Origin of the sequence: Sulfitobacter delicatus, assembly GCF_900102535.1 — a bacterium.
Classification (GTDB): Bacteria; Pseudomonadota; Alphaproteobacteria; order Rhodobacterales; family Rhodobacteraceae; genus Sulfitobacter; species Sulfitobacter delicatus.
Genome location: NZ_FNBP01000004.1, coordinates 1 through 111936 on the forward strand (window position 1 = coordinate 1; position 111936 = coordinate 111936).

Here is a 111936-nt window from a genome sequence, read left to right on the forward strand (position 1 = left end):
GCGCTGCTGACCTTCTACGACTATCCGGCGGAACACTGGAAGCACATCCGGACGTCAAACCCGATCGAGAGCACCTTCGCCACCGTCCGGCACCGCACGAAACGCACCAAAGGATGCCTCAGCCGCACGACCGGGTTGGCCATGGCCTTCAAGCTAATGATGTCAGCGCAGAAGAGATGGCGCAAACTCGATGGACAGAACCGTCTGCCCGAGATCATCCAAGGGGTTGAGTTCCGCGATGGGATCAGCCAGCTTCAAACTGCCGCCTGATCAGGCATCACCAACTTTTGCCCATATCTCATCTGACCCTGCCAAAAACCGCTGTGGAGCGTCACGTGACCCGGCTGCACAACCAGCACCACTTTCGCGACTTCAACAAGTGGTTCCACGTCAGCCCCGGCGGCGCGATCATCGACCGGGCCATGGGGACGGACATCGACGCCGAAGCGCTGAAACAGCAGCAACGTGTTGCGTTCATCCGGACCTTGGGCATGCAGCCAGACGACTCACGGCTGGTCGCAGCGCGCGCAAAATTTGCACCAAAATACGGGCTGACTGAAGCCGAGATCACCCGCGCGGCCCGCGCCTGAAGCGCAAAATGCCGTAACGTCACTTGCGGCACGCTTGCGCGAGGCCAAGACCGGTTTAGGCTGATCCCAATGAACAAAGGGAGAGGATAAACCATGCAAAAGCACTTGGGACTGACGGCGCGCGCCATGGCGCTTGGCCTTATGGGAACCGCCGCCGCGGCGGAGAACCGTGTTGATCGGCAACTGCCAAACGCGCCAGAGCTAGCGGCCTATGGCGACCATGCCGTGGGCATGCGCACCTTGGAGATGACCAACCCCGATCAGATCGACATCCTCGCCATTGATCCAGCCGTGGACAAGCCCGACGAGATGCCGCGCTATGACCGCCCGCTGACGGTTGAGATGTACTACCCAGCTGCCGAGGGCGCCGAGGGCGAGACGACCTTCAAGACCTTCCTGCGTGACGGCACCACCGAAGTGACGCTGGAGGGGCAGGCCATGCGCGACGTGGACCCTGCGACGGGTGAGACCTTCCCGCTGGTGCTGATCAGCCATGGCTACCCCGGCAACCGCTATCTGCTGTCGCATCTGACTGAGAACCTTGCGTCCAAAGGCTATGTCGTGGCCTCAATTGATCACACCGACAGCACCTACCGCACGCAGGCCGCCTTTGGCTCGACGCTGGTGAACCGGTCGCTGGACCAATTGTTCGTGCTGGAACAGATGGCCCAGAAAAGCGCCGAGGGGGCTGAGTTTGCCGGGCTTTATGACGCTGAGAACACCGGGCTGATCGGCTACTCGATGGGCGGCTACGGCGCGATTATCACCGCCGGGGGCGGAGTGACAGAAACCTCTGTCGGCTACACATGGGGTGGGCCGCATGGCACGTTGGGCATTCATCAGGCAGGCTCTGACAGCCACAACGAACTGCCCGATCCGCGCATCAAGACCGCCGTGGCTTTTGGCCCTTGGGGGATGAACCGGGGCTTTTGGGACGCCGAAGGGCTGGCCGGGGTGCAAATCCCGATGCTCTTTATCGCAGGCTCGCAGGACGATACCTCGCTTTATGAAAAAGGCGTGCGGGCGATCTGGGAGAATACCTCGAACGTCGACCGCGCTTTGCTGACCTATATGAACGCAGGGCATAATGCAGGCGCGCCGATGCCCGCGCCTCAGGAGTCCTATTACTTCAACGAAGACAAGGGCTTTAACATTTCCGAGCACTACACGGATGCGGTGTGGGACACCGCGCGAATGAACAACATCGCACAGCATTTCGTGACCGCTTGGCTTGATAATCACCTGAAGGGTGAAGCCGAAAAGGCCAGTTATCTGGATCTGGTTGAGGATTCGAACGCCGGGGTCTGGTCTCAGGCCGAAGATGGGACCGACAAAGAAGACCACAGCTATTGGAGGGGGTTCCCCGAGGGGACGGCCAAAGGGCTGATGTATGAGACCCGCGCAGCGGGCGAATAACCAGCGGATCGCCCGGGGCCAGCCCCGGGCGGTGCCATTTAGGGTTTGATGTAGGTGTAACCCATCTGTTGCAGGCGCGAGAGTTCTGCCACGCCGGAGGGCACGATGTCTTCTTCCCAAACGTCGTAGAGATCGTTCTCGTAGCTGATCTTGCGGCCCTTCAGGGTGTTGTTGCAGACGTGGAAGTTGACGTTTTGCCCTTTGAGCGATGAGACGCTGGTCTGCATTTTGTCGTTGCCCTTGGCGTCTGCCAGCAAGCTGACCCCATTGCCGTGGAGAACGACTTTGATTTCCATATTCTCAGCACCCACGGCGTTGATATGGTTTTGGATATTGCGCATGGCCCCTAGGTGTTTTTTGGACCCTTCGCCGCCTTCATAGTTGATGTGATAAACGACCTTTTGCTTGCCGTAGCGCTCGCTCTCTTCGGCCTGAACGGCAAAGGCGAGGCTGGTGGCCAGTAAAACGCAAAGCGCGCGGATAAAGTTTGTCATGTGGTTCCTCCCAAGTTGACTGCAGGTGCGGACGCGCTGCGTCCGACCGACCCTGTCAGCTTATCAAAGGAGAGTGGCAATCCAAGATTTTATTCACAGATGCGAATTTATGCGTGGATTGGCATGATTGACCGCGCCGGCGGGCGGGATCAGAACTCCTGATCGTCGCCGCCACCCTGCTGCCATGGCTGTACAAGGTTGCCAAAGCGGGTAAATTTGCCCTCAAAGCTGAGGTCCACGGTGCCGATGGGTCCGTGACGCTGCTTGCCGATCACCACCTCGGCGCGGCCGTGCAGACGTTCCATTTCTTCCTGCCAAGCCGCCATCTTATCAAGCTCGTGATCGCCCGGCTTCTCGCGTTCCTTGTAGTATTCCTCGCGGTACACAAACATCACCACATCGGCATCCTGCTCGATCGAGCCCGATTCACGCAGGTCCGAGAGCTGCGGGCGCTTATCTTCGCGGCTTTCGACCTGACGCGACAGCTGCGACAGGGCGATCACCGGGATGTCGAGTTCCTTGGCAATGGCCTTGAGCCCCATGGTGATTTCCGAGATTTCGTTCACCCGGTTTTCCGATTTGCCCGTGCCGCGCACCAGCTGAAGGTAGTCGATGATCAGCACATCAAGCCCATGGGTCCGCTTGAGCCGCCGCGCACGGGCGGCGAGCTGGCTGATGGGCAGGGCGGGTGTGTCGTCGATGAAGAGCGGGCAGGCTTCCAGCGCCTTGGCGGCGTCGACAAAACGGCGGAACTCGGTTTCGGTCATGTCACCGGAGCGGATCTGCTGGCTAGGGATTTCGGCAGCTTCTGAAAGGATACGCGCGGCGAGCTGTTCGGCGCTCATTTCCAAGCTGTAGAAACCCACGACCCCGCCATCAATCGCGCCTTCAGTCCCGTCGGGCTTCATCCCGCGCTTGTAAGCCTTTGCCACGTTGAACGCAATATTGGTCGCGAGCGAGGTTTTCCCCATCGACGGACGCCCCGCGAGGATCAGAAGGTCAGAGCGGTGCAAACCGCCTAGTTTCTTGTCCATGTCGATCAAGCCGGTCGAGACACCTGACAGGCCACCGTCCCGCTGGTAAGCCGCGTTGGCCACGTTAACCGCATCGGTGACAGCCTTGAGGAAGGACTGAAAGCCGCTTTCGACCTGCCCCTGTTCGGCCAGCTTGTAAAGCTCCTGCTCGGCCTCGACGATCTGCTCGCGTGGCTCTGACGCCACATCGACCTGCGCCGCCTTTGACGAGATATCGCGGCCCAGTTGGATGAGGTCACGGCGCACGGCGAGGTCATAGATCATCTGCGCATAGTCACGCACGGCAAAGGCACTGATCGCGGCACCCGCAAGGCGGGCGAGATAGGCCGGGCCGCCGAGCTCCTTCAGACCTTCATCGTCTTCCATGAAGGCTTTGAGGGTGACGGGCGAGGCAAGGTTGTTCTTGGCGATCCGCTGGGCGGCGATGTCAAAGATGCGGGCGTGGACCGGCTCGTAGAAATGCTTTGGGCCAATGACAGAGGCGACGCGGTCGTAGACGTCATTGTTGGTCAGAATCGCGCCCAAAAGCTGCTGCTCGGCCTCAATCGAATGCGGCATCGTTTCAGCGGCCTGAACAGCCAATTGGTTCGCGTTTAGCGATGTAATCTCGTTCATGACCTCACCCATATCTGCCCAGAGGGTCGTCTTAACCAGTGGGGCGGCGCGGCGCAAATTGTATGTTTCTGTGGATATCTGTGCAAACACATGCGCCCACCACATCTTGCCTTGTGCCGGGCGCTTGCGTCAACATCTGGCGCAAAAGGGTTTAATTTTTGCGGGAATCTTGCCACTCGCGGGGGGCGTTAAGGAAGGCTTCGACTTCGCTCAGCGTGGCCGTATCGAAGGCGTTCTGCGCGCGGGCTTCGGCCAGCACGTCCCACCATGTGCAGAGCGTGTGCAGGCTAACGCCATGGTCGCCAAGGGTCTTTTCGGTCTGCGGGAAAATGCCGTAGTGGAAGATCACGGCGGTATGCGCGCAGGTGGCCCCGGTTTCACGAATCGCGTCAACGAAGCTGAGTTTCGAGCCGCCGTCGGTGGTCAGGTCCTCAACAAGCAGCACGCGCTGGCCTTCGGTCATCTCGCCTTCGATCCGGGCGTTGCGGCCGTAGCCTTTGGGCTTTTTGCGCACATAGGTCATTGGCAGGGCCATGCGCTCGGCCACCATGGCAGCGAAGGGAATGCCTGCGGTTTCGCCGCCCGCGATATTGTCGAAGGCCTCGAAGCCCGCGTTGCGCATCACGGTGACGGTGAGGAAATCCATCAGGGTGGCGCGGATGCGCGGGTAGGAGATCAGCTTGCGGCAGTCGATATAGGTCGGGCTGGGCAGGCCCGAGGCCAGCGTGAAGGGCTCGTCTGCGTTGAAATGCACCGCGCCGATCTCCAGCAACATGCACGCGGTGAGGCGGGCCATTTCTTCGGGGCTGGGGTGGCTGGTGGGGATCATTTCAAGCGTCCTTGGCTGGGGAGAGGTCGGATAGGTATTTAAGAAAGGATGAAGATTAGGAGGTCCAGTGCAGATCGAAACCGGGGTCGAAGACCGTGACCGGGCCGTCGGGGGTGTCGATGCTGGAGGGATGCTGGGGGGCTTCGCGGCGCATGGTGATGCGCGTCTCGTTTGGCGGCAGGCCGTAGAAGGCGGGGCCGTTAAGCGAGGTAAAGGCTTCGAGGTTGTCGAGGGCACCGTCGTCTTCAAAGACTTGGGCGAGGATCGATAGGGTGTTGGGTGCGGTGAAACAGCCGGCGCAGCCGCAGGGTTGCAGTTTGGCGCCATCGGTATGGGGTGCGCTGTCGGTGCCGAGGAAGAAGCGGGCATCGCCGGAGGTGGCAGCGACGCGCAGGGCGAGGCGGTGGGTTTCGCGTTTGGCGACGGGCAGGCAGTAGTAATGCGGACGGATGCCGCCGGCGAGGATGTGGTTGCGGTTGATTACGAGGTGGTGGGTTGTGATCGTGGCCGCAAGGCCGCTGTCGGCGCTGCGCACGTAGTCAGCAGCGTCGGCGGTGGTGATATGTTCCATGATGACGCGCAAGTTGGGATGGGCGCGGCGGATCGGGTCGAGGACGCGGTCGATGAAGACGGCTTCGCGGTCGAAGATGTCGATTTCGCTGTCGGTAACCTCGCCGTGGGTGCAGAGCGGCAAGCCGATCTCGGCCATGCGGTCGAGCACGGGGGCGACTTTGTCGAAGTTGGACACGCCGCTGGCGGAATTGGTGGTGGCGCCGGCGGGGTAGAGTTTGACGGCGTGGATCAGACCCTCGGCATGGGCGCGGGCGACGTCGTCGGGGTCCGTGTCCTCGGTTAGGTAGAGGGTCATTAGCGGGGTGAAATCCGCGCCTTCGGGCAGGGCTGCCATGATCCGCTCGCGGTAGGCGGCGGCTTGGGCGCCGGTGACCACGGGGGGCACGAGATTTGGCATGATGATGGCGCGGGCGAAATCGCGGGCGCTATGGGGCAGCACGGCGCGCAGCATGTCGCCGTCGCGCAGGTGCAGGTGCCAGTCGTCGGGACGGCGGATCGTGATGCTTTGGGTCATGGGCGCGGGGCTAGCACAGCGCGGGGCCGCGCGCCAGATTGAAAACCTAGCCGGCGGCGGCGCGGGCTTCTTCGAGACGTGCGGCGCGGCGGGCGCGGATGCGCTCCAGACGTCGCGCGAAACGCGGCGCGTTCATGCGGGCGGTGACATTTGCATAGAGGGCTTCGAGCAGTTCCTCGCGGCCCGCACTGTTAAGCGCGTGAGCGAGGTTGCGCAGATAGGGCAGGTAATCGCGCCGGGCCCGGTAAAGGGCGGCGAAGCGCGTGGTGTCGAGCGTGTCATCGGCGGCGGCTTGCAGCAGCGGGTCGAGTTGATCAAGCTCCAGCAAATCGGTCTGCAGCGCGTCGCCCATCCGCGGCATCCGCAGCTTGGTCACATTGGGTCGGGTAAAGAGCGCCGCATGCATCGCGTCGAGGGTTTCTTTCGGATCATAGAGCACAAAGGCGCGGGCGGCGGCATCGAGCATGTCGGGTGCATAGCCGTAGCGCGATGTGAAATCGTGGATGCGCATGTCCGTGAAGCGGTCGTCCCATTCGGTGATACGCGGGTCGAGCGTCGCTTGCGGCTGGACGGCGACCACGGCGGCGCCAGGGGCCGCGACGGAATAGGCGGCGGCGGCATAGGCGCAGGGGCCAGCACCGTAGAAGAGCACTTGGTCGAATTCGTCAAAGAAACCGTCGTCAATCAGCCGGTCGAAATAGGCATAGACTTCTTCTGCGCGGAACCATGTGTCGCCATCGCTTGCGATACAAAGATGCGACCAGTCGTGGTTGCGCACCATGTCCCAGCCCAGAGGCTGCGCCTTGTCCGACAGAGCATGCATGCCCTGATAGGTCTCAAAGGTGACGAGCAGAGTGGTTTCGCGTTCGATAAAGGCGGAGAAGTGCTTTTTGCCCAGCGATTGGAAATAGCCGTCTTCTTCGGCGACAGCCTCAATCGCGCGCAACCATTTGCGTTTCGGCAGATCTGCCAGTGAGCTTTCGATCGTCAGCGTCTCGCTTGGCATTGGGCACCCTCGACTGTTGCGGGCGGAGGAGACCCCGCCTGTTCCTGCTTGGTCTAGAGGGATAATAGGGCAAAAATGCGGAAAATCCGTGCGAATTTGAAGAGAATGTGACGGCAGGCCGGGGGCGCGGGGCTGCGCTTTAGCTTTCGCCCGCCTCGGATTGCCGGGCCAGATTGGCGTGGCGGATCATGAAACGTGCGGCTTTCGCGGTCACCGGGCGGCTTGGCGGCGTCATCAGCAGGCGGCCAAAGAGCGCGCGGAAGGGTTCGCGTTGCATGAGCGCATCAAAGCGGGCACGACGCCAATTGACCGCCTGCGCGTGTAGTTCAGCGAGTTGGGAATCGGCCATGAGGGCAGTTAACGCACGGCCCCGCGCCTCTGCCGTGGCCATGATGGACGTGTCGCTTTCAGTGCTGAAGTTCCGCTCGACCCAATAATCCAGCCCGAGCATGTGATCGCTATGCACTGCGCGGCCTCGGTCGGCTTTAAGGACATAGGTCTCCATCGCGCCTAAGGGGTAGTGGTTGATCTGCGCCAGCCCGTGGTTCTCTCGCCCGAAGTTGGAGAAAATGCGTCTGGTTTTAAAGTCATCCGGCAGGGGGCGGCCATGGCTGTCGAACCATCGAGCCTGTTCGAGGCGTGCCGGGTCAGGATCCCGGGGGCGGTGGACGCCCGGTTTGGCGTAGGTGCCGTCGTTGCGGTAAAGCGTTTTGAACATCGCCGCACGCCATGGCCAGTGCATGACAGCGGGGGCGGCGCGGGTGAAGGTCTCTGTCACCGGGCGGTCTTCATAGCGAACTTGGCCGGCATTGCCGAACAGCCGCCATGTCAATGTGATCGCTGTGGCTTCGGGCAGGGCGGTGTGCAGCGCTGTGAGACTGTGATCGCCGCAGTGGATGTTCACGAATTCATCGACGTCCAGCGGCAGAATCCACTGCGCCTCGCGCACCACCTCCATCTTCGCAGCAGTTTTGAGCGCGGTGAACTGGATGCCCCCTTTGTCGTAAGGACCGTCGTTACGGACATGGGTAACGTGGCCCAACTCCTGCAACCGGTCGAGCATGCTGTCCGTGCCATCGTCGCAATCGTTGGAAAAGACCAGCACATTGTCAAAGCCAATGGCGCGGTGATGGGCGAGCCATTCCAGCAGAAAGGCCGCTTCGTTGCGCACGCAGAGGATCGCGAGGTGAGTCACGCAGCTACCAATCTCGCCGGAAGCTGACGACTTTGTTTTGCGAGCCGCGGTGGTAATAGGCGAGTCCCGCAGACATGAAGGCGGAGAAAACTTTGTTCACACCTTCGGGCCCGATCCACTGCGGATGCAGTTCGATGATTGCCGCGCGCAGGTTTGATAGGTTGAGCGCGGGGATGAGATCGACCTCGGCCCCTTCGATGTCGCAGATCAGGACGTTTGGTTTAAGATCATCGAAGACCGCATCGGCGTCGAGCACGTCAATCTGGTGCGTCTGTGGCGGCTCTTCCCCCTCAAACCGGGTCATGGAGGAAGACAGAATATCATCACGGACATGGAAATCGACCTGGCCCGCTTCGGCACCGAGGATGGCATGGGTGACCTCGGCATTGTCCAACCCATTAGCCCGATGCACGCGCCGGATATAGGGGATCAGAGCCGGGTTTGCCTCGAAGGAATGGACGGAGGCCACCTTGCGCTTGCTCGCGACCAAGGTGGACATATAGCCGACCCCCGCGCCCAATTCGATGACGCGGTCACCTTCGCGCACCACGCGGAGCGCGGCCTCGCTTTCTTTCGCCTCGTAATTGTTCTGCCGAAGCATCTTGCGCAAGCGACCGCGTAGGATGGCAGGATCGTCCGGAAACTTCATCCCGCGCGAGAATATGAAATTCTCTTTCGGCGCAGTGGCTTGATCACTCATGGCTCAGCTTTCCATATCGAGGGCGAGCGCATAGGCCACGCGCTCTGTCGCGGTGAGGTCGATGGCCAAAGACTGGCGGTACAGGTCTTGGAACTCGGGGTTCTGGTGCAATTCTTCTGCTTTGGCGCGGTGCCAAGCGCAGCCCGCGTCATGCAAACCGCGCAGGCGGGTATCGGCGAACAAGCGGTCCATCTCGGCCCGCAACCGAGGCAGGTTGCGCTGGATCGAGACATCGCGGTGGTCGTTCCAATCCATGCGGATCCAGTAATTCAGTCCAATCGAGCGGTCCACATGCAACGCCCGTCCGCGTTGCCGTTTAATAAGAAAGGACTCTGCCGAGCGCAGCGCATAGTGATTGAGTTGCAGCAGGTCATAGCCAATGTTGCTCTTGGACGACCGCCAGCCGTTGTTCAGTGCGTCCTTGGTCATGTCCTGACCCGAGCCGTTCACCCATTTGACCGACGCCGCAGCGGCTTCATCAAGTTTGTTGGGGCGGTGGCAGGAAATCTTGGCGTAAGCGCCGATGTTGCGCGAGAGGGTTTTGTAGCCCCAGACCGTATGGGGTTTGGGGCAAAAGCTCGGCGCGGCACTGTCGAATTGTTCGATCACCGGTGCATCAGAAAGCCCTGTGACGCCGTTATGACCAAAAAGCCGCCAAGTCATCGCGACATTGGTGGCGTCCGGCACGGCGGCAAAGAAATCGTCAAGCGTGCCATTGCCGGTGCGGATATTAACGAACTCATCCACATCGATATGCGCGAACCAGTCGGCATTCTGGATCAACGGCTCCTTCATCGAGCGGTTCAGCGCATGTTGCTGGGGGGAGTTGCCTTTCCAATTGTCATTATTGCGGTGCTGAAGGATATCCATCTCTTGCAACCGATCCAGCAAGGCATCCGTGCCGTCAGAGCAGCCATTGGTGTAGATTAGGAAATTGTCGAAACCGATGGCGCGGTGATAGGCGACCCATTCAATGATATAGGGTGCCTCGTCTTTCATACAGCCGACGATGACATTGCCACTGCGCCCCGGAGCGAGGTTGCGCGGCGGGGCGGGGGCATAGGGCGCGGCAGGCTTGTCTTCGCCTTCTGGTGCCGCGCCGTTGTGAGGGCGGAACGGGCTGCTCAGGATCATTTCGTGGTTCACTTTGATCCGGTTCAGCAATTGCGCATTCTCCGCCTGCCGGTCAGCAGAGGTTTCCGGCCCGAGCAGCATGGCCTCGAACTTTGCCCCAGAGCGGCGCGCGGTTTCCGCATCCGCACGTTTCTGGGCGAGCGGTATCGCAGTGGTTCTGATCCGGTGCGCAAATGCGGTGAGATACTGCGTTGCACGGAACCCGAAACCGGGGTCAGGCTCCACCCATGTGGGTGCAGCAGCGTCGGGGGTGAGCGCGTCTTGCAAAGCGGGAAAGCGCGCAACCAGTTCAGCATTATCGGCTGCGAAATGGTCCGAGATCGGGGCTAGGCTGCCCGGCGAAAGGGGCGCGCCGTCGATCTGCAAAGCCTGCAACATCTGGCTCCACGTGCTGCGCGGGCAGGAGATATCATGAACCTGAAGGTAGCGGATCAACACGTCATTAAACTGACGCATCCGCGCAATCCAAGGGTCGGGCAGGGCGGGGGGGAGCCGCCCCGGTTCGACAGGGCCGAGCGGGGAGTCGAGTTCGAGCAAATCGTCGAGCTCTGCCGCGCCATGGGCCGTGTAAAGTTGGTCCAGATCGAGCGGGCGGAACGATAACTTCTCAGCGCCGAAGGCCTCAGCCCAATGGCGGTGCAAGGCTCTGTAATCAAGCCAGAACGGCGCGTTCTGGATATCTGGAAAGAGGCCAAAGTCAGGGGCGCCGTCGCGCTTTTCGAGCGACGCCTGCCACCAGTCGTCGGTTCCCACGAGCGCCAGTTCTAGTTGCAATGTATGGCGGCGGCCTTCTGTCACCGCAAAGGCGTATTGCGCCGCGAGCAGCCGGGCCTGTTCATCCACATGCGCGACGACGCGGATGTCATCGAAATGAGGTGCGAGCAGCGCATGCAGGCGTTCGATCTCTGCTGGACTCGACAGGAGATTGCCAAGCTGTGCGGCGCTGAACACCACATGCTGTGCTGTCGTGTCTGCCAGATCACGTGGGATCAGCGCGGCGAATTCATCGCGCAGTGTCGCTCCTACGAGCGCACTGTCCAGCCCCCGGCGATAGCGCAGCAACCCTACGGCGTCCGGCTCAGCACAGGCCGCATAAAGCCGTACATGGTTCCACTCCGCCGCAAGAATGCCGCGTTTGTGCAGCGCCTCCCGGTGCTGGCTGAGCATATTGCGCAACCGCGCCGCGCCCTTTTCAGTCGGGCCGATCAGAAGGGTCAGACGCATTATCCAGCCTCCGCAGAAGCAGGTTTACCACTGTTGCTCTGGCCCCACCAAGGCAGATCAATGCCTAGGTAGTCCGCGATCCGATCCCGCGCGCCGGGGTCTTCGATGTCAAACTCCAGAAAGTTGTCACAGCCCTGAAAGACCCGTCGGCAGAACGCATAATGCGCCCCGATCCAGCGGGCGAGTTCGTCCTCCGACCGGCCAAAGCCACGGGGCAGGCCCGGCACATCCGCGGCCGGCAAGCGCCGGCGGCCCAGATTGTTCCAGCGCATCATACTATTGGCCGTCTTAGCCGGATCGCGGTGTGACAGCAGAAATTTGACCTCGGGGTGATGGGTCTGGATGGCACTCAACACGCCGTAGTCGGTCTGCGGCCACAGGCTGCGGTCATGGCGCACGGCGCTCATCTCATTGACCACATCGAACTCCCCCAGCCGCGCCAAAGGGTCGCCGCTGTCGAAGTAATCCGCATAGATGATCCGCCCCACATGCTCGCCTAGCATATCTTCGCGGCGGCTCTGCCCCTTGCGAATACGCCAATCCGCCACCGTCAGCCCCGCATGGCGCAGCGCGTCGGTAAGCGTGGTGGTGCCAGTCTTGGGCAGACCCAGATTAATGATACGCGGACCGGTCATGTCAGGCCGATCTCTTCGCGCAAATTGGCTTCGGCAGCGCCATATGGGCTGGCCGCGCGCAACTGGTCGCGCATCTCGCGGTAGGTCGGATCAGCGAGCAATGCATCCCGCCGCGCACGGTGGGCCGCGACCGCAGCCGCATGTAAGTCGGCGATACCCGGCAATTCCGCAAGCCGCGCCATTTCCTCTTTCAATGCGGGCAGATAGCGCAGAATGCTCTCATCGCGCCAAGCAGCATCATTGCGGTCGCGCCAATAGCTGTCGTCAAAGGCGCGATGCTCGCGGTTTACATCGCCGCGGTCGTTTTTAACCAGATAGCTGTCGAGCGAGCGCAACGCATAGTGGTTCAACGTCGCAAAACGCCGCGCCCCACGGGCGGGAAAGGCACGGATGCGGCGTTTGTTGGCAGCACTTTGGAACCGGGGCGGCACCTGCCGTCCGGCACCGTCGGTCCAATGCGGTTGGTGCTTGCTGTCGTCGTGAAAGGGCCGATGCGCGCCATAGTAGCCAAGCGGGAAATCCTGTCGGACAAGGCTCTTCACCTCAATCGCTGTCTCGGCACCCCAGATGTCAGGATTATGGCTGTAGGGAAACTGCGCGATAATCGGGGCGTCGACAAATTCTTCAACTCCGCCATTGGCAAAGAACTGGAAACTGACCGAGATCGCCTGCGGATGACCACAGGCTTTGATCAGCGCCGGGATCGTATGGTCGCCCACATGGATGTTCAGAAACTCATCTACGTCAGCCACCCAGGCCCAATCGGCCTCCTTCACCACCGCATGACGCCGCGCATCCTTGAGCGCTTGCATCTGGTAATTGCGATTGGTGGCAGGGTTCGGCAAATGTGTGACAATGCCATGCTCTTGCAGACGGTCGAGCAACTGGTCCGTCCCATCGCTGCAATCGTTGGAATAAAACAAAAAGTCGCTCACCCCGATCACCCGGTTGAAAGCGATCCATTCCAGCAGGAAGGGCCCTTCGTTCTTCACGCAGGTTACTGCCGTGATGCGCATATCAGGCCGCGCCTCGGCGGCATGTGCTCTTGCTCTGTGCCATATCTGCCCCTGTGGCCTCGTTGTTCTCGATGACCGTCAATTATTGGTTAAGACTATGGCATTGAGGGCAATTCGCGTCAATTGGCGCGGCGCGTGTCTGCCCCCTTGACGGCGGGAGACGGGAATGCACCACTGGCCTCATGAAAAACATTGATACCATCGACGCGGTTCAAGAGATGCTAAGCGCGCAAGGCTATGTCTGCGACCGCGCACTTGGCGTGGTGGTCTTCCTCAGCCTCACCCTAGGCCGCCCCCTATTTCTCGAAGGCGAGGCGGGCGTGGGCAAGACCGAGATCGCCAAAGCTCTCGCCTCTGGGCTGGGCCGACGGCTGATCCGCCTGCAATGCTACGAAGGGCTTGACGCTTCCAGCGCCGTCTATGAATGGAATTTCCCGGCGCAGATGGTCGCGATCCGCACGGCAGAGGCAGGCGGCGGCGCAGACCGCAAGGCGCTGACCCAAGAGCTCTTCAGCGACGACTACCTTATCGAGCGCCCGCTGTTGGAGGCCCTCCGCCCCGATCCCGCCGGCCCGCCGGTGTTGCTGATTGACGAACTGGACCGTACCGATGCCCCCTTCGAAGCCTTCCTGCTCGAAGCGCTCAGCGACTTTCAGGTCACGATCCCCGAGCTTGGCACCATCAGCGCCCCTGAGCCGCCCATTGTCATCCTGACCTCTAACCGCACGCGGGAGGTGCATGACGCACTCAAGCGACGTTGCCTGTATCACTGGGTCGACTACCCCGATGCCGAACGCGAAATGGCCATCCTGTCCGCTCGCGCACCGGAGGCAGCAACGGCACTCAGCCGAGAGGTCGTGGCATTCGTCCAACAACTGCGCACCGAAGACCTATTTAAGAAACCGGGCGTGGCTGAAACGATTGACTGGGCCAAATGCCTGCTCGCGCTTGACGTCACGACCCTAAGCCCCGAAGTGATCGCGGACACCCTCGGCGCTGTGCTGAAATACCAAGACGACATCGCCAAACTACAGGGGTCCGAGGCCGCACGCATTCTAGAGCAAGCCCGTGCCTCTCTAGCCCCCGCATGATGCTCTTTTTGGCCAAAAATACTTCGGAGGTTTGGAGGCAGCGCCTCCAATCAGCCATTCATGGCTGAACAACTCCCCCTTGATTTGCCGGACGATCCGAAACTTGCCGGCAATATTACCCATTTCGCCCGCGCCCTGCGCCGTGCGGGCCTATCGATCGGGCCGGGCCGGGTGGTGGAGGCGGTGCAGGCGGTGGCTGCGGTCGGTTTTACAAGCCGCCGCGATTTCTACTGGACGCTCCATGCCTGCTTTGTCAGCCGCCCCGAGCACGCACGGGTTTTCGCGCAGATCTTCCGTCTCTATTGGCGGGACCCGCGGTATCTGGAGCATATGATGGCGGCCATGCTGCCTGCGATCCGGGGCGTGCAGGAAGACCGGCCTGCCACCCCGGCGGAGAAACGCGCGGCGGAGGCTTTGCTAGATGGGGCCGAAGCGCCAGAGGCCGAAGGCCAGTTGGAACCTGAGGAAACGCTGGTCGAGGTTGATGCCAGCCTCACAATGTCCGCGCGCGAACGGTTGCGCAGCCTTGATTTCGAACAGATGAGCCTAGCCGAGATGGCGGAGGCGAAGCGGATGTTGGCGCGGTTGGAACTGCCTGTGCCGCCCATGCCAAGCCGTCGTGGCATTGCTTCGGCACGTGGGCGGATCGACGTGCCCCGCTCAATGAAAGCCGCGCTCAGACGTGGGGGCGAGATGGAGCGGCTATATCGCATGAAGCCGCGTGAGCGCTATCCCAACCTCGTCGTGCTCTGCGACATCTCGGGTTCTATGAGCCAATACAGCCGGGTGATCCTGCATTTCCTGCATGCGGTCGCGAACCGTAAAGGCGCGGGCTGGGCGCAGGTGCATGGGTTCACCTTTGGCACCCGGCTCACAAATATCACGCGCCATCTCACCACGCGGGACGTTGATGCAGCCTTAGCCGCGGCGGGAGCGCAGGCGCAGGATTGGGAGGGCGGTACCCGAATTGGCAGCGCCTTGGCCGCCTTTAATCGCGACTGGTCGCGCAGGGTCATGGGGCAGGGGGCGGTTGTGCTGCTGATCACCGACGGGCTGGATCGGGATGACCCGATGGAACTGGCGCGGCAGATGCAGCGGTTGCAGCTTAGCGCAGGCCGGGTGATTTGGCTGAACCCGCTGCTCAGGTGGGACGGCTTTGCGCCGAAGGCGGCGGGGATCCGGGCGATAATGCCCTATGTCGACAGTTTTCGGGCGGGGCATTCGATTGCGTCTTTGGAAGCGCTGGCCGAAGCGATCTCAAAGCCTGATGATCTGGGGGAGAAGGCGCGAATGATGGCAGGAATGGCGTCCGAGGGAGGATGACAGGGGGGGGTGGCTGCGGGTCTCTCCAAAACCAGAAGGTTTCAAAGCCACCCTTGCTCGGTCCCTGCCTGTCACCCGCCTGTCGTCGGCGCAAGCGAAATAGCCGTATCCCCTGAAGGGGCCCCTCGGCGATTTAGCTTGCCCCGCCGCCCTGCACGCGACCGTTTGGTCCCAAGCAAGGGCGGCTCCGAAACCAGAGTTTCTTAGGCAAAGGTCTGCGCGAAGGTGCTGCGGTAGGTGGCGCGCAGGTCGGCGAGGAGGGCCGAGGCGCTGCCGAAGCTGATCTTTTCGCCGCCGAAGGCGCCGACTTGGGTGACCGGGACGCAGGCGTCTTTGCCAGCGGCGATCAGGGTCTCGGCGGCTTCGGCGGTGCAGGCCACGAGGTAACGGGCTTGGTCTTCGCCAAAGAGGGTAGCGGTGTCGTCGCTCTCAACCTCGACACCAATGCCGGCTGTTTCGGCCAGCTCGAAAGCGGCGAGTGCGAGGCCGCCGTCGCCGAGGTCAGTGCAGGCAGAGATATGCGCGGCTCGGGCGCGGATGAACTCACCGTGGCGACGCTCTTTGTCCAGATCGACCTGCGGCGCGTCGCCCTCGCGGCGGGCGAAGGCCTCGGCCAGCAGTGCGGATTGGCCGAGGTGGCTGCCCGCATCGCCGACCAGCAGGGCGACATGGCCTTCGCGCAGGCGGTTGTGGATGATGCCGTCGACATGGTCGATCAGGCCCACAGCACCGATTGTGGGCGTGGGCAGGATGCCTTTGCCGTCGGTTTCGTTATAGAGCGACACGTTGCCCGACACGATTGGCATGTCGAGCGCGCCGACGGCTTCGCCGATGCCTTTGATCGCACCGACCAACTGGCCCATGATCTCGGGCTTTTCGGGGTTGCCGAAGTTCAGGTTGTCGGTTGTAGCCAAGGGTTTGGCGCCCACGGCGCAGAGGTTGCGGTAGGCTTCGGCCACGGCTTGCTTGCCGCCCTCTACGGGGTTTGCTTTGACATAGCGCGGGGTCACGTCGGAGGTGAAGGCCAGCGCCTTATCGGTACCATGCACCCGCACGATGCCCGCACCAAGGCCGGGCAGGCGGACGGTGTCGCCCATGACCATGGTGTCATATTGCTCATAGACCCAGGCTTTGGAGCTGTGGTTCACGGAGCCTATGAGGGCGCGCAGGCCGTCGATGGGGTCGATGGTAGGCGCGTCGGCGAGCGGCGTGGCGGCGGGGGTTTCTACCCAGGGGCGGTCGTATTCCGGGGCTGTGGAGGCCAGTTTCGACAGGGGCAGGTCTGCTTTGACTTCGCCGTTGAGGCAGATCAGGAAGCGGTCTTCGGGGAGGGTTTCGCCGACGATGGCGAAATCGAGGTCCCATTTGTCGAAGACGGCCTTGGCTTCGGCCTCAAGCTCGGGGCGCAGAACCATGAGCATGCGCTCTTGGCTTTCGCTGAGCATCATTTCATAGGCGGTCATGTGGGGTTCGCGCGTCGGGACTTTCTCAAGGTCGAGACGCACGCCGAGGCCGCCTTTGTCGCCCATCTCAACGGCTGAGCAGGTCAGGCCCGCAGCGCCCATGTCTTGGATCGAGATCACGGCACCGGTGGCCATCAACTCCAGCGTGGCTTCCATCAGGCGTTTTTCGGTGAAGGGGTCGCCGACCTGCACGGTGGGGCGTTTCTCTTCGATGGTGTCATCGAATTCGGCACTGGCCATGGTTGCGCCGCCGACACCGTCGCGGCCTGTTTTGGCGCCGAGGTAGACCACGGGCATGCCGACACCGGAGGCGGCGGAGTAGAAGATTTTGTCTGCATCCGCGAGGCCCGCCGCGAAGGCGTTAACCAAGCAGTTGCCGTCATAGGCCGCATCAAAACGCACTTCGCCGCCGACAGTCGGCACGCCGAAACAGTTGCCATAGCCGCCGACGCCTTCGACGACGCCGTGCACAAGCTGGCGCGTTTTGGGGTGTTCGGGGCGGCCAAAGCTGAGCGCGTTCATTGCAGCGATCGGGCGCGCGCCCATGGTGAAGACGTCGCGCAGGATGCCGCCCACGCCGGTCGCAGCCCCTTGATAGGGCTCGATGTAGGAAGGGTGGTTGTGGCTTTCCATCTTAAAGACCAGCGCTTGGCCGTCGCCGATGTCGACCACGCCTGCGTTTTCGCCGGGGCCGCAGATCACTTGGGGGCCGTCCGTTGGCAGGGTGCGCAGCCATTTTTTGGACGACTTATAGGAGCAGTGCTCGTTCCACATGGCCGAGAAAATGCCCATCTCGGTGTAGTTCGGCTCGCGCCCGAGGATGTTGACGACCTCTGCGTATTCCTCGGGCGTGAACCCGTGGCTGGCGATGAGGTCAGGCGTGATGGCTGGATCTTGCATGGAGTGTCCCCGGCTGGCGCGTTTGCGCCCTCATACAAGGGGGAGTGCCGGGGGGGAAGGGGGTTTCGCCTCCATCATGGGAAAGCCAGCGTTGTGCGAAAAAAAAGGCCGAGCTAAAAAGCTCGGCCAAGTCCAACAGGGAGGTATGAAGCGACGCGCCCTCGGGCTGTCAATCTTCATACCGATGAAATAGGAGGCAGGCCTGCCCGGATCAAGGCTATTTCGTTCAGTGGAACATCATGGCCGCTATGCGTTTGGCGCATGGCTGATTGGGCTTAGCTCTCGCGCCCTGTCAGTTCGCGCCACTGCTTGCGGTAGGTAATGATCTCTTCCTGCACGAAATCCTTGAAGGCTGCGACGCGTTTGGATTGGCGCAGCTCTTCGGGATAGGCGAGGTAGACCGGCACTTCGGCGGATTCCACGTCTGGCATGACATGCACCAAGTCGGGGAAGTCCTGAATCAGATAGTTGGGCAGCACACCGAGGCCGAGGTGGTGGACCACGCCTTGAAGGACGCCGAAGTAGTTGTTGACCGTAAGCAGAGACCGCAGGTCGTACATCATCAGTTCTTTGACGAGTTGCAGGCCCGCGCCGACCTGATCGCTGTCGGTGTTCTGGCAGATCAGACGGTGATCGGCCATATCCTCCATACGCTCGGGCGTGCCGTGTTTCTCGAGGTATTCAGGGCTTGCATAGATGCCCATTCGGACCGTCATCAGGCGTTTGCGGATCAAATCGGCCTGGCTTGGCTCTTTCATGCGGATCGCGACATCGGCCTCGCGCATGGGGAGGTCGAGCACGCGTTCTTCGAGCATCAGATCAACCTTGAGGTCGGGGTACTGCTCATAGAGTTTGGGCAGGCGGGGGGCGAGCCAGAGGGTGCCGAAGCCCGTGGTGGTGGTCACGCGCAACTCGCCAAAGACCTCTTCTTCGCTGTCGCGGATGCGCGCGGCGGCGGCGTCAAGGCGTTTGGCCATCGCCGAGGTCGCGTCGAACAGAAGTTCACCTTGTTCGGTCAGGATCAGCCCGCGCGCGTGGCGGTGGAAGAGGTTGGTGTTCAACTGCTCTTCCAGCCCGCGAATCTGGCGGCTTACGGCAGATTGCGACAGATTCAGCTTGTCGCCCGCGTGGGTCAACGACCCCGCGTCAGCAACCGCGTGAAAAATTCTCAATTTGTCCCAATCCATGGCGCGTACTTTCCTTGCCCAGCCTTTCTCCTACCTTAATAGCAGGGAGAAAACAGCACAAAGCTTCGCATCGTTCGATGCCGCAGCGGAAAACCTGCTATACAGGTCAGCATCTGTGACCTATATAGGGGCAAATGACGCAAGACTGACGTGCTAGGGAGGCCCGCCATGACAACGCAGAAGATTTCACTCAACGACCGTTTCGACCTTGAGAAGAGCCCGGTGCTGCTGAACGGCACGCAGGCGCTTGTTCGTCTGATGATGATGCAGTCCGCCCGCGATAAGGCGGCGGGGCTGAATACGGCGGGTTATGTCACCGGCTATCGGGGCAGTCCGCTGGGGGCGGTTGATCTGCAGATGCAGCGGGCGGAAAAGAAACTGGCCGAGCATAACGTGCGCTTTGAGCCGGGCTTGAACGAAGACCTCGCGGCGACCATGCTCTGGGGCAGCCAGCAGGCGGAACTGCGCGGCGAAGGCAAATACGACGGGGTGTACGGTCTGTGGTATGGCAAGGGGCCGGGCGTGGACCGCACCGGCGACGTGATGCGCCATGCCAATATGGCGGGCACCTCGCCCCATGGCGGTGTGCTGATGGCGATGGGCGATGACCATACCGGCGAATCCTCCACCGTATTGCACCAATCCGAATGGGCCATGGTGGATGCCTATATGCCGGTGGTGTCGCCTGCTGGTGTGCAAGAAATTCTCGACTACGGCATCTATGGCTGGGCGCTGAGCCGCTTTTCGGGCCTTTGGGTCGGCCTGAAGACGATGAAGGACACCGTGGAAGCGACCAGCGTCGTCAATGGCGATCCAAACCGGATGAAGCTGATCACGCCTGAGTTCGACATGCCCGATGGGGGCCTCAGCATCCGTCTGGGCGACACGCCGCACCTGCAAGAGGCGCGGATGATTGACTATAAGCGCTTCGCGGCGGAGGCATTCTCCCACGCCAACAAGATGGACAAGCGCATGTGGGGCAAGCGTGGGGCCAAGATCGGCTTTGCCGCGGCGGGCAAGAACTGGCTCGATCTGGTGCATGCGCTGAGCCTGCTGAACATTGATGAGAACGAGGCCGAACGGCTTGGGATCACGACCTATAAAATCGGTCAGACCTTCCCGCTCGACATGCAGGGCTTCCACGAATGGGCCGAAGGGCTCGATCTGGTGGTTGTGGTCGAAGAGAAGCGCAAGCTGATCGAAGTGCAGATCAAAGAGGCGCTCTTTAACGACACCCACCGCCGGGTCTACGGCTGGCACAAGGGTGGCGCGGGCATGGAGCATGGCGAAGAGCTGTTCCCGACCCGTGGCGCGCTCGACCCCATTCTGATTGCCGAGAAGATTGGCGGCATCCTACTAGAGGAAGGCCGCGAGACTGATGGTATCCGCGCCGGGCTGGAGGCGCTGAACGAAGCACGCCGGTCGGACAATGCCGAAGATATCGCGGCACGTCTGCCATATTACTGTGCGGGCTGCCCGCATAATTCTTCGACCAAAGTGCCCGAAGGCTCGCGCGCTTATGCGGGCATCGGCTGTCACTATATGGTGCAATGGATGGACCGCGAGACCACCGGCTTTACCCATATGGGCGGCGAGGGTGCGAACTGGATCGGCGAAGCGCCGTTTTCCAACACCAAGCACGTGTTCCAGAATCTTGGCGACGGCACCTATAACCACTCCGGCGTGCAGGCGATCCGGGCGGCCATCGCGGCGGGGACCAACATCACCTACAAGATCCTCTACAATGATGCGGTCGCCATGACCGGAGGCCAGCACAATGAGGGTGATCTGGATTCCTACCGCATCGTCGATGAGCTAAAGGCGATGGGCGTGAAGAACATCGCCGTGGTTTACGACGAGAAAGAAGACGTCGACCTCACCCGCTTCATGGGCGTCGAGGTGCATGAGCGGGCCGAGATGCCCAATGTGCAAAAGGCCTACCGCGAGCATGAGGGCGTCAGCGCGATTGTCTATATCCAGACCTGCGCCGCCGAAAAACGCCGCCGCCGCAAGCGCGGTCTGTTCCCGGACCCGGATAAGCGGGTTTTCATCAACGAAGACGTCTGCGAAGGCTGCGGCGATTGTGGTGTGCAATCGAACTGCGTGGCCGTGGTGCCGAACGAGACCGAACTGGGCCGCAAACGCGCGATTGACCAGTCGTCCTGCAACAAGGACTTCTCCTGCGTCAACGGCTTCTGCCCGTCCTTCCTGACGCTGGAAGGTGCCAAGGTGCGCAAGGACCCGACGACTGAGTTGAACATCCCCGACCTGCCGATGCCCGATCTGCCCACAATCAACGGCACCCATAACGTCGTGATCACTGGCGTCGGCGGCACCGGCGTGGTGACCATCGGCGCGCTGCTCGCCCAAGCGGCTCAGTTGGATGGCAAGGGTGCTGGCATGATGGAAATGGCTGGTCTGGCGCAAAAAGGCGGCGCGGTGCATATTCACTGCCGTCTGGCCGAGCGCCCCGAGGACATCAGCGCGATCCGTGTGGCCACGGGCGAGGCGCATGCGCTGATCGGCGGCGATCTGGTGGTCTCGGCTGGCCATAAAACGCTGGGCCTGACCCGCGCAGGCCGGACCGGGGCAGTGGTGAACTCGCATCAGATCATCACCGGGGATTTTACCCGCGATACGGAGTTCCAGATGCCCTACGACCGTCTGTCGCTGGCACTGGAAGCGCGTTTGAAAGACGATGTGGCGATGTTCGACGCCTCCGATCTGGCCAAGGCGGCTCTGGGCGATTCGATCTTCTCCAACATGATGATCTTTGGTGCGGCCTGGCAGCGGGGCTTGCTGCCGCTGACTTTGGAGAGCCTACACGAAGCGATCCGCATGAATGGCGCTGCGGTTGAACGCAACATGCGCGCCTTCGAGATTGGCCGTTGGGCGGTGCTTTACCCCGAGGACGCGCAGAAGGTGAGCCAGCCCAGCAAGGTGGTGGAATTGCCCAAGTCGCTGGACGAGAAGATTGCCTTCCGCGTCGACCATCTGACCGCTTATCAGGGCAAGGCGCTGGCTAAGCGTTACACCAAGATGCTGGACGGTATTGCGGACCGCGACGTCAAGGCGGCGGCGGCTTTGGGCTATCACAAGCTTCTGAGTTATAAGGACGAATACGAAGTCGCCCGTTTGCTCATCACCAGCCGTGACAAGGCCCGTGCCGAGTTCGACGGTGACTTCAAGATGACCTTCCACATGGCGCCGCCGCTCTTGTCCAAAATGGGGCCGAATGGCCGTCCGGAAAAGCGCGAGTTTGGCCAGTGGCTCGAAGGGCCGCTGCGTGTCATGGCGAAGTTCAAAGGCCTGCGCGGCACGCCGTTTGATCCCTTCGGCTATACCGCCGAGCGCAAGATGGAACGCGCGCTGATTACCCAGTATGAGGCCGACATGGCCGAGGTGCTGCCCAAGCTCACCGATCAGACCCGCGAGGCGATTGTCGCGCTGGCCGAACTGCCGCTGCAAATCCGTGGCTTTGGCCCGGTGAAACAGGGCAATGAAGCCAAAGCAGAAAAGCGCCGCGAGGAGCTGCTGGCGGTGATCCGCGCGGGCGGGACTTCTACGGCTAAGGCGGCGGAGTAAGCCTCGGCGCCATTGCGAAACAGCCCGGAATCAAGGCCGCAAGGCCGCCGGGCAGCGCCAGACCGTCCCCCGGTCTGGCGCTTTTGCGTTTGTCGGGGCGGCTTGCAAACTCTCACATGCGAGGCCAACAGAGATTGCTATCCCGCGAGGGCATAAGCGCCAGTCCCCGGTCCAGCACTGCCCGGCGCATCGCGACAACAAAACCCGCCCATGGATTTCCCTGCCAAAGCCTCTTATGAGTCTCTCAACGCCGGACACCTCCGGCCCCTAGCGCAGGTGACAACAGACCATGGCAGTTGGTATTTTCGATTCCGGTCTCGGCGGGCTGACCGTCTGGGCCAAGGTGCAAGAACGTCTTCCGGAGGTGGACTTTGTCTATCTCGCAGACAGCGCCCATGCGCCTTATGGCGTGCGCGATGCGGATGACATCTATGATCTGACCTGCGCCGCCGTGCAGCGCCTGTTCGACGCGGGCTGTGATCTGGTGATCCTTGCCTGCAACACGGCCTCGGCCGCCGCATTGCGCCGGATGCAAGAGGCTTGGGTCCCCGAGGGCAAACGGGTGCTCGGTGTCTTTGTGCCACTGATCGAAGCCATGACCGAACGGCAATGGGGCGACAACTCGCCGCCGCGCGAAGTGGCGGTGAACCATGTGGCGCTCTTTGCGACGCCTGCGACCGTCTCAAGCCGCGCCTTCCAGCGCGAGTTGTCGTTCCGGGCGATCGGCGTCGATGTCGAGGCGCAGGCCTGCGGCGGGGTGGTGGATGCCATTGAGGAAGGCGACATGATCCTCGCCGAAGCGCTGGTGCGCAGCCATGTCGATGCGCTGAAACGCAAGATGCCGCAGCCTGATGCGGCGATTTTGGGCTGCACCCATTATCCGCTGATGCAGGACGCCTTTCAGGCTGCACTCGGCGCGCAGGTGAAAGTTTTCTCTCAAGCCGAACTGGTGGCCGAGTCGCTCGCTGATTACCTTGAGCGGCGGCCCGAGATGCTCGGCAAGGGCGAGGCGGCTTTCCTCACCACTGGCGATCCGGCCCGCGTGAGCGACCGTGCGACGCAGTTCCTGCGACGACAGATCACATTCACCGCCGCCTGAACCTAGATTACATACCGTCCGAACAAGGGGCAAACCATGACCCAGAACATCGCCATTCTCGGCGCTTCCGGCTATACCGGGGCAGAACTCATCCGGCTGATTGCTGGCCATTCGTCGATGCAGATCAAGGCTTTGGGGGCGAACTCCAAAGCCGGTCAAAGCGTGGCCGACGTCTTTCCGCATCTGCGCCATTTGGACCTGCCAGAACTAGTCACGATCGACGAAATCGACTTTTCCCAGATCGATCTGTGCTTTTGCGCCCTGCCGCATAAGACCTCGCAGGAAGTGATCTCGGCACTGCCTAAAGACCTCAAGATCGTCGATCTCTCCGCAGACTTCCGCCTGCGCGATCCTGAAGCTTATGAGAAATGGTACGGCAACAAACATGCCGCCGTCGATATTCAGGAAGAGGCGGTCTACGGGCTGACCGAGTTCTACCGCAAAGAAATCGCTGCCGCGCGTCTGGTGGCGGGCACGGGCTGCAACGCGGCGACCGGGCAATTTGCCCTACGCCCGTTGATCGCAGCCGGGGTGATTGATCTTGATGACATCATTCTCGATCTCAAATGCGCCGTGTCGGGGGCAGGGCGCTCGCTGAAGGAAAACCTGCTGCACGCGGAGTTGAGCGAGGGCTATCACGCCTATGCGCTTGGCAGCACGCATCGGCATCTGGGTGAGTTCGATCAGGAGTTTTCGGCCCTTGCCGGGCGGCCTGTGCAGGTGCAGTTCACGCCGCATCTGGTGCCTGCCAACCGTGGCATCCTTGCGACCTGCTATGTCAAAGGTGACGCGCAAACCATTTATGATACACTGAAAAATGCGTATGCGGACGAGCCGTTCATCGAAGTGCTGCCCTTTGGCGAAGCGCCGAGCACGCGGCATGTGCGCGGCTCGAACTTCTGCCATATCGGCGTAGTGGCTGACCGCCAGACGGGCCGTGCCACGGTTGTGGTAGCGCTTGATAACCTGACCAAAGGCTCCAGCGGGCAAGCGTTGCAGAACGCCAACCTGATGCTGGGTCTGGACGAAACCGAGGGGCTTATGATGGCTCCGCTGTTCCCATGAGGGCGCTATGAAAAGCCTTAAGAAACAACGCCGCATCCAGATCATCGCCGTGGCGGTGGTGGCACTGGTGCTTTCTACCGCGCTGATCGGCTATGCCCTGCGCGATGGGATCAACTATTTCCGCGCGCCGAGCCAAGTCATCGCCGAACCGCCCGGACCTGCTGAAGTGTTCCGCATTGGCGGGCTGGTCGAGGAAGGCTCGCTCAAACGTGGGCAGGGCGAGGCGATTCGGTTTTCGGTGACGGATGGCGGGGCGTCGGTGCCCGTGGTCTTTACGGGTGTGCTGCCGGATCTGTTTGAGGAGAATCAGGGCATGGTGGGAACGGGCCGATATATAGATGGCGTCTTTGAAGCCTCTGAAATCCTTGCGAAACATGATGAGACTTACATGCCCAAGGAAGTCACCGACGCGCTGAAAGAGCAGGGCGTCTACCGCGAACCTGAAAGCTGAGCTGTCCCCACCGCGCGGCACTCTGAGACTGTGTTAACCAATCCGACCGAGCCTGTTCCAGCGCTGAACAGGAGCGGTCGAGATGCAGTCAGTCAGAGAAATTGCCAATGCCATCGTGGCCCGCGAGGGCGGCTTTGTGAACGATCCGGATGATCCGGGCGGGGCGACGAACTTTGGTGTCACGATCCACACGATGCGGCGTTTGGGACTGGACCTGACCGGAGACGGTCAAGTCGATATTTCTGACGTGCGCAGCCTGAGCCAAGCGCAGGCCGTGGACATATTTATCAAACATTACTTCGACGCGCCGCTGATTGCGGAACTGCCAGAACTGCTCCAGCCGAGCGTGTTCGATATGTATGTGAATGCTGGCAATAATGCGGTGAAGATATTGCAGCAGTTGCTGCGCGAGATGGGGCAAGACATCGCGGTTGACGGCGCCATTGGGCCGCAAACGATCCGCGCGGCCCATGCTGCGATGCGCGCCGCGCCTGATCATCTGGTTGACGCCTACGGCATCGCGCGTCGCAACTATTACTTCCGTCTTGCCGACCGCCGCCCCGCAAGCCGCAAATACGCGCGCAACCAAGCGGGGGGCAAAGGCGGTTGGATCCGCAGGGCCGAGGAGTTCATCTCGCCGCAGTATCACATGAGCAAAGCGGCTTTTGAGCAGAGGGTGGCAGCATGGGGTTGATTGAACGCATTTTTTCGACGGTATTTGGCGGAGACCGCAATCTGGTGCGCGAAACCGTCGAGGTATTTCGCGAGAATGCCGAGGCCGGTGCACAGCGCGCGCATGTGGTGCAGGGGCAAGCCATGGCACAATATGGCGCAGAGTTCGCGGTAGCGCGTCAGGGAGGCTTTGATCGATTCATGGACGGTGTGAACCGGCTGCCGCGCCCGATGTTGGCACTCGGTACGCTAGGTCTCTTTATCACGGCTATGGTCAATCCGCTGTGGTTTGCCGAACGGATGCAGGGCATCGCGCTGGTGCCGGAACCTCTTTGGTGGCTGTTGGGTGTCATCGTGTCCTTCTATTTCGGCGCACGACAACAGGCCAAGGCGCAAGAGTTCCAGCGTGCAATTGTCGGGACGATCACGCGGGTGCCGCAGGTGGTCAGCAATATCGAGACCCTGCGCAATCTGCGGGCCGATACACCGCAGGTGGCGGACACGGGCGAAGACAGTCGCTTGACCCTCGCCGCGCTTGAGCCTTCGAATAATCCAGCCCTCGAGGCATGGCGGCTAAGCCGTCGTCTGACTGCGACCGAATGACCGCACCCAAAGCTAAATTTCCCATGGCTTAGGGGCCGCGCGGCGCCTATAGTCCGGGCTATGATTACAGAGCTTGGACATTTCGCGCTGGTACTCGCCTTTGGCGTCGCACTGGTACAGATGGTGGTGCCGATGTGGGGCGCTTGGCGCGGTCGTGCCAGTTGGATGGCGGTGGCTGAACCTGCAGCGGGGGCGCAGTTTGCGCTGATTGCGCTGTCCTTTGGCGCGCTGATGTGGGCCTTTATCACTTCGGATTTCAGCCTCCGTCTGGTGGTGGCGAACAGCCATTCTGCCAAGCCAATGCTCTATAAGATCAGCGGCACATGGGGGAACCATGAGGGCTCGATGCTGCTCTGGGTGCTGATCGTGGCGCTTTTCGGGGCGATGGCAGCTTGGTTCGGCGGCAATTTGCCTCCAACACTGCGGGCGCGGGTGCTCTCGGTTCAGGCGGCGATTGGGGTGGCGTTTTTGGCGTTTATCCTTTTCACCTCGAACCCCTTTTTGCGGATGGGCACGCCACCTTTTGACGGGCAAGATCTGAACCCGCTGTTGCAAGACCCCGGTCTCGCATTCCACCCGCCGTTTCTCTATCTCGGCTATGTCGGCCTGAGCATGTCGTTTAGCTTTGCCGTAGCCGCGCTGATTGAGGGGCGTGTTGATGCGGCCTGGGGTCGCTGGGTGCGCCCTTGGACGCTGGCGGCTTGGATTTTCCTCACCATCGGCATCTCGCTCGGCTCTTGGTGGGCCTATTACGAACTTGGTTGGGGCGGTTTCTGGTTCTGGGATCCGGTGGAGAACGCCTCTTTCATGCCATGGCTATTGGCGGCGGCACTCCTGCACTCGGCCATCGTGGTGGAGAAGCGGGAGAGCCTGAAAAGCTGGACCATCCTGCTGGCGATCCTCGCCTTTGGCTTCTCGCTGATCGGGACATTTATCGTGCGCTCCGGGTTGCTGACTTCGGTCCATGCCTTTGCCAATGACCCCGAGCGTGGCGTGTTCATCCTCGCGATCCTTGGTTTCTTCACCGGCGGCGCACTGGTCCTCTATTCCATGCGGGCGTCCGTACTGGAGGCGAAGGGCGTCTTTGGCCTGATCAGCCGCGAGACGGCTTTGGTGGTGAACAACCTGTTGCTGGCCGTGGCCTGTTTCGTTGTCTTCGTTGGCACCATGTGGCCGCTGGTGGCCGAGATGTTCCTTGACCGGAAACTCAGCGTCGGGCCGCCATTCTTCAACGCCGCCTTCACCCCCTTTATGGTCGCGCTTGGGCTGATCTTGCCGATCGGCAGCGCGATGCCGTGGAAGCGGGCCAAGATCATGCGCGCGCTTTATCCGCTGCGTTATGCCTTCGTCTTGGCGCTGGCCCTTGGTGGGCTGGCCTTTGCTATGCAGACCGGGCGCGGGCTCTTGGGGCCGGTGGGCATGTTCCTCGGCGCTTGGCTGATCATGGGGACCGTGGTGGACCTAATGCAACGATTGGGCCGTGGGCCCGGCAAGCTGCGGCGGCTGCGTCGTCTGCCGCGGGCGGATTGGGGCAAGGCGACGGCCCATGGGGGCCTTGGTGTGACCATGGCCGGGATCGCGGGGCTGATGGCTTGGGCGGTGGATGACATCCGCGTAGCGCGCATTGATGAACCCTTTGACGTGGGCAGCTACACGCTCACGCTAAAGGACGTGCGTGAAGAGCGCGGGCCAAACTATCTGACAACCATGGCTGAGCTGACTTTGGCGCAGGATGGCGAAACACTCGCGACGCTCTACCCGGAAAAGCGTTTCTACCCGGTGGCGCAGATGCCCACGACCGAAGCCGCGATTGATTACAACCTCGCGCGGGACGTCTATGTGGTGATTGGTGATGCGCAGGACGGCGGCGGTTGGGCTGTGCGGACCTATATCAAACCGATGACCAACTGGATCTGGATCGGCTGCGCTCTGATGGCTCTGGGCGGCGTATTGAGCCTCACCGACCGCCGTTTCCGTGTCGCCGCAGGCGCGCGCAAACAGGCGCAAGGGGTGCCTGCGGAATGAAGCGTCTGTTGCTGATCCTGACCCTGCTGGCCAGCCCGCTATGGGCCGTGCAGCCAGATGAGGTGCTGGACGATCCGCTTTTGGAATCCCGCGCGCGCGAATTGAGCCAAGGGCTGCGCTGTCTGGTCTGCCGGAACGAAAGCATTGACGAAAGCAACGCAAGCCTTGCCCGCGATCTGCGCATTCTGCTGCGCGAGCGGTTGGTGGCCGGGGACAGTGACGAAGAGGCGGTGGACTTTATCGTCGACCGCTATGGCGAATATGTGCTGCTAAACCCGCGGGCCACCGGGGCGAACTGGCTGCTCTGGGGCGCAGGGCCTTTGATGCTGCTCCTCGCCGGGGGGCTGGGCGCGGTTTATCTGCGTGGCCGCGCGCGTGGCAAGGCCACCAATGAGGCGCCGTTGACGCCCGAAGAAGAAGCCCGCCTGCGCGATATTCTCGACAACTGACGCCCGGTTGTACTGGCAGCAGCAGACTGCTTTGTTATGCTGCCGCCAAGCAATTGAGGATACCGAGATGGACTATGAAACGATCACCTATGCGCTGACGGACGGTGTCGCGCTGATCACGCTCAATCGTGCCGACAAGATGAACGCGTTGACCGCCCAAATGCGGGCCGAGTTGACCCATGCGGTTACCGAAGGGGGGCGCGAAGGCCGCGTGGTGGTGCTGACCGGGGCCGGGCGTGCGTTCTGCTCGGGTCAGGATCTGGGGGATCGGGCAGGGGGTGCTGCCATTGATCTGGAGCAGACCCTGCGCGAAGAATACGCGCCACTGCTGCGCGCCATCGTGAATTGCCCGGTTCCGACCATCGCCTCGGTGAACGGCCCCGCGGCGGGCGCGGGGGCAAATATCGCGCTGGCGGCGGATGTCGTTTTTGCCAGCGAGAGCGCTTATTTCATGCAGGCTTTCACCCGCATCGGCCTGATCCCAGACGCGGGCGGCACCTATGCGCTGCCACGGCAGATGGGCATGGCCAAGGCAATGGGCGCGGCGCTTTTTGCGGACAAGATTACAGCGCGACAGGCGGATGACTGGGGGATGATCTGGCAAGCGGTGCCGGATGAAGAGTTCGATGCGCATTGGCGGGCCAAGGCAGCCCAGCTGGCCACAGGTCCGACTGCTGCCTATGCGGAAGCCAAAAAGGCAATCCGAGCGACTTGGGACAACGGGTTTGAAGATCAACTGGCATTGGAAGCCGAAGCGCAGGGGCGCTGCGGCAGATCCCATGACTTTGCTGAAGGGGTCACGGCCTTCACGCAGAAACGCGGGCCGAAGTTCGAGGGCCGCTAAGCCTTAACGGCTGCGCTCTACCAAGATCACGTCATCAACAGAGGGCGCCGGGCCACTGGCCCGCGCCACCACAGCCACGGCAACACCATCAGCCAGCACGGTGTGAACTGAGCCGGATACCCGCGCGATTGTAATCTCTGGGGGCGCTTGGCCCTTGTCATAGACCACAGCGATCTGGTCGCAGTCATGGAGGGTATCAGGCACCAAGGCCCCGTGGGGGGCGGGCGCGTTCTTCCCCGCGCCAGACATCAGACCCGTCGCGCGGTCCCAGCGGAGCCCCTTTGTCCGATCTAATACGGCCATCCTGCGTTCCTTGGTGTCGGGCTGCGCGATAGCGCAACGCTGTGGGTTCATCGGTTCTGGCGGGCCACCGGGTGATTGCGCACAGGGCTGCAACAATGGCCCCCCAGAATGGGGCGATAGAAATAGGCTAGCGGGGTTTTGTAAAACGGGTCAAGCGTCCAAAAAGCATTGTCCAGAGGTCCGAAACAATGCCGCAATTTGGCCTCATTTCGGGCTTCGGTGTTTCGAAAGCGGCAAACCGCTTGGAAACATTCGGCCATTCTCCGCCCAATTGCTCATGACAATGCATCTATCTCTGCCAAGCCGCGATTCGTCGGCGCAACCTGAGGCGGAGAGATTGTCCCGCATTCGTCAACAACTGGTGCGAATGGCCAAACAGAGCAGCCCTGAAACGCGAAACGCCCCGACTGGCGGGGCGTTTCCATCTTGCTATAAGGCCGCCTTAGCGGTTCTCGATGTCCACGTAATCGCGTGCATCTTCACCAAGGTACAGCTGACGTGGGCGGCCAATCTTAAGCTGCGGGTCGCTGATCTGCTCTTTCCACTGCGAAATCCAACCGACGGTCCGCGCCAGCGCAAAGATGGGTGTGAACATCGAGGTGGGGAAGCCCATCGCCTCGAGAATAATGCCGGAATAGAAGTCCACATTGGGGAAGAGCTTCTTCTCCGCGAAATACGGATCTTCGAGCGCTGCTTTCTCAAGCTCTTTAGCAACCTGCAGGATCGGGTTATTTTCGACGCCCAGCAGTTCCAGAACCTCGTCGGCGCTTTCCTTCATCACGGTCGCGCGCGGGTCGTGGTTTTTGTAAACGCGGTGGCCAAAGCCCATCAGGCGGAAGGGATCGTTCTTGTCCTTGGCGCGGGCAATGAACTCAGGAATGCGGTCCGGCGTGCCGATCTCTTTGAGCATTTCCAGACATGCTTGGTTCGCACCCCCATGCGCCGGACCCCAAAGGCAGGCGATGCCAGCAGCGATACAGGCGAATGGGTTCGCACCCGAAGAAGAGGCTAGACGCACGGTTGAGGTCGAGGCGTTCTGCTCGTGATCCGCATGCAGGGTAAAGATCCGGTCCATCGCACGGCTCAGGATCGGGTTAACCTCATATTCCTCGGCAGGAACGGCGAAACACATGCGCAGGAAGTTCGACGCATAGTCCAGATCGTTACGCGGATACACGAACGGCTGCCCAATGGTGTATTTGTAAGCCATCGCGGCAATCGTCGGCATCTTGGCGATCAGGCGGATTGAGGCGACCTCGCGCTGGTGCTCGTCCGTGATGTCGGTGCTGTCGTGATAGAAGGCCGACATCGCGCCGACCACGCCGACCATAACGGCCATCGGGTGCGCGTCGCGGCGGAAACCACGGAAGAAATACATCATCTGCTCGTGCAGCATGGTGTGGTTGGTCACCAGATGCTCGAAATCTTCGAGCGCTTTGGGGGCAGGGAGCTCACCGTAAAGCAGCAGATAGCAGACTTCGAGGTAGTGCGACTTGCTGGCAAGCTGTTCGATCGGATAGCCACGGTGCAGCAGAACGCCCTTGTCACCATCGATAAAGGTGATGGTGCTGTCGCAGGCCGCGGTCGAGGTGAACCCCGGATCATAGGTAAAGACGCCAGCCTGGGCATAGAGCTTGCGGATGTCGACCACGTCGGGGCCGTCGGTGGGGCTGTGGATCGGCAGATCGTAGCTTTCGCCATCGATCGCAAGCGTGGCTGTTTTATTGTTGTTGGTCATGAAGTCCCTTCCCGAATGTTGGCTGCGGGGTGCGCCCCGCCGTCTGGGCTAGGCCCCATAAAGGGGGCCGTCCCGGTCAGTTATATCGTGCCGGCTTGAGAAGTGGTTAACCAAAACTCACGCGGCGGCGTCTGTCAGTCGGGCAAGGGTTTCATCGCGCCCCAGCACCAACATCATGTCAAAAACCGATGGGGTGACTGCCCTGCCAGCGAGCGCCGCACGAAGCGGCCCTGCCAGCTTGCCGAACTTGGTGTCCTTCGCGGCTGCAAAGCCGTTCAGCACCTCCTCCAGCGTTTCCTTGTTCCAGCTAGCATTTTGCAAATGCGGCGTCAATTCCGACAGTATGCCACGGGATACCGTATCGAGGTTCTTGGCAGCCTTCTCATCCGGTTGGATCGGGCGGTCAACCAAGACAAATGATGCTTTTTCAAGGAGTTCCGGAAATGTCTTCGCGCGATCTTTAAGGCAATACATCGCCCGCTCCAGCCCATCGGCTTGGGCTTCCGTAAGGGCAGCTTTGCCAGCCGCGTCCAAATAGGCCTCAATCTCGCGCCGCAGCGCGGCATCATCGGCCTGAGCAATATGCTGACCGCATAGGTTTTCGAGCTTTTTTAGGTCAAACTGGGCGGGGCTTTTGCGAATGCCGCTCAGATCGAACCACTCTTTGGCCTGCGCGTCAGTAAAGAATTCGTCATCACCGTGGCTCCACCCGAGCCGCGCGAGGTAGTTCCGCATGCCGGCGGCGGGGAAACCCATGACCTGATATTCCTGCGCGCCAAGCGCGCCGTGACGTTTAGAAAGCTTTTTGCCATCCGCCCCGTGGATCAGCGGGATATGTGCCCAGACCGGCACCTCCCAGCCCATTGCCTCGTAAATCATCATCTGGCGGGCCGCGTTATTCAGATGATCATCGCCCCGCACGACATGGGTCACGCCCATGTCGTGATCATCCACCACCACGGCGAGCATATAGACCGGCGTGCCGTCCGAGCGCAGCAGGATCATATCATCGAGCTGGTCATTGCGGATCGTCACATTGCCCTGCACCTGATCGCGGATCACGGTTGTGCCTTCGAGCGGCGCTTTGATCCGGACCACATAGGGCGCATCGGGATGGCTGGCCGGATCAGCGTCGCGCCATGGCGAGCGATAAAGCGTACTGCGGCCCTCAGCCTTTGCGGCTTCGCGGAATGCTTCGATCTCTTCTTGTGTGGCGAAGCATTTGTATGCCTTGCCCGCTTCCAGCAACTCGCGCGCGACGGCGGCGTGGCGGGGGGCGTTCTCGAACTGGCTGACGATTTCTCCGTCGTGATCAAGACCGAGCCAAGCCATGCCTTTCAGAATCGCCTCGGTCGCTTCGGGGGTCGAACGGGCGCGGTCGGTGTCTTCGATACGCAGCAGAAACTTGCCGCCACGGCCCCGCGCATAGAGCCAGTTGAACAATGCGGTGCGCGCGCCGCCGATGTGCAGGAACCCGGTGGGCGAAGGGGCGAAACGGGTCACAACGGGGGCGTTCATGGCAAGGCCTTTCGGTCAGAAGTATGAATCGGGCAAGGCCGCGTTTACCATTTGATAACCACGGTGCCCCTAGGATTTGCCGTCTATCTACCCAGTGCGATCCGCGGGGGCAAGCATGGGCCTTGGGAACCAGCTACCTGATATGATGCTGCGCCAGCGCGGGCATCTGTTCAACTGGGTGCCGGTCTGTCTTGCGCTTGGGATCGGTTGGTATTTTACGCTGTCGGAAGAGCCGTCTGTCCCGTTCTTGATCGCGTTAGGCGCGGTTGTCCTTTGCCTTGCGATCCTTGCGTGGTGGTTGCCGGAAGCGGTGGCCTCGGTCGCTGTTGGAGTGGCGCTTATCATGGCGGGGCTCATCCTCGCCGCGGCGCGGTCTCACGCAGTGGCAGGTCCGATCTTAGGCTGGCGCTACTACGGGCCGGTGGAGGGGCGGATCGTGGCGATGGACCGAAGCCAGTCCGACGCGCCACGCATAACCTTGGACAAAGTGAGGCTTGAGCACGTACCGCCCACCCAAACGCCGCAACGCGTTCGTGTGTCACTGCATGGCAAGATTGAGGGCATTGCACCCAAACCGGGCCTGCGCGTCATGACAACCGCCCATCTGTCGCCGCCCTCGGGCCCGGTAGAACCCGGCGGCTTTGATTTCCAACGACATGCATGGTTCGCGCGGCTCGGCGCAGTGGGCTATACCCGGGTGCCGCTGATGGGAGTGGCCCCTGCGGAAGAGGGAGATCGCGAGTTGGCGCTGTTTCGCCTGCGAATGGCAGCCTCGGCGCGGGTGCGGGCGGCGTTGTCCGGAGATATCGGCGGATTTGCAGCTGCGATCACCACCGGCGACCGCAGCGCGATGTCGCAAGAAACGTTGCAAGATCTGCGCCATAGCAATCTCGCGCATCTGCTGGCCATCTCTGGTTTGCACATGGGGCTCTTAAGCGGCGTGGTCTTCTCGGCAGTTCGCCTGTTGCTTGCGCTCCATCCCCTCACGGCGATGCGGTGGCCGAGCCGTAGCATCGCGGCCGGGGCCGCCTTGGTCGCCGCGAGCGGATATCTGGCTTTGTCGGGCGGCAATGTCGCGACCGAACGCGCCTATATCATGGTGGCTGTGGCGCTATGTGCCCTCATGATCGGTCGGCGCGCGATCTCATTGCGCGCCGTGGCCGTGGCAGCGCTGATCGTCCTCATTCTACGGCCCGAAGCGCTCATGGGGCCGGGGTTCCAGATGTCCTTTGCAGCAACAACCGGATTGGTAGCCGTCTTTGGCTGGCTGCGCGAGGTAAGAACCGAAGCGCTCCCGCGCCCCCTGCGCCCGGTCATGGCGGTCGTGCTGTCATCGGCTGTAGCCGGACTTGCAACCGCCCCGATCTCAGCTGCGCATTTTAATACGGTTGCGCACTTCGGACTTGTGGCGAACCTGCTATCGGTGCCGCTGATGGGGTTACTGGTTATTCCCGCCGCACTGACTGCCTTGCTCTTGGCGCCCTTCGGGCTTGAAGAACTTGGGCTTTGGGCGATGGGGCTCGGCCTGCGCTGGATACTCGTGGTGGCGGACATCGTCGCCGACTTGCCCAATGCGCGCGGGTTTGTTGCAAGCCCAAGTGGATGGGTCCTGCCGTTGTTGGCCATTGGGTTTCTCACGCTGGTGCTCTGGCAGGGGCGGCTAAGGTGGAGTGGCATTCCGATGATTTGTCTGGCGTTTTATCTTTGGCAAACAGGGGAGCGCCCAACGGTGCTCATTGCAGATACGGGAACTTTGGTCGGCGTCATGACGCCTCAGGGCCGAGCGCTCAGCAAGTCAAGAGGCGCGGGGTTCATCGCGAGGAATTGGCTGGAAAATGACGGGGACGGCGCCCAACAAGCCGCAGCGGCGGCTCGCTGGGGAGGCTCTCCAGAGTTCGGATCAATCGTCCATTTGTCAGGCAAACCCGCGGTGGCGCAGTTCAGCGGCTGCGCTCCGGGGCAGGTGGTCGTGGCATCGGTTCCACTGCCACCTGAAATGAGCGCCAACTGCGCGGTCTACGATCCGCCGAAGCTGCGTGAGACTGGCGCCATTGCGATGTCTCCCGCACCAACAGGATGGCAAGTCGTTACCGCGAAAGACCGAGTGGGAAACCGATTATGGAATCGCAAAACCCGCCGCAGAAGCCGAGATCAATAAGTCCGGATCAAGCCGACCAGCCGCCCTTGAACCTTCACCTTGTCCGAGGGGAGAACCCGCGTTTCATATGCAGGGTTCGCCGCTTCCAGAGCCACCGAGGATCCCTGTTTCCGGAAACGCTTCAACGTGGCTTCCTGATCTTCGACTAACGCAACGACAATGTCGCCATTGTCCGCTACTGAAGTCTCGCGGATGACGACGATGTCCCCATTGTTGATGCCCGCGTCGATCATCGAGTCACCATGCACTTCAAGCGCATAGTGCTCTCCTTGGCCCGCGATCATGCCGCCCGGCACCGAAACGCTGTGGGACATTTGTGAAATAGCTTCGATCGGGACACCTGCAGCGATACGCCCCATAACAGGAACGTCAAATGCGTGCTGGGCAGAAACGTTCTGCGCGGCTGACGGTGGCGCATTATCTGGTCGATCACCATCAATAACTTTGGGGGCGAAACCGGGTGCACCGCCGAGGCTCTCGGGCAGTTTGACCACTTCGATCGCCCGCGCGCGGTGGGCGAGGCGGCGGATAAACCCGCGCTCTTCCAAAGCGGTAATCAGACGGTGAATCCCGGATTTAGAACGCAGGTCGAGCGCGAGCTTCATTTCGTCAAAACTTGGCGGCACGCCGTCGCGTTGCACGCGCTTGTGAATGAAAGCCAATAGATCGAGTTGTTTCTTAGTCAGCATGCGCGCCCCCTGAAGCGTTTATGCCGTTTGTTCTATTGGTGTTCTCGTTTTGTGTCAACAGCCTCAATCAGAGAGTGATGTAGCGTTGCGAGTCTCCCGCCTTACGCGCAGGGTCATGCGGGGGGCGGATCATCAGGGCATCGGCGGTCGCCAAGACTGAAAGGAGCGAGGAATCCTGCCGATCGTCTGGGTAAATTTTACCGTCGCGCAAGTTCGCCCGCATGTAGTGGGCTCGGGGGCCGTTTTCGCCAATGTCCCGGCCAAGCGGCGCTTCCAATTCTTCGGCCGTCGTTTCCGCCAAGCCTAACATTCGACGCACCATGGGGAGGACAAAGACTGCCCCGCAAACCATTGCAGACACGGGATTTCCCGGCAGGCCGATCATGGCGGCATCGCTCAGCTTTCCGGCCATCAACGGTTTGCCGGGGCGCATCGCAACCTTGTAGAAAGATTGTTCAAGGCCAAGCTCGGCAGCAACCGGTGCGACCAAATCGAGATCCCCCACCGAGGCGCCGCCAATTGTCACAATCAGATCGGCGCCCTTCGCCAGCGCGAAGGCCTGCCGCAAGGACGCTTCAGTATCCCGTGCAATCGGTAGCAGCCGGGCTTCTGCACCTGCGTTTTCCAGCATCGCAGCCAGACCATAGCTGTTGGATGCGATAATCTGATCTGGGCCGGGTTCTTCACCGGGTTGCACGAGTTCGTCGCCCGTTGCGAGGATCGCGATGATTGGCTTGCGGGTCACCGGGATATTGGCGTGGTTCATCGCTGCCAGTAGGGCAATATCAGCAGGACGCAACAAACGGAGCGCGCTGAGGCTATCTCCTGCACAAAAATCGCCACCTGCCGGACGGATGTTGTCCTTTGGTCCTACCTTATGACCGAGCGTGATTAGGTCTCCGCGTCGCGTCACATCCTCTTGAATAACCACGAAATCCGCACCTTGCGGAACCGGAGCGCCAGTAAAGATACGCACGGCCTGTCCGGCGCGCAGGGTGCCCTCATAACGGTGGCCGGCGGCGGATTCCCCCACGACTTTGAACATCGCGTCAGGTTCCACTTCGGCGCGGCGGAGCGCATAGCCGTCCATAGAGGAGGCGGCGAAAGGTGGTTGTGTGCGTTGGGCTGTTAAGGCGCGGGCAAGGACGCGGCCATTGGCAGCACGGAGGGGAACGGTTTCGACCGATAAGGGCGCCACGAGGCTTAGAACGGCGTCCAGCGCCTGAGCGACACTGATCATGTGGCTTCGTAACGGCCTGATTTGCCGCCATCTTTTAAAACAACCCGCGTGCCGCCGATCTCCATCGCCTTATCGACCGCTTTGGCCATGTCATATACGGTGAGCGCTGCGACAGAAGCGGCGGTCAGTGCTTCCATCTCCACGCCGGTTTGGCCTGTCGTTTTGACAGTGGCGGTGATCCGCACGCCTGGCAGTCCCGGATCAGGAGTGAGATCAACGCTGACCTTCGTAATGGGCAAGGGATGGCAAAGTGGGATCAGGTCTGAGGTGCGCTTCGCTGCCATGATACCGGCAAGCCGGGCGACGCCGAGCACGTCGCCTTTTTTGGCACGGCCTTCTGTAATAATATCAAGTGTCTCTGGCGCCATCTTGATGTGGCTTTCTGCGGTGGCGATGCGTGATGTGATGGCCTTTTCCGAGACATCCACCATATGGGCATCGCCCTCGGCATCGAAATGGGTCAGCGGCATCACATGCCTCCGGGCATTAGGGGATTGGCGAGAAGGTCGCGCGTCGCTTGTTCGACGTCCTCCTGCCGCATCAGGCTTTCGCCGATCAGAAAGCACCGTGCGCCGTAGATCGCCATATCTGCGAGGTCGGAGGGGGTATTCAAACCGGACTCGCAAACCAGCATCCGGTCTGGCGGGACCGCTTCGGACAGTTGACGTGTTACGTCAAGAGAGGTCTCGAAGGTATTGAGGTTGCGGTTATTAATCCCGATCATACGGCTCTTGAGCTTCTCGGCTCGTGTCAGTTCTTCGGCGTCATGGACCTCGATCAGCACATCCATATCCCAGTCATGTGCGGCTTGTTCCAACTCGGCGGCCTGTGCGTCTGAGACGGAAGCCATGATGATGAGGATACAATCCGCCCCGAGCGCGCGGGCTTCTGCGACCTGATAGGGGTCGTAGAGAAAATCTTTGCGCAGGACGGGCAGATCACAGGCGGCGCGGGCTTCGACGAGGAATTCTTTCGCGCCTTGGAAACTGGGTGTGTCGGTTAGGACTGACAGACAGGTCGCGCCACCGGCGGCATAGGCCTGGGCCAAGGCGGCGGGGGCGAAGTCTTCGCGGATCAGGCCTTTGGACGGGCTCGCCTTTTTGATCTCGGCGATGAGGCCGTAGCCTTCGCGGGAGGCCTCGTGCAAGCGTTCTGCGAAGTGCCGAACAGGGGAGGCATTGCGCGCGGCGGCCTCAACCTCGGCCAGTGGCCGTTCGGCCTTGGCAGCGGCGATCTCTTCGAGTTTGTAGGTCTTGATCTTGTCCAGAATGGTGGCGGTCATGGCATCCTCACGGCTTTGTCCATTGTATGGCGGGCTTGCCTTGGCGCTGCAACCAGTCATTGACCCGGCTGAAGGGGCGTGTCCCGAAGAAGCCGCGATGGGCTGAGAGCGGTGACGGGTGCGGCGTTTCGATCTTGAGGTTTTGGTGCGGATCAACGCTGCGCGCAGCTTTTTGCGCGTGAGCCCCCCAAAGCAGATAGGCGCGGGGGCGGTCTGAAAGGCGCGCGAGCACATCGCGGGTTAGGTTTTGCCAGCCGAGTTTGGCATGGCCATTGGCTTGGCCTGCCGGGACGGTGAGCACGTTGTTCAGCAACAGAACCCCTTGGTCGGCCCAAAAGCGGAGGTCGGCATTGTCTGGGGCAGAGCCAAGATCAGACTGTAACTCTTTGTAAATATTAGCCAATGATCGGGGTAGGGGCCGGGTGTCAGGCTCGGCGGAGAAGGCAAAGCCATGGGCATGACCGGGGGTCGGATAGGGGTCTTGGCCGAGGATCACGACTTCTACAGCATCAGGTTGAAGCCGTTCCAAGGCGGCAAATCTCTGTGGCGCGGGCGGGAGGATTTGGCGCGGATCATCGGCCAAGGCTTGGGCGATCCGGGGCCAGTCATCTGTAAAGAACGGAAGCGTGCCCCAAGCGCCGAGCGTAGCAGTCGGGTCGTCCGTCATTTCTCGTGGCTGATCCGCGCCACGGCTTCGATCTTTGCCCGCGCGGCACCGCTGTCGATGCTTTCGCGGGCCATCTCGACACCGGCCTTCAGGTCGGGCGCGGCATCTGCCACCACAAGAGCAGCCGCAGCGTTTAGGAGGACCGCGTCGCGATAACCGGAGGGAGCACCGTCGAGCAGAGCCTTGAAATGCTTTGTGTTTTCTTCGGGCGCGCCGCCTGCGATTGCCTCGAATGGGTGTTCGGGAAGCCCGGCATCTTCGGGATGCAACTCGCGCAGATTGACGACACCGTCTTCCAGGGCGGCAATCCAGCTCACCCCGGTGATCGTCAGCTCGTCCGTACCGTCAGAGCCATGCACCAGCCATGCTTTCTCGGAGCCCAATTGCTTGAGCGTAAGTGCCATGGGCTCGATCAGATCGCGGGTATAGGCGCCTGTCAGTTGGCGTTTCACTCCGGCAGGGTTGGTCAGCGGTCCGAGGATGTTAAAGATTGTGCGTGTGCCCAGCTCGGACCGTGTCGGCATCACATGAGCTACGGCGGGGTGGTGCATGGGGGCCATCATGAAGCCGATACCGGCCTCAGCCAATTCACGCTCTACCACGGCGGGGCCGACCATCACGTCGATGCCCAATTGCGTCAGCGCGTCCGATGCGCCGGATTTCGAACTCAGGTTGCGGTTGCCGTGTTTGGCCACCACCGTCCCGGCGCCCGCGACCACAAAGGCCGCAGCGGTTGAGATGTTGAGCGTGCCTTTGCCATCGCCGCCCGTGCCGACAATGTCGATCGCCCCGTCGGGCGCGTGCACCGCATTGCATTTGCCGCGCATAACTTGGGCTGCAGCGGCATATTCCGTGACCGTCTCGCCCCGCGTGCGCAGCGCCATGAGAAAGCCGCCGATCTGGCTGGGCGTGGCTTCTCCGTCAAAAAGGATCTCAAAAGCCTCAATCGCTTGCGCGGAGGTCAGCGGCCCATTGGCCGCGGCATCCAGCAGGGGTTTCAATGCGCTACTCATGCCGGGACCTTCATTTCGTTCAGGAAGTTTTGCAGCAGGGCGTGGCCATGCTCGGAACGGATCGATTCAGGGTGAAACTGCACGCCGTGCAAGGGCAGTTCGCGGTGTTGCAGCCCCATGATCGTGCCGTCTTCCAGTTCTGCCGTGATCTCTAGGCAATCAGGCAGGCTTGCGCGTTCCACCACCAGCGAGTGGTAGCGCGTCGCCCCGAAAGGCGAAGGCAGACCGGCAAAAACACCGCGCCCCTTATGCTGCATCTGGCCTAGCTTGCCATGCACGATGTCATCTGCACGTACGACCTTGCCACCAAAGGCTTGCCCAAGCGTTTGGTGGCCCAAGCAAACGCCGAGCAGCGGCAGGCGCGCTTCGGCGGCGGCGTGGGTGAGCTCGAGGCAAATCCCCGCCTGATCCGGGTCACAGGGGCCGGGAGACAGCAGGATGCCCGCCGGGTTCATCGCCATCGCATCGGCTACGCTCAGCGCGTCATTGCGGTGCACCTGCACATCTGCGCCAAGACTCCCGAGATAGTGCACAAGGTTGTAAGTAAAGCTGTCGTAGTTATCGATAAGCAGCAGCAAGGGGCAGCCATTTCTTGTATTAGGACTGGAGAAACCCCGCCGGAGCGCGGTATAGGTTTGGGCATACATGTTCAGGCTTGGACCCTATCGTCAAGAGTGCGGGCCAAGGCAATTGAGGGAAACGCCACGGCCTTTTGGCCCAAGGCGCAGGCAGCAGGAGTAAGGGACATGGCACGCGGATTTCTAAGCGGGCTGATCTGGGGCGGTGTGGCGAGCATTGGCGTGGTCAGCGCGGTGTCGCTGATGATGCCGCTGCCGCTGCCGCCGCAGGTGGGCGACGCGGCGCCCGGTTCCGGCCCGGCGCCGGCGCGGATACGCCTGACCGATGTGGCCGAGCAGGACCGTTTGCCCGAGACCCCGCCTGCCTCCAATCGTGCGGTCCCTCGGGCTGATGCGCCTGAGCAAGATGACCTTGCTGCCGTTGACGCTGATGCCCAGACTTCTGCTGGTCTGCCCGAAACCGGCGGTGCCGAAGGGCTGAGCACGCCCGCCGATCCTGTGAGCGACAGCCCGGCGCAGCCCGGTGGGGAAGAGCCCGTTTTGCCCAACCCGCAAGCTGTGGCTCCGGCCACGCCCGAGCCCGCGGATGAGCTGTCCATCAGCACCGAACCCGCACAGCCTCCCGCCCCCGAGATCGCTGCGGTTGAGGGCGCCTTTGATGCGCCCGCAGGGATGGAAGCGCCGATGGTTGTAGAGGATGAGGCGATCACCCTGCCTGCGCAGGAGGAAGTTCCTGAGGAAATCGCAACTTCCGTCGCCGAACTGGAACAGCCTGAGGTCGAGACAAGTTCTGGTTTGACAGATGACGAAGAGGCCACGGCGGAAGTCGAGGTGGATGTCGAAGCAGATGTCGACATTGAACCGGCTCCCGAAACCGCGCTGCGCCCGCCGTCGGAAGAGACCCTTGCGGAAGAGGGTGTGTCCGAGGAAGGGGGCGAGAATCCTGAGGCTACAGATGCTGGGCCTGAGGCTGTGACGACAGGCCCTACCATCGGTACGCCTGCGATCAGCCTGACCGAGCGTGACAGCGGTGTGGTCATCAACCGCCCCGGCGCGGCTGAGGTTGAGGAAGAAAGCACAGAGGTCGTCACTCCGGACACGCCGGTGGATACACGGCCCGTCGTCACCAATAGCGTTCCTGTAGAGGTGGCCGACGGCAAGCCGCTGATGGGAATCGTCCTCATCGACGATGGCAGCACCGTTATCACAGGGGACGCGGGCCTCGCCGCACTGCGCAGCTTTCCCTATCCGCTGAGCTTTGCAGTCGACACCAGCCTGCCAGACCTGTCCGAGCGTATCGCGACCTATCGCGGGGCAGGGTTCGAGGTGCTGGCGATGGTCGACTTACCTGAGGGCGCCCAGCCGAGCGATGCCGAGACCACCTTTGCCGCGACGCTGGACCGGATCGATGGTGTGGTCGGCGTTTTGGAGGGCACCGAAAGCGGCTTTCAGGACAGCCGGGCCGTGGCCGATCAGGTGACAGATATTCTTCAGCTCTCAGGTCTTGGCCTGGTGACGCAGGACAAAGGGCTCAACACGATGCCCAAGCTTGCGCGCAAAGATGGTGTGCCCGCCGATCCGGTGTTTCGTGATTTCGACAGCAAGGGCCAGACTGCGCGGGTGATCCGGCGTTTTCTGGACCAAGCCGCCTTCAAAGCCGGGCAGGAGGGCGCGGTCATTATGCTAGGCCGTCTGCGGCCCGACACAGTTTCGGCCTTGCTGCTTTGGGGTCTGCAGGATCGGGCCAACGATGTGGCCCTCGTGCCAATCTCACAAGTGTTGCTGCGCGAGGAATAGGCTCGGCTTAGATGATCTCATCTTCGTCAAAGAGCGGGTCTTCTTCCAATTGGCTGACCAATTCGTCCACCGTAGCCTCAGCCGCACGGGGGCCGAGCTTGGCAAGGTGAAAGACCGCATCGCCTTCGTTCACGACCGGCAACATGGCGCGGCCGATCAAGATGCCCGGCGCGTCGGCCAGCAGTTCGGCCTCTTCCTTGCCAAAGGGGTCGGACACGATGGCCAGCAGATCGCCCTCGGCGACGGTTTCGCCTTCGGCCCGGAAGGTCCGCAGCAACCCACCCGCCGGGGCGCGGAGCCAATGGGACGCGGTGCAGATATAGGGCGCGGACCGCGCGCGGGCGATACCCTTGGCGGGCAGCATGTCTTGCCCGCGCATCACTCGCAAGATGCCAGCAAGACCCGCCCGCACGGCCATTTCATCAAAGCGCAGCCCTTCGCCCGCCTCGTAAAGCAGGATCGGCGTGCCTTCGCGGGCTGCCACAGCCCGCAGCGAGCCATCGCGCAGGGGTGAGGTCAGCACTACCGGCGCGCCGAAATCCAGCGCCATTTTCTGGGTGACTTTATCCGCCGGAGAAACCCGCACCTGAGGCAAATTGGTGCGGTGGATCGCCGCTGAATGAAGATCTACGCCTAAGTCACAGCGCAAGACGACCTCTTGCAAAAAGATATGGGCCAGCCGCGCGCCAAGGCTGCCCGAAGATGAGCCGGGAAAACAGCGGTTCAGGTCGCGGCGGTCCGGCAGGTAGCGCGAGCGGTTCAGAAAGCCAAAGGAGTTCACCACCGGCACCACGATCAGCGTGCCGCGCAGGGCGCTGAGCTGCGGGGCGCGGAGTAGACGGCGTAGAATCTCGACGCCGATGACCTCATCGCCATGCACGGCTGCCGACACGAACATCGTGGGCCCTGGTCGCTTACCGTGGAAAATCTCAAGCGACAGATGCACCGGCGTATGATCCGGCAGGATCGAGACGGGCAAATCAACGGCGAGGCTGCTGCCGGGGGCGACGGAATGCCCCGCAATCTGAAAGGGGGCGCGGGGGGGCATGGTCAGCTGTTTCCTTTACCGCCAAAGCGGGCTGCATCGGCCGCCGCCCGGCGGATCGCGCCGGATTTATGCACGGTTTCCATGAACTCAGCCTCCGGGTCGCTGTCATAGACCACGCCGCCGCCAGCTTGGATGTAGAGCGTTTCGTCCTTCACCACGGCGGTCCGCAGGGCGATGCACATGTCCATGTCGCCGCCTGCGCTGAAATAGCCCACGCCGCCGCCATAGACGCCTCGTTTTTCCGGCTCCAACTCGTCGATGATCTCCATCGCACGCACCTTTGGCGCGCCCGAGACGGTGCCCGCGGGCATCCCGGCAAAGAAGGCGTCAAGCGCGTCGCAGCCTTCTTTCAACTCGCCCACCACGTTAGAGACGATGTGCATGACATGGCTGTAGCGCTCGACGATGAACTCTTCGGTCGGGCGCACGGTGCCGATCTTAGCCACACGGCCCACGTCGTTGCGGCCCAGATCGAGCAGCATGAGGTGTTCGGCCAATTCCTTCGGATCGCTGAGCAGGTCAGCCTCAAGCGCGCGGTCTTCTTCTGGCGTCGCGCCGCGTTTGCGGGTGCCGGCGATCGGGCGGATGGTGACCTCATTGCCGAAGACCCGCACGAGGATCTCGGGCGAGGCGCCGACGACATGAAAGCCGCCGAAGTTGAAGTAGAACATGAACGGCGACGGGTTCGTGCGCCGCAGGCTTCGGTAGAGCGCGAAGGGCGGTTGCGTGAACCCCTGCGCCCAGCGTTGGCTCGGCACCACCTGAAAAATGTCGCCCGCCACGATATAGTCACGCGCTTTCTCGACCGCCGCTTTATAGCCCTCATGGGTGAAATTACTCACCGGGTCCGGCAGGTCTGCAGCTTGCCCAATCTCACGCGAGGTCTGCGGCATGGCGCGTTCCAGATCGCGCACCGCGTCCATCACGCGCTCAGCGGCCTGCGCATAGGCGGCGCGGGCGGATTGTCCGTCAGACACCCAAGCGGGCGAGACGATGGTGACTTCGCCCTTCACCCCGTCCAGCACCGCCACGACCGAGGGGCGCAGCATCAGCGCGTCAGGCAGGCCCAGCGGGTCGGGGTTCACATTCGGCAGATGTTCCACCAGCCGGATCATGTCATAGCCGAGGTAGCCAAACAGACCAGCGGCGGCTTGGGGCAGATCGTCTGGCAGGGTAATGCGCGATTCAGCGATCACCTCGCGCAGCCAGTCGAGCGGATTGCCCGCCATATCCTCAAAGGCATCCGCGTCATAGCGGGCCGAGCGGTTCAGCGCCGCTGTCTCACCCCGGCAGCGCCAGATCAGGTCGGGCTTCATACCGATGATTGAATAGCGGCCCCGCACGTCACCACCGGTGACCGATTCCAGCACAAAGGCGTTTTCGCCATCCCCGGTCAATTTGAGCATCAGCGACACCGGCGTGTCGAGGTCAGCGGCCAGCCTTGTGTAGACGATCTGGTTTTCACCCGCGTCATAGGCGCGGGCGAAGCTGTCGAAATCCGGTGTCAGAGCCATGGGCGTGCCTATCAGGGGAAGTTCACATGCACGGCTTGCACCGCACGTTGGTCGATCTGCGGCGCGGTACGGCGCATGACCGCATCGCTGTAGATGCTAAAGAGGTCCTCAGCCAGCGCTTGGTCCAACTGGTCAGACAGACGCGCCATCAGCGCTTCGGTCTCATCGCTCTCACCCGCAGGGGTGACGCTGTCGAGGCGCAGGACGACGACGTGATCCTCGGCGGGCAGAACAGCCACGCCGCCTTCTTCGAGGTCAAAGACCTGATCCATAAAACCTTCGGGCGTGCCGTCGACATAGGCACCGCGGGTCATGTTTTCGCCAATCTGCGGCTCAAGGCCTGCGGCTTCAAAGCCACCTTCTTGGGCCAGTTCAGCGGTCAGTGTCGAAGTCTTCTCGGTGAGACCGTCCACGATCTGCGCATTGCGCCATGCGGTTTCGACCTCGGCGCGGGCGGCGTCAAAGGGGTTGGGGCGCTCGGGCTTGGTCTCGTCCAGACGCATGGCAAAGATGCCGCCGTCTTCAAGCTGGTCGATTTGTGGGAAGTCGTTTTCGCTCAGCGACGCGGCGGCCTGTCGGAAGGCGCCATAGGCGGCGATGCCTTCGCTGCTGTCTTCGGTCCAGTCGATCGTGCCCAAACGCATTTTGGTTTCTTCGGCGAGGTTCTCCAGCGTGGCGCCGCCTGCAAGCTGGTCGTCAATCTCCTGCGCGCGGGCCTCCACAGCGCGGGTGGCGCGGGAGATGGCGAGGGTTTCTTCCAGCACTACACGGGCTTCTTCGAACGGCACGTTTTGCGCGGGCAGCACGGCGTTCACACGGAAGAGCGCCGGGCCAAGCGAGGTGGGCAGGGGGCCGACGATGTCGCCCGTTTCAGCGGCAAAGACCGCGTCGCCTGCCGCATCGAGATCGGATTTCGCCACATCGCCCATGTCGACGTCCTGCAATGCCAGACCGCGCTCTTCGACCAAGGCTTCGAAAGTCGTGCCTTCGACTTCGAGCGCGGCAGCGGCCTGATCGGCGGCTTCTTCATTGGCAAAGACCAAACGCTCAACAAGACGACGCTCGGGTTGATCATACTCATCGCTACGGGCCTCATACTCGGCGCGCAGTTCTTCTTCGGGCACTTCGACTTCGTCCAGCAAGTCTTCGGGCGAGAGCCACGCGTAGGTGATGCTTTTGCTCGACGGCAGCATGAAGTCGTCCTGATTGGCCTCATAATAGGCTTTCAACTCTTCCTCGGCGGGCTCGGGCAAAGGCGCGTCGAGGTTGTCGGCATCGAGCCGAGCCCATGTGAAGCTGCGCGCTTCGCTGACGTAATCAACCAGTGTGCGGGCATATGTGTCGGGCATCGACACACCGCCCAGAACGGCGCGTTGCAGCAGGCCGCGGGCGGCCTCTTCGCGCAGGGAGGTTTCAAACTCCGCCTCGCTCATGCCGCTTTGCTGGAGGGCGAAACGATAGCCTTCGCGGTCAAACTTGCCGTCGATGCCTTGGAACGAGGAGATCGCCATGACTTCATCGCGCAGGGTCGCGTCGCCGATGGACAGGCCCATCTCATCGGCCTCATTGTCGAGCGCGCGGTTGCGCACGATACGCTGCAACACGGCGCGGTCGAGGCCCATTTCCTGTGCGCGGGCGAAGGACAGGCTTTCACCCGTCTGCGCCTCAATGGCGCGGATTTCCTGCTGCAACTGGCGGGCGTATTGGTCGACCGAAATCGACTTGTCGCCCACACTGCCGATGCTGCGTAAATTGCCGCTCAGATTGATCGCGCCAAAGCCGCCGAGACCCAAGATCAGAAGGCCCATCAAGGCCCAAACGGCGGTTTTCGAAAAGCTGAAGCCTTTTTTGGCCATGACACGGTCCCTCGTTAATTTCGGACCTGTCTATGCGTTGCGTGGCAGGGCTGCAAGCCTGTCGAAAAGGGTGGTAAGACCGGCTGCGTCAAGGTTGGCAAAGGCGATGCGCAACTGGGCCGCGCCGCTGTTGTCGCCCTCGGGCGTGAACATCGTGCCGGGCAGTGACAGCACGCCCGCATCGCGCACCAACTGCGGGGCGAGATCGGCAGATGAGATGTCAAACGGATGGCGCATATAGGCGAAATAGCCGCCCAGACCGAGCAACTCCCAGCCCAGCGGTTCAAGCTTGGGCATCAGGTCAGAGATCGCCGCACGGCGGGCGAGGATCTCTTCGCGCTCTCCGGCGAGCCAAGGGCCGAGATTCTGCATGCCCCAGAGGGCACCATGCTGGCCGATTTGCGCGGGGCAGATTGCCACGGTGTCGAGGAATTTCTCGACCTCGGCCAGCCGCGCCTTGCTGGCGATAAGCGCGCCGACGCGGTGGCCGGTGAGACGGTAGGCTTTGGAGAAGGAATAGAGGTGGATCAGCGTGTCGTGCCAATCCGGGTCGCTGAAGAGCGCATGGGGCGGGCCGGGGCGGCTGTGAAAGTCGCGGTAAGTTTCGTCCAAGATCAGCGCAATGCCGTGGCGGCGGGCGAGGTCGAAAAACGCTTGCACCAGCGCGGCGGGATATTCGACGCCCGTCGGGTTGTTTGGCGTAATCAGCGTGATGGCGCGGGTGCGCGGGGTGATCAGCGCCTCGGCGCGCGCGGGGTCTGGCAGCATGTCAGCTTCGACCGGCAGGGGAACGGCAGCAACGCCGCTCATGTCGAGCCACATCTTGTGGTTGAAGTACCATGGCGTCGGCAGAATCACCTCGTCCCCTTCACCGCAAAGTGTCGCGATGGCGGCGGCGAAGGCTTGGTTGCAGCCCGAGGTAATGCAGACCTGTTCGTCAGTCACCACACCCGCATATTTCTCAGCCGTCTGCCGCGCCAGTTCGGCGCGCAGTTCGGGCAGGCCCAGCACCGGGCCATAGAGATGCGCTTCGTCATTGCTCAGCGTAACCTCGGCCATCGCCCGGCGCAGCGCTTCGGGGGGCGGATCGACCGGAGCGGCTTGGCTGACGTTGATCAGCGGGCGGTCGGGCGTGAAGGTCACGCCGTCAAGCCAGCGCCGCGCCTCCATCACCGGGGGGAAGAAGGTCGTGGCGGTGCGCGAAAGCGTCATGGGGCAGTCCGGGATGAGAGGGCAGGTGGATATTTAAGGCTAAAAAGAGAGAGACCGTTAGTCCTTGCCGCGGTACGGCTCGACATATTGCAGGGCCATGTCCCATGGGAAGAAGATCCATGTGTCTTGGCTCACACCGGTGATAAAGGTGTCGACCTGCGGCTCGCCCTCGGGTTTGGCATAGACGGTGGCGAAATGGGCGTTGGGGTAAAGCTCGCGCACCAGTTCGATGGTTTTGCCGCTGTCGACGAGATCATCGACGATCAGGATGCCGGTGCCATCGCCCATGATCTCAGCGTCGGGGGATTTTAGCACTTTCGCCTCGCGCCGCTGGTCGGCCGCACCGCCGCCCGAGTGGTAGGACATGACCGAGATCGTATCGACGGTGCGGATGTCCAACTCACGCGCGACGATCATCGCGGGGGCCATGCCGCCGCGGGTGATCGCCACCACGGCACGCCATGCGCCATTGTCCGGGCCAAGACCATCGAGCCGCCATGCCAGCGCACGGCTGTCGCGGTGGATCTGATCCCAAGAGATGTGAAAGCCCTTTTCGTGGGGCAAGCGCGAGGCGTCCTTTGGGGTGCTCATGATCTTCCTTTGCAGCAGCTGGCGCGGGGGTCCGCGCAAAATTGGATTTGAGGCGCGTTATTCCTTGGACATGTCCGGCGCGTCAACCGCCTTCATGCCGACAACATGATAGCCCGCGTCGACATGCAGGTTTTCACCCGTGGTGCCGCTGCCCAGATCTGAGAGCAGGAAGAGCGCGGCTTTGCCAACGTCTTCGGTGGTGACATTGCGGCGCAGGGGCGAGTTGTACTCGTTCCACTTCATAATGTAGCGGAAATCGCCGATGCCCGAGGCGGCCAGCGTTTTGATCGGCCCGGCAGAGATCGCGTTGACGCGGATGCCGTCTTTGCCGAGGTCTTCGGCGAGGTATTTGACCGAAGCCTCGAGTGCTGCTTTGGCGACACCCATGACATTGTAATGCGGCATGACTTTTTCCGCACCGTAGTAGGTCAGCGTCAGCGCGCTGGCACCGGGCGACATCATCTTTTCGGCGCGTTGCATCACGGCGGTGAAGGAATAGACGGAGATATCCATCGACATGGTGAAATTGCCGCGGCTGGTGTCGACATAACGCCCGCGCAGCTCACCCTTGTCGGAAAAGCCAATGGCGTGGACGATGAAGTCCAACCCGTCCCAGCGGTCTTTCAACCCGTCGAACAGCGCGTCGATAGAGGCTTCGTCACCCACATCGCAGGGCAGGACAATGTCGCTGCCCAGTTGCTCGGCTAGTGGACCGACGCGTTTTTTCAGGGCTTCGCCTTGATAGGAAAACGCCAGCTCGGCACCGGCATCTGCAAGCGCCTTGGCCACGCCCCAGGCGATGGATTTGTCATTCGCAAGGCCCATAATCAGCCCGCGTTTGCCCTTCATCAATTCGTTTCCCATTTCGGCGCCTTGTCCATGTTCTGTTTTGTTGTCGATGGTTTAGGCGATTGCGCGCGCCGCAGCAAGGCTGCAAGGGGGTAAGGCATGGTACATGCAGACCCGTGCCCGCGGTAAGGCGCTGGCAAGCTCACCCACAGTTGTGCTTTAATCCGGAGGCGGATATTAAGTGTAAAAACAACAGACTCTCTTGACCGCGTCCGCTTCGATCGGGCCGAGCAAAAGAGCGAGAAGCCCCCGAAGAGGGCGCAGGAGGAGTGTTCGATGGAGAAGCGAACGGGGATTTTTGCAGGCGATGACCCCTTTGCCATCGCACAAAGATGGCTGACGGAGGCCGAGGCGTCAGAGCCGAATGATCCTAATGCGATTGCCCTGACCACTGTGGACGCGAGTGGTATGCCGAACGCGCGGATGGTGCTTCTTAAAGAAATCGAACCTGCGGCATTTGTTTTCTACACCAATTACGAAAGCGCCAAGGCGCAGGAATTGGACGGCGCCGGCAAGGCAGCCTTTGTCATGCATTGGAAGTCGCTTCGGCGGCAGATCCGCGTGCGCGGGCTGGTGAGCCGCGAGGACGGGCCGAAAGCCGATGAGTATTTTGCCTCCCGGTCGCTGAAAAGCCGGCTGGGGGCTTGGGCCTCGCGCCAATCGCAGCCCCTGTCGGGGCGCGGTGCGTTGATGGCGGAAGTGGCCAAGGTCACAGCGCAGCATGGGGTGAACCCCAAACGCCCGCCGTTCTGGGGCGGCTACCGGATCACACCGCTGGAAATTGAGTTCTGGGCGGACGGCGAGTTTCGCCTCCACGACCGCTTTCAATGGCGCCGTGCCGGGCCGGACGCGCCTTGGCAGGTCACTCGGTTAAACCCCTGAAGGACGACAAAGAATGATGGAAATGTTGGGGATACAGGACGCCGCGCCGGAAACAGGAGACGAGACCCTTTCTGGCACCGTCAAATGGTTCGATCCCGGCAAGGGTTTTGGTTTCATTGTTGCTGACAGCGGTGGGCCTGACATCCTGCTTCATATCAACATCCTGCGGAATTACGGCCAGGGCTCGATTGCTGACGGCGCGAGGGTCGAAATTCGAACGCAGGAAACCAGCCGCGGCGCCCAGGTGACGGAGGTTTTGTCGATCGCCCCACCAGAAGATTTGCCGCCCGTCGTTATTGAACGCGCGGGTTTCGACCGCGAAACACTCGACCAGATGGCGTTGGAGCCTGCCCGGGTCAAATGGTTCGACAAGACGAAGGGTTTTGGCTTTGCCAACGTCTTTGGCAGCCAGGAGGATGTGTTTCTCCATATAGATGTCCTGCGCCAATCTGGCCTGGCAGATCTGCAGGCGGGGGAAGCATTGGCCATGCGGGTGGTTAACGGGGATCGGGGCCATTTGGCAGCGGAGGTCCGGGCATGGGAAACCGTCACGCGCGAGCGATGAAACTGGGGAAACTCTCGGCAGCGGTCTTTGCCAGCCTGTTCGTGGCCTCTGCGGCCGCCGCTGGCGTCTGCCGCGATGATTCTGTCAGCCTGCGCGGCGAGTGGGGCACGGCCCGTTTCTCAGTCGAAATCGCCGATGACCAAGCCGAGCGGTCACGCGGGCTCATGTATCGCGAAAGCCTGCCGATGAGCGCGGGAATGCTCTTCATCTATGAGCGCCCCCAGCCGCTCAGCTTTTGGATGCGCAACACGCTGATCCCGCTCGACTTGCTGTTCATCGATCCGCAGGGGGTGGTGCAGCATATTCACCATCTTGCGAAACCCTTGGACGAGACGCCGATTCCCGGCGGGGATGGCTTGCTATCTGTGCTTGAGATCAACGGCGGTCTGGCCCGGCGTCTTGGCATAACCGAAGGCACGCAAATCCGGCACCCGGCCTTTGCGGCTAACGATCCCGCGTGGCCCTGCTGAACAGTAATTTGCGACGCCGGAAAATAATGCGTCGGTTTAACGCGTTTCGGGGCTTTTCAATCCCCGGCGATATAGCTAAAGAGGCCGCAGTCGGAGCGTGGCGCAGCCTGGTAGCGCACCTGTTTTGGGTACAGGGGGTCGGAGGTTCGAATCCTCTCGCTCCGACCACTTCTTTCAGTTCGGTGAAGTAGAACACGTCTAATGCGCGTTCGTCTGCCGACTGCTTTCCCTAGATATAGTGGTTCCGTCCCGCAGCCCCCTCAGCAGATTGCGTCGAGGTGCCAAGAACCGTGACGATTCTGTCGCGTTTCTATCGCCAGTCAGTGCGAAGGGCGGTTTCCGGCTCAATAATTGTCATCCTGCTGTCGGAATAGGCAAGTCCGCGCCCTGAATCACTCCGCGCTGTGGATGGTTTTCGCGTCAGCGTCCCTCTGAATGACTAACTCTGCCAAGCTATTCGATTATTTGCTGTCCAGTCCGAAATCGCCGCCTGCGGGTATCTCTGGGGATATCCGGGGACTGAATCACGGTTAACGTGACGGCGCGTAAAATACCTCTTGGGTCAACCAAAACTTGGCGAATAATTCGTAAAAAAACCGTTGACCCAATAGGGCGACATACGTCAGTTTGTGGAGGTCGACGATATCGCCACAATATGTAGTGGTTAACGCTCAAAGGCACATCTCGGCACAGGGACAGGGTAGGCGATCACTTCGTTTCAACGGAACGACCGTTGTCGGGCAGGGCCGGGCAATGCGCCAGTTTCTTGCGCCCGAAGAATATTGAGGCGAGGCAGCCCGTGTTGGGCAGGTTGGCTCGGATTTTGCAAATGCTGGATATGGGGCAGCGACGATGAAAATTGAACGGAAATTTACCACGGTCGGGCAGGACGCCTATGCGGATTTGGACTTTGTCACCACGGTGTCTGAGATTCGCAATCCCGATGGGTCGGTGGTGTTCAAACTCGACAACGTCGAAGTCCCCAAGGCTTGGAGCCAAGTTGCCAGCGATGTGATCGCGCAGAAATACTTCCGCAAGGCCGGTGTGCCAAGCGAGACGCGCAAAGTGAAAGAAAAAGGCGTGCCAGAGTTCCTGTGGCGCTCGGTGCCAGCCGAGGGCGCGGAGATGGGCGGCGAGACCTCGTCCAAACAGGTGTTCGACCGTCTGGCGGGGGCTTGGGCCTATTGGGGCTGGAAAGGTGGTTATTTCACCACCGAAGACGACGCGCAGGCGTACTACGATGAAATGCGTCACATGCTCGCCAGCCAGCGCGCCGCCCCGAATTCGCCGCAGTGGTTCAACACCGGGTTGCATTGGGCGTATGGCATCGATGGCCCGGCGCAGGGGCATTACTATGTCGACTACAAGACCGGCAAGCTGACCCGCTCAAAGTCCTCCTATGAGCATCCGCAGCCGCATGCCTGCTTCATCCAGTCCGTGGGTGACGATCTGGTCGGCGACGGCGGCATCATGGACCTTTGGGTGCGAGAAGCACGACTTTTCAAATACGGCTCAGGCACAGGCACTAACTTTTCATCGCTCCGCGGAGAGGGCGAGAAGCTGTCGGGCGGCGGCAAGTCGTCGGGTTTGATGGGGTTCCTCAAGATCGGGGACCGCGCCGCAGGCGCCATCAAATCCGGCGGCACCACCCGCCGCGCAGCCAAAATGGTGATCGTCGACGCCGACCACCCCGATATTCAGGACTTCATCAACTGGAAGGTGCTTGAAGAGCAAAAGGTCGCGAGCATCGTGGCTGGCTCCAAGATGCACGAGCAGAAGCTGAACCTGCTCTTTGACGCGATCAAAGCATGGGACGGCGTGGCCGAAGACGCTTATGATCCGGCCAAGAACGACCAGTTGAAACAGGCGATCCGCGAGGCCAAAAAGGTCGCGATCCCCGAGACTTATGTCAAGCGTGTCTTGGACTATGCCAAGCAGGGCCACACCTCCATCGAATTCCCGACCTATGACACCGACTGGGATTCGGAAGCCTATAACTCGGTCTCTGGCCAGAACTCGAACAACTCGATCCGGGTGACCAATGCCTTCCTCAAGGCCGTCGAAAAAGACGCCGACTGGGAGCTGATCAGCCGCACCGAGAACCGCGTGACCAAGACCATCCGGGCGCGTGACCTCTGGGATCAAGTCGGCCACGCCGCTTGGGCCTGCGCCGATCCGGGCATCCAGTACCACGACACCGTTAACGACTGGCACACTTGCCCCGAAGACGGCGCGATCCGCGGCTCGAACCCCTGCTCCGAGTATATGTTCCTCGACGACACGGCCTGTAACCTCGCTTCGATGAACCTGCTGACCTTCCTCAAGGACGGCGAGTTCCAAGTCGACGACTATATGCACGCCTCGCGCCTTTGGACCGTGACGCTGGAAATCTCGGTGATGATGGCGCAGTTCCCGTCCAAGGAAATTGCGCAGCGGTCCTATGACTTCCGCACGCTGGGTCTGGGCTATGCGAACATCGGCGGGCTGCTGATGAATATGGGCTATTCCTATGACAGTGACGAGGGCCGCGCACTCGGCGGTGCCTTGACCGCGATCATGACCGGTGTGGCCTATGCGACATCCGCCGAGATGGCGGGCGAGTTGGGGGCCTTCCCGGGTTACGCAAAGAACGCCGAGCACATGCTGCGCGTCATCCGCAACCACCGCACAGCCGCCTATGGCAAGGCCGATGGCTATGAGCAGCTCTCCGTTAAGCCAGTGCCGCTCGATCACGCCAACTGCCCGCAGGCCGGGTTGGTGGATATCGCCAAATCCTGCTGGGACGAAGCGCTGAAACTCGGCGAAGCCCATGGCTACCGCAACGCGCAGACGTCCGTTATCGCGCCCACCGGGACCATCGGTCTGGTCATGGACTGCGACACCACGGGGATCGAGCCGGACTTTGCGCTGGTGAAGTTCAAGAAACTCGCAGGTGGTGGCTACTTCAAGATCATCAACCAATCGGTGCCAGCGGCGCTCGAAAAGCTCGGATATGGGTCGGCCCAGATCGAAGAGATCGTCGGCTACGCGGTGGGCCACGGCACCATCGGCAATGCGCCTGCGATCAACCATACGACGCTGGCGGGCCACGGTTTTGGCGCCAATGAGTTGGCCAAGGTCGATGCGGCGCTGAAGCAGGCGTTTGATATCCGCTTTGTCTTTAACCAGTGGACGCTGGGCGAGGAGTTCTGCACGCAGGTCTTGGGCATCCCGACCGAAAAGCTGAACGACCCGACCTTCGACCTGCTGCGCTCGCTGGGCTTCAGCAAGGCGGATATCGAAGCGGCCAATGACCACGTCTGCGGCACCATGACGCTCGAAGGCGCGCCACATCTGCGCGAAGAGCACTATGGCATCTTCGACTGCGCCAACCCCTGCGGCAAAAAGGGCAAGCGCTACCTCTCGGTCAACAGCCACATCTACATGATGGCAGCGGCGCAAAGCTTCATCTCGGGGGCGATCTCAAAGACGATCAACATGCCGAATGACGCGACGATCGAGGATTGCCAGAAGGCGTACGAACTGAGCTGGTCGCTCGGCATCAAGGCCAATGCGCTCTACCGCGATGGCTCGAAACTCAGCCAGCCTCTGGCCGCTGCCCTCGTCGAAGACGACGAAGATGCCGCCGAGACGCTGGAATCAGGCTCGCCGCATGAGAAGGCCGCCGTACTGGCCGAAAAGATCGTCGAAAAGGTGATCGTCAAAGAGATCATTAAATCGCACCGCGAGAAGATGCCACAGCGCCGCAAGGGTTATACCCAAAAGGCGAATGTGGGCGGACACAAGGTCTATCTGCGCACCGGCGAGTATGAAGACGGCAAGCTGGGTGAGATCTTCATCGACATGCACAAGGAAGGCGCGGGCTTCCGGGCGATGATGAATAACTTTGCCATCGCGGTGTCGGTCGGTCTGCAATACGGCGTACCGCTGGAAGAGTTCGTTGACGCCTTCACCTTCACCAAATTCGAGCCTGCGGGCATGGTGCAGGGCAATGACAGCATCAAGCAGGCGACCTCGATCCTTGACTATGTGTTCCGCGAATTGGCCGTCTCTTACCTCGACCGGACCGATCTCGCGCATGTGAAACCTGAGGGCGCGACCTTTGATGATCTCGGCCGCGGCGAAGAAGAGAACCTCGCCAATGTCAGTGAACTGAGCGAAACTGCGGCCAATAAGTCTTTGGAAGTGTTGAAGCAAATCAGCTCCAGCGGCTATCTGCGTAACCGTCTTCCGCAAGAACTGGTCGTGTTGCAAGGCGGGCAAAGTGTGGACGCAAGCGTTGCGCTGGAAACCCTCGTGCCGGAAGTAAGCGGCAGTGGTGACATGGCAGTGGCAGTGAAATCCTCGACCTCTGTCAGTTCCGGCGCCGTGAGCATCGATGCCCGGGCCAAGGCCAAGATGCAGGGCTATGAGGGCGAGGCTTGTGGGGAATGCGGCAACTACACACTGGTGCGTAACGGCACCTGCATGAAGTGCAACACCTGCGGCGGCACCAGCGGCTGTAGCTAACAGAACGCGCCCCGCGAGGGGTGTGAAGGGGCAGGGCCATCAGGCCCGCCCCGCCGAAATCCAGACAGGGGGCGGGTGCGCTCGCCTCTAGACGGCGCTTAGGCCACAGGCAGAGACAGCGAGCGGTCAACGATTGAGCCTGAGCGGCGAAACTTCAGGCGGGGCTTCGGCCCCGTCTTTTTCCGTGTCACCACACCGCTATCTGCTAGTCTTGCTGCATCGCCTAAAGATCGCAGGTGGTTGACGCTGCGCCCTGAGGTGCCATCTGTTGTCAGGAACCCAGACCAACCTGAGGCGCCGCCAGCGAACTTTGCAGGTGTCGGCCTTAACCAAACGCGCCAAGGAGCCATTCCATGGACCCCCAACTGATCGCCGCCCTGATCTTGCTGCCCATCATGCTGATCTTCATCTATGCGGGAATCCACGAATACCTGCGGTATAAATCCGAAGGTAAGGCGACCTACGGGCTGGTCTATGACGAAGAGACTGGGACCACGCATGTCACCGGCATTGCGGAAGACGAGGAGGCCTATGACCCCGACGACTTTGATCCGAACGACTACAATGACCCCGAAATTAAGACGGATGGGGATGAACGTAAGTAAAGCTTTCGCAGCGGGGCTCAGCGCTTACCGGTAAGCCACGTCCAGCCAGATAGGCAGATGGTCCGACGCCTGTCGCGTCTGCGCGGTCTCGACGACGCCGCCCTGTCGCACCTCTAGATGCTGATCCAGCGCGATCCGGTCCAGAAAGGCAACCGGCATCCGCGCGTGGTAGCTCTTGCCCGGCGCGTGGATTGTGAACCGTTTTGCCAAGCGGCCCAGCCCAACCTTTTGCGACCATTCGTTAAGGTCCCCGGCAATCAATGTGGGGCATGCGTCACAGTCGTCGAGATGCGCGATCATCGCGCTCAACTGCTCTTTGCGCGAAGGACGCAGCAGGCCGAGATGCGAGGCAATGACCCGGAGTTGCCGCCCGCTGAGGTGCAAGTCGGCAACCATAGCACCACGGGGCTCAACCCCCGGCAGCGTGAGATGGTCGACGTTGTCGACCTCTGCGGACGGGCGCACCAGAACGGCGTTGCCATGCCAGCCAATGCTGATGTCGTTCGGTGTCGGCACCGGACGCAAGCCAGTGACCTCCTGAACCTTGTCGAGCGGCAGGGCCGAGGGCCGCGGCGCGCGGCGGCGGTCGGCTTCTTGAAGGACCACAACGTCGGCATGTAGGCCACGGATAATACGCATGATCCGCTCAGGGTCGCGGCGACGGTCCGTGCCCATTGCCTTGCGGATGTTATAGCTGACGACGCGCAGCGTTTGGGGGGCTTTGGCAGGGATCATAGCACTGGCGCTCCCAGTCGGAACAGGCCCTCGGCGACTTTGCGGAACATGCCGGTGGGCGGCTTCTCCATAGCACAATGCTCTGACAGATGCTCAAACCAGTCATGCAGCTTGGCCACGGTGCCTGCATCATAGACAAAAAGCGTAATCTCGAAATTCAACAACATGCTGCGCACGTCGAAATTGGCAGTGCCGACGAGCCCGATGTCGTCGATAATGCCAGCCTTCGCGTGGATCATGCCCGGCTGGTAGTAGAGGATATGGCCGCCTGCTTCGTGCAGATCGCGCAGATAGGCACCGCGGGCGAAATCGGCGAGCCGTTGGTTCGAGCGCTCAGGCACCAAGACCCGCACATCCACACCACGCCGCGCCGCCGTGGTCAGCGCAGCCCCCAGGGCTTCGGTGGGCACAAAATAGGGGGTGACAAGCCAGATACGCGACTCGGCCAGATGCACTGCGCGGATCAGGCCATCATGCAGCGGGTCCTCCGAGATGTCAGGGCCGGAGGGGACCAGTTGGACAGTGGCGTTCCCCCCGGTATGGGCGGGAACAGACGGCGCTGGATCAAGCCGCTCGCCGCTGGCCACTTCCCAATCCGAGCGGAAGACATCGCCAAAGCTCTGGACCGCCCGACCTTCGAGCAGATAGGCTAGATCGGCCCAGCCATCCTCGCGCGCTACGGCCCCGAGGTAATGCGCACCGATGTTCATACCGCCAGAGAAGACACGGGCGTCATCAGCGATGATCATTTTACGGTGGTTGCGCAGGTTCAGGTGGCCGGAACCGGGGATTTGCAGCAAAGGCGAATAAAAGCGCACTTCACCCCCTGCCGCGCGCAGGCGGCGCAGGGCGGCAGGCGGGCCGCGAAAGGTGCCGAGCCGGTCCATCAGCAGACGGACTTTGACCCCGGCCTTGGCCCGCTCGGTCAGGCCGTCGACAAAGGCGCGTCCAGTGTCGTCATTGCCGACGATATAGAACAGTGCGTCGATGGTCTTTTCCGCCCCGGCAATCAGAGCCATGACCGCCTCATGCGCGGCCACCGGATCGCCCAGCAGACGCAGGTCTTGCCCCGGTGCGGCCGCGGGCAGTCCGAAGTGCTGCAGCGTTACGTCTAGGGTATGCACCGGGCGCGGCGGCGGGCCGCCGGTGTCTCCTTTAAGGAAATGCACCGGCGCGTAGCGCGAGGCATGTTTGCGAAAGCCAAGACCCAAGAACAGCGGCACCGCGACCCAAGGCAGCACGATGATAAACAGCAACCAAGCTGCCGTGGATTGCGGTGTACGGCGCTGCTGCAAGATCACAATCGCAGCCAACAGCGTCAGCACCACGATAATGACAATTTCCAGATGGGTCGTGATCCAAGACATAAACCGGGGCCTGCTCCTTAAGTCTGCCACATCAAGGAGATAACGCTTTATTGCATAAAGCAAGCCGGACTTCTGCGCTGTTTGGTTAAGTCACAACAGATCGCTGACGGGTGTCTCTGCCGTCATGTCCATCTCACTGCGCAGGCGGGCCCGCGCGCGGGCAAGGCGGGACATAACAGTGCCAACGGGCAAGCCTGTGAGCGTGGCAAGGACGCGGGGGCTGCTTTCCCCTTTCTGGACCAACTGCATCAGGTGCAATTGATCAGCTGGGAGCCGCGCAATGGCCGCCTGTAACTCGGCACAGGCCAGTCGGGCAGGGGCCGCGGGTGGTGTCAGCAGGGTGTCTTCGGTGAGTTCTTCAAGCTCGCGGCGCTGTCTCCAGCTTTGCCGGGCCAGGTTGTGCAGCGTGATCATGGCATAGCGGTCCGGCGCGTCGATCACCGCCCCGTCCCGAAGAGCCTGCATCAAGCGCATGGCGGTTTCCTGAAGCAGGTCTTCGGCCTCTTCAGCCGAGTTGCACAGCCGTCTCGCGCGGCGGCGCAACTGGGGCCATATGGGGGAAAGCGGGTCTGGTTGGTCTGATGCCATTTCTGCCTCTCGTTATAATTTGCGCGCAGAATGGGCTTTTTCTAATGCGTATCCAGACCCGAACCCGTGGGAAAGACCGCCCAACCGCAGGTTAGGCAGGCACTCGCCCAGCCAAAGAGGCGAGATCGGCAGACCCCCGCCAGCGGAATTCCCGGCGGGACGCGATGGCCGTCTCGTGCATCTAACCTAGTGAAGGCGCAAATGGCCTTCGCCTAACCAACGAAAAAACGGAGTATCCAAATGACACGACTGACCAAGACCGCCGCCCTCGTTGCAGCCACCCTTGCCGTGCCCTCCTTCGCCCTCGCCAATGAGGCCGCCGTGGAGGTTGATGCCAATGGCGATGGCATGCTGAGCGTGACCGAGGTCCAGACCGTCTATCCCGATGTCACAGCCGAGCAGTTTTCGATGATGGATCTCAATGCGGACGGCGCGCTCGACGACGCCGAGGTTCAGGGGGCGACAGAAGCCGGCTTGATGCCTGAAGCACCTGCAGAAGAGTAAGCTGTACTTCCAGCTTGAACTGGCGTCTGTATTGACGCTGGCGGGTCCGTACCGAAAGGTGCGGACCCTTTTTGTTGAAGTTTCCGAAATGGGGCGCGGCAACGGACTGTGGTGGAGAATGCAAGCTAATTCTATTGATCAGCACTCTCTATGAGCAGGGCTCAGCCTGCCTCATGTTGCAAATGTGCGACAAAACGCTGATCGCAATTCCGTGAAGTGAATTTCCTGAAACCCGAACCTACATGAGGCGTTGCGTGAGTGACCCTGCGCCAATGGGCGTAGGCGATCTACTGTAATTAAGGAGCAGAACATGAAACGCACTACAAAAATCGCCAGCATTGCCCTGATCGCATCCGGTGCCCTCGCCGGTGTTGCAACAGCGGGTTCGCTGCAGGACACCACAGTAGAAGCACCTGTCTACACCCCCGCGCCGACACCTGTCGCGACCGGCGGTGACTGGACCGGGTTCTACGGCGGTTTGCAGGTCGGCCAGACCGACATTGAAAGCGATTCCGGCGCTCTGGACGGTGACGACGCCTCTTACGGTGTGCACGCCGGTTACGATTACGACTTCGGTACATTCGTGCTGGGTGGTGAACTGGACTATGACAAAACTGACATCGAACTCGGTGGCGGTGCTGCAAACGTAGACTCCGTTGCACGTGCCAAGCTGAAAGCCGGTTACGACTTCGGCAACACGCTGGTTTATGCAACAGCCGGTGCGGCTCAAGCCGACACCAGCGTTGGTGACGAATCCGGCTCCTTCGCGGGTCTGGGTGTTACTTACAAAGTGACCGAGCAGTACACCGTTGGCGGTGAAGTGCTGCAGCACAAGTTTGACGATGTTGGTGGCACAGGCGACGACCTGGACGCGACAACCATCTCGCTGCGCGGTTCCATGCGCTTCTAAGCAGTTTTTGCGGGACATCTCGCGAAACTCCAAGGCCGGCTTCCGAAAGGAGGCCGGCTTTTTTGTTTTTCCCAACTCGTGGTCCCTCGCGCAAATCGAAGGCCACGTGGGGCTTGGCGGACGGGGCCGGGCTTGCTACAAGCCTCCTATGAACACTGCAACGCCCCTTATTTGCTGCATTACCCGCTGAGACATTCTCGCGGGCCGCTGTTCACGTCATTCCCATTCTGACAAAACTATGCCAAGCCCGCGTCACACCCGCGCAAGGACGCCTGCCCAATGACCCGTGACGAGACCCGTGATCTGACGATCAAGCTGCACAACACCGCCACCCGCCGCAAAGAGGTGTTCACACCGATCGACCCCGATAACGTGCGCATGTATGTCTGCGGCCCCACGGTTTACGACCGCGCGCATCTGGGCAACGCACGGCCTGTGATCGTTTTCGACGTGCTCTACCGCTTGCTGCGCCATGTCTATGGCCCGCAGCACGTCACCTATGTGCGCAATTTCACCGACGTGGACGACAAGATCAACGCACGCGCCGCTGAAAGTGGCCGCAGCATTGGCGAGATCACAGCCGAGACGACCCAGTGGTATCTCGACGACATGGCCGCCGTCGGTGCGCTGGAGCCTGACCACATGCCCCGCGCCACGCAATATGTGCCGCAAATGGTCGCCATGATCCGCGGGCTGATCGAAGACGGGTACGCCTATGAGGCCGAGGGCCATGTGCTGTTCCGGGTGCGCAAATATACTGAGTATGGCGCGCTGTCGGGGCGGTCGGTCGATGATATGATCGCCGGGGCGCGGGTTGAGGTGGCCCCTTACAAAGAAGACCCGATGGATTTCGTTCTGTGGAAACCGTCGGACGAAGGCACGCCGGGTTGGGAATCGCCGTGGGGGCAGGGCCGTCCGGGCTGGCACATCGAATGTTCTGCCATGGCGCATGATCTTTTGGGCGAGCGGTTCGACATCCACGGTGGTGGCATCGATCTGCAATTTCCGCATCATGAAAATGAGATCGCCCAGTCGAAATGCGCGGGCCATGGTTTTGCGAACTACTGGCTGCATAATGAGATGCTGCAGGTTGAGGGCAAGAAGATGTCCAAGTCTCTGGGCAACTTCTTCACTGTGCGCGATTTGCTGGATCAAGGCGTGCCGGGCGAGGTGATCCGTTTCGTGATGCTGAGCACACATTACCGCAAGCCGATGGATTGGACGGAGAAAAAGCGCGACGAGGCTGAGAAGACGTTGCGCAAGTGGTATTTGCAGGCCGCTGAGGCTGAGAACGCTACGCCTAGCGCGGATTTGGTGGCGCTTCTGGCGGATGACCTGAACACCCACGGCGCGCTGACCGAATGTCACCGCCTGTCGAACGCAGGCGATACGGCCGGCCTGCGCGGCGCGCTCTCGCTTCTGGGGCTGATGGGCGAACTCATCCCCGAATGGGCGGCGGTACAGGCGCTTGACCTCACCGATGTCGAGGCCTTCCTCAGCGATGCCCGCGCCACGGCGATGGAGACCAAGGATTTTGCCGAAGTCGACCGGATCAAAAAGGCGCTGACCTCGGTGGGTATCGAAGTGCAGATGAGCAAGGACGGCGTGAAGCTAACCCCGCCGCCCGGTTTCGATCGCAGCAGATTGGACGGTGTATTATGACCGCGACTGCAACCGCTTCCCGGCGCGCACGCGCCATGCCCGACCTCCCCCACGGGAGGGCATACTGCAACATCCGTCACGCCCGGTGTGATCAGAGTGCCATGAATTACCGGTCGCCCCAAGCGTCACGGCCCTCCCGAGGTCAGGCATGGCACCTTCGCGCCTTCTGTGAGGCCGGTCAGCCCGGGGCCAGCCTATGACCCGCGAACGCCTCTCTCTCTACGATACCACCCTCCGCGATGGGCAACAGACCCAAGGCGTGCAATTCTCAACCGATGAAAAACGCCAGATCGCCAGCGCCCTCGACGCGCTCGGGGTGGACTACATCGAAGGCGGCTGGCCCGGCGCCAACCCGACCGACAGCGCCTTCTTCGACGCGGCGCCCGACACGCAGGCTCGGCTTACCGCCTTTGGCATGACCAAACGCGCTGGCATGTCAGCGGAAAATGACGACGTCCTCGCCGCCGTGCTGAACGCGGGCACCAAATCGGTCTGTATCGTGGGCAAGGCCCATGACTTCCACGTCAAAACCGCCCTCGGCATCACGCTGGAGGAAAACACCGACAACATCGCCAAATCTATCGCCCATCTGGTCGCCCAAGGGCGCGAAGCGTTGTTTGATGCGGAACATTTCTTTGACGGCTACAAGGCAAACCCCGATTACGCGCTCACCACCATCCGCGCCGCCTTTGACGCCGGCGCGCGCTGGATCGTCCTATGCGACACCAACGGCGGCACGCTGCCTGCGGAACTTGCCGAGATCACGCGTGCGGTCATAGAAGCAGGCATCCCCGGTGACCGGCTTGGCATCCACACCCATGACGATACCGAGAACGCCGTGGCGTGCTCGCTGGCCGCTGTCGACGCAGGCGTGCGCCAGATCCAAGGCACGCTAAACGGGCTGGGCGAGCGTTGCGGCAATGCAAACCTCACGACGCTGATCCCGATCTTGCTGCTGAAAGAACCCTACGCCAGCCGCTATGAAATCGGCGTCACCCACGACGCGCTGCGCGGTTTGACCCGCACCAGTAGGATGCTTGACGAAATCCTGAACCGGGTGCCGATGAAACAAGCCGGTTTTGTCGGTTCCTCGGCTTTTGCCCATAAGGCGGGGCTGCACGCCTCGGCCATCGCCAAAGACCCCAGCACCTACGAGCATATCGACCCCGCGCTGGTCGGCAATGCCCGCATCATCCCGATGTCGAACCAAGCCGGGCAGTCCAACCTGCGCAAACGCTTGAGCGATGCCGGGCTGGCGGTAGAGAAGGGCGATCCGGCTCTGGGCCGGATCCTCGAAGTCGTGAAAGACCGCGAGGCGCAGGGCTATGCCTATGACACCGCGCAGGCCAGCTTTGAACTGCTCGCCCGCGACGTCATGGGCCAACTCCCCCAGCTGTTCGAAGTCGAGCGTTACCGGGTCACGGTCGAGCGCCGCCGCAATGCCGAAGGGCGGATGGTCAGCCTGTCGGAAGCGGTTGTAGTGGTTGAGGTCGACGGCGAAAAACGCCTCTCGGTCTCGGAGTCTCTCGATGAGGACGGCGCGGACCGTGGCCCGGTCAACGCGTTGTCCAAAGCGCTGGTCAAAGACCTCGGCAAATACAGCAGCCTGCTCGATGACATGCGTCTGGTTGACTTCAAAGTGCGCATCACTCAAGGCGGCACCGAAGCCACCACCCGCGTCATCATCGACAGCGAAGACGGGCAGGGGCGGCGCTGGTCCACCGTAGGGGTCAGCGCAAACATACTTGATGCTTCCTTTGAGGCGCTGCTTGATGCAATTCGTTGGAAACTGATCCGGGACCGCGCGCAATGACGGACGATATGACAGCCTTTTTCACCCTGCACCGCGACCTGCCACGCGAAGGGCCGGGCGAGCCTGCCGATGTGGCCTGGGCCGTGGAGCAGGTCGACCTGCCTGCGCGGGCCGAGATTGCCGACGTCGCCTGCGGGCCGGGCAGTGACATCGGCGCCCTGCGCGCCGCGCTGCCGCAAGGCCACGTCACGGCATTCGACACCACAGCGCATTTCGTCGACACCGCGCGCGGGCGTTTCGTGGCGGATGCAAACGTCACCCTGCTGCGCGCCGATATGGCCGTGATCGCCAATGAATACGACCTGATCTGGTGTGCCGGGGCGGTCTATTTCCTTGGCGTGACCAAAGCGCTGACCCGCTGGCGCAAATCGCTGCGCGAGGGGGGTGTCGTGGCTTTCTCGGAGCCTTGCTGGCTGACGGACAACCCATCCGAAGCGGCCCGCGCGCAATGGGCCGAATACCCCGCCATGAGCGATGGCGCAGGGATCGAGGAACGGGTTGAGGCTGCTGGCTACGAAGTGATCGCCACCCGGCTGCTGTCCGACGCGGCTTGGGAGAACTACTACGCCCCGCTGGAGGCCCGCATCGAACGCCTGCGCCCCGGTGCCGAGGGCCCGCTGGCCGAGGTTCTGGATGCCACTGAGGCCGAAATCGCTTGTTGGCGCGAGCACCGTGATGAGTTCGGCTATCTGCTGACAGTCGCCCGCCCCAAATGAGTTTTGACGCCGAGCTCAACGCCTGCGCCGCTCTTGTAGAGCGCGCCGATCCATGGCGCTTTCGCGCCGCGATGGCCGCCCCCGTGGAGACGCGTAAGCTGCTGTTTCCGCTTTATGCCTTCAATGTCGAAGTGGCGCGCGCGCCTTGGGTGACGCAAGAGGCGATGATTGCCGAGATGCGCCTGCAATGGTGGCGCGACGCGCTTGAGGAAATTGCCGAAGGCAAGCCCGTGCGGCGCCACGAAGTCACCACACCGCTCGCCCGTGTGATCACGCCCGAGGACGCCCGCCTGCTAGATGAACTCGTCGCCGCACGGCGTTGGGACATCTACAAAGCCCCCTTTGAGGACGAAGGCCATTTCGAGCGCTACATCGACCAGACCGCCGGGCATTTGATGTGGGTCGCGGCGCGCCGCTTGGGCGCGACAGACGAGACCGTGGTGCGCGATGCGGCCTTTGGCACGGGCATCGCCGCATGGCTCTGCGCGATACCGACGTTGGTGGAAGCGGGGCGGGTGCCTTTGCTGAATGGGACGCCACAAGGGGTGGCCAGTCTCGCTGAAGGAGCGCTCGGCAAACTGCAATCCGCCCGCGCTAAACGGGGCAAGATCCCCACCGCCGCACGAGCGGCCCTTCTGCCCGCCGCTCATGCCGGACCAGTGCTAAAGGCGGCGGCCGCGCATCCCGAAAAAGTCTCGGAAGCCGCTTTGCCAGACCCGCGTCGCCATTTCGTCCTGCGGGCGCTGGTCTCGCGTTGGTAGGTACCGCTTAGGTCAGCCGCGCCGCACGTCGATTGCGCATCACCAGCCAGATCAGTGAGCCACCGGCGAGCACCAAGAACGGCACCATCGCGATGTTCACCGCCGCCCAGCCTTCTTGCGCCGTGCCGCCCGAACAGTTCATCAACCCGCCCGACGCCAGCGAGGCAACCGTCACGCCGCCAAAGACCAGCAGGTCGTTCAACCCCTGCATACGCCCGCGCTCATGCGGCTCATGCGCACCCGCCAGCATCGTGGTCGCGCCAATGAAACCAAAGTTCCAGCCCAGACCAAGCAAGATCAGAGCGACAAAGAAGTTGCCCAGTTCAACGCCTTGCAAGGCCACCAAGCCCGCGCCCGCAAGGATCGCGATGCCCAGCCCCATGATCCGCTCCACGCCAAAGCGGGAAATCAGATGGCCGGTAAAGAAAGACGGCGCGAACATCGCCAGCACATGCCCGGTCACCACATAACCCGCGTTGTCTTGGCTATAGCCACAGCCCACGACCGCGAGCGGGGTCGAGGTCATAACGAGGTTCATCAGCGCATAGGACACCATGGCGCAGATCACCGCGACAGCGATGCGCGGGGTAGTCAGCAACTCCCAGCGGCTGCGGCCTTTGGGCGCGTCATGGGCAGGGATCGGCGGCTTGGGAATGTCGAGGAAAAGAAACAGCAGCGCCCCGATCACATTCACCGCGACCACAGCCATATAGGTGCCCAGAAACGGGACAACGAAGCTTTCGGAGGTGGCCGTGGCCAGTTGTGGCCCAAGCACGGCTGAAATCAGCCCCCCCGCCATGACATAGGAGATCGCCTTGGGCCGGAAGTCATCCGAGGCGGTGTCCGCCGCAGCGAAACGGTAAAACCCCTGCGCGGACATATAGACGCCAGTCAGTAAAGACCCCGCGAGGAATACCGGAAAGGAGGCGAGGTAGAGCCCGTAAGCGGCCACCGCAGCGCCCGCAGCCCCGCCCAGAGCGCCTAGGAAAAACCCCGCGCGGCGTCCGAAACGCTGCATGATTGCAGAGACCGGAGTTGCCGAGAGCATGGAGCCGAGAACAATCATTGAGATCGGCAAGGTCGCCAGACAGACATTGGTCGCCAGTGATTGCCCCGCAAGGCCCCCGACGAGAAAGATCATCGGCATCTGCGCCCCGAGAAAGGCCTGTGCTGCCACCAGCACCGCCACATTGCGCCGCGCGCGTCTATCGTCGGTCATGTCGGTATTCCTTGCTTGCCGCCAAGGGGTAGCCCCGCGCCGGAGGAAGGGCAAGCCCGACGCCAGTTTTCATAGGAACGGGTAGGGTGTCTGAGGGACTGCTTGGCGCTTGCGCCCGACCGGAAGCTCGCCGATGATCGTGCCAATGACAACGCGCAGCCGATCTTCTCCAAAGCTCCTTTTGCTCGCCGGTAGCGCCGAAGCGCGGCAACTGGCAGAACGCCTTTTGGGCGAAGGCTTTGACCTATCCGCATGGCTGACCGAACCGCCCCGTGGCGACACGCCAATGCTCGTCTCCTATGCGTTGCGAGATCCGAGCGACAAGGACGCGCTGCGCCGGGATATGGCAGGTTTCGATGCGGTGCTGGACTGCAGCCACGGGTTCGACGCGCTGCTGAGCCACGCGGGTTATGCCGCGGCCTCCGAACTCGGGTTGCGCTTCGTAAGTTTCGAGCGTCCCGCCTGGCCCATCGACAATCCGCTCCTACAAGCCGCCCCCGATGTCGCTAGCGCCGCCCGGTCCATTCAGCAGGGAGCACGGGTTTTCGCCGCGACCGGTTGGCCCAGTCTTGCGGACTTCACGCCGTTCCGCGGCAGCCGCCTCATGCTCCGTCAGACCAGCGGGCACGACCGGCCAGCGCCCTATGATTTCGTCGATCTCATCTTTGACACGCCACCTTTTACCGTAGAGGGGGAAATGGCCTTGTTCCGCGACCTTGCTGTCGATCTGCTGATCTGCCGCAACCTCGGTGGGGAGGGGAGCCGCCCAAAAGTCGACGCCGCCCTCGCACTTGGCATCCCGGTGGTCCTGATCGACCGCCCACCGCTGCCGCAGAATACACCGCGCCTATCCGATTTGGACGCGATATTCGACTGGGTGCGCAATCTGTGACCTCACATCCAGTTATCACCTGCGATGCTGATGTCGCCGAAGGGGCGGCCTGGCTCGCGCAGAGAGAACCGGCATTTGCCGCCGCTCTGGCGCGCACCGGCCCCTTACCTCTACGTCTTCGCCCCGCCGGCTTCGCGGGACTGGTTGATATTATCGTCGGCCAGCAGGTGAGCGTCGCCTCCGCGACGGCCATTCTCGCACGGCTCATGGCCGCCGGATACGATCAGCCACACAACGTGATTGCCGCAGGAGAAGACGGTTTGCGCGCCGCGGGTCTGAGCCGCCCCAAAGCGCGCTATGTGCTGGCACTGGCCAAACGGGACTTCGACTTCGATGCGCTTCACAGCCTGCCAGATACCGAAGCCATCACTGCTCTGACCGAGATGCCCGGCATCGGCCCTTGGACGGCGCAGGTCTATGTCATGTTCTGTCTCGGCCGCCGGGACATCTTCCCAGCAGGCGACCTGGCGCTCCAAGAATCCGCACGCATGCTATTTGACTTGCCCGCCCGTCCGGCCCCCAAAGACCTCGACGCAATGGCCACCGCATGGTCACCTTGGCGCTCGGTTGCGGCCCGGCTGCTCTTTGCCTACTACCGGGTGCTGAAACAAAAGGAAGGATTGTCATGACACGGGTTTTGAAAGCCGAGCGCCGCGAGCCGGTCTCTGGCACCACACGGTCGGTGGTGGTGTTCCTGCATGGCTATGGGGCCAACGGCGCGGACCTGCTGGGCCTTGCCGATCCGCTGGGCGAGCATCTGCCAGACACGCTTTTCATTGCGCCGGATGCGCCCGAAGCCTGCGCCGGTGCGCCGATGGGGTTCCAGTGGTTCCCGATCCCTTGGATCGACGGCTCCTCTGAGGAAGAATCCATGCGCGGCATGATAAGCGCGGTCGAAGACCTCGACGCCTTCCTCGACGCGCTGATGGTGGACGAAGACGTGCTGCCGGAACAGGTCGTGCTCTTTGGCTTCTCCCAAGGCACAATGATGGCCCTGCATGTGGCCCCGCGCCGTGAAGACGCGGTTGCCGGGATCGTCGCCTTCTCAGGCCGTCTGCTGAACCCCGAAGCGCTGGCCGACGAAGCGCAGGTAAAACCGCCGGTGCTGCTGGTGCACGGTGATTCTGATGACGTTGTGCCGCCTCAATCCCTGCCGCAAGCCGCAGAAGCTCTGCAAGAGGCCGGATGGCAGGACGTCTATGCCCATGTCATGAAAGGCACCGCCCACGGCATCGCGCCCGATGGGCTAAGCGTGGCGCTGGCCTTTATGCGCGACAAACTGGGGCTCTAACCCTTCATTGCATCCCAGAGCCAGGGCTCCGAGAACTCAACCGAATTGCCCGCCGGGTCGCGCACGTAGAGCGAGCGCGCCCCGTTCGGCCAATCGAACACGGTGTCGATCGGGACCTTGGCTGCCGCCAACCGGTCCTGCATTGCCGCAATCTCCGCTCGCGCCATTGCAAAACACACATGCCCGGGTCCCTGCGCGCCATGCGGCGGGACCGGCATATCAGGATTTCCCGGCGGTTGGGCTGTGGCAGTCGGGTTGAATACCAGCAGGACCGAAGCCCCCAGATCAAAGAACATATGCCGCCCCGGCACCTCCTGAAACAGCGGTAACCCCAGCAGATCGCGGTAGAAATGCCGCGCGGCGTCCAGGTCATCGACATAGAGCGCGGCTTCAAGCAAGGCTTTGGGCGAAGGAGCGGCAGGCAGGCTTTCATCAGTCATGCCCCCAGCCTAGCAAATTTCGGCCTCCTGTCACGGCCCTGTCATACCACAGCCCTAAGATCGGCGACATCTAGTGGTTCACCTTTGTCTTGCCAGAGAGAAACCGCGAGATATAGTGATAAGAAACGGGCAGAGGACGCGACCAGATGGACGGCGATTTCAGGACCGAATTTACCCGCCACCCGGCGGCGCTCAAACATCGCCCCGCGCTGGTGCTCAACGCGGATTACCGGCCCTTGTCCTACTACCCGCTGTCACTCTGGCCCTGGCAAGAAGCAGTCAAAGCCAAATGGCTCGACAGGGTAGAGATCGTCGCCGAATACGACGATGTGGTGCGCAGCCCGTCAACGGTGATCAAGATCCCCTCTGTTGTCGTCCTCAAAGATTACGTCAAACCCCAAAAGCGCGTGGCCTTCACGCGCTTTAATTTATTTCTGAGAGACGAATTCCGCTGTCAGTACTGCGGTGCCCGCGGTGATCTGACCTTTGACCACGTGGTGCCCCGCGCGGCAGGCGGTGTGACCAGCTGGCAGAATGTCGTAGCCGCGTGCAGCCCCTGCAACCTGCGCAAAGGCTCGCGCCCGCTGCACCGCACAGGGCTTGCCCTCCGCAAGCCCCCGCGCCAACCGGGGGCCGAAGAGTTGCGCAACATGGGCCGTAAGTTCCCACCCGGCCATCTCCACGAAAGCTGGATGGACTTCCTCTATTGGGACGCTGAGCTCGAAGCCTGACCCCCTAACTCTTTTTGGCCAAAAATAGTTTCGGGGGGTCCGGGGGGCAGACAGCCCCCCGCATTAGATGTCCAACTCAACCCAGATCGGCACGTGATCCGACGGTTTGTAGCGCCCGCGCACGTCGCGATCAATCTGACAGTCGCGCAAGCGGTCCGCGCAGGCTGGCGACAGAAGAAAGTGGTCGATCCGAATGCCGTTGTTCCGGTTCCACGCGCCCGCCTGATAATCCCAGAAAGAATAATGGCCCGGCCCTTGAGTGCGCGCGCGGAACGCGTCGGTTAGCCCAAGGTTCACCAGCCGCCGCCATGCCGCGCGGGATTCAGGACGAAAGAGCGCATCTTCGCGCCAGCTGTCAGGTTTTGCTGCGTCCTCTGCCTGCGGGATGATGTTGTAATCGCCCGCCATGAGGAAAGGTGTTTCCTCAGCCAGCAACCTCTCCGCGCGCGTTTGAAGCCGTTCCATCCAAGCCAGTTTGTAGTCGTATTTGGGGCCCGGCACCGGGTTGCCATTGGGCAAGTAAAGCCCGCAAACCCGCACCGCCATCTCATCGCCGACAACCGTGGCTTCGATCCAGCGTGCCTGCTCATCAGTGTCATCACCGGGCAGGCCGCGGGTCACATCTTCCAGCGGCAGTTTCGACAGGATTGCCACCCCGTTGAACGACTTCTGCCCATGTGTTTCGACATTGTAGCCGCGGTCTTCGAACAGGTCGCGCGGGAAGGCCTCATCAACCGATTTGATCTCTTGCAGAACCACAACGTCGGGCCGGGCTTCATCGAGCCATTCGGGCAGTGCCGCGGCGCGTGCTTTGATTCCATTAATGTTGAAACTAGCGATCTTCATCTCGGCCCCCTTAGGTTCTTCCTTCCGCTATCGCGCAATCGAAAGCTTCGGGCAAGGGCCGACCGCGCTCGTCCCCTAGATGATTCGCCTTAGTCATTACACGCAGTAAGGGAATAGCGAGCATGGAGGGAAAGTGTTTTGTCCTACCCTAGCCCTGTGGATAGAAAAATTTCGGCGGAAGTAAAGTTCCGAACTGCAGTTTCATAGTGCCTAACTACGGGTTGAAGCTAATGTGGATAAATGAAGCATTACAAATGGTTAACGCAAAAATATCTTGGCTAAACACGTTTAAGCTGCATGAGATGAGTCACCACATCTTTAAATTGCAATGTAGCGAAAAAGGATACGGATATGACCGCAGTAGCAGCACAGATTACAGCACCCCTGACAACCATGCCAGCCGCCCAAAATGCCCTCGAAATCGGAGCCGGTACCGAGCTTTTCACCACGGGTCTTTGCCATGGCGAAGGGGACCATCTGACTGGCGGCGGGGTTGAGATGTTTACGACCGGGTTGCAGTGCCGCGAAACCCGTATGGGGCAGGGCGCTGGCACAGGTCTTTTCACAACCGGCCTGAGCCCGCAGCACGCGTAACGGATTACTGACCGCAGAGCGGGCGGTTCCTGCGCCCGCTCTCAGCACCGGAGGCCACTCATGACAAATGTTGTACCCCTCAGACCCGCTGACGCGCCTGACGAAACCACCCGGCTCCCGCGCCTTATCAACGCAGTCGCGACCCAGCGGCGCCATCAGGGGGACGTTTTCTGGCTTAAAGAGAATGCAGAGTTGCTCGGAGCATTGGCGAGCCTGGGCGTCGATATTGGCCCAGCTGGTTTAGAACCTCTCGAAACTTTCCACGCCGAAGTGCTCCAAACCCTCTGCGATTTCCCACAATACTACCGTTTCATCCTGTCGATTTGCCTCGATCTTGAAGACCTCGGACTCCCCGAACTCTACGGCACTGAACTGTGCGAGCGGGTCGCGCGGGCGGGTTTGGTTGAGGCGGAACTGTCAGACCTTCAGCGGGCGGAAGCGCGGCGTCTGATGCAGCGTCGTGGCATCGGTCCTCAGGTGGATGATGGCGCTCTGGGTGCACGGTTGCGGCGCTTTATCGGGCGGACCGATACCTTCGCACTGCCAAATCGCAAGGCGGCTTATGAGCTAACCCATATCGTTTATTATCTTTCGGATTACGGGCGCAGAGACCCGTCCCTCGCGCCCGAAGTGCTGGTCAGTCTGGAATACACCGGCCTGCTGGCCTTTCTCGATCAAGACATGGACCTGCTGGCCGAAGTCTGCGCCGCGCAGCGTTTTGCGGGCGTGCAGCCTAGTCCACTTTGGGAGGCCGCCGTTGCGACCGCGCATGGCGAACACCTGATCTGCGCGGATCAAGGTGCGCCACTGCATGACGACTTTCATGAATGGTTGGTAACAGGGTGGGCCGCAAAGATTGCCGGGCGCCCGGCGCTATGCCACCCGGTGCCTACAGGCGCGCTTCGCTTTCATCGGGACCGCGTATCGGGCGGTGCATTGCGGCCTTTGGCTGTTTGTCTGCGCGACATGGGCGGTGCACGTAGCGCGGACTGGGGACGGATGCGCCCGCATGTGCTGTCCTACCTCGGGCCCGACACGCATGCGGTATTGGTCGAGGCCGAACGCTCCAGCCCCCGGTTTGAGGATTTCTTTGAAGGTTTTGCCCGCGCGGGTGTGCAATAGGCGCAGGCGGGCTCTTACATCGAGAAAGACGTGCCGCAGCCACAAGCCGCCGTCGCGTTGGGGTTCTCGATGGTAAAGCGCGCACCGATCAATTCTTCGGTAAAATCGATCACCGCATCGGCCAGAAATGGCAAGGAAACACTATCGACCACCACCTTTTGGCCAGCGCCTTCAAGCACCAGATCGTCCTCGGCGGGCTCATCCAGCGCAATCTCATACTGAAACCCCGAACAACCGCCGCCTTCGACGGCGATGCGCAGGGCTTTGCCTTCGTCCGCGGCCCCGATCTCGGCAAGGCGTTCAAAGGCGCGGGGGGTCACTTTGGGGGGCAGGTTCATCTGCAAGCTCCGATGCATCGGTTTTCTTCCGTGTTCACCTAACATATAGAAACCACAAGGACAGGTCACAAGGACCGCAATAAGGGCCAGCCGCAATGCGCGCAGATTTCGCCTCCGATCCGGACACCGCCAGGGGACGGCTGGTGCCCGAGGAGGAAAGCACATTTCGCTCCTGCTTTCAGCGGGACCGAGACCGTATCATTCACGCCTCCGCCTTTCGGCGGCTCAAGCACAAGACGCAGGTCTTTGTGGAGCATGAGGGCGATTATTTCCGCACCCGTCTGACCCATTCGATTGAGGTGGCACAGGTGGCCCGCACCATCGCCGGGGCGCTGCGCCTGAACGGCGAGCTGACTGAGGCCGTGGCGCTGGCCCATGATCTGGGCCACACGCCCTTCGGCCATACGGGCGAGGACGCGCTGCATGCGCTGATGCAGCCTTACGGCGGGTTTGACCACAACGCGCAGGCGATCAAGATCGTCACCGCGCTGGAACGGCACTACGCCGAGTTCAACGGGCTGAACCTGACGTGGGACACGCTGGAAGGCATCGCCAAACACAACGGCCCGGTGACCGGCGATCTGCCTCATGCGCTGGCCGAGTACAACGCGCGGCACGATTTGGAACTGCACACCCATGCCAGTGCGGAGGCTCAGGTGGCGGCGCTGTCGGATGATATCGCTTACAACAACCACGATCTGCACGACGGGCTGCGCGCCGGGCTCTTTACTGAGGTCGAGATCGCAGACTTGCCGATGGTGGGCGCAGCCTATGCGGAGGTTGATCGTCTGTACCCCAATACCGATTCCTACCGTCGCCGCCACGAAGCGCTGCGCCGGGTATTTGGTGTCATGGTAGGGGATGTGATCGAAACCTCGGCGAACCTGCTGAAGGAGTCGGGGGCCACATCACCGGATGACATTCGCCACCTCGGCCGTCCTGTGATCCGCTTCTCCGACCCAGTCTGGCGCGATCTGCGGGAAATTCGCAAGTTCCTCTTTACCCGCATGTATCGCGCGCCATCGGTCATGGAGCAGCGCGAGAAGGTTACGAAAGTGGTGGAAGACCTCTTCCCGCTATTCCTCTCGAAGTCCGATCTGCTGCCGCGCCACTGGGCTGACGCAGTCGCAGCGGCGCAGGACGAAGTGACCTTGGCCCGAATGGTCTCGGACTATATCGCCGGGATGACCGACCGTTTCGCCCTACAGGAACACGCGCGTCTCTTTGGCCGCGATCTGCGGGATTTCCGCTAGAGTGAACCTTTCGCCGATATGGGCCGCATGCTATCTGTTAATAGAGATTAACAGGTGATCCCATGATTCAGAGTCCGGTTCTGCCAGACAGCCTTGCTGACGACGCGACCTTTGCCATTCTTTCGGCAGGTCAGGGGCCGGGTCCGGCGTTTGCAGATCGTGCCGCAACGCTCGGTGCTAATGTTGTGGCGATGGACGGCAACCCCGCGGCTCTGGCCAAGGTTGTTGGCCTGTCACCAGCCAAAATCGAGGGGCTGGCGGTGCTGGGGAACCCGGTTGCGCGGCTGGAACCACTGCGCAAAGCATGGGGCGCGTCGCCCCTGCATCTCTTGCTCAACCTCACTCCTTTTGAGGCGAACGGTACGGCGGACAACGGGATCGACGCGCAAATTCGCGGGCTGTCCGCGTCGATGCGCGCCTTCGGCCATGGGCTGGCTGCAGGGCAGGGGGCGGTGGTGACTGTTCTGCCGCGCCCAACTGAACCGCTGGCGTTGAATGCGCGTGGTCTGATTGCGGCGATAGAGGCGGCTAACAAAGCGCTCGCCGAGGTATTTGCCGCCCGCGGGATACGGTTCTATACGTTGACGGTGCCTGAGGGGCAGCCGGACGCCGCCGCCGATACCGCGCTCTTTCTCGGGACCAAAGCCGGTCGACGCCTCCGAAGTGGCCGGATCGATCTGGACTAAGCGTTCCGCGCGGCGCCTGCCTTTGGCACCTCCACCTCTGCTTGATTGACTGCCCCCCCGCAGATGATAAACGGGCGGGGAACAAGGATACCCGACATGAACCTATTTGCCGAAATTCGCCATCTGATCATCACCACGCTCGAAAACATGGTCGCGCAGGACGCTCTGCCGTCGACCCTGAACTTTGACCCGATCACCGCCGAGCCGCCCCGCGATCCGGCGCATGGCGATATGGCGACCAATGCCGCGATGGTGCTGGCCAAACCGGCGGGCATGAAGCCGCGCGACATCGCCGAAGCATTGGCCGCGCAACTGCTGCACGACCCGCGCATTACTTCTGCCGAGGTGGCTGGACCGGGCTTCCTCAACCTGCGGCTGGCGCCGTCGGTCTGGCAAAATATGGCCCGGCAGGTGCTGTCCCAAGGCACCGATTTCGGTCGGGCAATTCTCGGCGCTGGCCAGCGGGTAAACGTGGAATATGTCTCGGCGAACCCCACCGGTCCGCTGCACGTCGGCCACACCCGCGGCGCGGTCTTTGGCGATGCACTGGCAAGCCTGCTTGATTTTGCGGGCTATGACGTAACACGCGAATATTACATCAACGACGGTGGCGCGCAGGTCGATGTGCTCGCGCGCTCGGTCTATCTTCGCTACCTCGAGGCCAATGGCAAGGAAGTGGCCTTCCCCGATGGCACATACCCCGGTGACTATCTGATCCCACTGGGCGAAGCACTGGCCAAAATGTACGGCGACAAGCTGGTCGATCAGCCAGAGAGCGAATGGCTGGACGACATCCGCGAGTTTGCCACCGACGCGATGATGAACCTGATCCGCGACGATTTGGCCGCGCTTGGCGTGGAGATGGACGTTTTCTACAGCGAAAAATCACTCTACGGCACCGGCCAGATTGAGGCGGCCATCGCTTCGCTCGAATCCAAAGGGCTGATCTACGAAGGCGTGCTGGAGCCACCAAAGGGCAAAAAACCCGAAGACTGGGAGCCACGCGAGCAGACGCTGTTCAAATCGACGGAGCATGGCGACGACGTCGACCGTCCGGTCAAGAAGTCCGACGGCTCCTGGACCTATTTCGCCCCCGACATCGCTTATCACTATGACAAGGTGAGCCGCGACTTCGACATGCTGATCGACGTCTTTGGCGCGGATCATGGCGGCTATGTGAAGCGGATGAAGGCGGCTGTTTCGGCGCTGAGCGACGGCCATGTGCCGCTCGACATCAAGCTGACGCAGTTGGTCAAGCTGTTTAAGAACGGCGAGCCCTTCAAAATGTCCAAGCGGGCAGGGACCTTCGTTACCCTGCGCGATGTGGTCGATCAGGTCGGGCCAGACGTGACCCGTTTTGTCATGCTGACGCGGAAAAACGACGCGATGCTCGACTTCGACTTTGACAAGGTGCTTGAGCAGAGCCGCGAGAACCCGGTGTTCTATGTGCAATACGCCCATGCTCGGGTCGCATCGATCCTGCGCAAGGCCGAAGCGGCGGGCATCGACGTCGCTGATGCAACATTGCGGGACGCAGACCTCAGCAAACTGGACCACGAAGCCGAGATCGGTCTGTTGCGCAAACTCGCCGAATGGCCGCGTTTGGTAGAGACCGCCGCACGGAGCAACGAGCCACATCGGGTGGCCTTCTACCTCTATGAATTGGCGTCGGATTTCCACAGCCTCTACCATCTTGGCCGGTCCGAAGACAGCTTGCGCGCGTTGCAGGAAGGCGACGCTGCGACGTCACAGGCAAAAATCGCCCTGTCGCGTGCCGTTGCGATTGTAATCGCGGCGGGTCTTGGTATTCTTGGGGTCACACCGGCGCAGGAGATGCGGTAACCGCACCAGCGCGCCGAAAACAGGCAACCCCATGACCAGACCCGCGTGGCGATGTATCACGCCGGGCAAAGAGGCAGAGATGGCAGATTTCACGTCTTCCCAGACGACGGCGGGCTTTGCGTCCGATTCCATGCAAGAATACGCAGCAGGAACCGCACCTAAGACACTGACAACGCTGACCAATATCGCAGGCGCCGCAGTGTCTCTGGCGCTGGTCGCAGGCATTGGTGTCTGGGGATACAACCTCGTTATTCGAGATGTAACGGGCATTCCCGTTGTCCGCGCCGTGCAAGGCGAAATGCGGGTTCGCCCAGAAGAGCCGGGCGGCGAATTGGCCCGCCATCAGGGCCTCTCGGTGAACGTGGTCGCTGCCGAAGGCAGTGCCGGTCGCCCCGCGGATCAGCTCCGCCTTGCGCCGAAACCCGTGGAACTAGAGGCCGAAGATCAGCCGGTTCAGGTCGCGATGGTTGCCGCAAAGTCACAGGAAGCCGAGGCCCCGTTGATTGATGCGTCCGAAGCAATTCGCTCGGGCAATGTCCAAGATCTCGTGGCGCAACTGACCGATGGAGTCGCCCCCCTCAGCGGCGCGGGCACAGAGGCCAAAGCGGCGGCTGACCCGGTGGATGCTGCGGTGGCAATGGCGATGGCCGATACTTCCGTCAAACCCAAAGTCGTCAAAGCGGTGTTGAATGCACCTGGCGTCCGCAACTCCTTGCGCCCACGCAACCGTCCCGCGGGCGGAGCAGTCGTCACGCAGGCCGCTTTGCAAACAGCACCTGTAAAAGCCAGCGCCAGCGAAGTTGACCCCGCCACATTGCCTGCCGGCACCCGTATGGCGCAGCTTGGTGCTTTCGACAGCCCCGAAGTGGCGCGAGAGCAATGGGACCGCCTGCAAGGTCAATTCGGCCCTTATCTCCAAGGCAAGGACCGCGTCGTTCAGAAAGCCACGAGCGGCGGTCGGGTGTTCTACCGTCTCCGCGCTCTGGGCTTTGAAGACATCGCCGACGCGCGCCGTTTCTGTTCGGCACTGGTCGCTGAAAACGCAGACTGCATTCCGGTGGTAATGCGCTGATGCAGCCTTTTGGGGCCACGATCCTCGACGCAACCGGCCTCCGGCTGAGCGTCGACGAGAAAGCGTTCTTTCGCGACGTGCGGCCCTTCGGCTTTATCCTTTTTGCGCGCAATATCGACACCCCCGATCAGGTCCGCGCGCTTTGTGACGAGTTCCGCGAGGCCGCGGGACATGAAGCCGTGATCACCATCGATCAGGAAGGCGGCCGCGTACAGCGCATGTCGGCCCCCTATTGGCGCGACTGGACCCCGCCTTTAGCATTGGCCGAACGCACAGGTGACCGCGCGCCCGAAGCTTTCTACCTGATGTACCGCATTATCGCGCATGAACTTGCTTCAGTCGGGATCGACAGCAACTGCGCGCCCTTGATTGATGTGGCTTCGGCCCAAACGCACCGCTTTCTGCGCAACCGCTGCTATGGGGAAACGCCGGGGCAGGTGGCCGAGATTGGTCGGGCTGTGTCGGACGGTCTGCTGGCAGGCGGTGTTTTACCGGTGATGAAACATATGCCCGGCCACGGGCGGGCGACACTGGATAGCCACCATGATCTGCCGCGTGTCGACGCCCGGCGGATCGATCTCGAAGCCGTTGATTTCGCCCCTTTCCGGGCACTACGCGACCTGCCGATGGGGATGACGGCGCATCTGGTCTATGACGCGCTGGCCGAAGGCCCCGCAACTCTGTCGCCCGAGGTCATGCGCATCATTCGCGAAGACATTGGCTTCGACAATCTAGTAATGACCGATGACATCTCGATGAAGGCCCTGCGCCAGTCGCCTGCGGAGAGCACCCGCGCCGCCCTTGCGGCAGGCTGCGACGTGGCGCTCTATTGCAACGGGCCGCTGACCGAACGCCAGGCCGTTGCCGAAGCGGCAGGAGGGATGACCCCCGCCGCCCAGACCCGGGCCCTGCGGGCAATGGACGCACGACGCACCCCTGACGAGATTGACATCGACGCCCTCAGCGCCCAGTTTGAGACGCTTTCGGGCGGAGTGCTGCATGGCTGACACAGCTTTTGAGGAAGTCGGGGACGGGGCTGGCGGCTCCGTGGCCGAGCGGCTGGCTGCCGAAGCGCTGATCGTGGATGTCGACGGCTATGAAGGGCCGCTCGACCTGCTGCTGTCGCTGAGCCGCACGCAAAAGGTCGACCTGCGCAAAATTTCAGTTCTGCAACTGGCGCGGCAATACCTTGCTTTTGTGGAACGCGCGAAGGCGTTGCGGCTGGAGTTGGCGGCAGACTATCTCGTCATGGCGGCTTGGCTCGCGTTCCTGAAATCCCGTTTGCTCCTGCCGCCGGACCCGACCGAAGAAGGCCCGTCCGGCGAAGAAATGGCCGCGCATCTGGCGTTTCAGCTAGAGCGTCTGCAAGCCATGCGCGATGCCGCAGCCCGGCTGATGGCGCGTGACCAACTGGGGCGCGACTTCTTTGCGCGTGGCCAAACCCATGAGATCACGCGGGTCAAAAAGGTGACCTATACCGCGACGCTGCTGGACCTAATGCAAGGCTACGCGCGTACCCGGACCCGCGACGATTTCCGCCCCTTCGTGATGGACCGGGATGCAGTCTTTACGATGGAACAGGCGCTTGAGCGCATGCGCGGGCTGATCGGCTATGCGGGTGACTGGGGCGATCTGACGAGCTATCTGCCCGAAGGCTGGGAAAGCGATCCGCAACGGCGCCGCTCTGCAACAGCGGCGACCTTTGCCGCCTCCCTCGAACTGGTCAAAGAGGGGCATCTGGAAATCCGCCAGAAAGAGATTTTCGCCCCCATCCAACTGCGCAAGAAGGATTAATGCGTGTCGGAAGATACTGAATACCAAGAGAAAAAACTATTCGATGCGCCCTCGTTGGCCGAACAGGAACGCATGATCGAGGCAGTGCTCTTCGCCAGTTCCGAGCCGATTACGCTGCGCGAATTGGAAGACCGTTTGCCACGCGGGTCGGATGTGGGGGAGGCGATGGCTTTTCTGCGCCACCGCTATCAGGGGCGCGGCGTGCAGGTGATGAAAGTGGGCGACGCCTATGCCTTCCGCACCGCGCCCGACCTTGGGTTTCTCATGCACAAAGAAACCATCGAGACCCGCAAGCTGAGCAGGGCTGCGATCGAAACCTTGGCGATCATCGCCTATCACCAGCCGGTGACGCGGGCCGAGATCGAAGAGATCCGTGGCGTGTCTGTCTCCCGCGGTACGGTGGACCAATTGCTCGAGATGGAATGGATCCGCTTCGGTCGCCGCAAGATGACGCCGGGCCGGCCGGTGACATTGGTCGTGACGGAGGAGTTTCTCGACCATTTCGGGCTCGAAAGTGCACGCGATCTGCCGGGGCTGAAAGAGTTGCGCTCGGCCGGATTGCTAGAAAACCGTCCGCCGCCGAGCCTAACTCCGGTTGTGGGAGATGGTGAAGATGAGCCGGAAACCACCGAGGGCCAAAGCGAACTCTTCGAGGATTGATCGCAGGGGCTGTAAAATGCCGCAATGCCTATATATCGAGCCTGCGAATGCGAGAGGGAAGTTCATGAATCGGATCGTTAATATGGTACTGCGACAGCTGATGCGTCGGCTGGTATCACGTGGCGTGAATGCGGGGATGCGTCAGGCCAGTAAAGGCGGCAGCGCGAAAGGTTCAAAGCTGGACGCAAAGCAAGCGCGGCAACGGATTCGCATGCTGCGTCGATTTACGCGATTCTAAACCGCGTTTTGTAAAGCTGCTCAAACGGCGGCGAAATGCTTCGACAGTTTAAGGCCCTGACCTTGATAGTTCGACGCAATGTCTGCGCCGTAAAGCTGGCTGGGGATCTGGGCCATATGCTCGTAGACCAGACGGCCCACAACCTGCCCGTGCTCCAGCACAAACGGGGCCTCGTGGCAGCGCACTTCCAACACACCGCGTGATCCTGCGCCGCCAGCAGCAGCATGGCCAAAGCCGGGGTCAAAGAAGCCCGCGTAATGCACGCGGAACTCACCAACCATCGCCAAATAGGGCGCCATTTCAGCGGCATAGGCAGGCGGAATGGTCACCGCTTCGCGGCTTACCAGAATATAAAAGGCGCCGGGATCGAGAATAATTTGTCCGTTGGTGCTGTGCACCTCTTCCCAGTAGGCTGCCGGATCGTAATGGCCGATTTTGTCGAGGTCGATCACTCCAGTATGCGGTTTGGCGCGGTAGCCGACAAGACAGGTGCCGGGGAGTTTGAGATCGACGGAAAAGCCCAAACCTTCGTCAATCACCGCGTTGCCATCGACCAGCGGCGTCTCCGCGTGGAGTGCGCGCAAAGTGTCATCATCAAGCGTCGCATCGCCGCTGCCAAAGCGGATTTGATTGAGCCGCATTCCGGGACGGACGAGCACCGAAAAGGAGCGAGGACAGATTTCAGCGTAGAGCGGCCCGGTGTAGCCCGGCGCGATCCGGTCGAACTCGGTACCGCCATCGGTGATGGTCCGTGTCAGCAGATCAAGCCGCCCGGTGGAGCTCTTCGCGTTGGCAACGGCGGAGATGCCTTCAGGCAGCGCGAGCCCTTCCATCAGCGGCACGACATAGACGCAGCCTTTTTCCAGCACAGCGCCTTCGCTGAGGTCCACGCGGTGCATCTCGAACTCGGTGAGGCGGTCAGAAACCTTGGCGCCCTGACCGGCGAGGAATGAGGCGCGGACGCGGTAAGCGACTGTGCCCAAACGAAGATCAAGACTGGCCGGCTGGATCTGCGCGTCTGTAACCATCGGCTCGGCACGGATCGCGCCGCTTTCGACCATGGCTGCGATTTGCTGATTGGGGAGCACGCCGTTCATCGCGTTGGGCATCGGGGGGCCTTTCAAATGACAAACGCCCGCGCCTGACAGGCACGGGCGGTTTGATGTAGTCGGTTGGTCGGGCTAGCAGGACTCGAACCTGCGACCTTCCGTCCCCCAGACGGACGCGCTACCAGGCTGCGCCATAGCCCGACTACGTGGGCTTCATACCCGATCTCACAGGCGGTGCAAGAGGGAATTGCCGAAGTTTCCATTGGGATCAGAAATTACTTTTCACGCCGCTGTTCGCGTCCATCCGGCCCCGCAGATCGGCAAGCTGCAGCAGCAGACCTGCCACCTCGGGCTGCACGTCACGCGGCAACCGCTGCACGCGGGCGATGCGGGTGAGCAGGCCAGGGTACGCGGGAAAGTCTGCTTCGGGTGTAAAGTCGGACAGGTCGATAATCGCCGGTTTGGGCGTATCATCGGAGAGGTTATCGTCCGCCGGTTCAGCTTGTGGTTCGGACGCAGTAGCCGACTGGTCTTCCACGACCGGTTCAGGCTCGGACACTGTGTCTTCCGTCGTTTCACCCAAAGGACGCTGTAGGAAGCCGGGCAGGCTGCCCTGTGCGGTGGTTTCTGCGTCTGCTGGCTCCGATGGTTCGTCCTGCTCTGACGGCGCCTCTGCGGCATCCAAACGCGGCGCATCCTCGGTTGATTGATCGGAGGGGGCAAGCGGATCGGGGGTTGCGCGGGGATGGTCGTCGGCGGGCGGAATGGGGGAATAGGGTTTCGGCTCTGCCATCCGGCGCGGCTCCTCGGGCGCTGCGGATTCAGACGGAATCGGTGCCGGATCGGGCAGGGCGGAAGCGGCCTGCGTTTCCGAAGGTGCTGGATCTTCGGCTTGCGGTGCCTCAGTCGGAGTGGCGTCTTGCGCCGGGGGTTCGGCTTCGAAATCCGGCGTTGCACTGCGCGCTTCGGGTTCTTCGGCAGGTTCAGATGCAGTGCTGCCGAATTTCAGCACGACGCCAGTCTCCCGCTCGGTGGGCAGAGACTGTGTGCTGTCGGTGTCGGCTGGGCCTAACTCGTCCAAGGGCGCAGAGAGGGAAGAAACATGGGTCATGCCATCTTCGCGCAGGATCTTCTGCACGCCTTTGATCGTCAGCCCATCATCATGCAAAAGTTTCTTGATCCCACCCAAGAGCAGCATATCGGCAGGGCGATAATAGCGCCTCCCGCCAGCCCGTTTGATCGGCTTCACTTGAGTAAATTTGCTTTCCCAGAATCGCAACACATGGGCTTGGATGCCCAACCAATCAGCGACTTCAGAAATGGTGCGGAAAGCGTCCGGCGATTTGACCATAGATCAGGACTTGTTGCCTTCGGCGACGCGGTCTTTCATCAGATGCGACGGGCGGAATGTCAGCACGCGGCGGGGGTTGATCGGAACCTCTTCGCCAGTCTTGGGATTGCGGCCCACGCGGGCGGTCTTGTCACGCACCGAGAAAGTGCCGAAGGACGATATTTTGACCTGTTCACCACTTACCAGCGCGTCGGACATATGTTCCAACACCGCTTCGACAAGCTGGGCGCTTTCGTTGCGCGAGAGGCCGACTTCGCGGAAAACCGCTTCGCTAAGATCCATGCGCGTCAATGTCTTATTCGGCATATTATCCCCCATGCTTTGCGATAGCATATGCTGCAGGATTTTTTAGAGTCAACATTTATGCCCGAATTGCGTGCATTTCGGCGGCAAATTTCCGCGTCGCGTCAATTACTTACCAGCGCAGAACGACAGCGCCCCAAGCCAGACCACCACCAATAGCCTCAGTCACGACAAGGTCACCTTGCTTGATTTGACCCCGATCGCGGCCCACTGAGAGCGCCAGAGGGATCGATGCGGCAGAGGTATTGCCGTGATCTTGAACGGTGACGACGACCTGTTCCATCGGCAGGTTCAGCTTCTTCGCCGTGCCTTGAATGATGCGGATATTGGCCTGATGCGGCACGATCCAATCGACGTCATCGGCGGAGACACCGGCGCGTTCCATCGCCGTGTTCGCTGTCGCCGCGAGCTTTTCGACCGCATGGCGGAAGACTTGGTTGCCCTGCATACGCAAATAGCCCGTCGTACCTGTAGAAACGCCACCGTCGACGTAGAGCAGATCGCGGTAACGCCCGTCGGAGTTCAGGTCGGTTGCCAGAATGCCCCGGTCCTGGGGCGTACCGTCGGCCTCTTGTGCTTCCAGCAGCAGCGCGCCAGCACCGTCGCCAAAGAGCACGCAGGTGGAGCGGTCGGTCCAGTCCATGATGCGGCTAAAGGTTTCCGCGCCGATGACCAATGCCCGTTTGGCTTGGCCAGAGACGATCAGCGCGTTGGCATTCGCGAGCGCATAAACGAAGCCGGCACAAACCGCCTGCACGTCAAAGGCAAAGCCGTTGGTCATGCCAAGTTCGGCCTGCACCATCGTGGCGGCAGAGGGGAAGGTCAGGTCAGGCGTGGACGTCGCGACGATGATCGCATCGACGTCCGAAACGTCGCAGCCTGCGTCTTCCAGAGCTTTGCGCGCAGCGGCGCTGGCCATGGAGGACGTATTTTCACCTTCGGCAGCGAAATGGCGGCGTTCGATCCCCGACCGCGAGCGAATCCATTCGTCGTTGGTGTCGAGCGTGGCTTCGAACTCGGCATTCTCGACGACACGGGAGGGCAGGTAGTGGCCACAGCCAGTGACAACGGCGCGCAGGCTCATGAAGGGGACTCCTCGGCCGGCAGCGTCGCGGCGACGCGGGCGGCCAGCTTGTCGTTAAATTTGTTCTCGGACAGTTGGGCTGCAAGTTTGATCGCAGCCGAAATGCCCGTAGCGTCCGCCGAACCATGCGATTTAACCACAGTGCCGTTCAAGCCCAAAAAGACGCCGCCGTTTACACGACGCGGATCGATCTTTTTGCTGAGACGGCGCAGGGAGGTGTAAGCCAGCAGCGACGCAAGACGCGACAGCGGCGAGTATTTGAACGCCTCGCGCAGACGGTTGCCGATCATGCTGGCAGTGCCTTCGCCAGTCTTGATCGCGACATTGCCGGTGAACCCGTCCGTCACGATCACATCGGCGCGGTTGCCAGAGATGTCGCCACCCTCAACAAACCCTACAAAATCGAAACCGGTGGACTCGCCCTGGGCACGAATCAGGTCATAGGCTTCTTTAAGCTCTGTGCGGCCCTTGTGCTCTTCGGTGCCGACGTTCAACAGGCCGACCCGCGGCCGCTGTAGATCCATGCCGTTGCGGGCATAGGATGTCCCCATCAGGGCAAAGCGCAACAGATCGTCGGCGTCGGCACGCACATCGGCGCCCACGTCGAGCATGACGTTAAAGCCTTGGGGATTGGACGAGGGGTAGAGCACCGCGATCGCAGGACGGTTGACGCCCGGCAGCTTGCGCAGCCGGATCATCGACATCGCCATCAGCGCGCCGGTATTGCCACAGGACACCGCCACAGCGGCTTCGCCACTGCGCACAGATTCGATGGCCGACCACATGGAGGTGTTCTTGCCGGTGCGGACAACCTGACTGGGCTTGTCGTCCATCGTGACGACTTCGGTCGCATGGTGCACGTCACAACGGCCCGCCAATTCGCGATGTTTCGCGATCAGCGGATCCAGTTGCTCTTGCGGGCCATGCAGGATGAAACCGATGTCAGGGTTCGCCTGCGCAGAAAGCGCACACCCGGCAACAACCGCTGCCGGGCCTTCGTCACCGCCCATCGCATCAACCGAGATCAGGGTGTGACCGGCTTTCGCGTCTGGGTGATCGGGCTGGGCCGTCATCGGTGCGAATGCCTCACTTGCCTTTGAAAAACTTGAATAACGACGCCAGCTTAGGCTGCGTCGTCTTCCAGGTCTACTTCTTCGGTCAGGGCGACAACTTCGGTGTCGTCATAATGACCGCAGGCAGCACAGATGTGGTGCGGGCGCTTCAACTCGCCACAGTTCGAACATTCGTTCGGGTTCGCTGCTGTCAGCGAATCGTGAGCGCGGCGGTTGTTGCGACGCGATTTGGATACTTTATTCTGTTGGACAGCCATGTCTGGTGCCTTTGCCTTCGGGGTTGCTGACCTGCACTTGGCGTGCCGCAACCGTGTTTCAATTCGGACCCCGTTTCGGGCGTGACGACGCTTTAGGGCCGCAGCCGCGCAATGTCCAACCTTAATTCGGGTGAGGGCGGCAAAATAACGCGAATACGAGCCGATGCAAGCAAGTAATTCCGCGGTTTTCCGCCCGTTTCCTTAGCTTTCGTCGTTCTTTAGCGCATCGCGCAGCGCTCCGAGCCCCGCAAAGGGCCGCGCGTCTTCATCGGTCATCGGTTTCTGACCGGGTTCGGTCAAGATCATAGAGCCGAGTTCGGCGTCGTCCTTGCGGGGGTATTCCGGAACTTCGAGCGCCAGCGCCTCAATCATCACCTGTGCGGGGTCAATCCATTTGCCCAGTGGCTCGCTGTTGTCGTCCTCGGGCATTTCGATCTCTTCTTCGTCCGGCTCTTCGAAGTCGCGGACAAAGTGGCGCGTGACGGGCACGTCGATGCGCGTGGTCACCGGTTCTAGCGTAACAACGCAGGGCTGTACGACTGTGGCCCCCAGTTTACCGTTGAGTTGCCAGTCCTGCTTACCGAGTGGCGTGACCGCTCCGGCAAAGCTGAGCTTGCGCAGGGCCGAGATTTCCAGCTCCTCGGCAATACTGGCCAATACGTCCGCCTCCGGGCGCAGGGCAAAACTGTTGGCCTCTGTCTGTGACAGGTCAGAAACCCGCAGAGCAGTGGCAGAAGGGGGTGTGCGCGACATGAGAACCGACTTTCGTTTCTTGAACACTTAGGGTGCCTTAGTGTATGCGAAATAAAAGCCATAATCCGTCAGGGCAAGAGGGCAGACCAAATGCGCATCACGAAACCGACCGGTACAACCAGCTTGCGGGCCGGATCTTTGGGCCTTTTGCTGCTGCTCGGTGCCTGTGCACCTCAGTACGAGAACCACGGCTATGTGCCCCCTGCGGACCAGCTTGAGCAAGTTGTTGTTGGCAATGACACCAAGGAAAGCGTGGCCGAGAAAATCGGTGTGCCGACTGCGGGCGGGCTGCTGAATGATGACAGCTACTACTATGTGAAGATGCGCAAACGCGCGCTCGGCTTCCTTGCTCCGAAAGAGATTAACCGCGAAGTGGTGGCGATCAGTTTCAACAACGCGGGTGTCGTGGAGAATGTCGAACGCTTCGGATTGGAAAAGGGCCAAGTTGTCCCCCTGTCACGGCGCGTTACCTCTTCGCCAGTAAAGGATAAATCCTTCCTGCGTCAGCTGATGGGCAACCTAGGACGCTTTAGCCCCACAGCCTTTGGCAGCTAAGCGATGACGGCGCTGCCCGCTAAGCGCCTGTGGCCACAGCGATGACAGAACCCCATTCGGGGCGGTATCTTGTCCGAGGGGCCGAGACGCCGTCCGACCTTGCCCGTGTCCGTGCGCTGCGGGCGCTTTGCTTTGGCAACGCGACTTTGCACGAGGCCGACCCCTTCGACACCGCAGCGCGGCAGTTCCTGATCGAACCGCGAGAGGGTGCAGAGCCGGTGTGCAGCTTCCGGCTAACGGCATTCGACGCAAGCAACTTACATCGAAGCTATTCTGCCCAATTCTACGATCTCTCTGCGCTCGACCGGTTTCCGGGCGCGATGCTGGAGTTGGGCCGCTTCTGCGTCCACCCCGACTGGCACGATCCGGACATCCTACGGCTGGCATGGGGACGGTTGGCGGGGGAGGTAGACGCGTTAAAGGCCGAACTGCTCTTTGGTTGCTCGTCCTTTGCCGGGATCGCAGCCGAGACCTACTGCAACGCCTTTGCCCTGCTCAACGCTCGCCACCTCGCCCCCGAGGCTTGGCGCCCCGGTGTCAAAGCCCCCGAGGTGGTCCGCTTCGCCGCGCTACCATCCTCCGACCCACGCGCCGGTCTGCAGGCCCTACCGCCGCTGCTGCGCAGCTATCTCGCCATGGGGGGCTGGGTCAGCGATCATGCCGTGGTCGACCGCGCGATGAATACGCTGCACGTTTTCACGGGGCTCGAGATCGCGGCGATCCCGGCAGGCCGCAAGCGCCTGTTACGCGCCCTGGCCGCGCCGAAACACGCTGCGGGACATTGACCTTACCCGCGCCGGGGGATAGCTGGCAGCCATGGCACGCGCACCCCTTTTACAACTCACCGACATTTCGCTGACCTTTGGCGGCGATCCTGTTTTCGAAGACCTCTCACTGGTGGTCCAGACCGGCGACCGGCTGGCCCTAGTGGGCCGCAATGGCTCCGGTAAATCCACGCTGATGAAGGTCATGGCCGGACTGGTCGAGCCTGACAGCGGCGGCGTTGTCGCAGGCCCCGGCGTTTCGGTCGGCTATATGGAGCAGGAGCCGGACCTCTCGGGGTTCGAGACCTTGGGCGAGTTCGCCGCCCATGGGCTGGACCCGGGCGAGATGTACAAGGTCGAGCGGGCAGGCGAGGGGCTTAAATTCGACCCCGACCGCCCCGTCGCCACCGCTTCGGGCGGCGAACGCCGCCGCGCCGCCTTGGCACGCCTGATGGCCGAAGCGCCGGAACTGATGCTGCTCGACGAGCCGACCAACCACCTCGACATCGAAGCCATCGCTTGGCTCGAAGCTGAGCTGAAAAGCACCCGCACCGCCTTTGTCATCATCAGCCACGACCGCGCCTTCCTGCGCAATCTGACCCGCGCGACCCTCTGGATCGACCGCGGCGCCGTGCGCCGTCAGGAGATCGGGTTTGAAGGCTTTGAAGCTTGGCGCGACCAGATTTGGGAAGAAGAAGACACACAGCGCCACAAGCTGAACCGCAAGATCAAGGCCGAAGCGCGTTGGGCGGTTGAGGGCATCTCGGCCCGCCGCAAGCGCAATCAAGGCCGCGTGCGCGCCCTGCAAGAGCTGCGCGCCGAACGCTCCGCGCAGATCACCCGCCAAGGCACCGCCGCCATGGCGCTGGAGGCCGGGCCGAAGTCTGGCCGCAAGGTGATCGAAGCGACTGGCGTGGCCAAGAAATTCGCCGACAAACAAATCCTGTGCGATTTTTCGATCACCGTGCAGCGCGGCGACCGGATCGCGCTTGTAGGGCCGAACGGTGTGGGCAAAACCACGCTGCTCAATATGCTGATTGGCAAGGAAGAGCCCGATCAGGGTGAGATCAAACTCGGCACCAACCTCGAACTGGCGCTGTTTGATCAGGCCCGCGCGCAGTTGGATGGCGATATGACGCTTTGGGACAGCCTGACGGGCGATCCAGACATGCGCGTCTCAGGCAAAGCCGATCAGGTGCTGGTCCGCGGCCAGCCAAAACATGTGGTCGGCTACCTTAAAGAGTTCCTCTTCGACGAAGCCCAAGCCCGCGCGCCCGTGCGTTCGCTCTCGGGCGGCGAAAAGGCGCGGCTGTTGCTGGCCAAGATCATGGCGCGGTCCTCGAACCTTTTGGTCCTCGATGAGCCGACCAACGATCTAGATGTCGAAACGCTTGATCTGATGCAAGAACTCTTGGGCAATTACGACGGCACGGTTCTGCTGGTGAGCCACGACCGCGACTTCCTCGACCGCGTGGCCGCCACGACCATTGCAATGGAAGGCGACGGCCGTGCTACGGTCTATGCCGGGGGCTGGAGCGACTATCTGGCACAGCGCGGACAGGATGATTTTTCGGAGAGTGTGGTCAAAGCCAAGCCGAGCAAGTCCGAGCCGAAGGCCGAAAAAAAGCAACAGTCTAACGGGTTAAGCTTCACGGAAAAACACCGTCTCGAAGCGCTGCCGGGTGAGATTGAACGGCTGGAAGCAGAGATCGCCAAACTCGAAGAACTGCTGAGCGATGCTGAGCTATTCACCCGCGAGCCGGTGAAGTTCCAAAAGGCGACTGATGCGCTGGTGCAGCGGCATGAGAAGCTCTCGAACGCCGAAGAAGAGTGGATGGCTTTGGAAGAAAAGGCGGGCGGTTAACCACCTGCGCCTACTAGGATTTGCGGGCGATAGCCTGCTCGGAATGCGTTGATGATGCTCGGTGGTGTGAGCAAGGTTACCTCACCCAGCGGGCGCGGTTTCGGGGCGGCGTAGCCGTCTGGTCGGTAAGGGTGAAAGGTGTCACCAGCGATCACTCCGCATTGGCCGCTTTCATCCAGGATAAAACTGCCCTCGGGTAAGTCCGCCGCAGCAAAGCCCGCGTGTCGTTTTTGCAAAAACCGACGGGCAACAGCACGTTCCACATGTAGCACCTTGTCGAGAGCAGCAGCCGGTCCACCGATCTCGCAGCAATTCCGAAAAGCCTCGTAATCCGCGCGTCGACATTCCGCACAGGGGCGATGACCCGCTGCGAAGGCGACGGCCTCATCGAGAAAGAACAGTTCGGTATAGCAGCGCGGAGCCATGAGCTTCCGTCGCCGCCCTTTGAACTCGAGCCGACAACAGACCCAGTTCTGATGCACCCAACGGCGTCTGGGGTGCAGCCCATTCTCGTCATGCAGAATACCACGGTTCCCCATGAACCCACCCCGCGCGGGGTGGGCGATGATCTCTCCCGTAGGCTGAACGCGGTTCTGCAGGGGCATCAGCGCATCCGTAGCGCCCCGTCGAGGCGGATCACCTCGCCATTGAGATAGCCCATCTCGACAATGAACCCGGCGAGCCGCCCATATTCGGACGGATCACCCAGACGGGCCGGGTTGGGCACGTCTTTCGCAAGTTCGGCCTGTACCTCTTCGGGCAGTCCAGCCAACATCGGTGTCTTGAAAATGCCCGGAGCGATGGTCATCACACGGATGCCTTCCTTGGCCAGATCGCGCGCCATGGGCAGGGTCATGCCCACGATCCCGCCCTTGGAGGCCGCATAGGCCGCCTGACCCTTTTGCCCGTCGAAGGCGGCGATAGAGGCGGTGTTGATAATCACCCCGCGCGCGCCGTCAGGCTCGGGCTCGTTCCGCGCCATGGCCACGGCTGCAAGGCGGGCGACGTTGAAGCTGCCGACGAGGTTGATGTCCACGGTGCGCTGGAAGGCATCAAGCGGGTGGGGGCCGTCGCGGCCTATGGTCTTGATCCCGAGCGCGATGCCTGCGCAGTTCACGGCAGCGGTGATGCGGCCCATCTTCTCCACCGCGAAATCGATTGCTGACTGAACCGAGGATTCGTCTGTGACATCGGTTTTAATGAAATACCCGCCGATCTCCTTTGCAACCGCTTCGCCCCGTTCGGCATTGCGGTCGAGCAAGGTGACCTGCGCCCCTTGGGAAGCGAAATACCGTGCGGTTGCTTCGCCAAGGCCTGAGGCGCCTCCGGTGATAATGGCGGCTGTGGTGTCGAGTTTCATGTGCTGGCTCCCCCGAAATATGAACGCTCGTTCAGTTCAACACGAAGAGCGAAGCGGTGCAAGCGTGGCTAAGCCCAAGGTCGCCAGTAGAGGTAACTGCCCCCGGTCTCCTGCGGCTTGGCCCCGCAGCGGAGTTTGAACCGGGAAAGCCCTGGTGTGGCAGGGTGCAGCGGGCCGAGATCGAGATGGCTATGGCCCTGGTCAGCCAGCCAATTTGCAGCCTGCCAGAGAAGCAGATTATGCGCGTGAGCGGTTTTGCCCTCGGTACAGATATGTCCGATGTGGTAGGTCGCACCGCGCCCATGACGCAAGAACAGCATATGGGCCACAGGTTTGCGCCCCCGCTTTGCTGTGAAGAGCCGGGTTTGGGCAGGCGCTGTGTTCGCGAAAGCTGCGGTCAAGGCTGCGGGCCAAGTCGCGTAGCGTCGCCGGCGTGCTTGCGCGGCATCGGCCAGAAGCAGCGGATGATTCGGGTCCGGCGGCAGAGGCGCATGGGTAACACGCAGACCTGCTTCCTCCGCCCGCCGCAGTTGGTTGCGCCACTTCGGATGCAGCGCGGCGCGGCGTTCCGACTTTGGCGGGGTTAGATCCAGTATGGCGATAGATTGCGGTTTCCGAAGCCGAAGAGCAGGTGGCATAGGGCAGGGGTGTGGAGGCGATAGGATAAGTGGCGCACGGTGCAGCCCAACAGCACGCAATTGCGCCGCGAGATCCGCCGGAGGCTCGGCCCGCGGCAGCATCGCGACCTGCAGCCCGAGGAACTGGCGCTGCAAGACCATCAGACCGCATGGCAGATGGCGTGGGTGTTGGCCACACAGGCGCAACGCCGCCGCGAATGCCGGGTCTTGCATCAGGCTCGCAGGCGCAGAGGCGGCGGAATCGAACATCCCGCCATTGAGGCCGAACATGGTTAATGAGTGGTTAAGAACGCCGGAGGGCAAACGAAGGCCGTAAGGCCTCCGCTACTTTGGTTTACCCGACCTGCACCAGAGCATGACGTTTCTTGCCAGCGCTCAGCTTGATCGGCGACGCCAGAGCGTTCGCGTCCAGAATCATACCTGCGTCGGTGAGCGGCTTGTCGTCGATCCGCGCACCATTGTCGGCGATCAGACGTTTGGCTTCCTTGCCAGACCCGGCCAGACCCGATTTCACGATCAGCTGGACGATCGAGATACCGTCACCCACATCCGCAGCGCTTAGTGTCAAAGTTGGCAGGTCATCGCCCACACCGCCTTTTTCAAAAACCTCACGCGCCGTAGCTTCGGCATTCCGTGCGGCCTCTTCGCCATGCAGCAGGGCGGTAACCTCATTGGCCAGACGCACCTTCGCCTCATTAATTTCGGACCCAGCCAGCGCGCCTAGACGGTCGCATTCCTCAACAGGCAACTCGGTATAGAGCTTGAGGAAGCGGCCCACATCTGCGTCGGTGCAATTGCGCCAGAACTGCCAGAACTCGTAGGGGCTCAGCATATCGCCATTCAGCCAGACCGCACCGCCTGCCGATTTTCCCATCTTCTTGCCATCACTGGTGGTCAGCAACGGCGAGGTGAGGCCATAGACTTCGCCATCAATCACGCGGCGCGTCAGGTCGATCCCGTTGACGATGTTGCCCCATTGATCCGACCCGCCCATTTGTAGCAAGCAGCCATAGCGGCGGTGCAGTTCCATGAAGTCATAGGCCTGCAGAATCATGTAGTTGAACTCAAGAAACGACAGCGACTGTTCCCGGTCGAGCCGGGATTTCACCGATTCAAAGCTGAGCATCCGGTTGATCGAAAAATGCCGCCCGATGTCGCGCAGGAACTCAAGGTAGTTCAGCCCGTCCAGCCATTCGGCGTTGTTCAGCATCAGCGCATCGCTTGGGCCATCGCCGTAGTCGAGGTAGCGGGCAAAGACCTGACGGATGCCTTCGATGTTCTCGTCAATCGCTTCGGGCGTCAGCAGGGGACGCTCATCCGAGCGGAACGAGGGATCGCCGACCTTGGTGGTGCCGCCGCCCATCAAGGTAATCGGCTTGCCGCCGCATTTCTGCAGCCAGCGCAGCATCATGATATTGACCAGATGGCCGACATGGAGCGATTTAGCGGTGGCGTCATAACCGACATAAGCGGGTACGGCGCCTTTCAGCAGGGCTTCGTCCAATCCCTGATAATCGGTGCAATCGGCCAGAAAGCCGCGCTGCATCATCGTGTGGATGAACTCCGATTTGGGATGGTATGTCATGGTGACTTGCCTCAAAACTGTGTTGCGGGGCAATCTATATGCGCACGAGCGACAAAGGAAAAGGCCATGAATAAGGCCATGCACAGGCAGCATGTCGGAACCGGGGTGGTGACGGCTCTGGGGATGATGTCGGGGACGTCCTTGGACGGGGTCGATGCGGCCATTCTGCGCACCGACGGGCGGGAGATCACGGGTTTCGGCAAAAGCGCCTACCGCAGTTATTCCGCTCAGGAACGGGCAATGATCGCCGCCGGATTCGGCAAATGGCATGGGCCCGAAGTCGAGGCGGCGGCGGAGGCAGTTGAGGCCGCGCATCTGGCGCTCCTGCGCGATATTCTAGATGAGGATGCGGCAGTCGAATTGGTCGGCTTTCACGGGCAGACCTTGGCTCATGCGCCACGTATGCAGGGCACTTTGCAGGTTGGGGACGGCGCGCTCCTAGCACGTGAGATCGGCTTGCCCGTGGTCTGGGACTTCCGCAGCGCCGATGTCGAATTGGGCGGCGAGGGCGCGCCTTTGGCGCCGTTCTTTCACCACGCCTGCGCTCGTTTTGCGGGCTTGAAGGAGCCTGTTGCCTTCCTCAACCTTGGCGGCGTGGGCAACCTCACATGGGTTGATCCGGGCATTGAGCGGCCTGAGGCTGAGGGCGCGCTGTTGGCCTTTGACACCGGACCGGCCAATGCGCCGATCAACGATCTGATGCAGGAACGACTTGGCCAAGCCTTTGACGAAGGTGGCAGACTGGCGGCTCGGGGGCGGGTCGAGCATGGCGCGTTGGAGTTGTTTCTTGCCGAGCCCTATTTCGCGCGGATGCCGCCAAAATCGCTCGACCGGAATGATTTTGCGGAAATGATCGCTCTCGTCGGTGAACTCTCCGATGCCGATGCCTGCGCCACGTTAACGGCCATGTGCGCGGCTGGGGTGGCCGAAGCCATGCAGCATTGTCCGGCACCCCCAGAGCGGGTCTTTGTGACCGGTGGCGGGCGGCACAATCCGGTCCTGATGCGCATGCTCGACGTAAGCCTTGATTGCCCGGTGGCTCCGGTTGAAGAGATTGGTCTGGACGGCGACATGCTTGAAGCGCAGGCCTTTGCCTATCTCGCTGTGCGGGTGGCGCGGGGGCTGCCCACGTCCTGTCCGGGAACTACTGGTGTGCGGGCCGCTGTCGGCGGGGGCACCGTCAGCCGGGTCTGAACTTCGGGCGTTTCTGCGTCATATCGGAAAGATGCCGGGGGCCGCAGATTGCGCCTAGAATGTGCCGTCTCTGCGGTGGATCATTGCGTTTTTCTGCATCATTTCAGCAAGTTGTGGTTCAACAGTCTGTTTCCGCCCAATTCGGAAACAAAACACACCCGCTCAGCGTGTGTCCTTCATGAGAACCGCCGATGGGGATGCTTTATATCCCGAAAGTGCAGCATCGGCCTTTTGTGAAGGAGACGATAAATGACTTGTTTCAGAAACATGAATTTCAGAACCACCATGGCCGCGACAGCAACAGCCATTCTACTTAGCCCCGCGGCACATGCTGAGTTGGGCATCGGGGTCGGTGTCGGCATTGGCGGCCGCGATGGACACGGGGGCGCGGACGTTGGTGCGGATGTAAGCGTCGGGCATGACGGTGTAGATGCGGATGTCGATGTTGGGCTGGGCGGAGGTCACGACTCCAGCGGCTCCGACGCTTCAGACGGATCTGGCAGCTATGGAGATTCCGGTGGTTCTTCCGATGGCGGATTAGGCGTCGGGGTGGATGTCGGACTTGGCACCGGCGGTGGATCGCATGGTGGAAGCAGCGACGACACGGGCAACAGCGACACTTCCACTGCGGCCAGCGTCTCTGCCACAGCCAGCGCTGCTGCAGATAACGGCGCCCCTGTAACCAAGTCCTTTCAGATCAGCGCATTGGTCGGCGCGCCCGTCTATAGCCGGGACCGCGTGCTGGTGGGCATGGTGGAAAAAGTAGCGGATGGCCCGAATGGCAAGGTCGACACCGTCGTGCGGCTGAATGCGTCGCTCGAGACGGATAAAGACGTGGTACGCATGCGCATCGCGCCCAAGCTAAGCGCCCAAGGCGCATTGCTGCTGGACTACTCGAAAGGCCAGTTCCTAAAGCTCTTTAGCGGGTGAGGACTGAAGAATAAGGAAAGGGGCGGTGTGGTTGCACCGCCCCTTTGTTCAATCTCAACGTCCTCGGGTTTAATCCCGCAGGATCGAACGACCCGCGTATTGTGCGGTCTCGCCCAGCATTTCTTCAATACGGATCAACTGGTTGTACTTTGCCAGTCTGTCGGACCGTGCCAGCGAACCGGTTTTGATCTGGCCACAGTTGGTTGCTACGGCGAGGTCTGCAATCGTCGCGTCCTCCGTCTCGCCCGAGCGGTGGGACATCACGTTGGTATAACCCGCGCGGTGGGCCATATCGACGGCTTTCAGCGTTTCGGTCAGGGTGCCGATCTGGTTAACCTTCACCAGCATGGAGTTCGCACAGCCGCGCTTGATGCCGTCGGCCAGACGCGCGGGGTTGGTCACGAACAGATCGTCGCCCACCAACTGCACCTTGTCGCCGAGCAGTTCGGTCAGTGCTTTCCAGCCGTCCCAATCGTCCTCGGCCATGCCGTCTTCGATAGAGATGATCGGGTAATCGCCCACGAGCGCTGCGAGGTAGTCGGCGTTCTCGGCGCTCGACAGGGTTTTGCCTTCGCCCGAGAGGACGTATTTGCCGTCTTTGAAGTATTCGGTCGCGGCGCAGTCAAGCGCAAGGTAGATGTCTTCGCCCGGATTGTAGCCTGCTTTTTCGATTGACTTCAGGATGAAATCAAGCGCGTCGCGGGTAGAGTTGATGTTGGGGGCAAAGCCGCCTTCATCACCGATCCCGGTGGACAGGCCTGCGTCGGACAGTTCTTTCTTTAGCGTGTGAAATACCTCGGCCCCCATGCGCACGGCTTCGCGGATGTTGTCCGCAGCGACCGGCATGATCATGAATTCCTGAATGTCGATCGGGTTGTCGGCATGCTCACCGCCATTGATGATATTCATCATCGGCACAGGCAGAACACGAGCGGTGGTGCCGCCAACGTAGCGGTAAAGCGGCTGCGCGCAGTAGTCGGCGGCGGCTTTGGCGGCGGCCATCGACACGCCCAAGATCGCGTTGGCGCCCAAGCGGGATTTATTCTCAGTGCCGTCGATCTCGATCATCATCTCGTCGATCTCGACCTGCTCGGTGGCCTCGACCCCGACCAGCGCTTCGGCGATCTCGCCGTTGACTGCGGCACAGGCTTCCAAGACGCCCTTGCCCATGTAACGGGACTTGTCACCATCGCGGCGTTCGTTCGCTTCATAGGCGCCAGTCGACGCACCCGATGGCACAGCAGCGCGGCCCATCGTGCCGTCTTCGAGGATGACGTCGACTTCGACCGTCGGGTTGCCCCGGCTGTCGAGGATTTCGCGGGCGTGGATGTCGATGATCGTGCTCATGGCAATGTCCTCATGTTCGGATTTGCTGCGGTTTACCCCGGGAGGCCCGGCTTGGAAAGGCCGCGGCGGGGGCGGGGGGTGATTTTGCGCTCGCGCCAGAGGGTATAGACGCCCGAGGCGATGATGATCGCAGCCCCGATCAAGGTCAGACTGTCGGGAGATTCGTCAAAGACCATGATCCCGACAACCAGCGCAAACAGCATGCGAGTGTAGCGGAAGGGGGTGACGAAACTGACTTCGCCTACCCGCATTGCCGCGACGATGGCGTAATAGGCCAGCACGCCAATCACCATCGCCCCGGCGAGATAGATCGTCTCGGCACCGCCCGGCATGACCAATGGTGTGCCGGTAGCGAGCACCAGCAACGAGCCTGCCGGGACGAGCACGATGAAGGCCAGAAAGCTCAACTGCATGGAACTGATGCTTTTGGGCACTTTGCGCGTCGCCAGATCGCGTAGGGCCAGACCGATGACACCTGCAACGGCAAAGAGCGACAGGGCGTTGAACCCTTCCAATCCGGGCCGCACGATGAGCAAAACGCCGAAAAAACCGACGATGATCGCGCTCCACCGGCGCCAGCCGACCGGCTCCCCCAGAAACAAAGCCGCGCCGAGGGTGACCGCAAGGGGCGTGGCCTGCAAAATGGCGGAGGCCGAAGACAGCGGTGTCAGCACCACAGCCGTCACGAAACATAACGTGCCCAGCACCTCACCTACAGCACGCAGCAGGATCGGCGCGGTCAGCATGTCGGCGGAAAACAAACGTCGCCCCTGAACCCGCAGGATTACCGCAAAGATCGCGCCGCCGCCCGCGCCCAAGAGCGCGATAATCTGCCCCACGGGCAGGGCGTCGCTGGTCAGCTTGATGAACATATCCTCAATGGCAAATCCTGCCATCGCCAGCACCATCAGCATCGCGCCGCGTAGGTTGTCCATCTTTCCGTCCTTTCGCCTTAAACTTACGTCTCGGCCATGACCCTTTTGCCGGTAAAGGGCAAGAGGCCAAAATACGCGCCATGCGTGTGGCCTCTGGCGCCCTTCGCGGCCAAGTGCTAGCCCTATGGCATGAGATGGCCCGAGTTCCCCCACAACCCGCGCGAAACGCTGATGACCCTGGCCGTAGGCGGTGTAGGCGCATTGGTCTTCTGGTGGCTGAACGCGCCTGTCTATATGCTGCTGGGGCCCGTGATCGCGGTGAGCGTGCTGGGGCTGGGCGGGGTGCGCACCTCAGTTGATCCACGGCTGCGCGATGCGTGTTTCGTGGTACTTGGTATCGCCGTGGGCGCAGGGTTCAACCATGATGCGGTGAATGCCATGGTCCGCTGGCCACTTGCGTTTGTTTTTATGACGGGGGTGATCTGGGGGATCATGGCGGTCTGTCGCTGGATGCTCTCGCGCCATTTCGGTTTCGACGCGCGCTCGGCGCTGCTGGCCTCCGCGCCGGGGCATCTGAGTTTTGTCATGGCCATTGCCAGTGACGGCGGCTCTGACGTGGCGCGTATCTCAATCACCCAATCCGTGCGGTTGCTGGCCCTGACCATCGTTGTGCCTTTTGCCGCCTTGGCGATGGGGGTGGATATGACGGGTAATATCGCGCCCCCCGGCGCGGGTATGGGCGTCCTGTCCATCGTGCTATTGGTGGCGGGTGCCGTGGTGGTGGGCTTGATCTTCAGCAAGCTATCCGTGCCCGCGCCGCTGTTGATGGGGGCGATGGTGGTCTCCGCCATCGCGCATCTTACGCAACTGGAGACCGGCGTTTTGCCCGGTTGGCTGACGCTGATTGCCTATCTGGTGCTAGGCAGCCTCATCGGGACACGGTTCTCTGGAATGACGCCAGCGCGTTTTGCCAGCGGTCTTGGCGCAGGGCTCGCGATCACCGGGGTGGCCATGGGTCTTGCAGGCTTGGGCGCGGTCCCGGTTGCTTGGGCTCTGGGCATGCCGCTGGGGCATGTGCTGGTGGCCTTCGCCCCCGGAGGGTTAGAAACGATGATTGCGCTCGGTGCGGTGCTGGCGGTGGTGCCGGGGTTTGTGGCTGCCTGCCATATCATGCGGCTGGTGGTTCTCAGTGTCTTGCTCCCCGCAATGCTGGCGCGGCTAAACCGGCAGGAGAAGCCAGCCGAGTAGGGCGGCGGGTCAGGACTTGAGCCGTACCATCAGTCGGTTGCCCGTCTTGCGCGTTTCCAACGCTTTGAGGTCGGCCGCAAGCGCACTCAGCTTGCCATGGCCATAAGTCCGGCTGTCAAAATCCGGATGCGCCGCCTGAATGGTCTGACCAATCTGGCCGAGGTTGTACCACTCGTCTTCGGTGTCGATCTTGTCCATCGCCGCTTTGAACAGGGGCAGGGCGTCGCCCACTTTGGCACTGGCTTTGGCCGGGGTGTCGGGCTCGGCGCCGACGAGGTTCTCGATCAGGATAAAGCGGTTATAGACGTTGCGCAGGGAATCATGCGTCTTCTTCTCGCCAATGCCAATGACGGTCACACCGTCTTCGCGCAGACGATTGACCAGCGCGGTAAAATCGCTGTCAGAGGAAACGATCACGATGATGTCAAAGCGGCGGCTGTGCAGGATGTCCATGGCCTGAATGACGAGACCGATGTCGCTCGCATTCTTGCCGCGGGTATTGGCCGTCTCCTGATGCGCCACCAGACCCAACTCTCGGATCGGGGCCTTCCAGCCTTTCAGGTGATCGTTCGACCAGTCGCCATAGACCCTCCGCAGGGCGGGCTCGCCGATCGTCGTGACCTCGCGCATGATCGCCTCTGCATGCTTCGCCGGTACATTATCCGCATCGATCAATACGGCCAGCAGCGGGCGATCTCGGTCACTCATGTCTTGTCCTTCTTCAACGGTACGCCATAGAGCTCCATCCGGTGCCCCCGCAGTTCATAACCCAGCTTGCGGGCGATCCGTTCCTGCAATTCTTCGATCTCTGCATCGACAAATTCGATCACCGCGCCTGAGTTCATATCAATCAGGTGGTCGTGATGCTCGCGCTCCGCATCTTCATAGCGTGCCCGTCCGTCGCCGAACTCCAGCTTATCGAGAATGCCCGCCTCCTCAAAAAGCTTGACCGTCCGATAGACCGTGGCAATTGAAATGCCGTCATCAATCGCACTGGCGCGGGCGAGCAGTTCTTCTGCATCGGGGTGATCGTCGCTGTTTTGGATCACCTGCGCGATGATCCGGCGCTGGCCGGTCATGCGCAGGCCCATGGCCTCGCAGCGTTTGATGATCGGGTTGCGCATTGTCTTGCCCTTCGTCCGTCGGACCCCGTTCCTAACATTCTAGCGCACCGACGCGCCACAGCAATTGAGGACCAGTGGTTGACTTTCCCCAGCAAAGCGCCCATCTGGGGTCCGAGCGAAGTCTTCTGCCGCGTGAGCAGTATCAGCGCCAAGTCCCATAGGGGGCCACTGGATGCTGACGACAAGGCCCGCCGGTGTTCCCAAAATCACGCGTGGGGCCAAGCGCAACAGACGGGTGTGTGGCATGTGGCCAACGCCCGCGATCTGGCTTGCGCGACCCCGTGGCGCCCCTGAATGGGCGCGGCGACTAAGGATGGCGCGCATCTCGCGTGCCGGAAAGTGAACGAATGAGCGATTTTGACATGATGGGCCTGCCGAAGAAACTGGTGGCCCGGTTGAATGAAATGGGTCTGAAAGACCCGACCCCGATCCAACGCCAAGCAATTCCGCAAGCGATGAATGGCCGCGACGTGATGGGCCTTGCCCAGACCGGCACCGGCAAAACGGCGGCCTTTGGTGTGCCGCTGATCGCACAGATGATGGAGCTTGAAGGCCGTCCCGCACCGCGTTCCGTGCGCGGGCTGGTGCTGGCCCCGACCCGCGAATTGGCGCAACAGATCGCCGTGAACCTGCGCGGCTATGCCGAAGGCACGCCGATCAAGGTGGCCATGGTTGTCGGTGGCCAGTCGATCAACACCCAGATCAAACGTCTGGAACGTGGTGTCGATCTGCTGATCGCGACACCGGGCCGCTTGCTGGACCTGCTTGACCGTCGCGCGGTCAAGCTCGACACGGCGACCTTCCTCGTGCTGGACGAAGCCGACCAGATGCTCGACATGGGTTTCATCCATGACCTGCGCAAGATCTCGAACCTGATCCCGAAAGAGCGTCAGACGATGCTGTTCTCGGCGACCATGCCCAAGCTGATGAATGAGATCGCCAACAGCTATCTCAACAGTCCGATCCGCATCGAAGTCTCGCCTCCGGGCAAGGCAGCGGACAAGGTGACGCAAGAGGTCCACTTCATCGCCAAGGCGGAAAAGACCGAACTGCTGAAAGAACTGCTGGCCAAGCACAAAGGCGAGCGCGCACTGGTCTTTGGCCGCACCAAGCACGGTTCTGAAAAGTTGATGAAGACGCTGGTGAAAGCCGGATTTGACGCGGCCTCGATCCACGGCAACAAAAGCCAAGGTCAGCGTGACCGGGCGATTGCGGGCTTCAAAGGCGGCGAGATCACCGTGCTGGTAGCCACCGATGTAGCGGCGCGTGGCTTGGACATTCCGGATGTGAAACACGTCTATAACTTCGACCTGCCGAATGTGCCCGACAACTATGTCCACCGCATTGGCCGGACTGCACGCGCAGGCAAAGACGGCGCTGCCGTGGCCTTCTGTGCGCCGGACGAAATGGGCGAGTTGAAAGCAATCCAAAAGACCATGGGCATTTCGATCCCCGTGGCCTCGGGCCGCCCGTGGGAAGTGATCGAAGAGCCGAAGCCTAAGGGCCGTGGTCGTGGTCGCGGCGGTCGCCCGGGTGGCGGTGGTCGTCCCGGCGGCGGTGGCGGCGAAGGTGCTGCCAAGCCGAGCGGCGGTCGCCGTCGGCGGCGCGGTGGCGGCGGCGGCAAGCAAGCGGCCTAAGCCGATACCTGCTTAATAAACGACAAAATGGCGCGCTGCGGAAAACCGTGGCGCGCCATTGACTTATCAGGGTGGTCGGCGTTTCTGACATGATGGAACGCAAATCTCATATCGATACGTTCGGCACAGTCGCCCTAGTGCTATTTGCGGTTAATTTTGGCTTCAATCAGGTGGTCATCAAGGTCACCAGCGACGGGTTTAATCCGGTTTTTCAGGCCGGACTTCGTTCAGCAGGCGCGGTCCTTGTTCTCTTCCTCTGGATGCGTCTGCGTGGGATTTCCATCTCCTTGCCACGTGCAGCCATACCAGGCGGCCTTGCTGCTGGCCTGTTCTTTACCGTCGAGTTCATCTGCGTCTTTCTCGCGCTCGACCTTACGACGGTCAGTCGCGCTTCCATTATGCTCTACTCCATGCCGGTCTGGCTCGGGCTGCTGGCGCATCTTTTAATTCCTGGCGAACGGATGAGCGGGCTACGCTTGCTGGGCATGGCGCTGGCGATGGGCGGCGTTGCTCTGGCGCTGAGCGATTCATCTTCCGAAGGAGCGCGATGGACTGGGGATTTGCTGGCCTTGCTGGCGGCCTTTTGCTGGGCGGGGATCGCGCTTTGCGTCCGCATCACGCCGCTGTCAAAGGTGCCTCCCGCACAGCAGTTGATGATGCAGCTCGTCATCTCTGCGCCCATCCTGCTGCTGCTTGCGCCACTGTTCGGTCCCCTGTTGCGTAGTGTCGAGCTGATCCATCTGATCGGACTGACCTATCAGATACTGGCCATCGCGACCTTTGGCTTCCTCGCATGGTTCTGGCTGCTGACAGTCTATCCTGCGGCTTCCGTCGCGTCCTTTAGCTTTCTTTCGCCAATTTTCGCGGTCTTGCTGGGCTGGCTGATCCTCTCCGAAGAGATCGCCCTGAATGTCTGGATCGCGCTATTGCTGGTGGCGGCGGGGATCTATTTGATTAACCGCAAACCACGGCTAGGCTGATCACGTGCCGCAGAAGGTCGCCGGGACGATTTCATCTTCGGTCGGCGGACGCTGCAACTCCGGATCGGTTTCTGCAAAGGGCGTCGCCAGGGCTGCCGTCAAACGCTCGAACGGGGCCATGTCGCCCTCAACGGCTGCTTCGATCATCTGCTCGATGCGGTGGTTGCGGGGGATCACCGCAGGGTTTGCACTTTGCATATTTGCAAACGGGTCGGGCTCATTATCAATCCGGAGGCGCCATATCCGCGCCCAAGCATCGTAGGCCTCGCGATTTGCAAACTGATCGCGCGCATCGTCTTTGCAAAGCGCCCGGAAGGTGTTTGCAAAATCAGCACCATCACTTTGCATAAGGCCCAGGAGTTCATTGATCAGGTCGACATCTTCGGGCTTGGGTGAAGATATTCCGATTTTCGCAGTAAAGCGACGCAGCCATGCGGCTTCCAGCAAGTCGGGCATGCCGTGTACAATCTCGGTGGCCTCTTCGACAGCGGCCTCTTTGTCATCCATCTGCTGCAAGAGTGAGGTCGCCAGCTGGGCCATGTTCCACACCGCGATCTGCGGCTGGTTGCCATAGGCATAGCGACCCTGACGGTCAATCGAGCTAAAAACGCGACCTTGGTGAAAAGCGTCCATAAAGGCGCAGGGGCCGTAGTCGATCGTCTCGCCCGAGATGCTGCAATTGTCGGTGTTCATCACGCCGTGAATAAACCCAAAGGACATCCACTGGGCTATCAGCTCCGCCTGCGCGGCACAGACCGCACGCAGCAGGTCGAGCGGACCGTCGGCGTCGGGGTAATGGCGTGCAATCGCATAATCGGTGAGGGCTTTTAGGTTCTCAGTCTCACCCCGATGGGCAAAGACCTGAAAGGTGCCAACGCGAAGATGGCTCTGTGCCACGCGGGTAACGATGCCACCGGGCAGGGGTCCTGTCTCCCGCAGGACCGGCTCACCTGTGCTGACCGCGGCCAAGGCGCGGGTGGTGGGCACACCGAGGGCATGCATGGCTTCGCTGATCACATACTCGCGCAGCACTGGGCCAAGCCAAGCGCGGCCGTCGCCCATCCGGGAATAGGGTGTCGGACCGGAGCCTTTAAGCTGGATATCGCGGCGCACGCCATCACGGCCGACCACCTCACCCAGAAGGATCGCGCGCCCATCGCCCAGTTGCGGGTTGAAATTGCCAAACTGGTGCCCGGCATAGAGCTGGGCCAGAGGCGCCGCGCCGGAAGGCACTTGGTTGCCACCAAAGATCTGCGCCAGCTCGTCTTGATCATCCCCTTCGATCCCCAGCAAAGCCGCCAGATCCGCATTCCACGCCAGCAACTTCGGGTCTTTCACCGGGGTCGGGTCAAGCCGCCCATAAAAGGCGTCAGGTAGGGTGGCATAGCTGTTGTCGAAGGGAATTTTCATCACAGGGTCCGCGACATGAGCATGTAGTTCTCGCGGCTACGAAACCCTGCACGTTGGTAGAGTTTCAGCGCCGCCGTATTCTCGCGGTCGACTTCGAGGTGAACCGCGCGCAGCCCACCTTGGGCCAAGGCACGGGGCAGGGCGATCATCGCCTCGGTCGCGATCCCGCGTTTGCGTACGCCGGGGCGGACATAGATTTCATCGATCATCGCGTCCAGCCCGCCAAACTCCACAGACCAACCAAAGCAAATCACCACGTAGCCGATAGGCGCACGCGGCGGGCCGATCAGATAGGCCGCGCCATGCGGGATGCCTTCGAGCAGCGGGGCCAGACCAGTACGGCGCTGCTCGTCTGTCATCTCAATCCCCGCTTCGGCGTGAAAGGCTTCCACCAGCCCCACCAGCTTGTCGAGATGCTCCGGCGCGCCGAGGGTTAGATGAGCGCTCATAGGCGGGCCAGCCTTTCGGTAAGCAGGGTAAAGAAGCCGTCAGCATCAAGATCGCCGACGAAAAGCGCGTTGGGCGCGCGGTCGGTCACACGCCACCAATCGGCAACGGTCATGCCCATGGTGAGGTCAGACTGGGTTTCGATTTCCACATTGATATGACGCCCCGAGAAGAGGTCGGGGTTGATCAAGTAGGCAGTAACGCAAGGGTCGTGCAGCGGTGCGCCTTCGGAGCCGTATTTCTCTTTGTCGAAACGCTCGAAGAAGTCGGTCATTTCGGCCACCGCGATGCCAACTGGTGTCCCAAGCGCGCGGAAAGCATCATTGCGCGGTTTGGTCACCAGCGCCTTATGGGTCACATCAAGCGGCATCACCACGATCGGGATGCCGGATTTGAACACGATATCAGCCGCTTCCGGATCAACGAAGATGTTGAACTCGGCGGTAGGGGTGATGTTGCCCCCCTCAAAGTAGCCGCCGCCCATGAGTACGATTTCTTGAACCTTCTCCGCAATGTCCGGCGCCTTCTGGAAGGCGGTCGCGATATTGGTCAGCGGACCGAGCGGGCAAAGCGTGACACTGCCCGCGGGATGTGCGCGGACCTGCTCGATAATGAAGTCAACGGCATGGCCTTCGGCCAGCGGCATGGTCGGGTCGGGCAGGTTGGGGCCATCAAGGCCGGTCTTGCCGTGCACATGCTCCGCCGTCACCAAGTCGCGCCCCAGCGGACGGTCGCAGCCGGAGAAGACCTTGATCTCAGGCTGCCCGGCCAATTCACAGACGATCCGGGCGTTTTTCGATGTCAGATCCAGCGGCACATTGCCCGCGACACAAGTGATCCCCAGCACCTCGATCTCTTCCGGGCTGGCCAGGGCCAGCAGAATAGCCACGGCATCGTCTTGCCCGGGGTCTGTGTCGATAATGATCTTGCGCGGGGTCATGGGGTGTTCTTTCGTCAATTTCCTTGCGCCAGAGCCTTGCCGGAGGGGGCGGTGTTTGTCCAGCGATCAGCCCCGAGATTAGCCGCGTTCCGCCGCTTTGACCGCGTTCCAGAGGGCGTCCATTTCGGCAAGGTCGCTGTCTTGCGGGGTTTTGCCCTGCGCTGCCAGCCGCGCCTCAATGCCTTCAAACCGCCGGGTGAATTTGGCATTGGCGCGGCGCAAGGCGGCTTCGGGGTCGAGCCCCAAGTGGCGCCCGAGATTGGCCATAACAAACAGCAGATCACCGTATTCTTCCTCGACCTTATCGGGGGTCAGTTCGTCCCGGGCTTCGACCAATTCCGCGGCTTCTTCCGTAATTTTATCGAGCACTTGTGTCGTTTCCGGCCAGTCAAACCCAACCCGTGCCGCACGTTTCTGCAACTTCAACGCCCGTAAGAGCGCGGGCAGGCCGATGGCGACCCCGTCCAGAGTGCCGCCCTGCGCCTTGCCTGCGCGTTCAGCGGCCTTGATCGCCTCCCAATCCTTCGTCTGCTGCGCGGCGCTCTTGTCGCGGGATTCATCGCCAAACACATGCGGATGCCGAGCGACCATCTTGTCACTGATATTGCGCACCACGGATTGAAAGGTGAAATGCCCCGCTTCTTCGCCCATCGCCGTGTGATAGACTGATTGCAGCAACAGATCGCCCAACTCGCCCTCCAACTCCGCCCAATCGCGCCGGGCGATGGCATCGGCGACTTCGTAAGCCTCTTCAATGGTATAGGGCGCGATGCTGTCGAAATCTTGCTCGATATCCCACGGGCATCCCGTGTCCGGATCGCGCAGGCGGCGCATGATCTCCAAGAGCCGTTCAATCCCGGCGTCGGAATCGTGAATGAGATCGGCTTTCGTGTTGTCCGGCATTGCAGGCTCCGCATGTCTGGTGTCAGATGCACCCTGACCAAATGAGCCCCAAGGAGTCCAGCCCATGCCCGTGGTTAACCGTATCGCCGCTTTTGCCGAGGACATGACCGCTTGGCGCCGGCATTTGCATACGATCCCGGAATTGGGCGTGGAATGTCATGACACCGCGGCCTTTGTGGCCGAACGGCTGCGCGAATTTGGGGTGGATGAGCTGCATGAGGGATTTGCGACAACCGGTCTCGTCGCCATCATCAACGGGCAAGGAGAAGGCCAAACTATCGGCCTGCGCGCCGATATGGACGCGCTGCCCATTCATGAGGCGACGGGTAAGGAATATGAGAGCACCCGGATCGGCAAAATGCACGCCTGCGGGCATGACGGGCATACGACGATGCTGCTCGGCGCGGCGCGTTACCTTGCGGAGACGCGGAATTTCGCAGGCCGTGTAGCGCTGATCTTTCAACCGGCTGAAGAAACAGGTGGCGGGGCCGAGGTGATGGTCGAAGAAGGCATCATGGATCGGTTCGACATTAGCGAGGTCTATGCGCTGCACAATGCGCCGGGCTTTGACGAGGGCGCGTTCTTCACCACGCCGGGGCCGATCATGGCCGCGGTGGATACCTTTCACATTTACATCAACGGCAAGGGCGGCCACGGCGCGATGCCACATGAGACCCGCGATCCGATCATGGCGGCTTGCGGCATGGCGCAGGCGATCCAGACCATCGTCAGCCGCAATCATGTTGCGACCGAAGACCTCGTCGTCTCGGTCACGCAAATCCACACCGGATCGGCCGATAATGTGATCCCCGAAACCGCCTATATCAACGGCACCGTGCGCAGCTTCACCTCTGAAGTGCGCGCCATGGTCAAACGCCGGATGCAGCAGATCGTGGACGGGCAGGCGGCGAGCTACGACGTCGGCGTCGAACTGGTCTATGACGAGGGCTATCCGCCGACGATCAACGATGCGGCCAAGACAGACTTTGCCGTCGCAGTGGCGCAGGACGTGGTGGGCGAGGCCCAGGTGCATCCCGACTATGGCCGCGAGATGGGGGCGGAAGATTTTAGCTATATGCTCGAAAAACGCCCCGGCTCCTACCTGTTCCTCGGCGCGGGCGACGGTGCGGGGCTGCACCACCCGGAGTATGACTTCAACGACGAGATCGCCCCCTTGGGCGCATCCTTTTTCGCCCGTATCGTTGAGCGGGCACAGCCAGCAGGAGGCAAGTAATGGCACTGGAAGACGCGGCCAAACAGATGGATATGGCCTTTACCCGCGAGGACCTCAAAGGGCCGAGCTATGAGTTGACCTTTGGCGGGGCGACATCTTTCCTGCGACGTAAATACACAAAAGACCTGACCGGCGTGGACATCGCCGTCACCGGCGTGCCTTTCGATCAGGCCGTCACCAACCGCCCCGGCACGCGCCTTGGTCCTCGAGCCATCCGCGAAGCCAGCGCGTTGCAAGCGCCCGATGCGCCCTATGGTTGGGATTTCGATGTGCTGAGCGAGTTTGCCATCGCAGACTACGGTGATCTGGCCTTTGATTATGGCCATGTCAGCCAGTTCCCCGCGGCCCTGACCGCCCATATCAAAACGATCCTCGACGCAGGCGCGGCCTCGGTCGTGCTGGGCGGGGACCACTATATCTCCTTCCCGATCCTCAAAGCCTATGCCGAAAAATACGGTCCTATCAGTTTGTTACAGTTCGATGCTCATACAGACACGTGGCAAGATGACGACATGGACCGGATCGACCACGGCACGATGTTCTACAAGGCAGTAAAGTCCGGCATCGTCGACCCCACGACCAGCGTGCAGGTCGGCATCCGTACCACGAACGAAGACACCATGGGCGTTAACATCATCGATGCGCGCAAGGTACATGAGCGAGGACCGCAGGCCACGGTGGCTCAGATCAAGGAAATCCTCGGGGATCGGCCCTGTTACCTGACCTTTGACATCGACGCATTGGACCCGGCCTTTGCCCCCGGCACCGGCACCCCGGTCTGGGGCGGGCTGACCTCTGCCCAAGCCTCGATCATGCTGCGCGATCTTGCCGGAATCAACATTATGGGCGGGGATGTGGTCGAGGTTTCGCCGCCCTTCGACACCACAGGGGCCACGGCCATTGCAGGCGCTCATGTGGCGACCGAGATCCTGTCTCTCTTGGGCTACCGCATGAGGACGGCATGAGCGCCAAGAACCAACCGATCAGCGGCAATGATCTGGCGCGGTTCTCGGGGCCGAACACCTATATGCGCCTGCCTGTGGCCAATGAACTCAAGGGGTTGGACGTTGCAGTTCTGGGGGTGCCGATGGATATCGGCACCTCTTGGCGCTCAGGCTGTCGCTTTGGCCCCAAGGAAGTGCGCAGCCAAAGCGCGATGATCCGGCCCTATAACCTTGCGACCGGGGCCGCGCCATTCGACGGGCTACAGGTGGCCGATATTGGCGATCTAGCGATCAATACTTTTTCGCTTTCGGATTCTTTTCGCATTATATCCGATAGTTACGACGCGATCCTAAACTACGACGCGATGCCGTTGGCGATTGGCGGGGATCACTCCATGACCCTCCCGATCCTGCGCGCAATGGCGCGGAGGCACGGGCCAGTGGCATTGATCCATGTGGATGCCCATGCGGATGTGAACGATGAGATGTTTGGCGAACGTGAAACCCATGGCACCTTCCTGCGCCGGGCCTATGAAGAAGGGCTCGTAAACCCTCAGAAAACCTACCAGATCGGGCTGCGGGGCTCCGGCTATTCGGCGGAGGATTTCAGCGAAGCCGCGGGCTGGGGCTTCCAGCAGTTCCCCGCGCATGAGCTATGGCACCGCAGCCTTGCCGACCTCGGTGCGGAAATCCGCCGGGACATTGGCGATCTGCCGGTCTATGTCACCTTCGATATCGACAGCCTCGACCCCGCTTTCGCCCCCGGCACCGGCACGCCCGAAATTGGCGGGCTGACGACGCCCCAGGCGCTGGAACTGGTCCGGAGCCTAAAAGGGGCTAATATTGTTGGCGCTGATCTGGTTGAGGTCTCGCCACCCTATGACACCTCGGGCAATACTGCGCTGACCGGGGCGAACATCCTGTTCGAACTGCTCTGCGTGCTGCCCGGCGTGACCTATCGTTGATAAAGGTTTTGAAAATGCTGTTTTGGATAATTGCCATCGCACTCGTGGCGCTGCTGGCTTATGTGCGATTGCCCCGGTTGAGGCGGCACAGTGGCACAGCGCAGCTCCGGGGGATGCTCTGGGGGAAACGCGCGGTGCGAATTCTTTGATCTGGCGCGCGCCTTATGAAGAGGGTCTGCTGAAGAGCTTGGACGAGGTCATTCGGAAAACACCGCGCACAGATGTAGTCGCCGGCTCTCTCGCAGACGGCCAGATCACCTATGTGACCCGCTCAGCACTCATGGGCTACCCGGATTTCACCACCATCGGCATCTATGGCGACGATCCGCGCTATGCCGAAATCTACGCCCGTTCGCGTTTCGGCAAGTCAGATCTGGGGGTCAACGCCAAGCGGGTCGAAGGATGGCTCACTGAGATCAAGACGCGATGACAGGCATCCTTTCTGAACCTCGCGCCACATCGGCACGTTCAGCGACATCTGACATTGAGCCATGAACATGCGCCCATCCACCTGCAAACAGATCGTTTCGCCCAATTCCACACGGTCGCCCCGGCGGTCTGTGCAATAGCAGTCAATCGTCTTACCGCCCGGCGCTTTGACGTCGGCGCGGGCAGGGGCGAGGCCCGTCAGGACCAGCAGACAAGAGAGCAGCATCACCTGTGTCATGCCCCATCATAGCACATGCGCCCTCTTGACCAAAGGCTTGGCATAGGCGACAGGAAGCCCATGATCCCAATGCCTCGCCTCGCGCAAATCACGCAACGCTTCCAGTTTCTGGAGGCCAGCATGTCTGCGGGCTCCGACGGGGCTGATTTTGCCAAACTTGCCAAAGAATACAGCGATCTGAAGCCGGTGGTGGATCAGATTGAATTGTATCAGCAGTTGCAGCGCGATTTAGAAGAAGCCGAGGCAATGCTCGAAGATCCAGAAATGGCCGAGCTTGCGCGGGAGGAGTTGCCCCGTCTGCGCGCGCGACTGCCTGAAGTCGAAGCCGCTTTGCAACTTTCGCTGCTGCCCCGCGACGCGGCGGATGCCAAACCCGCGATGCTTGAGATTCGCCCCGGTACCGGCGGGGACGAAGCCGCGCTCTTTGCCGCTGATTTGCTGCGCATGTACCAGCGCTATGCCGAAGCGCGGGGCTGGGGCTTTGATCTGATCGAAGAGCAGATGACCGAGCTTGGCGGCGTCAAGGAAGTGGTGGCGCATATCACCGGGCAGAACGTCTTTGCCCGTCTGAAGTTTGAAAGCGGCGTGCACCGCGTGCAGCGCGTGCCCAGCACCGAGAGCGGCGGGCGTATTCATACCTCAGCAGCCACCGTGGCCGTGTTGCCAGAGGCCGAGGACGTGGATATCGACATCAACCCCAACGATCTGCGGATTGATACGATGCGCTCCTCTGGCGCGGGCGGCCAGCACGTGAACACCACCGATTCTGCCGTGCGTATCACGCACCTGCCGACCGGGATCGTGGTGACCTCGTCCGAGAAATCCCAGCACCGCAACCGCGACAAGGCGATGCAGGTTCTCAAAGCCCGCCTCTATGACATGGAGCGCAGCCGGATGGACAGCGAACGCTCTGCCGACCGCGCAGCGCAGGTGGGGTCTGGCGACCGTTCCGAGCGTATCCGGACCTATAATTTCCCCCAAGGGCGAATGACCGACCACCGGATCAACTTGACGCTCTATCGGCTTGAAGCCGTGATGCAGGGCGATCTGGATGAAATCGTGGACGCGCTCACCGCAGACGCGCAAGCCCGGCAATTGGCGGAGATGGAAGGATGAGCCCGCAGACCGCTGCCCAGGCGATGGCCGCTGCCGCTGGACGCTTGCGTGCCGCTGGCGTGCCAGACCCCGCGCGGGATGCGCGCCTGCTCTTGGCCCATGCCGCCGCTGTCGACGCCGCCCGCGTGACATTGATTGCGCCCGAAGAGATCGCCCCCGAAGTCGCCGAGCGCTTTGAGCACCTCGTTTCCCTGCGGGCCGTGCGGGTGCCTGTGTCTCAGCTTGTCGGACGTCGGGCCTTTTACGGGCGCGATTTTGCGATTTCGCGTGATGTGCTGGACCCGCGGCCTGAGACGGAAACCTTGATCGATCTGGCTTTGGGCGCCCGTTTTAAACGGGTGCTCGATCTTGGCACCGGGTCGGGCTGTATTCTGGTGACGCTCCTGGCCGAACGGGAAGAGGCCACGGGCCTTGGCGTTGATCTGTCCGAGGCGGCCTGCCTGCAAGCC

The 111936-nt window shown here is 61.4% G+C and carries 109 protein-coding genes and 2 tRNA genes (1 of these 111 only partly in view); 55 read left to right on the forward strand and 56 right to left on the reverse strand.

The features are described from left to right. The 3 genes from BLS57_RS08525 to BLS57_RS08535 form a co-directional block, all read left to right on the forward strand. The coding region (locus BLS57_RS08525) for a transposase (protein WP_208597545.1) at positions 1-270 on the forward strand (270 nt) is incomplete at its 5' end. A 65-nt stretch (positions 271-335) separates the two neighbouring features. Next, on the forward strand, positions 336-590 hold the full coding sequence (locus BLS57_RS08530; RefSeq protein WP_244153634.1) for a hypothetical protein: 255 nt from the start codon (positions 336-338) through the stop codon (positions 588-590). 93 nt (positions 591-683) lie between these two features. Next, positions 684-2006 carry an alpha/beta hydrolase family protein gene (locus BLS57_RS08535; protein ID WP_244153635.1) on the forward strand — a complete coding sequence of 441 codons (1323 nt, stop codon included), beginning with the start codon at positions 684-686 and terminating at the stop codon, positions 2004-2006. A gap of 38 nt (positions 2007-2044) precedes the next feature. Here the strand turns inward: BLS57_RS08535 and BLS57_RS08540 are convergent, their stop codons facing one another. From BLS57_RS08540 to BLS57_RS08585, 10 genes are all read right to left on the reverse strand, one after another. Next, a complete protein-coding gene (locus tag BLS57_RS08540; protein ID WP_093741235.1) occupies positions 2045-2500 on the reverse strand; it encodes a DsrE family protein in 456 nt (151 codons plus the stop codon). 149 nt (positions 2501-2649) lie between these two features. Further along, on the reverse strand, positions 2650-4149 hold the full coding sequence (locus BLS57_RS08545; protein ID WP_093741907.1) for a replicative DNA helicase: 1500 nt from the start codon (positions 4147-4149) through the stop codon (positions 2650-2652). A 151-nt stretch (positions 4150-4300) separates the two neighbouring features. After that, positions 4301-4978, reverse strand: coding sequence for an orotate phosphoribosyltransferase (locus BLS57_RS08550; protein ID WP_093741237.1), 678 nt, complete (start codon positions 4976-4978; stop codon positions 4301-4303). A 55-nt stretch (positions 4979-5033) separates the two neighbouring features. Then, a complete protein-coding gene (gene pyrC / locus BLS57_RS08555) occupies positions 5034-6065 on the reverse strand; it encodes a dihydroorotase (protein ID WP_093741239.1) in 1032 nt (343 codons plus the stop codon). A gap of 46 nt (positions 6066-6111) precedes the next feature. Next, complete coding sequence (locus tag BLS57_RS08560) at positions 6112-7071, reverse strand: phosphoadenosine phosphosulfate reductase (protein WP_093741241.1); 960 nt, start codon at positions 7069-7071, stop codon at positions 6112-6114. 139 nt (positions 7072-7210) lie between these two features. Next, positions 7211-8266 (reverse strand): glycosyltransferase family 2 protein, encoded by a 1056-nt coding sequence (locus BLS57_RS08565; RefSeq protein ID WP_093741243.1) that lies wholly within the window; start codon positions 8264-8266, stop codon positions 7211-7213. A 4-nt stretch (positions 8267-8270) separates the two neighbouring features. Continuing rightward, entirely contained in the window at positions 8271-8966 is a 696-nt protein-coding gene (locus BLS57_RS08570) for an FkbM family methyltransferase (protein WP_093741245.1), read from the reverse strand. A gap of 3 nt (positions 8967-8969) precedes the next feature. Continuing rightward, positions 8970-11324 (reverse strand): glycosyltransferase family 2 protein, encoded by a 2355-nt coding sequence (locus BLS57_RS08575; RefSeq protein ID WP_093741247.1) that lies wholly within the window; start codon positions 11322-11324, stop codon positions 8970-8972. After that, entirely contained in the window at positions 11324-11959 is a 636-nt protein-coding gene (locus BLS57_RS08580) for a sulfotransferase (protein ID WP_093741249.1), read from the reverse strand. Before BLS57_RS08580 ends, BLS57_RS08575 begins: the two co-directional genes overlap by 1 nt. Further along, positions 11956-12975 carry a glycosyltransferase family 2 protein gene (locus tag BLS57_RS08585; protein ID WP_093741251.1) on the reverse strand — a complete coding sequence of 340 codons (1020 nt, stop codon included), beginning with the start codon at positions 12973-12975 and terminating at the stop codon, positions 11956-11958. Before BLS57_RS08585 ends, BLS57_RS08580 begins: the two co-directional genes overlap by 4 nt. Positions 12976-13157: 182 nt before the next feature. Between BLS57_RS08585 and BLS57_RS08590 the strand changes: the two genes are divergently transcribed. Continuing rightward, entirely contained in the window at positions 13158-14066 is a 909-nt protein-coding gene (locus tag BLS57_RS08590; RefSeq protein ID WP_093741253.1) for an AAA family ATPase, read from the forward strand. 60 nt (positions 14067-14126) lie between these two features. Next, positions 14127-15389, forward strand: a complete 1263-nt coding sequence (locus BLS57_RS08595) for a vWA domain-containing protein (protein ID WP_093741255.1) — start codon at positions 14127-14129, stop codon at positions 15387-15389. A 203-nt stretch (positions 15390-15592) separates the two neighbouring features. On the opposite strand, the gene purL is transcribed toward BLS57_RS08595, so the two are convergent. Both purL and BLS57_RS08605 read right to left on the reverse strand, forming a co-directional pair. Continuing rightward, positions 15593-17752, reverse strand: a complete 2160-nt coding sequence (gene purL, locus BLS57_RS08600) for a phosphoribosylformylglycinamidine synthase subunit PurL (protein WP_093741257.1) — start codon at positions 17750-17752, stop codon at positions 15593-15595. Between the two features lie 275 nt (positions 17753-18027). Beyond that, on the reverse strand, positions 18028-18939 hold the full coding sequence (locus BLS57_RS08605) for a LysR family transcriptional regulator (protein WP_093741259.1): 912 nt from the start codon (positions 18937-18939) through the stop codon (positions 18028-18030). A gap of 168 nt (positions 18940-19107) precedes the next feature. Here BLS57_RS08605 and BLS57_RS08610 point away from each other — a divergent pair, with 168 nt between their 5' ends. The 9 genes from BLS57_RS08610 (at position 19108) to BLS57_RS08650 (ending at position 29732) form a co-directional block, all read left to right on the forward strand. Continuing rightward, on the forward strand, positions 19108-22524 hold the full coding sequence (locus BLS57_RS08610; RefSeq protein ID WP_093741261.1) for an indolepyruvate ferredoxin oxidoreductase family protein: 3417 nt from the start codon (positions 19108-19110) through the stop codon (positions 22522-22524). 289 nt (positions 22525-22813) lie between these two features. Further along, positions 22814-23623 (forward strand): glutamate racemase, encoded by an 810-nt coding sequence (locus BLS57_RS08615; protein ID WP_093741263.1) that lies wholly within the window; start codon positions 22814-22816, stop codon positions 23621-23623. A 36-nt stretch (positions 23624-23659) separates the two neighbouring features. Further along, entirely contained in the window at positions 23660-24688 is a 1029-nt protein-coding gene (argC, locus tag BLS57_RS08620) for an N-acetyl-gamma-glutamyl-phosphate reductase (protein WP_093741265.1), read from the forward strand. Between the two features lie 7 nt (positions 24689-24695). After that, positions 24696-25139 carry a cytochrome c maturation protein CcmE gene (gene ccmE, locus BLS57_RS08625; RefSeq protein ID WP_093741267.1) on the forward strand — a complete coding sequence of 148 codons (444 nt, stop codon included), beginning with the start codon at positions 24696-24698 and terminating at the stop codon, positions 25137-25139. Between the two features lie 82 nt (positions 25140-25221). After that, entirely contained in the window at positions 25222-25833 is a 612-nt protein-coding gene (locus BLS57_RS08630) for a holin-associated N-acetylmuramidase (protein WP_093741269.1), read from the forward strand. Continuing rightward, positions 25824-26414, forward strand: coding sequence for a holin family protein (locus BLS57_RS08635; RefSeq protein ID WP_093741271.1), 591 nt, complete (start codon positions 25824-25826; stop codon positions 26412-26414). Before BLS57_RS08630 ends, BLS57_RS08635 begins: the two co-directional genes overlap by 10 nt. Positions 26415-26474: 60 nt before the next feature. Beyond that, complete coding sequence (locus tag BLS57_RS08640) at positions 26475-28439, forward strand: heme lyase CcmF/NrfE family subunit (protein WP_093741273.1); 1965 nt, start codon at positions 26475-26477, stop codon at positions 28437-28439. After that, entirely contained in the window at positions 28436-28888 is a 453-nt protein-coding gene (locus BLS57_RS08645) for a cytochrome c-type biogenesis protein (RefSeq protein WP_093741275.1), read from the forward strand. Before BLS57_RS08640 ends, BLS57_RS08645 begins: the two co-directional genes overlap by 4 nt. 67 nt (positions 28889-28955) lie before the next feature. Further along, a complete protein-coding gene (locus BLS57_RS08650) occupies positions 28956-29732 on the forward strand; it encodes an enoyl-CoA hydratase-related protein (protein WP_093741277.1) in 777 nt (258 codons plus the stop codon). 3 nt (positions 29733-29735) lie between these two features. On the opposite strand, the gene BLS57_RS08655 is transcribed toward BLS57_RS08650, so the two are convergent. From BLS57_RS08655 to gltX, 3 genes are all read right to left on the reverse strand, one after another. After that, on the reverse strand, positions 29736-30035 hold the full coding sequence (locus BLS57_RS08655; RefSeq protein WP_093741279.1) for a hypothetical protein: 300 nt from the start codon (positions 30033-30035) through the stop codon (positions 29736-29738). A gap of 442 nt (positions 30036-30477) precedes the next feature. Next, on the reverse strand, positions 30478-31773 hold the full coding sequence (locus BLS57_RS08665; protein WP_093741283.1) for a citrate synthase: 1296 nt from the start codon (positions 31771-31773) through the stop codon (positions 30478-30480). A 117-nt stretch (positions 31774-31890) separates the two neighbouring features. Then, entirely contained in the window at positions 31891-33291 is a 1401-nt protein-coding gene (gene gltX, locus BLS57_RS08670) for a glutamate--tRNA ligase (RefSeq protein ID WP_093741285.1), read from the reverse strand. 115 nt (positions 33292-33406) lie between these two features. On the opposite strand from gltX, the gene BLS57_RS08675 reads away from it, so the two are divergent. After that, positions 33407-35449 carry a ComEC/Rec2 family competence protein gene (locus BLS57_RS08675; protein ID WP_093741287.1) on the forward strand — a complete coding sequence of 681 codons (2043 nt, stop codon included), beginning with the start codon at positions 33407-33409 and terminating at the stop codon, positions 35447-35449. Here BLS57_RS08675 and lexA read toward each other — a convergent pair. The 7 genes from lexA to BLS57_RS08710 all read right to left on the reverse strand — a co-directional run bounded on the left by lexA (position 35443) and on the right by BLS57_RS08710 (position 40918). Further along, entirely contained in the window at positions 35443-36138 is a 696-nt protein-coding gene (gene lexA / locus BLS57_RS08680) for a transcriptional repressor LexA (protein WP_093741289.1), read from the reverse strand. The two genes, BLS57_RS08675 and lexA, sit on opposite strands and share 7 nt — an antisense overlap. 67 nt (positions 36139-36205) lie before the next feature. Further along, positions 36206-37378, reverse strand: a complete 1173-nt coding sequence (locus BLS57_RS08685; protein ID WP_093741291.1) for a molybdopterin molybdotransferase MoeA — start codon at positions 37376-37378, stop codon at positions 36206-36208. Further along, positions 37375-37848 carry a cyclic pyranopterin monophosphate synthase MoaC gene (gene moaC, locus BLS57_RS08690; RefSeq protein WP_093741293.1) on the reverse strand — a complete coding sequence of 158 codons (474 nt, stop codon included), beginning with the start codon at positions 37846-37848 and terminating at the stop codon, positions 37375-37377. Before moaC ends, BLS57_RS08685 begins: the two co-directional genes overlap by 4 nt. Continuing rightward, the gene (gene trpC / locus BLS57_RS08695; protein ID WP_093741295.1) at positions 37848-38660 is read right to left on the reverse strand and encodes an indole-3-glycerol phosphate synthase TrpC; all 813 of its coding nucleotides are present in this window, start codon (positions 38658-38660) and stop codon (positions 37848-37850) included. The genes moaC and trpC overlap by 1 nt, the downstream gene beginning before the upstream one ends. A gap of 7 nt (positions 38661-38667) precedes the next feature. Further along, a complete protein-coding gene (locus BLS57_RS08700; protein ID WP_093741297.1) occupies positions 38668-39327 on the reverse strand; it encodes a uracil-DNA glycosylase in 660 nt (219 codons plus the stop codon). Next, entirely contained in the window at positions 39324-40340 is a 1017-nt protein-coding gene (trpD, locus tag BLS57_RS08705; protein ID WP_093741299.1) for an anthranilate phosphoribosyltransferase, read from the reverse strand. Before trpD ends, BLS57_RS08700 begins: the two co-directional genes overlap by 4 nt. Continuing rightward, a complete protein-coding gene (locus BLS57_RS08710) occupies positions 40337-40918 on the reverse strand; it encodes an anthranilate synthase component II (RefSeq protein WP_093741301.1) in 582 nt (193 codons plus the stop codon). Before BLS57_RS08710 ends, trpD begins: the two co-directional genes overlap by 4 nt. Before the next feature lie 168 nt (positions 40919-41086). Between BLS57_RS08710 and BLS57_RS08715 the strand changes: the two genes are divergently transcribed. Beyond that, positions 41087-42715 (forward strand): divergent polysaccharide deacetylase family protein, encoded by a 1629-nt coding sequence (locus tag BLS57_RS08715; protein WP_093741303.1) that lies wholly within the window; start codon positions 41087-41089, stop codon positions 42713-42715. A 7-nt stretch (positions 42716-42722) separates the two neighbouring features. Here BLS57_RS08715 and BLS57_RS08720 read toward each other — a convergent pair whose 3' ends face one another. The 6 genes from BLS57_RS08720 to fabI are packed head-to-tail and all read right to left on the reverse strand — an operon-like array spanning position 42723 to position 49800. Beyond that, positions 42723-43763, reverse strand: a complete 1041-nt coding sequence (locus BLS57_RS08720) for a succinylglutamate desuccinylase/aspartoacylase family protein (protein ID WP_093741305.1) — start codon at positions 43761-43763, stop codon at positions 42723-42725. A 2-nt stretch (positions 43764-43765) separates the two neighbouring features. Next, positions 43766-45277 carry an anthranilate synthase component I gene (gene trpE, locus BLS57_RS08725; protein ID WP_093741307.1) on the reverse strand — a complete coding sequence of 504 codons (1512 nt, stop codon included), beginning with the start codon at positions 45275-45277 and terminating at the stop codon, positions 43766-43768. A gap of 11 nt (positions 45278-45288) precedes the next feature. Further along, positions 45289-47133: a peptidyl-prolyl cis-trans isomerase gene (locus tag BLS57_RS08730; RefSeq protein ID WP_093741309.1), complete on the reverse strand. Its 1845-nt coding sequence runs from the start codon at positions 47131-47133 to the stop codon at positions 45289-45291. Positions 47134-47163: 30 nt separating this feature from the next. Continuing rightward, the gene (locus tag BLS57_RS08735) at positions 47164-48345 is read right to left on the reverse strand and encodes an aminotransferase (protein WP_093741311.1); all 1182 of its coding nucleotides are present in this window, start codon (positions 48343-48345) and stop codon (positions 47164-47166) included. 57 nt (positions 48346-48402) lie between these two features. Beyond that, positions 48403-48936 carry a xanthine phosphoribosyltransferase gene (gpt, locus tag BLS57_RS08740; protein WP_093741313.1) on the reverse strand — a complete coding sequence of 178 codons (534 nt, stop codon included), beginning with the start codon at positions 48934-48936 and terminating at the stop codon, positions 48403-48405. 57 nt (positions 48937-48993) lie between these two features. Continuing rightward, positions 48994-49800, reverse strand: coding sequence for an enoyl-ACP reductase FabI (gene fabI / locus BLS57_RS08745; protein WP_093741315.1), 807 nt, complete (start codon positions 49798-49800; stop codon positions 48994-48996). Between the two features lie 261 nt (positions 49801-50061). Here fabI and pdxH point away from each other — a divergent pair, with 261 nt between their 5' ends. From pdxH to BLS57_RS08775, 6 genes are all read left to right on the forward strand, one after another. Next, positions 50062-50667, forward strand: coding sequence for a pyridoxamine 5'-phosphate oxidase (pdxH, locus tag BLS57_RS08750; protein ID WP_093741317.1), 606 nt, complete (start codon positions 50062-50064; stop codon positions 50665-50667). Between the two features lie 13 nt (positions 50668-50680). Then, a complete protein-coding gene (locus BLS57_RS08755; RefSeq protein WP_425274337.1) occupies positions 50681-51232 on the forward strand; it encodes a cold-shock protein in 552 nt (183 codons plus the stop codon). Next, positions 51205-51702 (forward strand): DUF192 domain-containing protein, encoded by a 498-nt coding sequence (locus BLS57_RS08760; RefSeq protein WP_093741320.1) that lies wholly within the window; start codon positions 51205-51207, stop codon positions 51700-51702. The genes BLS57_RS08755 and BLS57_RS08760 overlap by 28 nt, the downstream gene beginning before the upstream one ends. Positions 51703-51793: 91 nt before the next feature. Next, positions 51794-51870, forward strand: a tRNA-Pro gene (locus BLS57_RS08765). A gap of 684 nt (positions 51871-52554) precedes the next feature. After that, a complete protein-coding gene (locus BLS57_RS08770; protein WP_093741322.1) occupies positions 52555-56211 on the forward strand; it encodes a vitamin B12-dependent ribonucleotide reductase in 3657 nt (1218 codons plus the stop codon). A 353-nt stretch (positions 56212-56564) separates the two neighbouring features. Next, positions 56565-56816 (forward strand): hypothetical protein, encoded by a 252-nt coding sequence (locus tag BLS57_RS08775; protein ID WP_093741324.1) that lies wholly within the window; start codon positions 56565-56567, stop codon positions 56814-56816. A 24-nt stretch (positions 56817-56840) separates the two neighbouring features. Here the strand turns inward: BLS57_RS08775 and BLS57_RS08780 are convergent, their stop codons facing one another. The 3 genes from BLS57_RS08780 to BLS57_RS08790 all read right to left on the reverse strand — a co-directional run bounded on the left by BLS57_RS08780 (position 56841) and on the right by BLS57_RS08790 (position 59506). Continuing rightward, positions 56841-57551 carry an endonuclease/exonuclease/phosphatase family protein gene (locus BLS57_RS08780; protein ID WP_093741326.1) on the reverse strand — a complete coding sequence of 237 codons (711 nt, stop codon included), beginning with the start codon at positions 57549-57551 and terminating at the stop codon, positions 56841-56843. After that, entirely contained in the window at positions 57548-58918 is a 1371-nt protein-coding gene (locus BLS57_RS08785; protein ID WP_093741330.1) for a phospholipase D-like domain-containing protein, read from the reverse strand. The genes BLS57_RS08780 and BLS57_RS08785 overlap by 4 nt, the downstream gene beginning before the upstream one ends. 90 nt (positions 58919-59008) lie before the next feature. Further along, positions 59009-59506, reverse strand: coding sequence for an RNA polymerase sigma factor (locus BLS57_RS08790; RefSeq protein WP_093741331.1), 498 nt, complete (start codon positions 59504-59506; stop codon positions 59009-59011). 240 nt (positions 59507-59746) lie between these two features. Between BLS57_RS08790 and BLS57_RS08795 the strand changes: the two genes are divergently transcribed. The 6 genes from BLS57_RS08795 to BLS57_RS08820 all read left to right on the forward strand — a co-directional run bounded on the left by BLS57_RS08795 (position 59747) and on the right by BLS57_RS08820 (position 65872). Beyond that, positions 59747-60010, forward strand: coding sequence for an EF-hand domain-containing protein (locus tag BLS57_RS08795; protein WP_093741333.1), 264 nt, complete (start codon positions 59747-59749; stop codon positions 60008-60010). 310 nt (positions 60011-60320) lie between these two features. Next, positions 60321-60920: an outer membrane protein gene (locus BLS57_RS08800; protein ID WP_093741335.1), complete on the forward strand. Its 600-nt coding sequence runs from the start codon at positions 60321-60323 to the stop codon at positions 60918-60920. 279 nt (positions 60921-61199) lie between these two features. Further along, positions 61200-62582: a cysteine--tRNA ligase gene (cysS, locus tag BLS57_RS08805; RefSeq protein ID WP_093741337.1), complete on the forward strand. Its 1383-nt coding sequence runs from the start codon at positions 61200-61202 to the stop codon at positions 62580-62582. Between the two features lie 196 nt (positions 62583-62778). Next, entirely contained in the window at positions 62779-64395 is a 1617-nt protein-coding gene (gene cimA, locus BLS57_RS08810; RefSeq protein ID WP_093741339.1) for a citramalate synthase, read from the forward strand. Next, entirely contained in the window at positions 64392-65111 is a 720-nt protein-coding gene (locus BLS57_RS08815; RefSeq protein WP_244153636.1) for a class I SAM-dependent methyltransferase, read from the forward strand. Before cimA ends, BLS57_RS08815 begins: the two co-directional genes overlap by 4 nt. Further along, positions 65108-65872 (forward strand): squalene/phytoene synthase family protein, encoded by a 765-nt coding sequence (locus tag BLS57_RS08820; RefSeq protein ID WP_093741343.1) that lies wholly within the window; start codon positions 65108-65110, stop codon positions 65870-65872. The genes BLS57_RS08815 and BLS57_RS08820 overlap by 4 nt, the downstream gene beginning before the upstream one ends. A gap of 7 nt (positions 65873-65879) precedes the next feature. Here the strand turns inward: BLS57_RS08820 and BLS57_RS08825 are convergent, their stop codons facing one another. Beyond that, positions 65880-67091, reverse strand: coding sequence for an MFS transporter (locus BLS57_RS08825; protein ID WP_093741345.1), 1212 nt, complete (start codon positions 67089-67091; stop codon positions 65880-65882). 145 nt (positions 67092-67236) lie between these two features. Here BLS57_RS08825 and BLS57_RS08830 point away from each other — a divergent pair, with 145 nt between their 5' ends. From BLS57_RS08830 to BLS57_RS08840, 3 genes are read left to right on the forward strand one after another with little or no spacing between them, the layout of a single operon-like run. Further along, positions 67237-67983 carry a precorrin-6A/cobalt-precorrin-6A reductase gene (locus BLS57_RS08830; RefSeq protein WP_167356394.1) on the forward strand — a complete coding sequence of 249 codons (747 nt, stop codon included), beginning with the start codon at positions 67237-67239 and terminating at the stop codon, positions 67981-67983. Further along, positions 67980-68612 (forward strand): DNA-3-methyladenine glycosylase family protein, encoded by a 633-nt coding sequence (locus BLS57_RS08835; RefSeq protein WP_093741349.1) that lies wholly within the window; start codon positions 67980-67982, stop codon positions 68610-68612. Before BLS57_RS08830 ends, BLS57_RS08835 begins: the two co-directional genes overlap by 4 nt. Then, positions 68609-69274 (forward strand): alpha/beta hydrolase, encoded by a 666-nt coding sequence (locus tag BLS57_RS08840; protein WP_093741351.1) that lies wholly within the window; start codon positions 68609-68611, stop codon positions 69272-69274. The genes BLS57_RS08835 and BLS57_RS08840 overlap by 4 nt, the downstream gene beginning before the upstream one ends. Here the strand turns inward: BLS57_RS08840 and BLS57_RS08845 are convergent. Next, positions 69271-69714 (reverse strand): VOC family protein, encoded by a 444-nt coding sequence (locus BLS57_RS08845; protein ID WP_093741353.1) that lies wholly within the window; start codon positions 69712-69714, stop codon positions 69271-69273. The two genes, BLS57_RS08840 and BLS57_RS08845, sit on opposite strands and share 4 nt — an antisense overlap. 146 nt (positions 69715-69860) lie before the next feature. On the opposite strand from BLS57_RS08845, the gene BLS57_RS08850 reads away from it, so the two are divergent. After that, the gene (locus tag BLS57_RS08850) at positions 69861-70445 is read left to right on the forward strand and encodes an HNH endonuclease (protein ID WP_093741356.1); all 585 of its coding nucleotides are present in this window, start codon (positions 69861-69863) and stop codon (positions 70443-70445) included. A 63-nt stretch (positions 70446-70508) separates the two neighbouring features. Here the strand turns inward: BLS57_RS08850 and xth are convergent, their stop codons facing one another. Next, complete coding sequence (gene xth, locus BLS57_RS08855) at positions 70509-71291, reverse strand: exodeoxyribonuclease III (protein WP_093741359.1); 783 nt, start codon at positions 71289-71291, stop codon at positions 70509-70511. Between the two features lie 351 nt (positions 71292-71642). Here xth and BLS57_RS08860 point away from each other — a divergent pair, with 351 nt between their 5' ends. Both BLS57_RS08860 and BLS57_RS08865 read left to right on the forward strand, forming a co-directional pair. Beyond that, complete coding sequence (locus BLS57_RS08860; RefSeq protein ID WP_093741362.1) at positions 71643-71885, forward strand: DUF6749 family protein; 243 nt, start codon at positions 71643-71645, stop codon at positions 71883-71885. A gap of 60 nt (positions 71886-71945) precedes the next feature. Then, complete coding sequence (locus BLS57_RS08865; RefSeq protein WP_093741364.1) at positions 71946-73007, forward strand: DUF6902 family protein; 1062 nt, start codon at positions 71946-71948, stop codon at positions 73005-73007. A gap of 14 nt (positions 73008-73021) precedes the next feature. Here the strand turns inward: BLS57_RS08865 and BLS57_RS08870 are convergent, their stop codons facing one another. Beyond that, positions 73022-73345 carry a HesB/IscA family protein gene (locus BLS57_RS08870; protein ID WP_093741912.1) on the reverse strand — a complete coding sequence of 108 codons (324 nt, stop codon included), beginning with the start codon at positions 73343-73345 and terminating at the stop codon, positions 73022-73024. Between the two features lie 95 nt (positions 73346-73440). Here BLS57_RS08870 and BLS57_RS08875 point away from each other — a divergent pair, with 95 nt between their 5' ends. The 7 genes from BLS57_RS08875 to scpB all read left to right on the forward strand — a co-directional run bounded on the left by BLS57_RS08875 (position 73441) and on the right by scpB (position 80652). Further along, entirely contained in the window at positions 73441-74598 is a 1158-nt protein-coding gene (locus BLS57_RS08875) for a deoxyguanosinetriphosphate triphosphohydrolase (RefSeq protein ID WP_093741366.1), read from the forward strand. Between the two features lie 62 nt (positions 74599-74660). Then, positions 74661-75284 carry a Rossmann-fold NAD(P)-binding domain-containing protein gene (locus tag BLS57_RS08880; protein ID WP_093741368.1) on the forward strand — a complete coding sequence of 208 codons (624 nt, stop codon included), beginning with the start codon at positions 74661-74663 and terminating at the stop codon, positions 75282-75284. 96 nt (positions 75285-75380) lie between these two features. After that, complete coding sequence (gene argS / locus BLS57_RS08885) at positions 75381-77126, forward strand: arginine--tRNA ligase (protein ID WP_093741371.1); 1746 nt, start codon at positions 75381-75383, stop codon at positions 77124-77126. 79 nt (positions 77127-77205) lie between these two features. Continuing rightward, positions 77206-78198 carry an SPOR domain-containing protein gene (locus BLS57_RS08890; RefSeq protein WP_244153637.1) on the forward strand — a complete coding sequence of 331 codons (993 nt, stop codon included), beginning with the start codon at positions 77206-77208 and terminating at the stop codon, positions 78196-78198. Further along, a complete protein-coding gene (locus BLS57_RS08895; protein ID WP_093741375.1) occupies positions 78198-79205 on the forward strand; it encodes a glycoside hydrolase family 3 N-terminal domain-containing protein in 1008 nt (335 codons plus the stop codon). The genes BLS57_RS08890 and BLS57_RS08895 overlap by 1 nt, the downstream gene beginning before the upstream one ends. Beyond that, on the forward strand, positions 79198-79992 hold the full coding sequence (locus BLS57_RS08900; RefSeq protein ID WP_093741377.1) for a segregation and condensation protein A: 795 nt from the start codon (positions 79198-79200) through the stop codon (positions 79990-79992). Before BLS57_RS08895 ends, BLS57_RS08900 begins: the two co-directional genes overlap by 8 nt. A 3-nt stretch (positions 79993-79995) precedes the next feature. Beyond that, the gene (scpB, locus tag BLS57_RS08905; protein ID WP_093741378.1) at positions 79996-80652 is read left to right on the forward strand and encodes an SMC-Scp complex subunit ScpB; all 657 of its coding nucleotides are present in this window, start codon (positions 79996-79998) and stop codon (positions 80650-80652) included. Between the two features lie 258 nt (positions 80653-80910). Here the strand turns inward: scpB and BLS57_RS08910 are convergent, their stop codons facing one another. The 8 genes from BLS57_RS08910 to BLS57_RS08945 all read right to left on the reverse strand — a co-directional run bounded on the left by BLS57_RS08910 (position 80911) and on the right by BLS57_RS08945 (position 86760). Beyond that, positions 80911-81987, reverse strand: a complete 1077-nt coding sequence (locus tag BLS57_RS08910) for a 2'-deoxycytidine 5'-triphosphate deaminase (protein WP_093741914.1) — start codon at positions 81985-81987, stop codon at positions 80911-80913. A 76-nt stretch (positions 81988-82063) separates the two neighbouring features. After that, positions 82064-82140 (reverse strand) — tRNA-Pro (locus BLS57_RS08915). 67 nt (positions 82141-82207) lie between these two features. Further along, positions 82208-83290: a MerR family transcriptional regulator gene (locus tag BLS57_RS08920; RefSeq protein WP_093741380.1), complete on the reverse strand. Its 1083-nt coding sequence runs from the start codon at positions 83288-83290 to the stop codon at positions 82208-82210. A gap of 3 nt (positions 83291-83293) precedes the next feature. After that, the gene (gene ihfA, locus BLS57_RS08925) at positions 83294-83596 is read right to left on the reverse strand and encodes an integration host factor subunit alpha (RefSeq protein WP_093741382.1); all 303 of its coding nucleotides are present in this window, start codon (positions 83594-83596) and stop codon (positions 83294-83296) included. Positions 83597-83705: 109 nt separating this feature from the next. Beyond that, complete coding sequence (locus BLS57_RS08930; protein ID WP_093741384.1) at positions 83706-84677, reverse strand: beta-ketoacyl-ACP synthase III; 972 nt, start codon at positions 84675-84677, stop codon at positions 83706-83708. Further along, positions 84674-85750, reverse strand: coding sequence for a phosphate acyltransferase PlsX (plsX, locus tag BLS57_RS08935; protein WP_093741385.1), 1077 nt, complete (start codon positions 85748-85750; stop codon positions 84674-84676). Before plsX ends, BLS57_RS08930 begins: the two co-directional genes overlap by 4 nt. 50 nt (positions 85751-85800) lie before the next feature. Continuing rightward, a complete protein-coding gene (gene rpmF, locus BLS57_RS08940; protein WP_093741388.1) occupies positions 85801-86007 on the reverse strand; it encodes a 50S ribosomal protein L32 in 207 nt (68 codons plus the stop codon). A 201-nt stretch (positions 86008-86208) separates the two neighbouring features. Continuing rightward, positions 86209-86760, reverse strand: a complete 552-nt coding sequence (locus tag BLS57_RS08945; protein ID WP_093741392.1) for a DUF177 domain-containing protein — start codon at positions 86758-86760, stop codon at positions 86209-86211. Positions 86761-86850: 90 nt separating this feature from the next. Between BLS57_RS08945 and BLS57_RS08950 the strand changes: the two genes are divergently transcribed. The 3 genes from BLS57_RS08950 to BLS57_RS08960 are packed head-to-tail and all read left to right on the forward strand — an operon-like array spanning position 86851 to position 89943. Next, positions 86851-87315, forward strand: a complete 465-nt coding sequence (locus tag BLS57_RS08950; RefSeq protein WP_093741394.1) for an outer membrane protein assembly factor BamE — start codon at positions 86851-86853, stop codon at positions 87313-87315. A 41-nt stretch (positions 87316-87356) separates the two neighbouring features. Beyond that, positions 87357-88100, forward strand: coding sequence for a GNAT family N-acyltransferase (locus BLS57_RS08955; RefSeq protein ID WP_093741396.1), 744 nt, complete (start codon positions 87357-87359; stop codon positions 88098-88100). Between the two features lie 31 nt (positions 88101-88131). Continuing rightward, positions 88132-89943 carry an ABC-F family ATP-binding cassette domain-containing protein gene (locus BLS57_RS08960; RefSeq protein ID WP_093741398.1) on the forward strand — a complete coding sequence of 604 codons (1812 nt, stop codon included), beginning with the start codon at positions 88132-88134 and terminating at the stop codon, positions 89941-89943. Here the strand turns inward: BLS57_RS08960 and BLS57_RS08965 are convergent. The 4 genes from BLS57_RS08965 to tyrS all read right to left on the reverse strand — a co-directional run bounded on the left by BLS57_RS08965 (position 89940) and on the right by tyrS (position 93526). Further along, positions 89940-90548 carry a hypothetical protein gene (locus BLS57_RS08965; protein WP_093741400.1) on the reverse strand — a complete coding sequence of 203 codons (609 nt, stop codon included), beginning with the start codon at positions 90546-90548 and terminating at the stop codon, positions 89940-89942. The genes BLS57_RS08960 and BLS57_RS08965 overlap by 4 nt on opposite strands. Beyond that, complete coding sequence (locus BLS57_RS08970) at positions 90548-91303, reverse strand: 3-hydroxyacyl-CoA dehydrogenase (protein WP_093741402.1); 756 nt, start codon at positions 91301-91303, stop codon at positions 90548-90550. The genes BLS57_RS08965 and BLS57_RS08970 overlap by 1 nt, the downstream gene beginning before the upstream one ends. A 68-nt stretch (positions 91304-91371) precedes the next feature. Next, a complete protein-coding gene (locus BLS57_RS08975) occupies positions 91372-92211 on the reverse strand; it encodes a GNAT family N-acetyltransferase (RefSeq protein ID WP_093741405.1) in 840 nt (279 codons plus the stop codon). A gap of 64 nt (positions 92212-92275) precedes the next feature. Beyond that, positions 92276-93526, reverse strand: a complete 1251-nt coding sequence (gene tyrS, locus BLS57_RS08980; RefSeq protein WP_093741406.1) for a tyrosine--tRNA ligase — start codon at positions 93524-93526, stop codon at positions 92276-92278. Positions 93527-93592: 66 nt separating this feature from the next. Between tyrS and BLS57_RS08985 the strand changes: the two genes are divergently transcribed. After that, a complete protein-coding gene (locus BLS57_RS08985) occupies positions 93593-94720 on the forward strand; it encodes an anhydro-N-acetylmuramic acid kinase (RefSeq protein ID WP_093741408.1) in 1128 nt (375 codons plus the stop codon). A 249-nt stretch (positions 94721-94969) separates the two neighbouring features. Continuing rightward, positions 94970-95650, forward strand: coding sequence for a hypothetical protein (locus BLS57_RS08990; protein WP_139186621.1), 681 nt, complete (start codon positions 94970-94972; stop codon positions 95648-95650). Positions 95651-95719: 69 nt separating this feature from the next. Here the strand turns inward: BLS57_RS08990 and eno are convergent, their stop codons facing one another. Beyond that, a complete protein-coding gene (eno, locus tag BLS57_RS08995; RefSeq protein WP_093741411.1) occupies positions 95720-96997 on the reverse strand; it encodes a phosphopyruvate hydratase in 1278 nt (425 codons plus the stop codon). Positions 96998-97029: 32 nt separating this feature from the next. Beyond that, positions 97030-97932, reverse strand: coding sequence for a DMT family transporter (locus BLS57_RS09000; protein WP_093741413.1), 903 nt, complete (start codon positions 97930-97932; stop codon positions 97030-97032). Between the two features lie 171 nt (positions 97933-98103). On the opposite strand from BLS57_RS09000, the gene BLS57_RS09005 reads away from it, so the two are divergent. Continuing rightward, on the forward strand, positions 98104-99120 hold the full coding sequence (locus BLS57_RS09005; protein WP_244153638.1) for an AbrB family transcriptional regulator: 1017 nt from the start codon (positions 98104-98106) through the stop codon (positions 99118-99120). 9 nt (positions 99121-99129) lie between these two features. On the opposite strand, the gene BLS57_RS09010 is transcribed toward BLS57_RS09005, so the two are convergent. Further along, on the reverse strand, positions 99130-99828 hold the full coding sequence (locus tag BLS57_RS09010) for an NYN domain-containing protein (RefSeq protein WP_093741417.1): 699 nt from the start codon (positions 99826-99828) through the stop codon (positions 99130-99132). Further along, positions 99825-100244: a Fur family transcriptional regulator gene (locus BLS57_RS09015; protein ID WP_093741419.1), complete on the reverse strand. Its 420-nt coding sequence runs from the start codon at positions 100242-100244 to the stop codon at positions 99825-99827. The genes BLS57_RS09010 and BLS57_RS09015 overlap by 4 nt, the downstream gene beginning before the upstream one ends. 347 nt (positions 100245-100591) lie before the next feature. Here BLS57_RS09015 and BLS57_RS09020 point away from each other — a divergent pair, with 347 nt between their 5' ends. Together BLS57_RS09020 and BLS57_RS09025 are read left to right on the forward strand one after the other, a co-directional pair. After that, positions 100592-101881, forward strand: a complete 1290-nt coding sequence (locus BLS57_RS09020; protein ID WP_093741421.1) for a DEAD/DEAH box helicase — start codon at positions 100592-100594, stop codon at positions 101879-101881. Positions 101882-101973: 92 nt separating this feature from the next. Beyond that, positions 101974-102861, forward strand: coding sequence for a DMT family transporter (locus BLS57_RS09025; RefSeq protein WP_093741916.1), 888 nt, complete (start codon positions 101974-101976; stop codon positions 102859-102861). Here BLS57_RS09025 and BLS57_RS09030 read toward each other — a convergent pair whose 3' ends face one another. From BLS57_RS09030 to mazG, 4 genes are all read right to left on the reverse strand, one after another. Then, positions 102862-104271 carry a protein adenylyltransferase SelO gene (locus tag BLS57_RS09030; protein ID WP_093741423.1) on the reverse strand — a complete coding sequence of 470 codons (1410 nt, stop codon included), beginning with the start codon at positions 104269-104271 and terminating at the stop codon, positions 102862-102864. Next, a complete protein-coding gene (locus BLS57_RS09035) occupies positions 104271-104720 on the reverse strand; it encodes a GNAT family N-acetyltransferase (protein ID WP_093741427.1) in 450 nt (149 codons plus the stop codon). Before BLS57_RS09035 ends, BLS57_RS09030 begins: the two co-directional genes overlap by 1 nt. Continuing rightward, complete coding sequence (locus tag BLS57_RS09040; protein WP_093741429.1) at positions 104717-105658, reverse strand: nucleoside hydrolase; 942 nt, start codon at positions 105656-105658, stop codon at positions 104717-104719. Before BLS57_RS09040 ends, BLS57_RS09035 begins: the two co-directional genes overlap by 4 nt. Before the next feature lie 78 nt (positions 105659-105736). After that, positions 105737-106561, reverse strand: a complete 825-nt coding sequence (gene mazG, locus BLS57_RS09045) for a nucleoside triphosphate pyrophosphohydrolase (protein ID WP_093741431.1) — start codon at positions 106559-106561, stop codon at positions 105737-105739. Between the two features lie 64 nt (positions 106562-106625). On the opposite strand from mazG, the gene BLS57_RS09050 reads away from it, so the two are divergent. The 4 genes from BLS57_RS09050 to BLS57_RS09065 all read left to right on the forward strand — a co-directional run bounded on the left by BLS57_RS09050 (position 106626) and on the right by BLS57_RS09065 (position 110134). Continuing rightward, positions 106626-107795: a M20 aminoacylase family protein gene (locus BLS57_RS09050; RefSeq protein WP_093741433.1), complete on the forward strand. Its 1170-nt coding sequence runs from the start codon at positions 106626-106628 to the stop codon at positions 107793-107795. Then, positions 107795-108760, forward strand: coding sequence for an agmatinase (gene speB, locus BLS57_RS09055; protein WP_093741435.1), 966 nt, complete (start codon positions 107795-107797; stop codon positions 108758-108760). The genes BLS57_RS09050 and speB (BLS57_RS09055) overlap by 1 nt, the downstream gene beginning before the upstream one ends. Continuing rightward, positions 108757-109704, forward strand: a complete 948-nt coding sequence (gene speB, locus BLS57_RS09060; protein WP_093741436.1) for an agmatinase — start codon at positions 108757-108759, stop codon at positions 109702-109704. The genes speB (BLS57_RS09055) and speB (BLS57_RS09060) overlap by 4 nt, the downstream gene beginning before the upstream one ends. Positions 109705-109849: 145 nt before the next feature. Beyond that, positions 109850-110134, forward strand: coding sequence for a DUF1499 domain-containing protein (locus tag BLS57_RS09065; protein WP_167356395.1), 285 nt, complete (start codon positions 109850-109852; stop codon positions 110132-110134). On the opposite strand, the gene BLS57_RS09070 is transcribed toward BLS57_RS09065, so the two are convergent. Next, positions 110072-110371 (reverse strand): hypothetical protein, encoded by a 300-nt coding sequence (locus BLS57_RS09070; protein WP_093741441.1) that lies wholly within the window; start codon positions 110369-110371, stop codon positions 110072-110074. The two genes, BLS57_RS09065 and BLS57_RS09070, sit on opposite strands and share 63 nt — an antisense overlap. A gap of 60 nt (positions 110372-110431) precedes the next feature. On the opposite strand from BLS57_RS09070, the gene prfA reads away from it, so the two are divergent. Both prfA and prmC read left to right on the forward strand, forming a co-directional pair. Next, positions 110432-111487, forward strand: coding sequence for a peptide chain release factor 1 (gene prfA / locus BLS57_RS09075; RefSeq protein ID WP_093741443.1), 1056 nt, complete (start codon positions 110432-110434; stop codon positions 111485-111487). After that, positions 111484-111936 carry the 5' portion of a peptide chain release factor N(5)-glutamine methyltransferase gene (prmC, locus tag BLS57_RS09080; RefSeq protein ID WP_093741445.1) on the forward strand. The gene runs 390 nt beyond the window's last position, so only the first 453 of its 843 coding nucleotides appear in the window; it begins with the start codon at positions 111484-111486; its stop codon lies off the right edge, out of view. The genes prfA and prmC overlap by 4 nt, the downstream gene beginning before the upstream one ends.

Excerpts from the sequence above, each read along its gene's own strand:
- BLS57_RS08570 (WP_093741245.1), bottom strand. The coding sequence starts at position 8,966 with ATGAGTGATCAAGCCACTGCGCCGAAAGAGAATTTCATATTCTCGCGC.
- BLS57_RS08895 (WP_093741375.1), top strand. The coding sequence starts at position 78,198 with ATGCAGCCTTTTGGGGCCACGATCCTCGACGCAACCGGCCTCCGGCTG.
- BLS57_RS08870 (WP_093741912.1), bottom strand. The coding sequence starts at position 73,345 with ATGAACCTGCCCCCCAAAGTGACCCCCCGCGCCTTTGAACGCCTTGCC.
- BLS57_RS08630 (WP_093741269.1), top strand. The coding sequence starts at position 25,222 with ATGCAGTCAGTCAGAGAAATTGCCAATGCCATCGTGGCCCGCGAGGGC.
- BLS57_RS08730 (WP_093741309.1), bottom strand. The coding sequence starts at position 47,133 with ATGGCCAAAAAAGGCTTCAGCTTTTCGAAAACCGCCGTTTGGGCCTTG.
- ccmE (WP_093741267.1), top strand. The coding sequence starts at position 24,696 with ATGAAAAGCCTTAAGAAACAACGCCGCATCCAGATCATCGCCGTGGCG.
- BLS57_RS08655 (WP_093741279.1), bottom strand. The coding sequence starts at position 30,035 with ATGGCCGTATTAGATCGGACAAAGGGGCTCCGCTGGGACCGCGCGACG.
- BLS57_RS08635 (WP_093741271.1), top strand. The coding sequence starts at position 25,824 with ATGGGGTTGATTGAACGCATTTTTTCGACGGTATTTGGCGGAGACCGC.
- BLS57_RS08945 (WP_093741392.1), bottom strand. The coding sequence starts at position 86,760 with ATGTCGCGCACACCCCCTTCTGCCACTGCTCTGCGGGTTTCTGACCTG.
- BLS57_RS08875 (WP_093741366.1), top strand. The coding sequence starts at position 73,441 with ATGCGCGCAGATTTCGCCTCCGATCCGGACACCGCCAGGGGACGGCTG.
- BLS57_RS08760 (WP_093741320.1), top strand. The coding sequence starts at position 51,205 with ATGGGAAACCGTCACGCGCGAGCGATGAAACTGGGGAAACTCTCGGCA.
- BLS57_RS08910 (WP_093741914.1), bottom strand. The coding sequence starts at position 81,987 with ATGAACGGCGTGCTCCCCAATCAGCAAATCGCAGCCATGGTCGAAAGC.
- argC (WP_093741265.1), top strand. The coding sequence starts at position 23,660 with ATGACCCAGAACATCGCCATTCTCGGCGCTTCCGGCTATACCGGGGCA.
- BLS57_RS08880 (WP_093741368.1), top strand. The coding sequence starts at position 74,661 with ATGATTCAGAGTCCGGTTCTGCCAGACAGCCTTGCTGACGACGCGACC.
- lexA (WP_093741289.1), bottom strand. The coding sequence starts at position 36,138 with ATGCTGACTAAGAAACAACTCGATCTATTGGCTTTCATTCACAAGCGC.
- BLS57_RS08865 (WP_093741364.1), top strand. The coding sequence starts at position 71,946 with ATGACAAATGTTGTACCCCTCAGACCCGCTGACGCGCCTGACGAAACC.
- moaC (WP_093741293.1), bottom strand. The coding sequence starts at position 37,848 with ATGCCGCTGACCCATTTCGATGCCGAGGGCGATGCCCATATGGTGGAT.
- BLS57_RS09040 (WP_093741429.1), bottom strand. The coding sequence starts at position 105,658 with ATGACCCCGCGCAAGATCATTATCGACACAGACCCCGGGCAAGACGAT.
- BLS57_RS08820 (WP_093741343.1), top strand. The coding sequence starts at position 65,108 with ATGAGTTTTGACGCCGAGCTCAACGCCTGCGCCGCTCTTGTAGAGCGC.
- BLS57_RS08755 (WP_425274337.1), top strand. The coding sequence starts at position 50,681 with ATGATGGAAATGTTGGGGATACAGGACGCCGCGCCGGAAACAGGAGAC.
- BLS57_RS08775 (WP_093741324.1), top strand. The coding sequence starts at position 56,565 with ATGGACCCCCAACTGATCGCCGCCCTGATCTTGCTGCCCATCATGCTG.
- speB (WP_093741435.1), top strand. The coding sequence starts at position 107,795 with ATGGCACTGGAAGACGCGGCCAAACAGATGGATATGGCCTTTACCCGC.
- BLS57_RS08685 (WP_093741291.1), bottom strand. The coding sequence starts at position 37,378 with ATGATCAGTGTCGCTCAGGCGCTGGACGCCGTTCTAAGCCTCGTGGCG.
- BLS57_RS08860 (WP_093741362.1), top strand. The coding sequence starts at position 71,643 with ATGACCGCAGTAGCAGCACAGATTACAGCACCCCTGACAACCATGCCA.
- ihfA (WP_093741382.1), bottom strand. The coding sequence starts at position 83,596 with ATGCCGAATAAGACATTGACGCGCATGGATCTTAGCGAAGCGGTTTTC.
- pdxH (WP_093741317.1), top strand. The coding sequence starts at position 50,062 with ATGGAGAAGCGAACGGGGATTTTTGCAGGCGATGACCCCTTTGCCATC.
- BLS57_RS08560 (WP_093741241.1), bottom strand. The coding sequence starts at position 7,071 with ATGCCAAGCGAGACGCTGACGATCGAAAGCTCACTGGCAGATCTGCCG.
- trpC (WP_093741295.1), bottom strand. The coding sequence starts at position 38,660 with ATGACCGCCACCATTCTGGACAAGATCAAGACCTACAAACTCGAAGAG.
- BLS57_RS08965 (WP_093741400.1), bottom strand. The coding sequence starts at position 90,548 with ATGCCCCTGCAGAACCGCGTTCAGCCTACGGGAGAGATCATCGCCCAC.
- gpt (WP_093741313.1), bottom strand. The coding sequence starts at position 48,936 with ATGAGCACCCCAAAGGACGCCTCGCGCTTGCCCCACGAAAAGGGCTTT.
- BLS57_RS08650 (WP_093741277.1), top strand. The coding sequence starts at position 28,956 with ATGGACTATGAAACGATCACCTATGCGCTGACGGACGGTGTCGCGCTG.
- BLS57_RS08590 (WP_093741253.1), top strand. The coding sequence starts at position 13,158 with ATGAAAAACATTGATACCATCGACGCGGTTCAAGAGATGCTAAGCGCG.
- BLS57_RS09035 (WP_093741427.1), bottom strand. The coding sequence starts at position 104,720 with ATGAGCGCTCATCTAACCCTCGGCGCGCCGGAGCATCTCGACAAGCTG.
- BLS57_RS08985 (WP_093741408.1), top strand. The coding sequence starts at position 93,593 with ATGAATAAGGCCATGCACAGGCAGCATGTCGGAACCGGGGTGGTGACG.
- BLS57_RS08845 (WP_093741353.1), bottom strand. The coding sequence starts at position 69,714 with ATGACTGATGAAAGCCTGCCTGCCGCTCCTTCGCCCAAAGCCTTGCTT.
- BLS57_RS08825 (WP_093741345.1), bottom strand. The coding sequence starts at position 67,091 with ATGACCGACGATAGACGCGCGCGGCGCAATGTGGCGGTGCTGGTGGCA.
- BLS57_RS08550 (WP_093741237.1), bottom strand. The coding sequence starts at position 4,978 with ATGATCCCCACCAGCCACCCCAGCCCCGAAGAAATGGCCCGCCTCACC.
- BLS57_RS08955 (WP_093741396.1), top strand. The coding sequence starts at position 87,357 with ATGACAGAACCCCATTCGGGGCGGTATCTTGTCCGAGGGGCCGAGACG.
- BLS57_RS08795 (WP_093741333.1), top strand. The coding sequence starts at position 59,747 with ATGACACGACTGACCAAGACCGCCGCCCTCGTTGCAGCCACCCTTGCC.
- BLS57_RS09025 (WP_093741916.1), top strand. The coding sequence starts at position 101,974 with ATGGAACGCAAATCTCATATCGATACGTTCGGCACAGTCGCCCTAGTG.
- BLS57_RS08930 (WP_093741384.1), bottom strand. The coding sequence starts at position 84,677 with ATGAGCCTGCGCGCCGTTGTCACTGGCTGTGGCCACTACCTGCCCTCC.
- BLS57_RS08700 (WP_093741297.1), bottom strand. The coding sequence starts at position 39,327 with ATGACGGACGACCCGACTGCTACGCTCGGCGCTTGGGGCACGCTTCCG.
- xth (WP_093741359.1), bottom strand. The coding sequence starts at position 71,291 with ATGAAGATCGCTAGTTTCAACATTAATGGAATCAAAGCACGCGCCGCG.
- BLS57_RS08975 (WP_093741405.1), bottom strand. The coding sequence starts at position 92,211 with ATGTTCGGCCTCAATGGCGGGATGTTCGATTCCGCCGCCTCTGCGCCT.
- BLS57_RS08830 (WP_167356394.1), top strand. The coding sequence starts at position 67,237 with ATGACAACGCGCAGCCGATCTTCTCCAAAGCTCCTTTTGCTCGCCGGT.
- BLS57_RS08790 (WP_093741331.1), bottom strand. The coding sequence starts at position 59,506 with ATGGCATCAGACCAACCAGACCCGCTTTCCCCCATATGGCCCCAGTTG.
- purL (WP_093741257.1), bottom strand. The coding sequence starts at position 17,752 with ATGCAAGATCCAGCCATCACGCCTGACCTCATCGCCAGCCACGGGTTC.
- argS (WP_093741371.1), top strand. The coding sequence starts at position 75,381 with ATGAACCTATTTGCCGAAATTCGCCATCTGATCATCACCACGCTCGAA.
- BLS57_RS08850 (WP_093741356.1), top strand. The coding sequence starts at position 69,861 with ATGGACGGCGATTTCAGGACCGAATTTACCCGCCACCCGGCGGCGCTC.
- BLS57_RS08595 (WP_093741255.1), top strand. The coding sequence starts at position 14,127 with ATGGCTGAACAACTCCCCCTTGATTTGCCGGACGATCCGAAACTTGCC.
- BLS57_RS08615 (WP_093741263.1), top strand. The coding sequence starts at position 22,814 with ATGGCAGTTGGTATTTTCGATTCCGGTCTCGGCGGGCTGACCGTCTGG.
- BLS57_RS08715 (WP_093741303.1), top strand. The coding sequence starts at position 41,087 with ATGGCACGCGGATTTCTAAGCGGGCTGATCTGGGGCGGTGTGGCGAGC.
- BLS57_RS08780 (WP_093741326.1), bottom strand. The coding sequence starts at position 57,551 with ATGATCCCTGCCAAAGCCCCCCAAACGCTGCGCGTCGTCAGCTATAAC.
- BLS57_RS09050 (WP_093741433.1), top strand. The coding sequence starts at position 106,626 with ATGCCCGTGGTTAACCGTATCGCCGCTTTTGCCGAGGACATGACCGCT.
- BLS57_RS08785 (WP_093741330.1), bottom strand. The coding sequence starts at position 58,918 with ATGTCTTGGATCACGACCCATCTGGAAATTGTCATTATCGTGGTGCTG.
- BLS57_RS08610 (WP_093741261.1), top strand. The coding sequence starts at position 19,108 with ATGACAACGCAGAAGATTTCACTCAACGACCGTTTCGACCTTGAGAAG.
- BLS57_RS08580 (WP_093741249.1), bottom strand. The coding sequence starts at position 11,959 with ATGACCGGTCCGCGTATCATTAATCTGGGTCTGCCCAAGACTGGCACC.
- BLS57_RS08900 (WP_093741377.1), top strand. The coding sequence starts at position 79,198 with ATGGCTGACACAGCTTTTGAGGAAGTCGGGGACGGGGCTGGCGGCTCC.
- BLS57_RS09015 (WP_093741419.1), bottom strand. The coding sequence starts at position 100,244 with ATGCGCAACCCGATCATCAAACGCTGCGAGGCCATGGGCCTGCGCATG.
- BLS57_RS08585 (WP_093741251.1), bottom strand. The coding sequence starts at position 12,975 with ATGCGCATCACGGCAGTAACCTGCGTGAAGAACGAAGGGCCCTTCCTG.
- fabI (WP_093741315.1), bottom strand. The coding sequence starts at position 49,800 with ATGGGAAACGAATTGATGAAGGGCAAACGCGGGCTGATTATGGGCCTT.
- BLS57_RS08675 (WP_093741287.1), top strand. The coding sequence starts at position 33,407 with ATGGGCCTTGGGAACCAGCTACCTGATATGATGCTGCGCCAGCGCGGG.
- pyrC (WP_093741239.1), bottom strand. The coding sequence starts at position 6,065 with ATGACCCAAAGCATCACGATCCGCCGTCCCGACGACTGGCACCTGCAC.
- tyrS (WP_093741406.1), bottom strand. The coding sequence starts at position 93,526 with ATGACATACCATCCCAAATCGGAGTTCATCCACACGATGATGCAGCGC.
- BLS57_RS08720 (WP_093741305.1), bottom strand. The coding sequence starts at position 43,763 with ATGCCCCCCCGCGCCCCCTTTCAGATTGCGGGGCATTCCGTCGCCCCC.
- BLS57_RS08950 (WP_093741394.1), top strand. The coding sequence starts at position 86,851 with ATGCGCATCACGAAACCGACCGGTACAACCAGCTTGCGGGCCGGATCT.
- BLS57_RS08665 (WP_093741283.1), bottom strand. The coding sequence starts at position 31,773 with ATGACCAACAACAATAAAACAGCCACGCTTGCGATCGATGGCGAAAGC.
- BLS57_RS08970 (WP_093741402.1), bottom strand. The coding sequence starts at position 91,303 with ATGAAACTCGACACCACAGCCGCCATTATCACCGGAGGCGCCTCAGGC.
- BLS57_RS08815 (WP_244153636.1), top strand. The coding sequence starts at position 64,392 with ATGACGGACGATATGACAGCCTTTTTCACCCTGCACCGCGACCTGCCA.
- prfA (WP_093741443.1), top strand. The coding sequence starts at position 110,432 with ATGATCCCAATGCCTCGCCTCGCGCAAATCACGCAACGCTTCCAGTTT.
- BLS57_RS08770 (WP_093741322.1), top strand. The coding sequence starts at position 52,555 with ATGAAAATTGAACGGAAATTTACCACGGTCGGGCAGGACGCCTATGCG.
- BLS57_RS08840 (WP_093741351.1), top strand. The coding sequence starts at position 68,609 with ATGACACGGGTTTTGAAAGCCGAGCGCCGCGAGCCGGTCTCTGGCACC.
- cimA (WP_093741339.1), top strand. The coding sequence starts at position 62,779 with ATGACCCGCGAACGCCTCTCTCTCTACGATACCACCCTCCGCGATGGG.
- BLS57_RS08575 (WP_093741247.1), bottom strand. The coding sequence starts at position 11,324 with ATGCGTCTGACCCTTCTGATCGGCCCGACTGAAAAGGGCGCGGCGCGG.
- BLS57_RS08540 (WP_093741235.1), bottom strand. The coding sequence starts at position 2,500 with ATGACAAACTTTATCCGCGCGCTTTGCGTTTTACTGGCCACCAGCCTC.
- BLS57_RS09020 (WP_093741421.1), top strand. The coding sequence starts at position 100,592 with ATGAGCGATTTTGACATGATGGGCCTGCCGAAGAAACTGGTGGCCCGG.
- BLS57_RS08890 (WP_244153637.1), top strand. The coding sequence starts at position 77,206 with ATGGCAGATTTCACGTCTTCCCAGACGACGGCGGGCTTTGCGTCCGAT.
- BLS57_RS09000 (WP_093741413.1), bottom strand. The coding sequence starts at position 97,932 with ATGGACAACCTACGCGGCGCGATGCTGATGGTGCTGGCGATGGCAGGA.
- BLS57_RS08800 (WP_093741335.1), top strand. The coding sequence starts at position 60,321 with ATGAAACGCACTACAAAAATCGCCAGCATTGCCCTGATCGCATCCGGT.
- eno (WP_093741411.1), bottom strand. The coding sequence starts at position 96,997 with ATGAGCACGATCATCGACATCCACGCCCGCGAAATCCTCGACAGCCGG.
- BLS57_RS08545 (WP_093741907.1), bottom strand. The coding sequence starts at position 4,149 with ATGAACGAGATTACATCGCTAAACGCGAACCAATTGGCTGTTCAGGCC.
- speB (WP_093741436.1), top strand. The coding sequence starts at position 108,757 with ATGAGCGCCAAGAACCAACCGATCAGCGGCAATGATCTGGCGCGGTTC.
- trpE (WP_093741307.1), bottom strand. The coding sequence starts at position 45,277 with ATGGCTCTGACACCGGATTTCGACAGCTTCGCCCGCGCCTATGACGCG.
- BLS57_RS08535 (WP_244153635.1), top strand. The coding sequence starts at position 684 with ATGCAAAAGCACTTGGGACTGACGGCGCGCGCCATGGCGCTTGGCCTT.
- BLS57_RS09070 (WP_093741441.1), bottom strand. The coding sequence starts at position 110,371 with ATGACACAGGTGATGCTGCTCTCTTGTCTGCTGGTCCTGACGGGCCTC.
- gltX (WP_093741285.1), bottom strand. The coding sequence starts at position 33,291 with ATGAACGCCCCCGTTGTGACCCGTTTCGCCCCTTCGCCCACCGGGTTC.
- BLS57_RS09005 (WP_244153638.1), top strand. The coding sequence starts at position 98,104 with ATGACCCTGGCCGTAGGCGGTGTAGGCGCATTGGTCTTCTGGTGGCTG.
- BLS57_RS08605 (WP_093741259.1), bottom strand. The coding sequence starts at position 18,939 with ATGGATTGGGACAAATTGAGAATTTTTCACGCGGTTGCTGACGCGGGG.
- rpmF (WP_093741388.1), bottom strand. The coding sequence starts at position 86,007 with ATGGCTGTCCAACAGAATAAAGTATCCAAATCGCGTCGCAACAACCGC.
- mazG (WP_093741431.1), bottom strand. The coding sequence starts at position 106,561 with ATGCCGGACAACACGAAAGCCGATCTCATTCACGATTCCGACGCCGGG.
- BLS57_RS08960 (WP_093741398.1), top strand. The coding sequence starts at position 88,132 with ATGGCACGCGCACCCCTTTTACAACTCACCGACATTTCGCTGACCTTT.
- plsX (WP_093741385.1), bottom strand. The coding sequence starts at position 85,750 with ATGACGGCCCAGCCCGATCACCCAGACGCGAAAGCCGGTCACACCCTG.
- BLS57_RS08990 (WP_139186621.1), top strand. The coding sequence starts at position 94,970 with ATGACTTGTTTCAGAAACATGAATTTCAGAACCACCATGGCCGCGACA.
- BLS57_RS09030 (WP_093741423.1), bottom strand. The coding sequence starts at position 104,271 with ATGAAAATTCCCTTCGACAACAGCTATGCCACCCTACCTGACGCCTTT.
- BLS57_RS08920 (WP_093741380.1), bottom strand. The coding sequence starts at position 83,290 with ATGGTCAAATCGCCGGACGCTTTCCGCACCATTTCTGAAGTCGCTGAT.
- cysS (WP_093741337.1), top strand. The coding sequence starts at position 61,200 with ATGACCCGTGACGAGACCCGTGATCTGACGATCAAGCTGCACAACACC.
- BLS57_RS08640 (WP_093741273.1), top strand. The coding sequence starts at position 26,475 with ATGATTACAGAGCTTGGACATTTCGCGCTGGTACTCGCCTTTGGCGTC.
- BLS57_RS09010 (WP_093741417.1), bottom strand. The coding sequence starts at position 99,828 with ATGAGTGACCGAGATCGCCCGCTGCTGGCCGTATTGATCGATGCGGAT.
- BLS57_RS08645 (WP_093741275.1), top strand. The coding sequence starts at position 28,436 with ATGAAGCGTCTGTTGCTGATCCTGACCCTGCTGGCCAGCCCGCTATGG.
- trpD (WP_093741299.1), bottom strand. The coding sequence starts at position 40,340 with ATGAGTAGCGCATTGAAACCCCTGCTGGATGCCGCGGCCAATGGGCCG.
- BLS57_RS08735 (WP_093741311.1), bottom strand. The coding sequence starts at position 48,345 with ATGACGCTTTCGCGCACCGCCACGACCTTCTTCCCCCCGGTGATGGAG.